At 58.7% G+C, this 115343-nt stretch carries 91 protein-coding genes, 3 rRNA genes, 2 pseudogenes and 2 riboswitches (2 of these 98 cut by a window edge); of the genes and pseudogenes, 36 read left to right on the forward strand and 60 right to left on the reverse strand.

Translation table 11 applies throughout. The annotated features are described in order from the left end of the window. Positions 1-554 carry the 3' portion of an aldo/keto reductase gene (locus BBBR_RS06825; protein ID WP_003830406.1) on the forward strand. It extends 274 nt beyond the left edge of the window, so the window shows 554 of its 828 coding nt (coding positions 275-828); the start codon falls outside the window, past its left edge; the stop codon is at positions 552-554. Positions 555-692: 138 nt separating this feature from the next. On the opposite strand, the gene BBBR_RS06830 is transcribed toward BBBR_RS06825, so the two are convergent. The 12 genes and pseudogenes from BBBR_RS06830 to dnaE form a co-directional block, all read right to left on the reverse strand. Beyond that, positions 693-3044: a glycosyl hydrolase family 95 catalytic domain-containing protein gene (locus tag BBBR_RS06830; RefSeq protein ID WP_003830405.1), complete on the reverse strand. Its 2352-nt coding sequence runs from the start codon at positions 3042-3044 to the stop codon at positions 693-695. Positions 3045-3070: 26 nt separating this feature from the next. Continuing rightward, on the reverse strand, positions 3071-3964 hold the full coding sequence (locus BBBR_RS06835) for a dihydrodipicolinate synthase family protein (protein ID WP_003830403.1): 894 nt from the start codon (positions 3962-3964) through the stop codon (positions 3071-3073). Beyond that, the gene (locus BBBR_RS06840; protein WP_003830401.1) at positions 3961-4782 is read right to left on the reverse strand and encodes an amidohydrolase family protein; all 822 of its coding nucleotides are present in this window, start codon (positions 4780-4782) and stop codon (positions 3961-3963) included. The genes BBBR_RS06835 and BBBR_RS06840 overlap by 4 nt, the downstream gene beginning before the upstream one ends. Positions 4783-4792: 10 nt before the next feature. Beyond that, positions 4793-5584 carry an L-fucose dehydrogenase gene (locus BBBR_RS06845; RefSeq protein WP_003830400.1) on the reverse strand — a complete coding sequence of 264 codons (792 nt, stop codon included), beginning with the start codon at positions 5582-5584 and terminating at the stop codon, positions 4793-4795. 15 nt (positions 5585-5599) lie between these two features. Further along, positions 5600-6475, reverse strand: a pseudogene (locus BBBR_RS06850) (enolase C-terminal domain-like protein); the annotation flags it as partial. Positions 6476-6726: 251 nt separating this feature from the next. Beyond that, a 5S ribosomal RNA gene (gene rrf / locus BBBR_RS06855) occupies positions 6727-6843 on the reverse strand. 162 nt (positions 6844-7005) lie between these two features. Next, a 23S ribosomal RNA gene (locus tag BBBR_RS06860) occupies positions 7006-10070 on the reverse strand. 443 nt (positions 10071-10513) lie between these two features. Beyond that, positions 10514-12044: ribosomal RNA gene (locus tag BBBR_RS06865) — 16S ribosomal RNA — on the reverse strand. Together the 16S, 23S and 5S rRNA genes form the textbook arrangement of a ribosomal RNA operon. Positions 12045-12590: 546 nt before the next feature. Next, entirely contained in the window at positions 12591-14468 is a 1878-nt protein-coding gene (locus BBBR_RS06870; RefSeq protein WP_003830383.1) for an oleate hydratase, read from the reverse strand. A 177-nt stretch (positions 14469-14645) separates the two neighbouring features. Beyond that, the gene (locus tag BBBR_RS06875) at positions 14646-15527 is read right to left on the reverse strand and encodes an aldo/keto reductase (RefSeq protein WP_003830381.1); all 882 of its coding nucleotides are present in this window, start codon (positions 15525-15527) and stop codon (positions 14646-14648) included. 90 nt (positions 15528-15617) lie between these two features. Beyond that, the gene (locus tag BBBR_RS06880) at positions 15618-16004 is read right to left on the reverse strand and encodes a DUF4186 domain-containing protein (RefSeq protein WP_003830380.1); all 387 of its coding nucleotides are present in this window, start codon (positions 16002-16004) and stop codon (positions 15618-15620) included. A gap of 11 nt (positions 16005-16015) precedes the next feature. Continuing rightward, positions 16016-19573, reverse strand: coding sequence for a DNA polymerase III subunit alpha (gene dnaE / locus BBBR_RS06885; protein ID WP_003830378.1), 3558 nt, complete (start codon positions 19571-19573; stop codon positions 16016-16018). Positions 19574-19867: 294 nt separating this feature from the next. Here dnaE and BBBR_RS06890 point away from each other — a divergent pair, with 294 nt between their 5' ends. Next, positions 19868-20917: a helix-turn-helix transcriptional regulator gene (locus tag BBBR_RS06890; protein ID WP_003830376.1), complete on the forward strand. Its 1050-nt coding sequence runs from the start codon at positions 19868-19870 to the stop codon at positions 20915-20917. 10 nt (positions 20918-20927) lie between these two features. Here BBBR_RS06890 and BBBR_RS06895 read toward each other — a convergent pair whose 3' ends face one another. The 8 genes from BBBR_RS06895 to BBBR_RS06930 all read right to left on the reverse strand — a co-directional run bounded on the left by BBBR_RS06895 (position 20928) and on the right by BBBR_RS06930 (position 28976). Beyond that, complete coding sequence (locus BBBR_RS06895) at positions 20928-21872, reverse strand: RluA family pseudouridine synthase (RefSeq protein ID WP_003830374.1); 945 nt, start codon at positions 21870-21872, stop codon at positions 20928-20930. Then, positions 21872-22426 (reverse strand): signal peptidase II, encoded by a 555-nt coding sequence (lspA, locus tag BBBR_RS06900; RefSeq protein ID WP_003830371.1) that lies wholly within the window; start codon positions 22424-22426, stop codon positions 21872-21874. Before lspA ends, BBBR_RS06895 begins: the two co-directional genes overlap by 1 nt. Before the next feature lie 16 nt (positions 22427-22442). Then, a complete protein-coding gene (locus BBBR_RS06905) occupies positions 22443-23759 on the reverse strand; it encodes a DivIVA domain-containing protein (protein WP_003830369.1) in 1317 nt (438 codons plus the stop codon). Between the two features lie 140 nt (positions 23760-23899). Then, positions 23900-24202 (reverse strand): YggT family protein, encoded by a 303-nt coding sequence (locus tag BBBR_RS06910; protein WP_003830366.1) that lies wholly within the window; start codon positions 24200-24202, stop codon positions 23900-23902. 111 nt (positions 24203-24313) lie between these two features. Beyond that, the gene (locus BBBR_RS06915) at positions 24314-24790 is read right to left on the reverse strand and encodes a cell division protein SepF (RefSeq protein ID WP_003830364.1); all 477 of its coding nucleotides are present in this window, start codon (positions 24788-24790) and stop codon (positions 24314-24316) included. A gap of 12 nt (positions 24791-24802) precedes the next feature. Beyond that, positions 24803-26005, reverse strand: coding sequence for a cell division protein FtsZ (ftsZ, locus tag BBBR_RS06920; protein ID WP_003830362.1), 1203 nt, complete (start codon positions 26003-26005; stop codon positions 24803-24805). Between the two features lie 120 nt (positions 26006-26125). Beyond that, positions 26126-27361, reverse strand: coding sequence for a tRNA dihydrouridine synthase DusB (gene dusB / locus BBBR_RS06925; RefSeq protein ID WP_025299936.1), 1236 nt, complete (start codon positions 27359-27361; stop codon positions 26126-26128). Positions 27362-27503: 142 nt separating this feature from the next. Then, entirely contained in the window at positions 27504-28976 is a 1473-nt protein-coding gene (locus BBBR_RS06930) for a glycine--tRNA ligase (protein WP_003830357.1), read from the reverse strand. A gap of 251 nt (positions 28977-29227) precedes the next feature. Next, positions 29228-29336: riboswitch (TPP riboswitch) on the forward strand. Here BBBR_RS06930 and BBBR_RS06935 point away from each other — a divergent pair. Together BBBR_RS06935 and thiC are read left to right on the forward strand one after the other, a co-directional pair. Then, positions 29326-30270, forward strand: a complete 945-nt coding sequence (locus BBBR_RS06935) for a hydroxyethylthiazole kinase (RefSeq protein ID WP_032738319.1) — start codon at positions 29326-29328, stop codon at positions 30268-30270. (Overlaps the previous riboswitch by 11 nt.) Positions 30271-30451: 181 nt before the next feature. Then, on the forward strand, positions 30452-33205 hold the full coding sequence (thiC, locus tag BBBR_RS06940) for a phosphomethylpyrimidine synthase ThiC (RefSeq protein ID WP_003830353.1): 2754 nt from the start codon (positions 30452-30454) through the stop codon (positions 33203-33205). A gap of 37 nt (positions 33206-33242) precedes the next feature. On the opposite strand, the gene BBBR_RS06945 is transcribed toward thiC, so the two are convergent. After that, positions 33243-34448: an ATP-binding protein gene (locus BBBR_RS06945; protein ID WP_003830351.1), complete on the reverse strand. Its 1206-nt coding sequence runs from the start codon at positions 34446-34448 to the stop codon at positions 33243-33245. Positions 34449-34574: 126 nt separating this feature from the next. Here BBBR_RS06945 and thiD point away from each other — a divergent pair, with 126 nt between their 5' ends. From thiD to BBBR_RS06960, 3 genes are all read left to right on the forward strand, one after another. Beyond that, positions 34575-35384, forward strand: coding sequence for a bifunctional hydroxymethylpyrimidine kinase/phosphomethylpyrimidine kinase (thiD, locus tag BBBR_RS06950; protein WP_014483565.1), 810 nt, complete (start codon positions 34575-34577; stop codon positions 35382-35384). Between the two features lie 63 nt (positions 35385-35447). Then, positions 35448-35825, forward strand: a complete 378-nt coding sequence (locus BBBR_RS06955; RefSeq protein WP_003830347.1) for a thiamine-binding protein — start codon at positions 35448-35450, stop codon at positions 35823-35825. 524 nt (positions 35826-36349) lie between these two features. Continuing rightward, a complete protein-coding gene (locus BBBR_RS06960) occupies positions 36350-37729 on the forward strand; it encodes an MFS transporter (RefSeq protein ID WP_003830345.1) in 1380 nt (459 codons plus the stop codon). 9 nt (positions 37730-37738) lie between these two features. Here the strand turns inward: BBBR_RS06960 and serK are convergent, their stop codons facing one another. Further along, on the reverse strand, positions 37739-39151 hold the full coding sequence (serK, locus tag BBBR_RS06965) for a serpin regulatory histidine kinase SerK (protein ID WP_032738318.1): 1413 nt from the start codon (positions 39149-39151) through the stop codon (positions 37739-37741). A 53-nt stretch (positions 39152-39204) separates the two neighbouring features. Continuing rightward, positions 39205-39897 carry a response regulator transcription factor gene (locus BBBR_RS06970; protein ID WP_003830343.1) on the reverse strand — a complete coding sequence of 231 codons (693 nt, stop codon included), beginning with the start codon at positions 39895-39897 and terminating at the stop codon, positions 39205-39207. 146 nt (positions 39898-40043) lie between these two features. Here BBBR_RS06970 and BBBR_RS06975 point away from each other — a divergent pair, with 146 nt between their 5' ends. The 5 genes from BBBR_RS06975 (at position 40044) to BBBR_RS06995 (ending at position 46876) form a co-directional block, all read left to right on the forward strand. Further along, positions 40044-41060, forward strand: a complete 1017-nt coding sequence (locus BBBR_RS06975; RefSeq protein WP_003830342.1) for a hypothetical protein — start codon at positions 40044-40046, stop codon at positions 41058-41060. A 38-nt stretch (positions 41061-41098) separates the two neighbouring features. Next, positions 41099-42532, forward strand: a complete 1434-nt coding sequence (gene serU, locus BBBR_RS06980; RefSeq protein WP_003830341.1) for a serpin-like protein SerU — start codon at positions 41099-41101, stop codon at positions 42530-42532. A 43-nt stretch (positions 42533-42575) separates the two neighbouring features. After that, positions 42576-43616, forward strand: a complete 1041-nt coding sequence (locus BBBR_RS06985) for a LacI family DNA-binding transcriptional regulator (protein WP_047928274.1) — start codon at positions 42576-42578, stop codon at positions 43614-43616. A 213-nt stretch (positions 43617-43829) separates the two neighbouring features. Beyond that, positions 43830-45155: an MFS transporter gene (locus BBBR_RS06990; protein WP_012577172.1), complete on the forward strand. Its 1326-nt coding sequence runs from the start codon at positions 43830-43832 to the stop codon at positions 45153-45155. A 164-nt stretch (positions 45156-45319) separates the two neighbouring features. Next, positions 45320-46876: a glycoside hydrolase family 32 protein gene (locus BBBR_RS06995; protein ID WP_014483560.1), complete on the forward strand. Its 1557-nt coding sequence runs from the start codon at positions 45320-45322 to the stop codon at positions 46874-46876. Positions 46877-47019: 143 nt separating this feature from the next. Here BBBR_RS06995 and ppgK read toward each other — a convergent pair whose 3' ends face one another. Then, positions 47020-47787 (reverse strand): polyphosphate--glucose phosphotransferase, encoded by a 768-nt coding sequence (gene ppgK / locus BBBR_RS07000; RefSeq protein WP_014483559.1) that lies wholly within the window; start codon positions 47785-47787, stop codon positions 47020-47022. A gap of 228 nt (positions 47788-48015) precedes the next feature. Here ppgK and BBBR_RS07005 point away from each other — a divergent pair, with 228 nt between their 5' ends. After that, on the forward strand, positions 48016-48798 hold the full coding sequence (locus tag BBBR_RS07005) for a nitroreductase family protein (protein ID WP_014483558.1): 783 nt from the start codon (positions 48016-48018) through the stop codon (positions 48796-48798). A gap of 138 nt (positions 48799-48936) precedes the next feature. On the opposite strand, the gene BBBR_RS07010 is transcribed toward BBBR_RS07005, so the two are convergent. Next, entirely contained in the window at positions 48937-49950 is a 1014-nt protein-coding gene (locus tag BBBR_RS07010; RefSeq protein WP_015439012.1) for a glycosyltransferase family 2 protein, read from the reverse strand. A gap of 132 nt (positions 49951-50082) precedes the next feature. Beyond that, a riboswitch (FMN riboswitch) is annotated at positions 50083-50235 on the forward strand. A gap of 5 nt (positions 50236-50240) precedes the next feature. Between BBBR_RS07010 and BBBR_RS07015 the strand changes: the two genes are divergently transcribed. The 3 genes from BBBR_RS07015 to BBBR_RS07025 all read left to right on the forward strand — a co-directional run bounded on the left by BBBR_RS07015 (position 50241) and on the right by BBBR_RS07025 (position 53629). Continuing rightward, the gene (locus BBBR_RS07015; RefSeq protein WP_015439013.1) at positions 50241-50897 is read left to right on the forward strand and encodes an ECF transporter S component; all 657 of its coding nucleotides are present in this window, start codon (positions 50241-50243) and stop codon (positions 50895-50897) included. Positions 50898-50907: 10 nt separating this feature from the next. Further along, positions 50908-53259 carry an energy-coupling factor transporter ATPase gene (locus BBBR_RS07020; RefSeq protein ID WP_003830333.1) on the forward strand — a complete coding sequence of 784 codons (2352 nt, stop codon included), beginning with the start codon at positions 50908-50910 and terminating at the stop codon, positions 53257-53259. Between the two features lie 64 nt (positions 53260-53323). Then, positions 53324-53629: a YhbY family RNA-binding protein gene (locus BBBR_RS07025; protein ID WP_003830332.1), complete on the forward strand. Its 306-nt coding sequence runs from the start codon at positions 53324-53326 to the stop codon at positions 53627-53629. Positions 53630-53714: 85 nt separating this feature from the next. Here BBBR_RS07025 and BBBR_RS07030 read toward each other — a convergent pair whose 3' ends face one another. After that, a complete protein-coding gene (locus BBBR_RS07030; protein ID WP_003830331.1) occupies positions 53715-54080 on the reverse strand; it encodes a phage holin family protein in 366 nt (121 codons plus the stop codon). A gap of 414 nt (positions 54081-54494) precedes the next feature. Here BBBR_RS07030 and BBBR_RS07035 point away from each other — a divergent pair, with 414 nt between their 5' ends. Further along, entirely contained in the window at positions 54495-54878 is a 384-nt protein-coding gene (locus BBBR_RS07035) for a hypothetical protein (RefSeq protein WP_003830330.1), read from the forward strand. Between the two features lie 76 nt (positions 54879-54954). Here BBBR_RS07035 and BBBR_RS07040 read toward each other — a convergent pair whose 3' ends face one another. Further along, complete coding sequence (locus tag BBBR_RS07040) at positions 54955-55941, reverse strand: D-2-hydroxyacid dehydrogenase (RefSeq protein ID WP_003830329.1); 987 nt, start codon at positions 55939-55941, stop codon at positions 54955-54957. Positions 55942-56192: 251 nt separating this feature from the next. On the opposite strand from BBBR_RS07040, the gene BBBR_RS07045 reads away from it, so the two are divergent. Beyond that, positions 56193-57653: an MFS transporter gene (locus tag BBBR_RS07045; RefSeq protein WP_003830327.1), complete on the forward strand. Its 1461-nt coding sequence runs from the start codon at positions 56193-56195 to the stop codon at positions 57651-57653. Between the two features lie 3 nt (positions 57654-57656). Here the strand turns inward: BBBR_RS07045 and BBBR_RS07050 are convergent, their stop codons facing one another. The 6 genes from BBBR_RS07050 to BBBR_RS07075 form a co-directional block, all read right to left on the reverse strand. Further along, on the reverse strand, positions 57657-58079 hold the full coding sequence (locus tag BBBR_RS07050) for a response regulator (RefSeq protein ID WP_003830326.1): 423 nt from the start codon (positions 58077-58079) through the stop codon (positions 57657-57659). A 4-nt stretch (positions 58080-58083) separates the two neighbouring features. Continuing rightward, positions 58084-58236 carry a response regulator gene (locus BBBR_RS10945; protein ID WP_003830325.1) on the reverse strand — a complete coding sequence of 51 codons (153 nt, stop codon included), beginning with the start codon at positions 58234-58236 and terminating at the stop codon, positions 58084-58086. Positions 58237-58295: 59 nt separating this feature from the next. Continuing rightward, positions 58296-59675, reverse strand: a complete 1380-nt coding sequence (locus tag BBBR_RS07060; protein WP_003830324.1) for a replication-associated recombination protein A — start codon at positions 59673-59675, stop codon at positions 58296-58298. Between the two features lie 102 nt (positions 59676-59777). Beyond that, the gene (locus tag BBBR_RS07065; RefSeq protein WP_016462438.1) at positions 59778-62348 is read right to left on the reverse strand and encodes a DEAD/DEAH box helicase; all 2571 of its coding nucleotides are present in this window, start codon (positions 62346-62348) and stop codon (positions 59778-59780) included. A gap of 87 nt (positions 62349-62435) precedes the next feature. Beyond that, positions 62436-63509: a polyphosphate kinase 2 family protein gene (locus tag BBBR_RS07070; protein WP_003830322.1), complete on the reverse strand. Its 1074-nt coding sequence runs from the start codon at positions 63507-63509 to the stop codon at positions 62436-62438. Positions 63510-63568: 59 nt separating this feature from the next. Then, positions 63569-65050, reverse strand: a complete 1482-nt coding sequence (locus BBBR_RS07075) for an aminotransferase-like domain-containing protein (protein WP_003830321.1) — start codon at positions 65048-65050, stop codon at positions 63569-63571. A gap of 280 nt (positions 65051-65330) precedes the next feature. Between BBBR_RS07075 and BBBR_RS07080 the strand changes: the two genes are divergently transcribed. Continuing rightward, the gene (locus BBBR_RS07080; RefSeq protein ID WP_015439022.1) at positions 65331-65990 is read left to right on the forward strand and encodes a LysE/ArgO family amino acid transporter; all 660 of its coding nucleotides are present in this window, start codon (positions 65331-65333) and stop codon (positions 65988-65990) included. Here the strand turns inward: BBBR_RS07080 and BBBR_RS07085 are convergent. The 8 genes from BBBR_RS07085 to hisS all read right to left on the reverse strand — a co-directional run bounded on the left by BBBR_RS07085 (position 65974) and on the right by hisS (position 75132). After that, positions 65974-67518, reverse strand: a complete 1545-nt coding sequence (locus BBBR_RS07085; RefSeq protein WP_003830319.1) for an acid phosphatase — start codon at positions 67516-67518, stop codon at positions 65974-65976. The genes BBBR_RS07080 and BBBR_RS07085 overlap by 17 nt on opposite strands. Before the next feature lie 95 nt (positions 67519-67613). Then, positions 67614-68714 carry an amino acid ABC transporter permease gene (locus BBBR_RS07090; protein ID WP_003830318.1) on the reverse strand — a complete coding sequence of 367 codons (1101 nt, stop codon included), beginning with the start codon at positions 68712-68714 and terminating at the stop codon, positions 67614-67616. A gap of 5 nt (positions 68715-68719) precedes the next feature. Beyond that, complete coding sequence (locus BBBR_RS07095) at positions 68720-69397, reverse strand: amino acid ABC transporter permease (RefSeq protein WP_003830317.1); 678 nt, start codon at positions 69395-69397, stop codon at positions 68720-68722. Further along, on the reverse strand, positions 69397-70236 hold the full coding sequence (locus BBBR_RS07100; protein ID WP_003830316.1) for a glutamate ABC transporter substrate-binding protein: 840 nt from the start codon (positions 70234-70236) through the stop codon (positions 69397-69399). The genes BBBR_RS07095 and BBBR_RS07100 overlap by 1 nt, the downstream gene beginning before the upstream one ends. 18 nt (positions 70237-70254) lie before the next feature. After that, on the reverse strand, positions 70255-71097 hold the full coding sequence (locus BBBR_RS07105) for an amino acid ABC transporter ATP-binding protein (RefSeq protein WP_014483547.1): 843 nt from the start codon (positions 71095-71097) through the stop codon (positions 70255-70257). 52 nt (positions 71098-71149) lie between these two features. Then, positions 71150-71701, reverse strand: a complete 552-nt coding sequence (locus tag BBBR_RS07110; RefSeq protein WP_003830314.1) for a YbaK/EbsC family protein — start codon at positions 71699-71701, stop codon at positions 71150-71152. Positions 71702-71905: 204 nt separating this feature from the next. Beyond that, positions 71906-73705: an aspartate--tRNA ligase gene (gene aspS, locus BBBR_RS07115; protein ID WP_003830312.1), complete on the reverse strand. Its 1800-nt coding sequence runs from the start codon at positions 73703-73705 to the stop codon at positions 71906-71908. Between the two features lie 35 nt (positions 73706-73740). Next, positions 73741-75132 carry a histidine--tRNA ligase gene (gene hisS / locus BBBR_RS07120; RefSeq protein ID WP_025263105.1) on the reverse strand — a complete coding sequence of 464 codons (1392 nt, stop codon included), beginning with the start codon at positions 75130-75132 and terminating at the stop codon, positions 73741-73743. 99 nt (positions 75133-75231) lie between these two features. On the opposite strand from hisS, the gene BBBR_RS07125 reads away from it, so the two are divergent. Continuing rightward, positions 75232-76677, forward strand: coding sequence for a DUF349 domain-containing protein (locus BBBR_RS07125; protein ID WP_015439026.1), 1446 nt, complete (start codon positions 75232-75234; stop codon positions 76675-76677). Positions 76678-76835: 158 nt separating this feature from the next. Here BBBR_RS07125 and BBBR_RS07130 read toward each other — a convergent pair whose 3' ends face one another. The 3 genes from BBBR_RS07130 to BBBR_RS07140 all read right to left on the reverse strand — a co-directional run bounded on the left by BBBR_RS07130 (position 76836) and on the right by BBBR_RS07140 (position 80951). Continuing rightward, positions 76836-78599 carry a bifunctional metallophosphatase/5'-nucleotidase gene (locus BBBR_RS07130; RefSeq protein WP_003830309.1) on the reverse strand — a complete coding sequence of 588 codons (1764 nt, stop codon included), beginning with the start codon at positions 78597-78599 and terminating at the stop codon, positions 76836-76838. Between the two features lie 109 nt (positions 78600-78708). Next, entirely contained in the window at positions 78709-79467 is a 759-nt protein-coding gene (locus BBBR_RS07135) for a creatininase (RefSeq protein ID WP_032738316.1), read from the reverse strand. Between the two features lie 107 nt (positions 79468-79574). Beyond that, the gene (locus BBBR_RS07140; RefSeq protein WP_047928283.1) at positions 79575-80951 is read right to left on the reverse strand and encodes an MFS transporter; all 1377 of its coding nucleotides are present in this window, start codon (positions 80949-80951) and stop codon (positions 79575-79577) included. Positions 80952-80985: 34 nt separating this feature from the next. Here BBBR_RS07140 and BBBR_RS07145 point away from each other — a divergent pair, with 34 nt between their 5' ends. Further along, entirely contained in the window at positions 80986-81165 is a 180-nt protein-coding gene (locus tag BBBR_RS07145) for a hypothetical protein (RefSeq protein ID WP_025263108.1), read from the forward strand. On the opposite strand, the gene BBBR_RS07150 is transcribed toward BBBR_RS07145, so the two are convergent. After that, positions 81139-82641 (reverse strand): PucR family transcriptional regulator, encoded by a 1503-nt coding sequence (locus BBBR_RS07150; RefSeq protein WP_003830305.1) that lies wholly within the window; start codon positions 82639-82641, stop codon positions 81139-81141. The genes BBBR_RS07145 and BBBR_RS07150 overlap by 27 nt on opposite strands. 142 nt (positions 82642-82783) lie before the next feature. Between BBBR_RS07150 and BBBR_RS07155 the strand changes: the two genes are divergently transcribed. Then, positions 82784-84106: an amidohydrolase family protein gene (locus tag BBBR_RS07155; RefSeq protein ID WP_003830304.1), complete on the forward strand. Its 1323-nt coding sequence runs from the start codon at positions 82784-82786 to the stop codon at positions 84104-84106. 156 nt (positions 84107-84262) lie between these two features. Here BBBR_RS07155 and BBBR_RS07160 read toward each other — a convergent pair whose 3' ends face one another. After that, positions 84263-86872: an ATP-dependent Clp protease ATP-binding subunit gene (locus BBBR_RS07160; RefSeq protein ID WP_003830303.1), complete on the reverse strand. Its 2610-nt coding sequence runs from the start codon at positions 86870-86872 to the stop codon at positions 84263-84265. A gap of 152 nt (positions 86873-87024) precedes the next feature. Here BBBR_RS07160 and BBBR_RS07165 point away from each other — a divergent pair. Further along, a pseudogene (locus BBBR_RS07165) lies at positions 87025-87988 on the forward strand (universal stress protein). A gap of 151 nt (positions 87989-88139) precedes the next feature. Here the strand turns inward: BBBR_RS07165 and BBBR_RS07170 are convergent. From BBBR_RS07170 to BBBR_RS07190, 5 genes are all read right to left on the reverse strand, one after another. Beyond that, positions 88140-89189 (reverse strand): DUF3027 domain-containing protein, encoded by a 1050-nt coding sequence (locus BBBR_RS07170; protein ID WP_003830299.1) that lies wholly within the window; start codon positions 89187-89189, stop codon positions 88140-88142. 8 nt (positions 89190-89197) lie between these two features. Further along, positions 89198-89587: a cold-shock protein gene (locus BBBR_RS07175; RefSeq protein WP_003830298.1), complete on the reverse strand. Its 390-nt coding sequence runs from the start codon at positions 89585-89587 to the stop codon at positions 89198-89200. A gap of 93 nt (positions 89588-89680) precedes the next feature. Then, the gene (locus BBBR_RS07180; RefSeq protein ID WP_003830297.1) at positions 89681-91639 is read right to left on the reverse strand and encodes a sensor histidine kinase; all 1959 of its coding nucleotides are present in this window, start codon (positions 91637-91639) and stop codon (positions 89681-89683) included. Positions 91640-91682: 43 nt separating this feature from the next. After that, positions 91683-92414, reverse strand: a complete 732-nt coding sequence (locus tag BBBR_RS07185) for a response regulator transcription factor (protein WP_003830296.1) — start codon at positions 92412-92414, stop codon at positions 91683-91685. Beyond that, positions 92407-93102 carry a TPM domain-containing protein gene (locus tag BBBR_RS07190; protein WP_003830295.1) on the reverse strand — a complete coding sequence of 232 codons (696 nt, stop codon included), beginning with the start codon at positions 93100-93102 and terminating at the stop codon, positions 92407-92409. Before BBBR_RS07190 ends, BBBR_RS07185 begins: the two co-directional genes overlap by 8 nt. A 217-nt stretch (positions 93103-93319) precedes the next feature. Between BBBR_RS07190 and BBBR_RS07195 the strand changes: the two genes are divergently transcribed. After that, positions 93320-93610 carry a WXG100 family type VII secretion target gene (locus BBBR_RS07195; protein ID WP_003830294.1) on the forward strand — a complete coding sequence of 97 codons (291 nt, stop codon included), beginning with the start codon at positions 93320-93322 and terminating at the stop codon, positions 93608-93610. Positions 93611-93794: 184 nt separating this feature from the next. Here the strand turns inward: BBBR_RS07195 and groL are convergent, their stop codons facing one another. The 3 genes from groL to BBBR_RS07210 form a co-directional block, all read right to left on the reverse strand. After that, positions 93795-95420, reverse strand: a complete 1626-nt coding sequence (gene groL, locus BBBR_RS07200) for a chaperonin GroEL (protein WP_003830293.1) — start codon at positions 95418-95420, stop codon at positions 93795-93797. Between the two features lie 238 nt (positions 95421-95658). Next, on the reverse strand, positions 95659-95898 hold the full coding sequence (locus BBBR_RS07205) for a cold-shock protein (RefSeq protein WP_003830292.1): 240 nt from the start codon (positions 95896-95898) through the stop codon (positions 95659-95661). Between the two features lie 223 nt (positions 95899-96121). Continuing rightward, complete coding sequence (locus tag BBBR_RS07210; protein ID WP_032738315.1) at positions 96122-96778, reverse strand: LytR C-terminal domain-containing protein; 657 nt, start codon at positions 96776-96778, stop codon at positions 96122-96124. Positions 96779-96894: 116 nt separating this feature from the next. Between BBBR_RS07210 and BBBR_RS07215 the strand changes: the two genes are divergently transcribed. The 9 genes from BBBR_RS07215 (at position 96895) to BBBR_RS07255 (ending at position 104852) form a co-directional block, all read left to right on the forward strand. After that, complete coding sequence (locus BBBR_RS07215) at positions 96895-97584, forward strand: uracil-DNA glycosylase (protein WP_003830290.1); 690 nt, start codon at positions 96895-96897, stop codon at positions 97582-97584. 38 nt (positions 97585-97622) lie between these two features. Beyond that, positions 97623-98702, forward strand: a complete 1080-nt coding sequence (locus BBBR_RS07220; RefSeq protein WP_003830289.1) for an AAA family ATPase — start codon at positions 97623-97625, stop codon at positions 98700-98702. After that, positions 98699-99643: a DUF58 domain-containing protein gene (locus tag BBBR_RS07225; protein ID WP_003830288.1), complete on the forward strand. Its 945-nt coding sequence runs from the start codon at positions 98699-98701 to the stop codon at positions 99641-99643. The genes BBBR_RS07220 and BBBR_RS07225 overlap by 4 nt, the downstream gene beginning before the upstream one ends. Beyond that, positions 99640-100182 carry a hypothetical protein gene (locus tag BBBR_RS07230; RefSeq protein WP_003830287.1) on the forward strand — a complete coding sequence of 181 codons (543 nt, stop codon included), beginning with the start codon at positions 99640-99642 and terminating at the stop codon, positions 100180-100182. The genes BBBR_RS07225 and BBBR_RS07230 overlap by 4 nt, the downstream gene beginning before the upstream one ends. Continuing rightward, positions 100179-101237, forward strand: a complete 1059-nt coding sequence (locus BBBR_RS07235; protein ID WP_003830286.1) for a vWA domain-containing protein — start codon at positions 100179-100181, stop codon at positions 101235-101237. Before BBBR_RS07230 ends, BBBR_RS07235 begins: the two co-directional genes overlap by 4 nt. After that, positions 101234-102271: a vWA domain-containing protein gene (locus BBBR_RS07240; protein ID WP_015439040.1), complete on the forward strand. Its 1038-nt coding sequence runs from the start codon at positions 101234-101236 to the stop codon at positions 102269-102271. Before BBBR_RS07235 ends, BBBR_RS07240 begins: the two co-directional genes overlap by 4 nt. Next, positions 102268-102840, forward strand: a complete 573-nt coding sequence (locus BBBR_RS07245) for a DUF6466 family protein (protein WP_003830284.1) — start codon at positions 102268-102270, stop codon at positions 102838-102840. Before BBBR_RS07240 ends, BBBR_RS07245 begins: the two co-directional genes overlap by 4 nt. Positions 102841-102966: 126 nt before the next feature. Continuing rightward, the gene (locus BBBR_RS10950) at positions 102967-103275 is read left to right on the forward strand and encodes a hypothetical protein (protein WP_003830283.1); all 309 of its coding nucleotides are present in this window, start codon (positions 102967-102969) and stop codon (positions 103273-103275) included. Next, the gene (locus tag BBBR_RS07255) at positions 103272-104852 is read left to right on the forward strand and encodes an alpha/beta fold hydrolase (protein WP_003830282.1); all 1581 of its coding nucleotides are present in this window, start codon (positions 103272-103274) and stop codon (positions 104850-104852) included. Before BBBR_RS10950 ends, BBBR_RS07255 begins: the two co-directional genes overlap by 4 nt. Before the next feature lie 26 nt (positions 104853-104878). Here the strand turns inward: BBBR_RS07255 and BBBR_RS07260 are convergent, their stop codons facing one another. Beyond that, complete coding sequence (locus tag BBBR_RS07260; RefSeq protein ID WP_003830281.1) at positions 104879-105523, reverse strand: ECF transporter S component; 645 nt, start codon at positions 105521-105523, stop codon at positions 104879-104881. Between the two features lie 133 nt (positions 105524-105656). Here BBBR_RS07260 and purB point away from each other — a divergent pair, with 133 nt between their 5' ends. The 3 genes from purB (at position 105657) to BBBR_RS07275 (ending at position 110149) form a co-directional block, all read left to right on the forward strand. Further along, positions 105657-107093 carry an adenylosuccinate lyase gene (gene purB, locus BBBR_RS07265; RefSeq protein ID WP_003830280.1) on the forward strand — a complete coding sequence of 479 codons (1437 nt, stop codon included), beginning with the start codon at positions 105657-105659 and terminating at the stop codon, positions 107091-107093. A 72-nt stretch (positions 107094-107165) separates the two neighbouring features. Beyond that, positions 107166-109730 (forward strand): lysylphosphatidylglycerol synthase transmembrane domain-containing protein, encoded by a 2565-nt coding sequence (locus BBBR_RS07270; protein WP_003830279.1) that lies wholly within the window; start codon positions 107166-107168, stop codon positions 109728-109730. 137 nt (positions 109731-109867) lie between these two features. After that, a complete protein-coding gene (locus BBBR_RS07275; RefSeq protein WP_003830278.1) occupies positions 109868-110149 on the forward strand; it encodes an HU family DNA-binding protein in 282 nt (93 codons plus the stop codon). Positions 110150-110255: 106 nt separating this feature from the next. Here BBBR_RS07275 and pafA read toward each other — a convergent pair whose 3' ends face one another. The 5 genes from pafA to alsE all read right to left on the reverse strand — a co-directional run. Beyond that, entirely contained in the window at positions 110256-111743 is a 1488-nt protein-coding gene (pafA, locus tag BBBR_RS07280; protein WP_003830277.1) for a Pup--protein ligase, read from the reverse strand. Continuing rightward, a complete protein-coding gene (locus BBBR_RS07285) occupies positions 111743-111940 on the reverse strand; it encodes a ubiquitin-like protein Pup (RefSeq protein ID WP_003830276.1) in 198 nt (65 codons plus the stop codon). The genes pafA and BBBR_RS07285 overlap by 1 nt, the downstream gene beginning before the upstream one ends. 109 nt (positions 111941-112049) lie before the next feature. Then, the gene (locus BBBR_RS07290; RefSeq protein ID WP_014483529.1) at positions 112050-112946 is read right to left on the reverse strand and encodes an inositol monophosphatase family protein; all 897 of its coding nucleotides are present in this window, start codon (positions 112944-112946) and stop codon (positions 112050-112052) included. An 11-nt stretch (positions 112947-112957) separates the two neighbouring features. Then, a complete protein-coding gene (gene dop, locus BBBR_RS07295; RefSeq protein WP_032738314.1) occupies positions 112958-114622 on the reverse strand; it encodes a depupylase/deamidase Dop in 1665 nt (554 codons plus the stop codon). 111 nt (positions 114623-114733) lie between these two features. After that, a protein-coding gene (alsE, locus tag BBBR_RS07300; protein ID WP_014483527.1) for a D-allulose 6-phosphate 3-epimerase crosses the window boundary here: on the reverse strand, positions 114734-115343 show its 3' portion. The gene runs 107 nt beyond the window's last position; only the last 610 of its 717 coding nucleotides appear in the window; its start codon lies beyond the right edge, outside the window — the gene reads right to left on this strand; its stop codon occupies positions 114734-114736.

A 115343-nucleotide genomic window follows, 5' to 3' on the forward strand; every position in this document is an offset into this window, starting at 1 on the left:
TTCAGGAAAGCCTGGATCGCCTTGGGCTAGATTATGTGGACTTGTATCTGATTCATTGGCCGGCCGATGGATGGCAACAAGCGTGGGACGACCTGCAGGAGATTTATGCCTCCGGCCGAGCGAAAGCCATCGGTGTCAGCAACTTCCAGAAGCACCATATCGATGAGTTGCTTGCCAACAGCGACGTGCTACCCGCCGTAGATCAGATTGAGTCCTCCCCGCAGTTCACCAATCATGAGTTGATTGGACAGCTACGTTCCAAGGGCATTGTCGCTGAGGCATGGAGCCCGCTCGGTGGCACCGGAGGCAATCTGCTGGGCAGCCCGGTTCTTGCTGAAATAGGCGCCAAGTATGGCAAGTCCGCAGCTCAGGTGGTGATTCGTTGGCACATCCAACGCGGCGTCGTCGTATTGCCGAAGTCCACTCATGCCGAACGCATCAAGCAGAACTTCGATGTTTTCGATTTCAACCTGACGTCTGAGGATATGACAGCCATTACCGCACTCAACACCGGCAAACGCAACGGTGCGGATCCGGATAATTTCGATTTCTGATCCATACGCTGCACAATACGCAAAAAGGGGATTCCCCATGACGAGGAATCCCCTTTTCCATCAAAAAAGATTGCGGACCGTCCTCCCCTATTAGGAAAGACGGTCCGCAACATTTCGTAACGGATATAACGCAATACGTTAACGCCGGATGGATCCCTTGAATGGCTTATCCGGAGATAGCGCGACACGTCCCATATCAGTCCCCAGAACGTTCAGCGCAATCTCCGTGGGCTTCGAACAGCGCAACGTATATTCCACTGTCTGATCCGTCCATGTCGCATCCACTTGGATTCCGCCTCTTGCGCGGAGCGCATGGAAGGTTCCCTCATGCCAATCCTCCGGCAGGGCCGGAAGAATGCGAATCCAGCCATCGTGGCTTTGGACAAGCATCTCCGACAAAGCCGCCGGGAATCCAAGGTTCCCGTCAATCTGGAACGGCGGGTGGGCGCATAATCCGCTGCCGTACACGCCTCCGCCCAGCAGATTGGTTTCAGCGTTCGCATCCACCGGCCGCAGGAACATGCCTATGATTCGTTTGGCATGCTCCGCATCACGCAGACGCGCCCACATGATCATGCGCCATACGATGCTCCAACCGGAACCATCGTCGCCGCGCACTTCGAGGGATTTCCTAGCGGCTTCCTCCAGGTGCGGAGTCTGAGACGTGATGCCTGCACCAGGATGCAGTTCGTAAAGGTGGGACAGATGGCGGTGCTGTGGATCGGATTCGATGAATTCGTCGTTCCATTCGAGGATTCTTCCATCAGCTCCCAATCGCGTTTCAGCCAGTTGGGAACGGACGGATTCCGCTTCATGGACCAGATCTCTGTCCTCTTCGTCAAGGTCTTCCAAATCGTGGGAAGCCTGAATTAAATCATCAAGCAGATTACGCACGATGGCCGTGGCATTCTCACTGCTTTGTGCAACGGATACCGGTTCTCCGTTCACCAAGAAACAGTTCTCCGGTGATGTTGCAGGGGACGGGGCCAGTCCATGCTTTGTCTCCGATAGGAAATCCATGCAGAATCGCGCGTTGTCCCGCATGATCGGCCAGATGCGGGCCAGGTACGATGCATCCTGGTTGAACAAATATTCATCGAACAGGTTCCGGCACATCCATGCCTGACCGAACGGCCAGAACGACCACATCGGCTCGCCGTTCGCAGGAAGGGCCCTGCGCCAGAGATCGACATTATGGAAGACCGCCGATCCTCGGCAGCCAAGAATCCTGTCAGCGGCGTCGTGCCCCGGCACTAGCAGCTCCTCATTCATGGAGACGAGCGGCTCGATGAGTTCTTGGAGGGCGCATGGGCCTGTCATCCAATAGTTCATCTCGACGTTGATGTTCGTTGTGTAGGCGCTGTACCAGTTCGGGAAATCCTTATGGTTCCAAATCCCCTGCAGATTCGCTGGCTGGGTGTGCGGTCTGGACGAGGAAATAAGCAGATACCGGCCGAAATCGAACATTGCCTCCGCCAGCATCTCCAGACGATGCGGCTCTTTTTTCTCATCCGAGCGAAGGATCGCCGAGAACGGTAGTTCCGTATCGTCATCATGAGCTGAACCGAGATGGATGGCCACCCTGTCGAAATATCTGCGGTAGTCCGCGATGCGGCGGTCGAGCATGGTCCGCAAGTCGGTCGACCACTCGTCGATGGTTTTCTCCAGATGGTCGGCGATAACCGTCATGCTTCGTTCCGGCTGCTGGTCGCTTCCCCTGAATCCGCTCATACTGCGGAAGCGGAGCGATAATCCGGTGATGTTCGAACATTGCAGACTGTTGTCACCCACATTGACGTCACCACCTGTGACGGTAAGGGAGAACGCACCGGCGTACGCCATTCCAGTTCCGTCCTGCTCATCTTCCCAAGGATTTTCAGAAGGATGAGGGAGGAGCCCGATGTTGAGTCCAGGCATCCGGCCCATGACGACGAGTGTGGCCCGATGACCATCGGATACTGTTTCCATCGAGGCGCGTGATTGCTTGAGGAAAGTGCCGGAGACACTGATGTTCACATCAATCGGCGCATCCGATGACATCCTGTAGACCAACAGATCATCGGGCTCGCTGCACCATGCGTCGACATGAACGTTGGCATCACCCATCCGGAACGTTTCGCCGGCGAGCGCCCTTGCAAGATCCAGCTGGCGTTTCATGCTCTCACGGCCGTCTGCAGAGGTCGAGTACTGAATACGGGCCGTTCCGAATGGCTCGTAAATCTGCTCGTCTTTTTCCTGCAGTGTGGCATCCTTGATGATTCGCGTGGCGGCGTTGTAGTCGTCCTGCAACGACGCCTGGCGTGCCTTGGCCACAATCTCCGGCGTCACCGGCGAGGTTTCCGCGTGTGGATATCCTGACCAAAGGGTGTCGTCGTTGAGATACAGCACGTCGGTTTCCGGTTCGGAGCACAGGACCGCTCCCATGCGTCCATTGCCGAGAGGAATGCTTTCTTCCCAGCACGAAGAGATTCCATCGAATGTGAGTTTCATGCGTAAAGTCTCCTTGGCAGATTTGCTTATTTGAGAATGCTCTGGATATTGCGGTACTGTTCGTCGGTCAGCTGCACGGCGGGTTCATGGATGGACGTGTCGATTGGCAGTCCCTTCGCCTTGACCGCGCCCTTGATGGCGCTGATGAACAGGTCGGCAGTGTCGTACAGGCGCATCAGATAGGAAATGCGTTCAGCCGATTTGATGGCCGTGGCGTAATCACCGGACTGCCATGCATGATGCAGGCTGACGAAAGTCTCCGGCTCTACATTGGTCAATCCGCACAGCACGCCATTGCCGCCGCTGATTCGGTTGACGGTGTAGTACTCGTCGAATCCGGACAGCACGCTGAACGATGGATTCACCTTACGAACGGCAGCAATGACCTTCCTGGTGTGGCTGATGGTGTCGACGGTGTCTTTGATGCCGACGATGTTCTGGTTCTCCGCTGCGAGATCCGCCACCAGCTCGGGTGTGAGGTCGTTGCCCGTCCTGGCTGGGAAGTTGTAAAGAATGACCGGCAGCGTCGTCGCCTTGGCCACCGCAGAGAAGTAGCGCTTCGCGCAATCCGGGGATGGTCCGAAATAGTACGGGGATACTGCAACCAATGCATCGGCTCCGGCTGCTTCGCTTTCCGCCGCCAATGTTCTCACATTGTCTAGGTTGGTGTCTCCCACTCCGACGAGCACCTTCATGCGTCCGGCGACTTTCGAAACTGCGAAACGCACCGCTTCCGCCTTCGTCTTGACGTCGATGGCGTAGAATTCTCCGATGCTGCCGAACAGCAGCACACCGTCGATGCCCGCGTCGATGAGATGATCAAGGTGCTTGCCCCAATTGTCGTAGTCAATGGTCCCATCCGCGTTCGTGATGGTGATGGAGGGGCAGAACACGCCTTCGAATTGGACGTTGCAAGTCATGATATTTTCCTTTCGACGATATGGTAGGCGTTCCGCGCGTTATTGAAGAAGAAGTCGTCGTCTCCCGCGAAACGGTTGAGCAGGATTGACAGATGACTGTCGAAATCGGCGTATAGACCAACGACAGGCCAATTCGACGCGTACAGCAACCGCTTGTTCGAGAACGCGGCTTGTGCGAGATCGAGCAGGGCTGAGACGAATCGTAGGTCATCGGTTGGATACCCCGATACCTTGACGTACACGTTTGGCAGCTCTCCGAGCCTATGCAGGGCATCGGACGAGGATTCAAGGTTTTGGAGATCGAATATGTTGCCCATATGGTCAACGATGACGGTCGCTTCGGGCACCTGCTCGCAAACCTGAGCAAGATCGCCAAGCTCATCCACCCGTACGCATGCGTCGAATGGCATGTTCTTATCGGCCATAAGCCGTAAACCGCGGATGAAGTTATCTTGCAGGCACCGTCCCCGCGGCGACGCCGGCGTATGCAATGGCTCACGAACGCCATGCGCGTACAGCGGCATGCGCATGGCCGGTCCGACGGTGGACCGCATAGATGTTGCCAACAGCAGAGGATCATGGTTTTCGGACAGCAGCCGGTCTTCCAATGACGTATCGTCCGTGTCGACTTCCACATACACACCGCCGATGAAATTGACCGCAGCGTCTGGGTGGTGCTCATTGTATGAGGCATAGGCGCGTTTGAGGCAGTCCATGTCGTAACGGCGGGTGATGGACCCATCCGTACCGTCGAGCCATGAAAGCGGTTGGACGGATGGGTCCCAGATATGGAAATGCGAGTCGATGATCCTCTGCATGTCGCGCGTCCTAGTCGAGTGCCCTGTCGAGGTGGACGTATCCGCCGTCGGGGAAGACCCATTGTCCGGTGGTGTGCGAAGACCTGTCAGACAGAAGGAAAGCCACGGTGTCCGCGATTTCCGAAGTCTCGGTCATGCGGTGGCCGAGAGGAATCCTGTCGGTGATCTTCGCCAACTGCTCGCGCTGCGCCTGTTCGTCGCCGAACGTCTTGATCCATTGCGCGTACAGCGGTGTCCGCGCTTCGGCCACGACGACGGCATTGACCCGGACCTCGTCCGGGGCGAGGGCGGCGGCCCACTCGCGGGTCAAACCCAGAATCGCGCCTTTCGCCGCAGCGTAGGCGCTGGTCTTGCCCTGACCGGTCAATGCGGTCTTGGAACCGATATTGACCACCGAGCCCTTGCTGGCCTTGAGCGCTGGCCCGCGCTGATGAACCAGCTCGTAATAGTGGGTCAGATTGCCGTGAAGAGACTCCTCGAACTGACGCCATGACGTGGTCTCGAGCGCGAGATTGTCGTTTCTTCCGGCGTTGTTGACCACACCATCGATATGGCCGTATTTCTTCATGACCGATTCAACGATGGGGGCGATCTCGTCGGTGTTGTTCAGGTCGATCAGATAGGTGTCATACGAATCGGTGACCTGTTCGATATCCTGTCGGAATTCGTCGTCGGCACCATCCGAACGATTCAGCACCACCGGAATGGCGCCTTCTTCGGCCAGTCGCAGCGTTATGCCCTTGCCGATGCCTTTGAAGCCTCCGGTGACAATAATCACCTTGTTCTTAAGATGCAGGTCCATCTCAGGTCCTTCCGACTAGTCCTTGTGCAGGTACTTCATGCATTCGTCGAGCTTCATCTCCGTGCCGTTGCCCGGAGCGAGCGGCGCAACGTATCGTCCGTTCTTGATGACGGTCGGATGTACGAAGTACTCATGCTGGTTGTCCACGTATTCGACGACGCGATCCTCCATCTCGCCAGAGACGGACACATAATCGAACATCGCAAGCTGGCTGATGGCTTCGCACAGGCCGACACCACCCGCGTGAGGGCAGACCTTGACGCCGAACTTCTTGGCGAGCAGGTATTCGAGGACGATTTCCTGGGGGCCGGCGACTCGTGTCGCGTCAATCTGCATGACCTTGAAGCTGCCAGCCTGCAGGTACTGCTTGTACATGACTCGGTTCTGCATCTGTTCGCCGGTGGCCACCGGAATCGGATCGATGGCCTTCTGGATTGCGGCATGGCCAAGAACATCATCCGGGCAGGTCGGTTCCTCAACCCACGCGAGATCGTAGTCATTGAATTTGCCGATCCATTCAATGGCCTGCGGCACATCCCAGACCTGGTTGGCGTCTACGGCAATGGCGATGTCCGGACCGACCGCTTCACGGGCAAGCTTGAGCCTGCGCAGGTCGTCTTCGAGGTTTTGACCGACCTTAAGCTTGATCTGCTTAAAGCCCATGACCTCGGTCTCTTGCTTGGCCAAGCGAACCATCTTCTCGTCGGAATAGCCGAGCCATCCGGCGGCGGTTGAATATCCCGGGTAGCCGACTTCCTTGAGGTGGGCGATGCGTTCCGCCTTGCCTTCCTGGGCGGCACGCAGAATCTCGAGGGCTTCCTGCGGAGTGAGGGCATCAGTCAGGTAGCGGAAGTCGAGAGTCGCAACGAGCTCTTCGGGCTCCATCTCGGAAAAGAACTCGCCATCGCAGGTGGCGCAGTAGGCCACACCGCGACCAGAGTATTCGGACTCCCCTTCAAACCCTAGTTTGCGTGGGTTGGCACCGGTAGCGATGAAAATTTCGTTATACTTCCTGCTATTCCCCTCATGTGATTGCGGAGCAAGACAGGTTTTAGATTTGCGATTATGCGGCAAAGGATTGCAGATATGAGAAGACCCCGGGAGCCGTCAGGCTCGACCGGGGTCCTCATATTTTAAATTGGGTGCGGCGGCGTGCTACTCTCCCACACCCTGTCGGGTGCAGTACCATCGCCGTGCCAGGCCTTAGCTTCCGGGTTCGGAATGGGACCGGGCGTCTCACCTGGGCCATGGCCGCCGCAAATCTTCTCTTGTACGGTCAGACTCTGGGGTCTGCCGGCGTGTGGCGGCCTGGGAACCGGATGGTGGACGCGATGCGTTGGTTCGTCTTGTGTTCATCCCGTGCTCATTGTCGTGCGGGATGGTTCGCAGCAGGATGCTTGCGTTCCAACCGGGGTTGGATTGTTGTGTTGCCTTTCGTCCGTTAGTACCGGTCGGCTCCACCCCTCGCGGGGCTTCCACGTCCGGCCTATCAACCACGTGTTCTGCATGGGGACTTCAAGGACCCGTAGTCCTATGGAATGCTTATCTTGGAGCAGGCTTCCCGCTTAGATGCTTTCAGCGGTTATCCCTTCCGAACGTAGCCAACCGGCCGTGCCACTGGCGTGACAACCGGCATACCAGAGGTTCGTCCACCCAGGTCCTCTCGTACTATGGGCAGGCCTCCTCAACATTCCGACGAGCGCAGAGGATAGAGACCAAACTGTCTCACGACGTTCTGAACCCAGCTCGCGTGCCGCTTTAATCGGCGAACAGCCGAACCCTTGGGACCTGCTCCAGCCCCAGGATGCGACGAGCCGACATCGAGGTGCCAAACCATCCCGTCGATATGGACTCTTGGGAATGATCAGCCTGTTATCCCCGGGGTACCTTTTATCCGTTGAGCGATGCCGCGTCCGTACACCGGCACCGGATCACTAGTTCCGACTTTCGTCCCTGCTCGACCCGTCAGTCTCGCAGTCAAGCTCCCTTGTGCACTTACACTCGCCACCCGATTGCCAACCGGGCTGAGGGAACCTTTGAGCGCCTCCGTTACTCTTTGGGAGGCAACCGCCCCAGTTAAACTACCCGCCAGGCACTGTCCCTGACCAGGATGACTGGTCGAGGTTAGACATCCAATGCGAACAGAGCGGTATTTCACCTTGCGGCTCCACCGCGGCTGGCGCCGTGGCTTCGAAGCCTTCCGCCTATGCTACACAATCCACACCGAATGCCAATACCAAGGTATAGTAAAGGTCCCGGGGTCTTTTCGTCCTTCTGCGCTTAACGAGCATCTTTACTCGTACTGCAATTTCGCCGAGCTCCTGGTCGAGACAGTGGGGAAGTCGTTACGCCATTCGTGCAGGTCGGAACTTACCCGACAAGGAATTTCGCTACCTTAGGATGGTTATAGTTACCACCGCCGTTTACCGGGGCTTGAATTCACCGCTTCGGCCGAGGCCTGACGGATCCTCTTAACCTTCCGGCACCGGGCAGGCGTCAGAGCGTATACAGCGGCTTGCGCCTTCGCACGCTCCTGTGTTTTTGGTAAACAGTCGCTACCCCCTGGTCTGTGCCACCCCCAAAAGCTCCGCGGGCAAGCCGCTTCACCATCGGGGGTCTCCCTTAAACCGAAGGAACGGGAGTGATTTGCCGAGTTCCTTGACCAGGATTCGCTCGATCGCTTTGGTATTCTCTACCTGACCACCAGTGTCGGTTTGGGGTACGGGCGGCATGCCGCCTCACGCCGAAGCTTTTCTCGGCAGCCGGGATCACCGGATATCGCGCCCTGCGGCGCCCATCATCGCACCTCGCCCACGCGCCCCACGGATTTGCCTGTGGGACGGGCTGCGTGCTTGACCACGGAAGACCACCTCCGCGGCCGGCTACCCTTCTGCGTCACTCCCGCGCTGACCTACTACCGTTACGGTCCCAACAGGCCAGGGCATCCGGCTCCCGAAGGAGACGTAAGCCCGGACCCGGAAGTTAGTACTCGCGGATTCGGTTTTGCCGGTTGCATGCCGGTACGGGAATATCGACCCGTTCGTCCATTCGACTACGCCTGTCGGCCTCGCCTTAGGACCCGACTCACCCAGGGACGATGAACGTGGCCCTGGAACCCTTGGTCGTCCAGCGGACGGGATCTTCACCCGTCTTTCGCTACTCATGTCTGCATTCTCACTCCCATGCGGTCCACGGCGGGCTTGCGCCGCCGCTTCGCCCCGCATGGGACGCTCTCCTACCCAGTAGCAAAGCTACTGCCGCGTCTTCGGTGGTGTGCTTGAGCCCCGCTACATTGTCGGCGCGGAACCACTAGACCAGTGAGCTGTTACGCACTCTTTCAAGGGTGGCTGCTTCTGAGCCAACCTCCTGGCTGTCTATGCGACTCCACATCCTTTCCCACTTAGCACACGCTTGGGGACCTTAGACGACGATCTGGGCTGTTTCCCTTTCGACGACGGAGCTTATCCCCCGCCGACTCACTGCCGGGATACGCATCACGGGTATTCGGAGTTTGGTTGCTGTTGGTACCCGATATGGGCCCGCAAGCATCCAGTCGCTCTACCCCCCGGATGTAATCGATCCGACGCTGCACCTAAATGCATTTCGGAGAGAACCAGCTATCACGGAATTTGATTGGCCTTTCACCCCTAGCCCCAAGTCATCCCCCCGGTTTTCAACCCAGGTGGGTTCGGTCCTCCACACGGTCTTACCCGCGCTTCAACCTGCTCAGGGCTAGATCATCCCGCTTCGGGTCCAGGACACGCGACTCAAACGCCTTTTAAGACTCGCCTTCGCTACGCATACCCCACACGGGTTATGCTCGCCACATGCCACTGACTCGCAGACTCATTTTTCGATAGGCACGCCGTCACCCCACAAGAGGGCCCCGACGGTTCGTAGGCGCATGGTTTCAGAGACTGTTTCACTCCCCTCCCGGGGTACTTTTCACCTTTCCCTCACGGTACTCGTTCGCTATCGGTCAGACAGGAATATTTAGGCTTATCCCACGGTCGGGACAGATTCGCACGGGATTCCACGGGGCCCGTGCTACTTGGGAGACGCGATCGCCAGACCATGCGCGTTCGGGTACGGGGCCCTCACCCTCTGCGGCCCGGTATTCAACCCGGTTCCCCTGGCACATGGTTTTATGCAACTGACGGCCGGCCCGTCGGAGCCGGCAAACGCGATCCCTCTACACCCCGCGCGCAACCCCCGACGGGTATCACACGCGCAAGGTTTGGCCTGATCCGCTTTCGCTCGCCACTACTCACGGAATATCCTTTCCTGCAGGTACTGAGATGTTTCACTTCCCTGCGTACCCCCCGCACACGGCGGTACCGGCCCATGACGGCCGGTGGGTTCCCCCATTCGGAAATCCTCGGATCAAAGCCCTGTTGGCGGCTCCCCGAGGCATATCGCAGCCTCAAACGTCCTTCATCGGTCCTGTCTGCCAAGGCATCCACCATACGCCCTTGCAGGCAACACGCACCACACGGTGCGCATGGCCGCAAGGATCCTTCCTAGCAAATTCCCAGACGACAAATCATCACACTAAAATGATCACAAAACGATCGAAACAAACACTAAAAATAGAGTTCGATTCGAAATCAACAGCAAGAACGAGGAATCAAAGGAAACCCCGTCTTGCTCGCGTCCACTATCCAGTTCTCAAGCCACCACGCACCACCACGCCGTCCGGACGGGACCAGCCCGCCATCAGGCACGATGGGCATCGAATCGCGCCAGGCCAAAGCCTGGGGTGGCGATCCGGGAGCCCAAAAGCGCATCCACACCACTCCCGCGGAACATCCCACGACGGACGCACCGAAAGCCCATGATCTCTTCCACACCAGCAGCCCCAAACCGCCGCGACTGCCGCGACGCCGGGGCTCGCACCGCCGGACGAACATCCGGCCGTATTCTCCGTAGAAAGGAGGTGATCCAGCCGCACCTTCCGGTACGGCTACCTTGTTACGACTTAGTCCCAATCACGAGCCTCACCTTAGACGGCTCCCTCCCGCAAGGGGTTAGGCCACCGGCTTCGGGTGCTGCCCACTTTCATGACTTGACGGGCGGTGTGTACAAGGCCCGGGAACGCATTCACCGCGACGTTGCTGATTCGCGATTACTAGCGACTCCGCCTTCACGCAGTCGAGTTGCAGACTGCGATCCGAACTGAGACCGGTTTTCAGGGATCCGCTCCAGCTCGCACTGTCGCATCCCGTTGTACCGGCCATTGTAGCATGCGTGAAGCCCTGGACGTAAGGGGCATGATGATCTGACGTCATCCCCACCTTCCTCCGAGTTAACCCCGGCGGTCCCCCGTGAGTTCCCGGCACAATCCGCTGGCAACACGGGGCGAGGGTTGCGCTCGTTGCGGGACTTAACCCAACATCTCACGACACGAGCTGACGACGACCATGCACCACCTGTGAACCCGCCCCGAAGGGAAACCCCATCTCTGGGATCGTCGGGAACATGTCAAGCCCAGGTAAGGTTCTTCGCGTTGCATCGAATTAATCCGCATGCTCCGCCGCTTGTGCGGGCCCCCGTCAATTTCTTTGAGTTTTAGCCTTGCGGCCGTACTCCCCAGGCGGGATGCTTAACGCGTTAGCTCCGACACGGAACCCGTGGAACGGGCCCCACATCCAGCATCCACCGTTTACGGCGTGGACTACCAGGGTATCTAATCCTGTTCGCTCCCCACGCTTTCGCTCCTCAGCGTCAGTAACGGCCCAGAGACCTGCCTTCGCCATTGGTGTTCTTCCCGATATCTACACATTCCACCGTTACACCGGGAATTCCAGTCTCCCCTACCGCACTCAAGCCCGCCCGTACCCGGCGCGGATCCACCGTTAAGCGATGGACTTTCACACCGGACGCGACGAACCGCCTACGAGCCCTTTACGCCCAATAATTCCGGATAACGCTTGCACCCTACGTATTACCGCGGCTGCTGGCACGTAGTTAGCCGGTGCTTATTCGAAAGGTACACTCAACACAAAGTGCCTTGCTCCCTAACAAAAGAGGTTTACAACCCGAAGGCCTCCATCCCTCACGCGGCGTCGCTGCATCAGGCTTGCGCCCATTGTGCAATATTCCCCACTGCTGCCTCCCGTAGGAGTCTGGGCCGTATCTCAGTCCCAATGTGGCCGGTCGCCCTCTCAGGCCGGCTACCCGTCGAAGCCATGGTGGGCCGTTACCCCGCCATCAAGCTGATAGGACGCGACCCCATCCCATGCCGCAAAGGCTTTCCCAACACACCATGCGGTGTGATGGAGCATCCGGCATTACCACCCGTTTCCAGGAGCTATTCCGGTGCATGGGGCAGGTCGGTCACGCATTACTCACCCGTTCGCCACTCTCACCACCAGGCAAAGCCCGATGGATCCCGTTCGACTTGCATGTGTTAAGCACGCCGCCAGCGTTCATCCTGAGCCAGAATCGAACCCTCCACAAAAAACCTTCATGAAAAGCATCCGAATAGATGACTCACAAAACAAAAATCGACGAGCACGTCCTTAAGGAAGGACGCCCTCAAAAAACCTCACCCCTCATCAAACCCTCCCGGGTACCCAACCACCACACAAGCGGCCAGGCGAGGAATGAACTGGCAATCATTGACTATAAAGAAGTAGTACAAACACGCTCTTGAGTTCTCAAACCACCACCACACCAGCACACGAAATCCCGCATCTTCTCTAGGAAGGGAACCCCGTTGCGCTGAGCGGCAACAGGTGAATAACTTACACGAGCACATGGATTCATGCAAATCGGGCATAACAAAACACGCCGCAATCGTTGCAACGACGGCGTTCTATCGGCGTGTCGAAAATGGCTTACATCACACCTTTACCATCACAATACGCCAGCTTTTCTCTGCATAATGGAGCGAAATCAAAAGTTCATCGGCGTGTCGCAATAGTTCATTCCATGTTCAATTCTCCACAGCCCGATTATGCGAACGGCTCCCTCCCGCACAGGGCGGAACGGGAGCCGAATCAATTCAGATCACATGGTATTCGCGTAGCAGGGTAGCAATATCCGTGCCATCGAGCTTCTTAAGCACCTTCTTGACCACGGCCTTTTCAATGAAGTTGAGCTTCATATCCGTCACCGGTGCGCCGTCACGCAGTTTGACGGTGGCGTTGAGCAGGTTGCGCACGTCATAGACGCTGCCCCACACCTCGGGCACGCCACGATCCACCCCGAGCAGCGTATAGACGGCTTCCATACCGGTACGCATCGAATATTCGGTGGTGAAAATCGTATCGCGTGGGGTTTCGGCGAACTGGCCGAGGAATGCGAAGTTCACGGCGCCATCGGGCACCACGTCCGGGCGGTCGCCGGCCGCGCGAGGCATGAAGAATGCAGTGATGTATGGCATCATCACCGGCACGGTATTGGCATGATGTTTGGCAAGCGGCTCGATCTTGTCGGTCGGTACGCCCATGTGGTAGAGCCACTCCTCACAGATTTCCTCGCCGGTGCATTCGGTCATCGGCTTCTTCACATAGTTGCCCGGCTTGTCCGGGAACAGGCCATAGACCCATACGCACAGCTGATCCTTGGGCTGATCGCGGAACTGCTGTTGACGATTGAGCGTCCAGCTCATCAGCCAGTTAGAATCCTGCACAGTGACGATGCCGCCGGTGACGACCTTGCCGGAGAACGGATCGCGCTTGCATATCTTCTGAATATACGGAGGAATCTCATCGTCCAAAGTGGTAACAGTGGCGCTCATCCACTTGGTGGCGTTCGGGTCGGAACAGAACTTTTCCGGATGACCGAAGCTCGGATCCTGTTCGGCGATACGCCTCCACATATCCCAGCCGCCGCCTGGCTTCAGATCCGGATTCCATGCGGCGGGCGAATTCTGCGAACCCATAGTGGAGTTCTCCACGCAGCCGCCGTTGGTGATGAACACCAGATCGTTTTCCGTCAGATCGATAGAGGACTTCTCCCCTTCCTGGCTGACATCGATGCGTACGGCGAGCTTCTTGGTGGGGGTGCTGGCTGGATTGCGCTTGAAGAAACCGGAAGTGGCCTGGATTTTCTGGATGGTGTCTTGTCCGATGCCAGTATGCTCGCGCTTGGGGCCGTCTCCCCCACCGATGGCGAATTCGACGTTCTCGACCTTGGTGTTGTATCGGAATTCCACGCCATGAGATTCCAGATATTTGACCATGGGCAAAATCATCGACTCGTACTGGTTGTAGCGGGTGAATCGCAGTGCGGAGAAGTCCGGCAAGCCGCCGATGTGATGAATGTAGCGCTTGATGTACAGCTTCATTTCCAACGCCGAATGCCAATTCTCAAAAGCGAACATGGTACGCCAGTACAGCCAGAAGTTGGAGTTCAGCACCTCGTCATCGAAGAAATCGGTGATCGGCTTGTCATACAGGTCCTCGTCCGGAGTGAAGAACAGCTTCATGATTTCCATGGAAGCCTTGTCAGACAATCCGAATTTGCCCTTGAGTCCGGCATCCTTGCCGAGATCTTTGGTGGCGCGGCATAGCGAGTAATTCGGATCTTCCTTGTTGAGCCAATAGTATTCGTCGAGCACGCTGACTCCCTCGGTCTCGATGGAGGGAATCGAACGGAAGAGATCCCACATGACCTCGAAATGATTGTCCATTTCGCGGCCGCCGCGCATCACATAACCGAGACCAGGAATATCGAGACCATCGCAGGCTCCTCCCGGTACGGGATCCTTTTCGAGAATATGAATATGATCGCCTGGCATCTGGCCGTCACGCACCAGGTAACAGGCCGAAGACAAGGCCGCCAGACCGGTGCCGATGATATATGCATGCTTGCTGTCTACGCCGGCTGGCTTCTTCGGACGGGCAAACGCCTCATAGTTGCCGCTGCTGTAGTACATGTTCCGCCTCCTTGGGGATGAATTGACAATCCATCAACTCTTCTGTACAGATATCTTGTCGCGTTATTGCCGGACACGCCATAGGCAGTGTCCGGCGTTCTGCTGCATTTGTTTGTGGATTACATTAACGGGCTTTGCCATTGACGTTCGCCCTGCGCATTCGGCTTATGTGACGAATCAGATATTGCCGCGCGAGTGCTGGTTGGCCCAGGACTGAGACTGCACGAAGGTGGCGGGGTCGGCACTCACATTGCCCTTCGGATCGTGCAGGGCATCGATGGCAGCAAGTTCCGTGGCAGTCAGGTCGAAACTGGCACTGGCCAGATTGGACTTCATACGTTCGACGTGCTTGGACTTCGGGATGATGATGCGACCTTCTTGCGTATGCCAACGCAATACCACCTGTGCGGGCGTGACGTTGTGGGCCTCGGCCGCAGAGACAACCGGCTCGGATTCGATGTCCTTGCCGTGGCCGAGCGGGCTATACGCTTCAACGGCGATGCCATGTGCCTTGCAGAAGGCGAGATTATCCGGCTGACTGAAACGCGGGTGCACTTCGATTTGGTTCACCGTTGGGGTTTCGCCGGAATCATCGATAACAGCCTGAAGATGCTCGGGAAGGAAGTTACTGACGCCAGCCACGCGGATAGCACCTTCCTCTTGCAGTTTGAGTAGCGCCTTCCATGTCTCCTTGTAGAGATCGACTGCGGGGAATGGCCAATGAATCAGGTACATGTCGACTACATCCACGCCCAGCTTGCGACGGGATTCCTCGAACGCGATGCGTGCCGGATCATAGCCTTGATCGCAGTTGCGCAATTTGGTGGTCACCCATACTTTGTTGGCCATGCCAGTAGCGCGTAATGCATCGCCGACTTGTTCCTCGTTGTAGTAAGCGGCTGCAGTATCGATGTGACGGTAACCGATTTCCAACGCTTCTTCGACGGCCCGCTGCGTATCTTCGGGCGGAATCTGGAATGTGCCGAATCCGATTTGTGGAATAACAGTGTGAGCCTTGTTCTGCAAGGTGATTCCCGGCGATTGCAATACCTGAGTCATATATTCCTCCTCAGAGCGGTTCCTATGCCGACCTCATTGTAGGCATCCGCAACCGTTTGGAAAGGAAATGATCTGCACTATTGCGCCGAATTATCGTGCTGGATGATTGATGAGATCGCGTTCAATCCATGCCATGACGAGATCTGCCAAACGGTTCACTTCCGCTTCCGTCAGTTCACGCCCTTTGGGTATGTGATGCCATTTTTCGATGCATCCCCGGCAGCATGTGGCGGTGGCATGCTGGGAGGTGAATACTGGATGACCACGCCACGGTGTTTGTTTGCCATCATTTTTCGGCTCGGCCGCACCTACCCGCTCACGCAGCATTTCATGCGCATGCCGATCGATGGTCGCTTTACCTTTGACCCGAGCGTAGGCACGGTCTTTGTCGGTCAGCACGAATTTGGCACGAAATGCCGAATGCTGCAAACGCGTCAGCGTTTCAGCAATCCACTGTTGTTCATCATCGGCCGTCATGCCTCTTAAGCTTAGGCAGCGGGGAGACAGCTGGGACCGAAGAGAATCTTGATCTCAGCAAACAGTGAAGTATCTCGTTTGACGCGGAACCGATCGCCGAATGTCAGTACCTGCGCATTGCCTTTCTCGTCCATCACCGCCAAGTGCACCTCGCAATAGCCGGGATGGTTGGTGAGCACTTGCCCGAGTTGCATCATATGTTGACGATCCAAAGCCGCGTGCGGCAATGTGATGGTCAGCGGGCGCTCGTCCTCGGATTCCAGAGTGGGCACCTGCAGCTCGGTGGCACGCATGGAAACGGTCTCATCGCGCAGTTCCACCTGGCCTCGTATCTGCACGATGGCATCCACGGCCAGCTCGGCGGCGGCGGCCTCGTAGACCTTACCGAAGAACATGCATTGGATAGAACTTTCCATGTCTTCAATGGTCACAATGGCCCATGGGTTGCCCTTCTTGGACACACGGCGATCCACGCCGGTGATTAGACCGGCCAAGGTGACCTGCTGCCCCTCACCCATGGTCTTGGCTCGATCGATCAGATGTGCAATGGACATTTCACGCAGGGAGGCCAGTATCGACTGCATACCGGAAAGCGGGTGGTCGGAAACGTAGAGACCCAGCATTTCTCGTTCAAAGTTGAGCTTGGTTTTCTTGTCCCATTCCTCGATATCCGGCACGGTGACAGAGGCGTCGCCCATGGCTTCCGCTCCCCCATCGTCCGCATCGGAGAACAGGTCGAACTGACCTTCGGCCTGCTTACGCTTGAGACTGACCACTGAATCAATGGCGGCCTCGTGGACAGTGAACAATGCGCGGCGGTTCGGGTCAATCGAATCGAAGGCACCGGCCTTGATCAGCGATTCGACCAGTCGCCGGTTGAGCGCGGTCAGAGGCACACGCCGAATGAAGTCCATGAAGTTCACGAACTTGCCGCGCGGTCCTTCGCGCTCGGCAATGATGTCGGCCACTGCCTTATCGCCCACGTTACGGATGGCACCAAGGCCAAATCGGACGACGTCTCCTACTGCGGAGTACGCGTAAACCGATTCATTGACATCCGGGGACAGCACCTGGATACCCATGCGGCGCGCTTCGCCCAGATACAGTGCGGTCTTGTCTTTGTTGGTGGCGGCACCCTGCAACAGGGCGGCCATGAACTCGACCGGATAGTGGGTTTTCAGATAAGCGGTCCAATAGGAAATCAGACCATATGCGGCGGAGTGCGCTTTATTGAAAGCGTAACCGGAGAACGGCACAAGAATATCCCACACGGCATTCGCCGCTTCCTCGGAGTATCCGTGCTCCTTCATGCCTGCAAAGAATGGCACCTTTTCCTTGGCCAACACTTCGGGCTTCTTCTTACCCATGGCTCGACGCAGCACGTCTGCCTTGCCCAGCGAATAGCCTGCCAGGATTCGTGCGGCGGACTGCACCTGCTCCTGATAGATGATCAGACCATAGGTCTCATCGAGCACCTGCTTGAGTGGCTCCTCGAGTTCGGGGTGAATAGGCGTAATCTTCTGCAGACCGTTCTTACGCTTGGCGTAGTTGGTGTGCGAATCCATACTCATTGGGCCCGGTCGGTACAGGGCGATAAGTGCGGAAATATCGTTGAAATTATCAGGCTTCAGCGTTTTCAGCAGCGAACGCATACCGTCGGAATCAAGCTGGAACACACCCAAGGTGTCGCCTCGGGCCATCAGCTTGTAGGTTTCCGCATCATCAAGCGGAATCTTGGTGTAGTCGATAGCGGGCTTGCCGTTGGCTTCGATATTCTTCAGGGTGTCGTGGATTACCGTCAAGTTGGACAGGCCAAGGAAGTCCATCTTGACCAGACCCAACGTTTCGCAGGTGTGGTATTCGAAGGTGGTGGTGATGGTGCCATCGGTACGTTCCAGCAATGGCGAGGTATCGGTGATGGGTGCGCTACCCATGATGGTGGCGCACGCATGCACACCGGTCTGACGAATCAGGCCTTCGATACCTTTGGCCTCCTCAGTAATGCGCTTGGCATCGGGGTCGGAATCGTACATCTCGCGGAATTCCCTGGCCTCGGCATATCGTTTGGCCGAAGGGTCGAAAATATCATGCAGGCTGATGTCCTTGCCGCCGGTGGCCGCCGGGGGCAAGGCCTTAGTGACTTTTTCTCCAACCGAGAATTCATAACCCATGATGCGGGCGGAGTCCTTCAGCGCCTGCTTGGTTTTGATGGTGCCGTAGATCACGCATTGGGCAACCTTGTCGGTGCCGTATTTTTCACCGCAGTATTCGATGACTCGGGCACGGCCTTCAGGATCGAAGTCGACATCGATATCCGGCAGGCTCACACGCTCCGGGTTCAGGAACCTCTCGAAAATCAGGCCGTGCTTCAACGGGTCGAGCTCGGTGATGCCCATGGAATAGGCGACCATGGCGCCTGCAGCCGAACCACGGCCCGGCCCCACCATGATGCCGTGGTCCTTGGCCCATTGGATGTAATCGGCCACGACGAGGAAGTAACCGCAGAACTGCATTTGGCAGATCACACCGCACTCATAATCGGCCTGCTTGAGCACGTTCAGCGGTGGATTGCCGTCATAACGCTTTTCGAGTCCCTCTTCGACCTTCTTCAGGAACAGCGAGGTCTCGTCCCAGCCTTCCGGACAGGGGAACTGCGGCATGAAAGCGCCGTCCTCGTGATCATCGAACATGACGTTGCAACGTTCGGCAATGAGCAACGTATTGTCGCAAGCGTCGGGATGATCCTTGAACAGCTCGCGCATCTCCTCGGCGGTTTTGATGTAATAGCCGGTGCCGTCGAACTTGAATCGATCCGGATCATCCAGTCGGGAGCCGGAGTTGATGCACAGCATGGCATCCTGTGCGCCGGCATCTTCGGCATGCACATAATGGGAATCGTTGGTGGCCAGCAGCGGGGCGTCCAGCTTCTTGGCAATGGTCAGCAGGTCGTCGGTGACCTGGTTCTCGATTGTCAGACCGTGATCCATGAGTTCGATAAAGAAATTGTCCTTACCGAAGATGTCCTGGAATTCACCAGCGGCACGCAATGCCTCGTCGAACTGTCCCAGGCGCAGACGAGTCTGGATGATGCCCGAAGGGCATCCGGAGGACGCGATCACACCTTTGGAGTAGGTGGACAGCACTTCTTTATCCATACGCGGGTAGCGCATAACGCGGCCTTCAAGATTGGCCACGGACGAGGCTTTGATGAGGTTGACCAGACCTTCGTCGTTTTCCGCCCACATGGTCAGGTGGGTGATGAGACCACCACCGGAAACGTCATCACGACGCTGAGCTTCGGTGCCCCAGTGCACACGGGACTTGTCCTGACGCGCGGTTTCCGGGGTCACGTAAGCTTCGATGCCGATGATGGGCTTGACGCCGTTGGCCACACAGTTGGTGTACATCTCATAGGCACCGTGCATGTTGCCATGATCGGTAATGCCGACTGCCGGCATCTCAAGTTCGGCGGCTCGCTTGGCCAGATCCGGGATCTTCGACGCACCATCAAGCAATGAATAGTGCGTGTGGTTGTGCAGTTGCACGAAGTTCTTCCCGTAATCAGCCATGCGTTCCACCTTACCGTGTGGTCTTGTCGGCGGTAGATATGTACCGGCGAGCGTCATAGTTGGCCGGTTTTAGATACGACCGCTCCGCAGCCCCCTACCTTGGCATTCGGGCGAATAATCAGTCGTACAAACAACATCGTGATGCCTCCCGTCGCGCATTCCGATACTTCCATCGTCAAGACCCGTCCTTGGCAATATTGAAAGCGACTACGCACAGTTTCCCATTGAGATACAATTACCGGTAGCTATCTACCGTTTTTTATAACGCGTCCGATTGGCCAAGGAGGGACTATTATGAGCTCATCGCCACTAACCGCAGCACCTTCCACCGCGCAGATCGTCATCGAAATCCTCGAGCTGCTGGATTCCCGCACGGACAGCGAGCATGGGCTGACCGCCATCGAAATCAGCAAAAGCATCGGCGTTTCGGAGAAGACCGTGCGCGGACATCTCAAGGCATTGCATGACATGCAGCCGTTCGGACGACGGGTGGAGCATCTGGAGCGGCGCGACCTTGCCAAGGCGGAAAGCGTTGACCCCAAGCCCGGATGGTATATCGAGCCCGTATTTGACACGGCCCAGATGCGGCTGCTTGCCGATGGCGCGGCGCTCTCGCATTCGGATGGCGAATACTTGCAGGATCTTATCGCGAAAATCTACACATTCGCGGGCAGGTCAGGCCAATTGCGCGGACTCAACCAGCTGGCGACGCCGAAGAACTACAACACCGAGTTCCTCAACAACATCGAGCTGCTCAATGATGCCATCGAACACGAGCGCGCAATTCGGTTCCACTACTGCACGTACGACATCAATGGCAATCTGGTCCCCCGCCTTGACAGTTCCAGCTCCCCCAAGGAATACCGAGTCGACCCCTATCATCTGATGTATAAGAACAGCAAGTACTACCTCATTTGCCACATGCATCAGCACGACAGCCTGTCCTATCTGCACGTGGAGCGGTTCCGCGGCTTGACGATGAGCAGTACCGATCATTCGCTCAAACGCACGCTTGACAGCTTTAGCCCGGTTCCGGGAACACCATTCAACGTCACACAACATATGAACGAACGCCCTTACCCGATGAATGGGAAAGCCGTACCGATTCACATGCGCATTAAGGGCACGCTCGAACCGTTATATGACTGGTTCGACCAGGCTACCGTCACTCAAATCAGCGACGCCGAATACGACGTGCACATTGTGGCCAACGAACGAGCCACATTATGGTGGGCATTGCAATACGCCGATTCGCATTTCATTGAGATTCTCGAACCACAGTCTTTACGCACCATGTTGCATGATACCGGCCAATCCCTGACGCAGATGTACCAAGAACCATGAGGACTATTCGCTAATCCACCAACGATTCAACCGGCTCGGTATGACGAGCGCGCATGACATCAAGAGCAGCAGCTAAGTCAGCAGGGTAATGAGACTCGACCGTAGTCCAGACGCGCGTGCGGGGATGGCGGAATTCAAGCTTCATAGCGTGCAACCATTGGCGGTCAAGACCCAGAGCCTCGGACAGCACCGGATTGGCACCATACATGGGGTCTCCGCATAACGGGTGACCAATGGAAGAGAAATGCACACGAATCTGATGGGTACGACCGGTCTCCAGATTCACGGATACCAATGTGGCCTCGTGGTCGAACCGCTCCAGTACATCCCAATGAGTGATGGCCGGCTTTCCTGCTGGAGTGATGCAGAATCGAAAATCAGAGACTTTTGCTCGCCCAATCGGAGCCTCGATGGTGGCTTTGTCCTCTTTCAACCCACCCTGCACCAGGGCATGATAGGTTTTCTTCACTTCATGCTCCGCGAATTGCCGACGCATTTCCGTGTACGCCAACTCGGATTTGCATACCAGCATAAGGCCGGAAGTCCCCACGTCAAGCCGCGAGACTATGCCCTCACGTCCTGCAGCACCATAGGAAGTAATGCGCACTCCGCGGTCGCGCAACGATCCGAGAACCGTAGGCCCGGACCATCCGACTGAAGCATGGGCCGCTACTCCCACCGGCTTATCAACTACGACGACATCATCGTCCTCATAGACCACGGCCATATCGTTCGCGATGGGTTCCGGTTCGACATGATTCTCAACCAAATCGAATTCGACGGTCTCCCCTGCCATTAAGGAACTGGAGCGTGCGACCTCGCGTCCAAGAACGCGAGCCTGACCGGAGTCGATCAGATCGGCGGCCTTGGAACGCGATATGCCGAGCATCTTCGCGACTGCCACATCGAAACGCTTGCCAATCAGTGCATCAGGGGCGGGGACCATTCGGCTCATTATTCGGCATCTGCCTCCGAATCGGAAGACGAATCAGCGATGTGCGCGGACTTCTCATCCAGCTCTTTCTGCGAGAACGGCTCACCGATGAGAATCAGCACGACTAGGACCACAGCGGCAACAACAAGATAGACATCCGCCACATTGCCAACTGACCAGCCGTAATTCAAAAAATCCACGACCTTGCCGTTGAGGAAGCTGTCGGCGTACATTACACGATCAATCAGGTTGCCCAAGGCCCCGGCAAAGGCAAAGGACAGTGCCACGGTCCACTTCGTGGAAATCGTGCGTATGCCCAATACCACGAGTGCCACGCAAGCCACAATGGCCAGCAGACTGATTACCCAGGTGGCACCGGATCCCATTCCCAATGAGGCACCAGGATTGCGAACCAGAGTCAGGGAAAGCAGTCCGGGAATAACTCGGATGGACTGTCCGTCAGACAGCGCGGCCATGGCCCACGCCTTGGTGAGCTGATCAGCAATCAACGCAACCGCGGATACACATGCAAAGACGGCCACGCGGGTGCGCAGCCGTCCCTGTTGGTTCATCATATGAACTTACCTACGCTCAGTTGGCCTGAGGCTCAGACTGGGTCTGGCTCTCGTAGTTGTTCGATTCGGAAACCTGAGCGGCAAGCTGGCCGAGGAACTCGGTAAGGCGTGCACGGTATTCGGCCTCGAACTGCTTGAGGCTCTGGATGTTGCCCTCGACCACCTTGGACTGAGCCTGCAGGTTGTCGCGCACCTGCTGTGCGTAGGTGTCAGCGGCAGAACGAGTGTTCTTGTCGTACTCGGCAGCACGGTTCTGAACTTCGGACTCATACTGATCGGCATCAGCGTGCTGGGTCTTGGAGTAGTTATCCGCGTCCTGACGAGTCTTGGCTGAATAGGAGTCGGCATCCTGATGCGTGTTCTGCGCGTAGGTGTCGGCATCAGCACGGGTCTTGTCGGAGTATGCATCCGCCTCGGAGCGCGTACGGTCAGAATAGGCATCTGCTTCGGAGCGCGTACGGTCAGAGTAGCTGTTGGCCTTGTTCACCAGTTCGTTGTACTTGTTCTGGCTGGCCTCGGTGATTTCCTGCGCCTTGGTCTTGCCCTTCTCCACGTACTGATCGTGCAGCTGCATGGCCAGGGTGAGCATTGCGGTGGCACGTTCGGGCTCGGTGCCCGGCATGGAAGCTGCGCCTGCAATCTTCTGCAGAGAACCAGTTTCGGTGCTCGGCTCGACCTTGGAGACCTGGGAACGAAGCTGGTTTTCGCGCTGCTTGGCTTCCTCGAGCTGACGAGTGAGGTCGGCGATCTGAGCGGCCTGCTGCTCAACGGCAGCACCCTGCTGCTGGGCCTCAGCAAGCTTGCGGGACAGCTCCTCGTTGGACGCACGGAACTGATCGCGCTCCTGCTGGATGGCGGCAATCTGCTGGCCAACAGCCTTCTGGTTGCCGGTAGCCTGAGCGGCCTGAGCGGTCAGCTGGTCGATCTGAGCATTGAGCTGATCGACCTGACCCTTGAGCTGATCATTCTGCGCAGACAGAGCACGGTTGGACTCCTCCGCCTCGCTCAGTTTGGCAGCAGCCAGTTCGGCGGCCTGAGCGTCGGACTCGGCACCGGGCTGCGCCTGTGCTGCAGCGTTCTTCAGATCGGCGTTTTCGGCCTGCAGCTTCTGCACCTGACCGGACAGCTCGGAAATCTTAGCATTCAGATTGCTGACATCAGGACCCAGAGACTGAGTGGCCTGACCGCCGGCGACTGCCTGACGCCCCAGAGCCTCAACCGTTTCGGTGACCTGATCGAGGAAGTCATCGACCTCGTCAACATCGTAGCCTTCCTTGAAACGAACGGTCTGGAAGGTGTGCTCCCTAATATCTTTCGGCGTCAACAGAGCCATAAATCTTGCACCTCGCTTTGGGGCATTGCCCGCGCTTACGTTGCTATCAAATCAAAATGCTATCACGACCTCATCGTTTACAGTCATTTTGCGCAGATTTTACGGCATGTATGTCGCCGCAAGAATATTGCTCAAAGGCGCTAAAAGATGATGAGCACAACGCTTTCGAGCGCCACCAGCGCAAAATACAACACTATGAAACTAATATCCAGACTAATGGCGCCCAACGGCAGGGGACGAATATAGCGACGCAGCCATCTCAACGGCGGCTCGGTGACGGAATACACGATATTGATGAGCTGAGCCACCACACCTCGCGGATACCAGTTACGAGCAAGGATGGAGACCCAGTCGAGAATCATGCGCACGAACAGAACAGTGATATATGCGTTGATCAGCCATGCAAGGACACGGCCGATCATGGCGAATACAAAGGACAACATGGTGTCACCCTAACAAGCATGTATGAGAATTTGCCGACAGCGCAAATAATAACGACCGGTCTCTCTCGAGTACCGGTCGTCGCCCTGGCTGCTTGCCAATATGAAGTGCTGCTAGTTAGCGAATAGATCGTGCGCGGAAGCCGTAGTGGTCGGCTCTTCGACCTTGATGTTCACCTGAGCCGGGCTCAGCAGGAACACGCGCGGGGTTACACGTTCGAGCGAGCCTCGCACGCCAAATACCACACCTGCGGAAAAGTCGACGATACGGTAGGCCACGGCTTCGGGAACTCCAGTGAGGTTAAGGACGACTGGCACACCATCACGCAACGCACGACCCACCAGCTGCGCATCCTCATAAGACTTGGGATGAATGGTGGTGATGCGATTGACGCGACCACCCTGGAAAGGAGAAGTCTTGGCAGATGGACTGGCCGTCGACTGCGCGATCGGAGTCACCGTGTGGTCAGAATCGAAACTCGGCTTGGCCGCAGGCTGCTGCTCATCCTCCTCATCGAAGTACTCGTCATCATCATCGACGACATCACTCATGCCCAGATAGGACATCGCATTCTTCATGAACCCAGCCATGGATCAGTCCTTTCAGCGCAGGAAGTCGGGGATATCGAGGTCACCGGCCGGATCATTGACGGCGATGGCCGGATGTTCGGAAGTCGAGTCATCGAACGGCAGCGAAGTCGAATCGCCGGAAACGGGCGCATACGACGGAACCGTGGCAGCCGCTTCACCAGCCGGATTGTCGTCAGGATGAGCTGCCGCCGGAGCGACGGGCTCGTCGGCAGGAACGACCGGGGACACAGTCTGACGATCAGACGCCTCCTGTGCGGAAACAGGATCGAAGCCAGCGGCGATAACCGTGACACGTACTTCGTCGCCATAGGCGTCATCCAAAGCGAGACCCCAGATAATCTGTGCCTCCGGATGAATGGCCTTACGCACCAGCTCGGTAGCTGCAGAGGCCTCCTGCAGCTTCAGATCAGTCGGGCCGGCGATGTTGATCAATGCACCATGTGCACCCTCGATGCTCTCTTCGAGCAGTGGGGAGCTGATGGCGATCTCGGCGGCCTGAGTGGCGCGATCCTCGCCCCGCGCGGAACCGATACCGAACAGCGCGGTGCCGGCACCACGGAGGATGGAGTTCACGTCGGAGAAATCCACGTGAATGTAGGAATTCATCGAGATGAGGTCGGTAATGCCCTGCACACCGGCAAGCAGCGCGGTATCGGCGGTTTTGAACGCCTCGATGATACCGATGGAGCGATCGGAGAGCTCAAGCAGGCGATCGTTCGGAATAACAATCAGCGCGTCAACTTCCTTACGCAGATTGTCGATGCCGTAGTCGGCAGAAGCGGCACGCTGGGGACCTTCAAAGCCGAACGGACGAGTCACCACGGCAATGGTCAGAGCACCCTGCTGATGTGCCGCACGAGCAACGATCGGGCTGGCACCAGTACCGGTACCGCCGCCTTCGCCGCAGGTGACGAACACCATGTCGGCGCCCTTCAGGGATTCCTCGATATCCGACTGGTGATCCTGAGCGGCCTTGGCACCGCGCTCCGGGTCGGCTCCGGCGCCGAGTCCACGGCTGGACTTGTCGGATAGTGAGATTTTCACGTCGGCATCAGAACGCATAAGATCCTTCGCGTCGGTGTTTACCGCCACAAATTCAACGTTCTGCAGTCCTTCGGCGATCATACGGTTAACGGCGTTGCCGCCGGCTCCACCTACGCCGACGACCTTGATATTGGTCTTGTCGTTGAACTCAGTCTGGGCGATCTCGCTCACGTTTGACTCCTGTCACTTCACGGTTACACCTAAGAGTAGCGCAAATAGGATACTGGTGGAGGGAAATTCACGCGAGGAAAAGTGCGTGTTGTGCATTTCTTGTTTGAAATTGTCAACCAATCAGTAGCTGGCATCCATCGGATCATCGCCAAAAAGCGCTTCGCGCTCCTCATGGGTGGTGGTTCGTGATTCCAACCAGCCGTAAGGCAAATGAACCTTTTTGGCGAAGCGTACACGGCCACGCGGCTTGTCGACCACACGTGGAGGGTATTCGATGATGGGATCAAGCTTGCCGATCTCTCGATCCACGTCGGCAAGATTCTCACACTCCATGAATGCCTTACGAGTACTGCCGCCGACCGGGAAACCTTTGAGATACCAGGCAATATGCTTGCGCAGGTCATGAACAGCCATCATTTCATCACCTTCATAGAACTGGGTCAATAGTTCGGCATGATGATGGATTACCCGACAAACCTCGCCGAGGTTCGGATTAAGACGTTCAGGATTGTCTTCAAAAGCGTTCTTGATATTGGCGAACAGCCACGGACGGCCCTGGCAGCCGCGTCCGATGGCTACGCCATCGCAGCCGGTCTCACGCACCATTTCAAGCGCGTCTTCGGCTCCCCAAATATCGCCATTGCCGAACACCGGAATATCAAGGTGTTCCTTGAGCTCTCCGATGCGGGACCAATCGGAGTGGCCGCCGTAATATTCGGCGGTGGTGCGGGCGTGTAGGGTCACCGCTTTGCAGCCTTCCTCCTGAGCGATATGTCCAGCTTCAAGGAAGGTCTCATGGTCGTGATCAATGCCGACTCGGATCTTTGCGGTTACGGGGATGCCGGCCGGCTCGCACACGGCAACCACACGCTGAATGAGTTCAGTAAAGATGTCAGTTTTCCAGGGCAAGGCCGAACCACCACCGCGGCGAGTGACTTTGGGCACCGGGCAGCCGAAGTTCAAATCCACATGGTCGGCCATGTTTTCATCGACCACGATTTTCGCGGCCTGTTCGGTGATGGAGGGATTCACACCGTAGAGCTGCAGCGAACGAATCTTCTCGCTACTGGCAAAATGGCACAGGCGCAGAGCCTTGGGGTTGCGCGCCACGAGGGCGCGTGCGGTAATCATTTCGGCCACGTAGAGACCGTCGGGACCATATTCCTCACAGATCACGCGGAATGGCCAGTTGGTCACACCCGCCATCGGCGACAGCACCACCGGAGTCGGCACGGTGATGTTGCCGAGCTGAACCGGGGCAATGTGTACCTGCGTTTCCGGGCGTGATGGAGCGTCCGTGCGCGGATCGAGGTTGTTGGTCTCGTGAGTAGCGGTGATGGTGGTTTCCATATCCATGCTCTTGCTCCCGCTGGCGGGAGCTGTCGAACCGTAGGTGAGACCGAGGGTGGTCTTCCTTGTGCAGAAAAGACCACCCTCAGTCCGGCTGTCGCCGGCCAGCTCCCGCCAGCGGGAGCCAGTCACCTTGATATATCAGGCTTTAGTACAGGCCGCCGGCTTCCTGAACGCCGGACTCAGGCCAGGCTTCGCCACCCATCTCCACGGGCTTCAGCGGCACGCGGGTGCGCTTCTCGCCGATGCGGGCGGCCACATAGTCGGCCACCTTGTCGAGAGCGACGCGATCCTGGGCCATGGTGTCACGCTCACGGATGGTCACGGCGTGGTCCTCGAGAGTATCGAAGTCCACGGTAATGCACAGCGGGGTGCCGATCTCGTCCTGACGGCGGTAGCGGCGGCCGATGGCGCCGGACTCGTCGTAGTCGATCATCCACTCGTTGAAGCGCAGGTCATCGGCCAGGTTCTGGGCCACGGTCCGCAGTTCGGGCTTCTTGCTCAGTGGCAGCACGGCGGCCTTGACCGGGGCCAGACGCGGGTCGAGGCGCAGCACGGTGCGCTTGTCGACGCCACCCTTGGTGTTCGGAGCCTCGTCCACGTCATAGGCGTCCACGAGGAAGCACATCAGGGAGCGGGTCAGGCCAGCTGCCGGCTCGATGACGTACGGGATATACTTCTCGCCGGTGGCCTGGTTGAAGTAGCACAGATCCTCGCCGGAGCGCTTGGAGTGCGCGGTCAGGTCGTAATCAGTACGGTTGGCAATGCCTTCGAGCTCGCCCCAGTCGGAGCCCTGGAAACCGAACTTGTATTCGATGTCCACGGTGCGCTTGGAGTAGTGGGAGAGCTTCTCCTTCGGATGCTCGTAGTGGCGCAGGTTCTCCGGCTTGACGCCGAGGTCGATGTACCAGCGGGTGCGGGCGTCAATCCAGTACTGGTGCCATTCCTCGTCGGTGCCGGGCTCGACGAAGAACTCCATCTCCATCTGCTCGAACTCGCGGGTGCGGAAGATGAAGTTGCCCGGAGTGATCTCGTTACGGAAGGACTTACCCATGTTGGCGATGCCGAACGGCGGCTTGGAACGGGAGGAGGTCATCACGTTCTTGAAGTCCACGAAGATGCCCTGCGCGGTCTCGGGGCGCAGGTAGTGCAGGCTGTTCTCGTCCTCGACCGGGCCGAGGTGGGTGCGCAGCATCATGTTGAAGTCACGCGGCTCGGTCCACTGGCCACGGGTGCCGCAGTTCGGGCAGACGATGTCCTTCATGCCGTTCTCCGGCATCGTGTCGCCGTGCTTCTCGGCGTAGGACTCCTCGAGCTTGTCGGCGCGGTTGCGCTTGTGGCAGTTGAGGCATTCGACAAGCGGATCGTTGAACACGCTCACGTGGCCGGAGGCCACCCACACTTCGGGAGGCAGGATGATGGAAGTGTCGACACCGACGACATCAGGACGGGTGACGACCATGGAGCGCCACCATTCGCGCTTGATATTGTCTTTGAGAGCGACGCCGAGAGGGCCGTAATCCCATGCGGAACGGGTGCCGCCGTAGATTTCGCCGGCGGGGAATACAAAGCCGCGACGTTTCGCGAGGGATACAACTTCATCGAGTTTGGACTGAGCCACAATGCACCTTCTGGTTTGAACGGTTTGGGGTCTAATAACAACCGCTTCAGAATAGCCGTATATGGTGACAGGTAGAAAGGCACTGTCGTTTTGCAAATTGCTTTCACTGAAAGCGCGTCAGTGAGAGCAATTTGCAAAAGCCTATGGAAACAATCGCTCTACTACCACGGATAATTCAGACGCGCCAGACCTGACGACACGTATCGAACAAATTCGTCAAGATAATGTCCATGTTGGCGCATAGCGTCGGCAACGTAATGCAGGGGAACTCGCATGTGGTTCGCGAGTTGAGAAAGGCCTAAGCCTGACCCTTAGAACCTGTTGGTTAAGACCATCGTAGGGAGCAGTAATGAGCAGTAGTGCATCATCGTTTACCGGTTCGTCCAGCGACTGTACCACCGGAACACCGGTTTCATCCGATTCACCGATTCGCGAGAACATCGCAGCCGCCGTGCACCGCGTACGCGAGACGACGCCGCTGGCCCAGTCGTTCACCAATTTCGTGACCATCAATCTGGTGGCCAACGCGCAGCTGGCAGCCGGCGGCACTGCGGCCATGAGCTTCCTGCCGGACGACGTGATCGAAACCGCGAAAATCGCGGGCGCCAACTACATCAATGTGGGCACGCTGCTGCCGTTCTATAAGGACGCGCTGCCTGAAATCGCGCAGCGACTCAATTATTTGGACAAGCCGTGGGTGCTCGACCCGGTGGCTGCAGGCATCGGGCGCACCCGCACCTCTATTCTTCAGGCCTTCAAGGCCGCTCCCCCTACTGTGATTCGTGCAAACGCTTCCGAAGTGATCGCGCTGGCGAATATGTGGGGGCTCAACACCGAATCCGCGGGGGACGCTTCCGAACACCGCCCCGCCGGAGTGGAATCCGTCGATGACGTGGATTCCGCAACCGGTGCGGCGGTGGCACTTGCCCGGTATCTGACCGAGCAGCACGCCAAGCATTCGTCTCACGATGCTTCCATCCCCTGTGCAGTGGCCGTGTCCGGCATCGCCGACCTGGTGACCGACGGCGAAACCGTGTACCGGCTGTCGGGCGGCAGCTCGATGATGACCAAAATCACCGGTGCAGGCTGCTCGCTGGGCGGCGTGGTCGCCACGTATCTGGCGGTGTCCGATCCGTTGACCGCTGCGTTGTCCGCGTCGCTGCTGTACAACCGCGCGGGCGAGGTGGCCGATACGACTTCGCATGGGCCGGGCTCGTTCCAGGTCGCGTTCCTTGACGCGCTGTGGAATGTGACCGCCGAGCAAGTGGCGGAATCTGAGATTTTGGTGCAGTAGTGTACTGCCCCCGCTGGCGGGGACTGCCGGCAAAGCCGGCTGGGGGCGGTTCCTGGAGTTACCATCCTCCGCCGCTTCGTGGCACCTCCCGCCAGCAGGAGGAAAACACTCGATACCACATCAACCCCAATTCACCTTTCCAATAAGACTTCCACAAGAAACAACAAAGGTAGGAATAATAATGAGTAATGAATACCCATACGCCTCCATGCGAGACAGCTTCGACCTGTCCGCGTACTTCGTGGTGGGGCCGGAGGACTGCAAAGGCCGTCCGCTGACCGACGTGGTGGATCAGGCTCTGCACGGCGGCGCAACCTTCATCCAACTGCGCGCCAAGGAGGCCGATGCCTCTGAGCTGACCGACATGGCCCGCGACATCGCGCAGATCATCGAGGACAATGAGAAGTCCGATTCCGTGGCCTTTGTGATCGACGACCGTGCCGACGTGGTGTGGCAGGCCCGCCGCAAGGGCATCAAGGTGGACGGCGTGCACATCGGCCAGACCGACATGGAGCCGCGCGAAGCCCGCGCCCTGCTCGGCGACGAGGCCATCGTGGGTCTGTCGGCTGAGACCGAAAGCCTCGTTCAGCTCATCAACGAGCTGCCCGACGGCTGCATTGACTACATTGGTGCCGGTCCTCTGCACGTCTCCACCACCAAGCCCGAGGCTTCCGTGGGCGGCAACGACGGCTCCGGCAAGACGCTGGACGCCGCCCAGATCAACACCATCTGCGTCGCCAGCGAGTTCCCGGTGGTCGTGGGCGGCGGCGTGACCGCAGCCGATATGGCCATGCTCGCCGGCACCAAGGCCGCTGGCTGGTTCGCGGTCTCCGCCATCGCGGGTGCCGAGAACCCGGAAGAGGCCGCGCGCACCATGGTCGAAGGCTGGAAGGCCGTCCGCGGCGACAAGAAGCACGGCTACGCGCCGCGCGTCGTAGCCCACACCCCCGCTGCTGATACTCAGGCTGCTCAGGAAGGGGCCGCAAAGCCTGGCTCCGAGGCCACTGAGAAGAAGTTCACCAACGCCAAGGACGCCAAGGATGCCCAGAAGCTCGCCAAGCAGCAGCGCGTGGACATCGCCGCCCGTGGTTCCAAGCAGCGCGACAAGGCGCACATCCGCAAGACCAAGTCCGTACCGTTCACCTATCAGTATGGTTCCTACGACCTGGAAGTGCCGTACACCGAAATCAAGCTGAGCGACACGCCCGGCGTGGGCCCGAACCCGCCGTTCCACGACTACAACACCGAAGGCCCCAAGTGCGACCCGAAGGAAGGTTTGAAGCCCCTGCGTCTCGACTGGATCCGCGACCGCGGCGACATCGAAGACTACGAGGGCCGCCGCCGCAACCTTGAGGATGATGGTAAGCGCGCCATCAAGCGCGGCCGCGCCACCAAGGAATGGCGTGGACGCAAGCATGAGCCGATGCGCGCCAAGGACCACCCGATCACCCAGATGTGGTACGCCCGCCACGGCATCATCACCCCGGAGATGCAGTACGTGGCCACCCGCGAGAACTGCGATGTGGAGCTCGTGCGCTCCGAGCTGGCCGCCGGCCGCGCGGTGATGCCCTGCAACATCAACCACCCCGAGGCCGAGCCGATGATTATCGGATCCGCCTTCCTGACCAAGCTCAACGCCAACATGGGCAACTCGGCCGTCACCTCCTCCATCGACGAGGAAGTGGAGAAGCTGACGTGGGCCACCAAGTGGGGCGCCGATACCGTGATGGACCTGTCCACCGGTAACGACATCCACACCACCCGTGAGTGGATTCTGCGCAACTCCCCCGTGCCGATCGGCACCGTGCCGATGTACCAGGCCCTCGAAAAGGTCGAGGATGATGCCTCCAAGCTGAGCTGGGAGCTGTTCCGCGACACCGTGATCGAACAGTGCGAGCAGGGTGTGGATTACATGACCATCCACGCCGGTGTGCTGCTGCGTTACGTGCCGCTGACCGCCAACCGCGTGACCGGCATCGTCTCCCGCGGTGGCTCCATCATGGCCGACTGGTGCCTGCGCCACCACCAGGAGAGCTTCCTGTACACGCACTTCGACGAGCTGTGCGACATCTTCGCCAAGTACGACGTGGCGTTCTCTCTGGGCGATGGCCTGCGCCCCGGCTCCCTGGCCGACGCGAACGACGCCGCGCAGCTTTCCGAGCTCATGACTCTGGGCGAGCTGACCGAGCGCGCCTGGGCCAAGGACGTGCAGGTGATGATCGAGGGCCCGGGCCACGTGCCGTTCGACACCGTGCGTATGAACATCGAGCTGGAGAAGGCCGTGTGCAAGGGCGCCCCGTTCTACACCCTCGGACCGCTGACCACCGATACCGCTCCGGGTTACGACCACATCACCTCCGCCATCGGCGCCACCGAGATCGGTCGTTACGGCACCGCTATGCTGTGCTACGTGACCCCGAAGGAACACCTCGGCCTGCCGAACAAGGATGATGTGAAGCAGGGCGTGATCGCCTACAAGATCGCCTGCCACGCCGCAGACATCGCCAAGCACCACCCGCACGCGATGGATCGTGACAATGCGATTTCCAAGGCTCGCTTCGAGTTCCGTTGGCTCGACCAGTTCAATCTGTCCTACGATCCGGACACCGCCATCGCCTTCCACGATGACACCCTGCCCGCCGAGCCGGCCAAGATGGCGCACTTCTGCTCGATGTGCGGCCCGAAGTTCTGCTCGATGGCCATCTCCCAGAACATCCGCAAGGCATTCGGTGGCGAGGCCGCTCAGCAGCAAATCGTGAAGGAGGCTGCTGCTGGCGTCGACTCCGAGGCACTGGCTAAGGCCAAGGCCAATGTCGATAATGACGTGGTGTCTGCCAACGTGCTCAGCCCCGAAGAAATCCTCGCCGGCATGGATGCGATGAGCGAAAAGTACACCGCCCAAGGCGGCAAGCTCTACTCCACCGCCCAGGAGTAATTTTTCTCTGGCTCCCCTCAGAGAGGGGAGCCAGCAATTATTTATGATGCCTGAGCTCGGGACGACGCTCGACTCGCTCGAAGGCGGTGACGAGGTCGGCAGCACGGATCGCGCCGCGGCGGTCCTTGGCGGCCACCAGAGCGGCCTCGGTCCAGATGGCGCACACTTCGGCGCCACTCCAGCCTTCAGTACGCCGCGCGATGTCTTCCAATGGCAGTTCGCCCTCGATGGACAGCGAGTGGGCCTGCACCTGCAGAATGCCCAAACGGTCGCGCTCGGACGGCATCGGGAAGGGAATCTGCCAATCGAAACGCCCCGGACGCAGCAGAGCGGGATCCACATCCTCAATACGGTTCGTCGCGGCGACCACCACCACATTGCCCTTGGACTCGAAACCATCCATCAACGTCAGCAACTGTGCCACCAGACGCTTGCCGACACCATTAGTGTCGTTCTCACGCGAGGACGCGATCGAATCAATCTCATCAAAGAAGATGATGGCGCGCTTGTCCGCCTGCGCGGCGGCGAAAATCATGCGCAGCGTTTCCTCACTATCGCCCACATACTTGCTCACGATGGTCGGGCCGGACACCAGATAGAACTGCGCGTCCGCCACATTGGCGATGATGCGGGCCAGATGCGTTTTGCCGGTGCCCGGAGCACCGGTGAAGATCACGCCCTTGATCGGCTTGGCACCGATCGCACGCATCTGCGCACTGTTGCCCAGCTGCGTTTCGATAAGCTCCTTGGCGCGCGTGATCACCTGCTCATAACCGCCGAACGAATCGAAGGTAAGCGACGGATCGCTGCCCGGCGTGATGCGGTACTGCTTGATGTCGTCATCGTGATCGGATTCGCCTGGACGGATGGCCGTGGGCCACAGCACTCGTTCAATGCCGAACAGGTCGGTGAACTGCACGGTGTTGCCGGGCATGATCGAATTCGGGTAATCGCCTTCAAGCAGTTCGAGGCCGTCGGAAGTCTCCAGGACCACGCCTTCGTTGAGCGCACGGCGCACGATGCCCACACGGGGCTTCAACGGCCACACATCATGCGGCACTTTACGATAGAAATCCGTGCCGACGAGCAACACGTCGCCCACATCGAACACCTCCTGACGCGGAAATGTGAGCTGTGTGGTGTGCCCATTAGGCATTACGCCAAAATATGCGGTGCGTTCATCGTCAAAACCGGTGATGCGTACCAAGACGCCGTCACGGCGCAGTACATCGTTATCAGCCATGTCCCCTCCCGAACATTTCATGAATCAATCGCAATCAGCAAACCCTCCCATCTCACCACAGGAGCGGCAAAACATCAAGGAAAACCGCTCCGAAAAACATCATGGGCCCCACTTAGAATGAACACTATGGCACAGATTGCAACATCTACACTTCCCGCTGTTCTCGCGATCTCCGGCTCCGACTCGTCCGGCGGTGCCGGCATGCAGGCCGATCTGAAGACCATGCTGGCTTGCGGCGTGTTCGGCATGAGCGCCATCACCGCGCTCACCGCACAGAACACCACCGGCGTGCGTTCCATTCAGGACACCAAACCGGACATTCTCGCCGACCAGATCAACATGGTGTTTGAGGATATTCCGCCGGTCGCGGTGAAAATCGGCATGGTGTCTGCCACTGACATCATCGACGTCATTGCTGAACGACTCACCTTCCATCACGCCACGAACATCGTGCTCGACCCGGTTATGGTGGCCACTTCCGGTGCCAAGCTCATCAGTGACGATGCCATTGCGGCCTTGACCGGCAAGCTGTTCCCGATGGCTACGGTCGTGACTCCGAACATTCCCGAGGCCGAAGTACTGACCGATACGCTGATTCGCGATCAGGAGGATATGGAGGCCGCCGCCCACCGCATCGTGGAGCGTTACGGCTGTGCCGCGCTGGTCAAGGGTGGTCATGGCACCGAGGATGCCAACGATGTGCTTGCCGAGACGGATGGAACCGTGACCTGGTTTGATGGCGCGCGTATCAATAATCTGAACACGCACGGCACCGGATGCACGCTGAGCTCCGCCATCGCCTCGTATCTGGCGCTTGGCGACACGCTGCCCAAAGCCATCAAGCATGCGAAGAAGTATCTGACCGGTGCGCTGAAGACCCAGCTGAATCTCGGCCACGGCTCCGGCCCGATGGATCATTTCTGGAAGTATCGCTGACATAAGTGTGGTTGTTAAGCTCCCCTTGCCAGGGGAGCTTAACACTACTGAAAAAGGAGAATCATGGTTCTTGACCGTAATGCCGTTACTCAGGAAGTGCCGATCGACCCGGAAACCGGCAAACCGTACCTCAACACCGTGGCAGCCATCCAGGTGTCGGCCAATGGCGTGGGCTCCGAGGTTTCACCATACGTGGCTCAGGCCGTCGAAGTGATTCGCGAATCCGCCCTGCCGCAGGAAACCAACGCCCTGTTCACCAACGTGGAAGGCAATCTGGACGACGTGCTCAAGGTGGCCGGTGAGGCCGCCAAGAAGCTCGCCGAGCAGGGCTACCGCACTTCTCTGGTGCTGCACATGGATATCCGTCCCGGCTTCACCGGCCAGCTGACCGAAAAGCCCAAGCTGGTGGATGAGATCCTCGCCGACAAGCAGGCGAAATAGCAAAGCATCGCTTCCACCAGCAAGGGCATGCTTTGTTATTACACGTTTCATGGGGCGGTAACTCACCCATAGGGCGGTAAATATCTCATGGGGCGGTAAAACCCTCATGGGGCGGTAGGCGAAAACGGCTCTATTCTGCGGAAAGGCAAAATCCGCTAACCGCCCCATGGGCCAAATACCGCCCCATGAGTGTTTTACCGCCCCATGGGAATCACGGTTCTGCCTTCTTTCAACGGGGTAAGAGCGTAAGTGGGGCATATATAGGAGCGTTACAAACTCTGTTATCGTTCACAATGTGACCGCAACGCGGCGTGCCACAAGATCGAACCTATAGTTAAGCCCCATGTAGTGAGCTATCTCACAACGATTGGCTCGCTACGTGGAATTCAAGACTTGGACTGCAAACGTCGTTCATCCCACACAATGGGAGGGCGAACGGAACACGCAGTCCAATCAAGAGTTCGCTCGCCGCAACATCATTGAGCAGTTGCACGCGGGCAGGTTTGCAAGAAGAGGGCTCAAATATGACTGCTGCTGAACAGCAGATTTCCGGCAATCCCGCGGCTATGGAAAGCGCACAAGCACGTACCACCGTGACGGATCAAGCCAAGGTTCAGGATATTATCTCGCGCGTGGATCGCGCACATGAAACCCCGATGTTCCATCGCATCGTGGCGCTGGTCGCCGCTGGCATGCTGATGGACAGCATCGACGTATATATTGGCAGTGCCGTTGCCTCCAGCGCGTTGGCCACACACTGGTCCACCGTTGCGCAAAATTCCACCTTTATGTCCGCAGGCTTCCTGGGTCTGCTGGTCGGTTCGCTGCTGGCCGGCTTCGTCGGTGACCTGAAGGGCCGCCGCGTGGCTTACCAAATCAACCTGCTGCTGTTTGGCGGCTTCACCTTCCTCGGCGCATTCGCCCCGAACATGGCCGTGCTGTCCCTGTGCCGTCTGGGTGCCGGCCTGGGCCTCGGCGCTGAAATCGTCACCGGCTTCGCCATGGTCAACGAGTTCGCACCGATGAACCGCCGTGGCCACTGGTGCGCGATTGTCTCGCTCGTGGCCAACTGCGGTGTGCCGATCGCTATGCTGCTGTGTGCATGGATCATCCCCCGCTGGTCCTGGCGTCCGCTGTTCGTGGCCATCGGTCTGGGGGCCGCCATCATCTGGTGGCTGCGCCGCGACATCCCCGAATCCCCGCGTTGGCTCGCCGTGCACGGCCGTTACGATGAGGCCGACGCCATCGTCAAGCAGCTTGAGGCCAACGGCTCCGAACTGATCGACGCAGCCGCCAAGGCCGACACCAGCGACACCCGCAACGCCGGCGGCCGTTCGCTCGGCATCTGCCTGCTTGTAGCTGTGGTTGCTGTGGCCGCCACGAACGTGTGCTCCTACGCCTTCACTTCTTGGGTTCCGACGATTCTGGTCAAGCGTGGTATTAACCTGTCCAGCTCGCTGCTCACCTCCACGGCGATGATGCTCGGTGCCCCGGTCGGCTGCCTGATTGGCTCTCTGCTTATCGACCGCATCGGCCGCAAGCGCACGATTGTGCCGGCCTTCCTGTTCACTGGCGTGTTCGGTTTAATGTATGCCTTCCAGACCTCTACCGTGAGCGCAATTATCGTTGGCTTCCTGCTCATGATGTGCCTGTACGTGCTTATGGCTTCCGTGGTGGCTGTGTACGCTCCGGAACTGTTCGCCACCAAGGTTCGCTTCCGTTGCGTCGGCTTCGCGAACGCCGTGGCCAAGCTGCTCAATGTATTGATGCCTATGGTGGTGGGTTGGATGCTTACCTCGCTTGGTGCTACGTCCATCTTTGTGGCCATCAGCGCAATTGCTATTGCATCGATGCTGATTGTCGGCTTCTTTGGCGCGGAGACTGCGCAGAAGTCGGTTGGGTGATCGGTTTCCTCACAGTGGAATAACTGCTGATAATGTCCATTCGGCGTCTTGCGTGGTGATATGCAGGGCGCCGTTTTGTTGTTCTAGTAATTGTCGGTAACGGTTGAGACCGGTACCGGTGGATAGGTCCGCACTGCCATCCGCATCCGAATCCGATGACGTGCGGGCCGTGTCGATGCAGGCGATGCGGACGGTGTCCAGTCCGATGCCAATCGTCATTACATAGCCCGCTTCCGGGTCGGCATGTTTGGCGATGTTGCCGTACAGTTCCTCCAGCAGCCCGGCGATCAGGCCACTCCGACCGGCTGCGCCATGAGCACCGGAAATAATCGTCTGACCTTCAAAGCCAAGCTCTGATAATCGGCGGTCACCATTGCTCGCAACATCACGAATTTGCTCGGCTAGCGGGCAATCAGCGTCTGTGATGCCACATGCAATGCCAGAAACGGCATCAACGGTCGAATCATGCGGAGTCACTGCACTGTGCGCCGCTTCTCCCCTGCCTTCAATAACATCAATGACCTGATGCGTGCGATCCAATGCGCCCATAGCCACGCTACGCAGTTCGCGTAATTCTTCTTCAGAAGGGGTCTTGCCATCGGCAATATCCTTGTCGAATCGCAAAATCAGGTATGCCAAATCATTGGATACGTAATCGTGAATGTCCTGAGCTGTGCGTTCCTGCTGACGGCGGTGAGCCAACTCCGCTCGAGCCAAGCTGCGTTCATGATTCCATCGCGCCGCCATGCCACCAAGCATGAAGCCAATAAACAACACGGCCACTGGCATCACACCATAGAGGGCAATCGCACCAAGAATCACTTGCCCAGTGCGATGCTCGGCAGAAGAACCGCTCGATTCATAGGCGCTTCCGGTGAAGTCGCTTCCCGACTGCCCTGCGCTGTCAGACCCACTGGATGAAGAGCCACCATCAGCAGCGCCACCATCAGCAACACTACCGTCTAGGGCACTACTACTCGCCGCGCCATCCGCAGAACCGCTCATCGTGTCTGAGCCGCCATCAAGCCAAGGAATGGCCACGCCACCACGCGACAACATCCACACCACAACGGCAATGCCGGCAACCGCCAGCGCCAATCGCTTATCGGCGTATCCGGCAATACCCACCGCCAATAACACGGCGAGCATTGCACCCGACGGCATCCAGATCGGACTCATGCACAACACTATCCAAGCCACCGCTACCGCCACGCATCCGGTGACCGGACGAAACGCCATCCGCCCCACAATGGCAACGAATATGAACTCCTCAAGACAGTCCGCCGCCGAGACACTGTCAGCAGCCAAGCCCGCCATGGTTTCCATCGTGCATATCAAGGCAACAACCAGTATGGCAATCAACAGCCATGCATTGCGAACACCGCTATCCAGCTCGGCCAATCGGTGTCGTAACGCTTTCATAGCAGTTCCTTTCCTACCATCCATGCCGTTGCACATACCGCCCATGCCAACTCTTAAATCTCATGCCGTTTCACGCAGATTGATATGGCATGAGCGCGACTGCGAGCGCCGAGTTTGGCGAGTGCGCGGCGTTCAAAAGTCGCCACAGTGGCCACGCTGATGCCCAATCGCTCGGCGATTTCCTTGGTGGTCGACCCATCCGCATACATACGCAGGGTGTCGCGTTCTTTGCCGGAAAGCGCGCCACGGTGCGCGTATGACGTATCTTCGAGCACCGCGTAGGCGGTTGCGGCATCCATGAAGGACAGCGAATTACCGCTCCCCTCATCTCCCAGTACCAGCTCATTGGTCGACAATCCTTGGGCTGCATTGCGAATAGCGAGCGCAATGCCGTTCAAATCGGTTTTACCAACTAAGGCCTGCGCCCCGCAGCGAGCCGCCTCGTCGTGAAATGACGCGAGCGCGTATGAGGTGACACCCACCAGCCCAACCTCGGGTGTTTTGGTACGAATCGCACGACAGACTTCGGTACCGGGCACGTCGCCCATAGACATATCCGTAACCAGCACGTCAGGCCGCTTGGTGGGGCTCAGGCATCGGCTGATGGCCACGGCACCCAAATCGCAGGTCCATATCACGGCAAAATCGCTGGACATGCGCTCGATTAGCGCGCCGAACACTTTCAGCGCATACGGGTCATTGTCCACAATGCCGATGCGTATGTTGCGGTTGCGCGCTTCTCCCATTACATTCACCCCTTCAGTGTGCCCGACGCCGAACTGCTCCGTCCTGACATGTCATGGTCACTATGACAACTATCATTCCACATTTCCTGCGCGATTTACGATGGAATCATCATCAATCCTTGACAAGGCGGTAAAGGAGGACGGCAATGAACCGTGCACAAGCACTCAGCAAGCTCAACAGGAGCGATATGCGCAATGCCGCCGCCGAGCGCGGGACGCAACGAATATTCGCGTGGAACCGCGCGCATTGGATTGGCATGGTTGTACTGATAGCGGTGTTGTTGCTGCTGCAGTGGAGCTCATCAATGTATCTCATGCCCGACGAGGTCCTTGACAGGGCTGCCAAAAACCTGTTCGTATGGTTCCCCGGTATGGTTCTGCACTGGCCATTGGTGTTGGGAATCACCAACCTGATACTCGGTTCGATACGATCCGGCAGTCTGTCTTTCCCATTGGCGAGCGCAATCATCGGACCGCTGGCATTCGGCTGTACCAATCTTCGCTTACGGCCGGGGTTCCCATACCGTTCCTGGGCTCAGTGGTGGAAGCTAATGCACGCTGAAAGCGGCCATCAGCTATTGGTTCATTCGTTGATCGGCTCGGCCATGCTGTTGATCTGTTATACGGCCGTTGCGTTCATCTGCTATGCAATCGGACGCTACGGTCTGCGCGAATTGTTTGTGGATCCGAATCCGCAGACGGCGAGCGGACGACTGCTCACATGGATTCGTCAGGATGCGATTCGCTTCGGCTGCTGGCTGGCGACGGCAATCATGTACGGCTTGCTATTGGCGCTGACCTTACGGGGCGGCATGGCTGCGATGGCCGCCGCGTTGCTAATCAATTTTGTGATTCCGCCCGCCTTGCTGGTCATCAACGGCATCTACGCGCTACGCCCGGCCTCACTGACGTATCCGTGGAAAAGCCTGCTGTTCCCGTTGGCGTGCACACTGGTACCTGCGCCGATGCTCATGGCGCTCATCACGGTGTATGAAGACACGTGCCCGATAGGAAGTACCTGCACGCTGATCGGCGACCGATACCTCTCCTGGGGCTCGATGGATCAGGTCTTGCATTTCGTCATCGTGTTCGCCGTGGCGAGCTTCCTCGGATTCGGCGTGGTGTGGGCCGTGCGGTGGATTGTGGCTCGTCGCACAAAATAAGAGAGACCAAAATATACTGGAATCAGGGGCTTCGTGCAATGATGCACGAGCCGATCCAAGCAAAGGGGCTGACCATGAGCGAGAAACTGATGGAACAGTACCGGTTGCGCAAACAACGCAAACGCCGTAACGCTTGTATCGCCGCCATCGTGACAGTAGTGCTTGTCCTTGCCGTCGCCGGCGGCGTATGGTGGACGGCCGGCGATGGCAGCGTACTGGTTCGCAATATGTTCAAGCCGAAGGCCACGCCTGCCACGCAGCCGGTAGTCGACAGCACCGCAGCCTTCGCCTACCGCACCGCACCGGAATTCCTGGCGATGGAAACCGGCGACCGAGACACCGGCAATGTGAACTACTCCCCTGCTTCGATGTGGATGGCGTTGGCCATCGCCGCGCAGGGCGCCAATGGCACGACCCGCTCGCAACTGAATGAGCTGCTGGGCTCCGGTTCGCTGGCCGACAGCGACTACCAATCGCTGCTGAGTTCGATCAACGGGCAATATTCGGGGGCGAAATCCGAGATGAGCGCCGCGAACTCGCTGTGGATCGATAACGACTACTCCCCTGCCAGCGATTACCAATCCACCGTCAAGAAAATGTTCGAGGCCGAAGTCACCACGCTACCGTTCGACGATCAGGCCGCCGCCAAGATGTCCGATTGGATTGCCAAACATACGAATGGTTCGCTCAAGCCGAAGATCACGCTGCGTGACCGTGAAGTCCTGTCCATCATCAACACCGTCTATGCGGATGGCCGCTGGAAGGATCCGTTCGAAGAGCAGTCCACCGGCGACGGCACCTTCCACGGCGAAGCCGGAGATGCTCAGGTGCCGATGATGCACCGGACCTTCAGCCAAATGACTTACAGCCATGATGAGTACAACACTTGGCAGCGGGTGGAGATTCCGTTCGACAACGGCGGCAATCTGGCCATCGTGCTGCCGGCCGAAGGGCATTTCGACGAGCTGGCCGGCGATGCTCAGAAACTCGGATGGGCGTTCGGCACGTGTTCGTCGGCATCCCCTGGCGAGGACGCAATGGGTTGCGCCGCGGACAGTCTGCCCGGATGGGGCGTCTCCGTCAACTCGGCCACGGTGAACGTCATGCTACCGCGATTCACCATCGACAGCATGTTCGACTCGGAAGCCACCATCAAGGCATTCGAAAAACTGGGGGTGACCGATGCGTTCAGTGCAGGCGACGCCGACTTCACCAAGATGGTCGACACCGATTCGCACGGCGAGAATCTGTATATCGGTTCGATTCTGCAAGGCACGCGCATCGAGGTGAACGAGGCCGGCGCCAAGGCCATGTCCTTCACCAAAGCCGGCGCAGACTTCACTAGCGCGCCGGTGGACAACATCGAGTTCACGGTGGATCGCCCATTCCTGTATTCGTACGTCACCCCGGACGGCATACCATTATTCATCGGTGCGGTGCGCAACCTCGGCGGAGTCGGTGGAGAACACTGATACTTTCCCGACAGTCCGTCAATTAGGGTGTATCGTTTGACGCATGGCTACGATGAAGGAAATCGCGAACAAGGCGGGGGTTTCCGTCTCTACGGTGTCGCTGGTGCTCAACGGACGCGACGAGGGGCGCGTAAAGTCCGAAATTGCGGACAATGTGCGCGCCATCGCCACCAAGCTCGGCTACCGGTCGAATCCGCTGGCCAGTTCGCTGCGTACAGGCAAGACGCACATCCTCGGTTTCATCAGTGAGGAGGTGGCCACCACCCCGTACGCCGGCGGTATGATTCTGGGCGCGCAGACCGCCGCAAGCCAGTTCGGCTATATGCTCATCACCGTGAGCACCGACGGTGAGAACAGCGAGAGCGAGGAAATCGCCGCACTCAAGCGATACGGCACCGACGGTTTCCTGTACGCCAAGATGTCGAACCGCATCACCCATGCGCCTTCTTCGCTGGCCAAGACGCCACTGGTGTTGGTGGATGCCACCGACTCGCTTGGCAAAATCCCGAGCGTGGAACCGGACGAGTTCCAAATCGGCTACGACGCCACCACCAGATTGGTTAAGGCCGGATGCGCACGTATCGCCTATGTGGGTTGCTCGGAACCGATGATTGCGCAGGATGGTCGTTTGGAAGGCTATCAGGCGGCGCTCAGGGACGCCTGCCTCGACTATGACGATCGTCTGGTCGTCAATGTGCTCAATAACGGGCCGGCACTGACCGCAGTCAACGATTTGTTCGACGCCGAGCATCCGGACGGATTCTTCTGCTTCAACGATGCCCGCGCCTGGTATGTGTACGAATGCGCCGCACGCCGAGGACTCACGGTCGGCAAGGACATCTCCGTGATCGGCGTGGACAACCATCGCGTGTTCGCCGAAACGCTGGAACCGATGCTCACCACTGTGGAACTGCCGCATTTCGAGATGGGCTACTGGGCCGTGGCCAAGCTGGTGTCAATTATCGAAGGACGCTCGATGGACGACGTCTCACGGCCAGCGACCACCGCTCCCCTGCCGCCGATCGACGCGCCGATTCCGGCGAAGATCCACTGCACGCTGATCGAAAAGGCCTCGGTGAAGTAACCGAGGCCCACGCGATTTCTCAAGGCCTCCGTTCAGCACGGAGGCCTTTTTGCGTCTCGAACGGGTACGACACGCCGATGACGTCAATCGATTGACGTAAATCGATTGACGTCGCATAGTAATTACTACACAACAACTTCTACAAAGGCACAGCCGCCCGAGCAGAAGCGTCACATAACCAATAACCAACCAAGTAGTAATCAAAGGATGATTATGGCAAGTGCAACCAAATCTGCATGGAAGAATCCTTCCTATCTGCAGAGCTCCTTCGGCATCTTCATGTTCTTCTGCTCCTGGGGCATCTGGTGGTCCTTCTTCTCCCGCTGGCTCACCGACCCGACCCACGGTCTGGGCATGACCTCCGCAGAGCAGGGCCAGATCTACTCCATTAACTCCTTGGCAACCCTGGTCATCATGTTCGCCTATGGTGCCATCCAAGATCAGCTGGGCATCAAGCGCAAGCTCGTGATCTTCGTCTCCGCCATCGCAGCGCTCGTCGGCCCGTTCGTACAGTTCGTGTATGCCCCGATGCTGACTGCCGGCGGCACCACCCGTTTCATCGGCGTGCTCATCGGCTCCATCGTGCTCTCCTCAGGCTTCATGGCCGGCTGTTCCCTGTTCGAAGCGCTCACCGAACGCTACTCCCGTAAGTTCGGCTTCGAATACGGCCAGTCCCGCGCTTGGGGCTCCTTCGGCTACGCCATCGTGGCACTGTGCGCAGGTTTCCTGTTCAATATCAACCCGCTGCTGAACTTCTGGGTCGGCTCCATCTGCGGCCTTGGCATGCTGTGCGTCTACGCTTTCTGGGTTCCGGCCAAGCAAAAGGAAGAGCTCAAGAAAGAAGCCGATCCGAACGCGGCTCCAACCAACCCATCCTTCAAAGAGATGATCTCCGTTCTGAAGATGCCGACTCTGTGGGTGCTCATCGTCTTCATGCTGTTCACCAACACCTTCTACACCGTGTTCGACCAGCAGATGTTCCCTAACTACTACGCTTCCCTCTTCCCGACCACCGAAATCGGCAACGCCACCTACGGCACCCTGAACTCCTTCCAGGTGTTCCTCGAGTCCGCCATGATGGGCGTCGTTCCGATTATCATGAAGAAGATCGGCGTTCGTAACTCCCTGCTGCTCGGCGCAACCGTGATGTTCCTGCGTATCGGTCTGTGCGGCGTGTTCCACGATCCGGTCAGTGTCTCCATCGTCAAACTGTTCCACTCCATCGAGGTTCCGCTGTTCTGCCTACCGGCATTCCGCTACTTCACCCTGCACTTCGACACCAAACTGTCGGCAACCCTGTACATGGTGGGCTTCCAGATCGCTTCCCAAATCGGCCAGGTGATCTTCTCCACCCCGATGGGCGCCCTGCATGACGCCATGGGCGACCGTCCGACCTTCTTCACCATCTCCGGCATCGTGCTGGCCGCCCTAATCTACGGCTTCTTCGTGATCAAGAAGGACGACCAGGAAGTCGGCGGTGATCCGTTCTACACCGATAAGCAGCTCAAGGCCCAAGCCGCAGCTAAAGCAAACGCCTGAGCGCAACCGCCAAAATCGGCAAAAACACAACTAAATCGTGCTGCCCGAAGCGTTTCCCCTTTTTCCGTTTCGGGCAGCATTCTTAAAACTTTTATCTAAAAACTCAATAAGCAACAATTCAACAATCGCAAGATTCAACAATCATGAAGAAAGGCTATTCAACGATGACTGGCTTCACTCCGGATGCACCCGTCCTCCACGAAATCAAGAACCACAGCGAAGCTCTGGCACAGGCGGAAGCAGGCGTTGCAGCTATGGCCGCCGAACGCAACAACCGCTGGTACCCGAAGTTCCACATCGCATCCAACGGCGGTTGGATCAACGATCCGAACGGCCTGTGCTTCTATAAGGGCCGCTGGCACGTGTTCTACCAGCTGCACCCGTACGGCACCCAGTGGGGTCCGATGCACTGGGGACACGTCTCCTCCACCGACATGCTCAATTGGAAACGTGAGCCAATCATGTTCGCCCCGACCCTTGAAGAGGAGAAGGACGGCGTATTCTCCGGTTCCGCAGTAATCGGCGACGACGGCGAACTCAAGTTCTACTACACCGGCCACCGTTGGGCCAACGGCCAAGACAACACCGGCGGCGACTGGCAGGTGCAGATGCTCGCCGAGCCGGACAACGACGAGCTGACCAGCGCCACCAAGCGCGGCATGATCATCGACTGCCCGACCGACAAGGTCGACCATCACTACCGCGACCCGAAGGTCTGGAAGACCGGCGACACCTGGTACATGACCTTCGGTGTCTCCTCTGCGGACAAGCGCGGCCAGATGTGGCTGTTCTCCTCCAAGGACATGGTCCGCTGGGAATACGAGCGCGTGCTCTTCCAGCACCCGGATCCGGATGTGTTCATGCTCGAATGCCCCGACTTCTTCCCCATCAAAGACAAGGACGGCAACGAGAAGTGGGTCATTGGCTTCTCCGCCATGGGGTCCAAGCCCAGCGGCTTCATGAACCGCAACGTCAACAACGCCGGCTACATGATCGGCACGTGGGAGCCGGGCGGCGAATTCAAGCCGGAAACCGAGTTCCGCCTGTGGGATTGCGGCCACAACTACTACGCCCCGCAGTCCTTCAATGTGGACGGCCGTCAGATCGTCTATGGCTGGATGAGCCCGTTCGTGCAGCCGATTCCCATGGAGGATGACGGCTGGTGTGGCCAGCTCACCCTGCCGCGCGAGATCACCCTTGGCGATGACGGCGACGTGGTCACCGCGCCGGTCGCCGAAATGGAAGGCCTGCGCGAGGATACCCTCGACCATGGTTCGATCACACTCGATATGGATGGCGAGCAGGTCATCGCCGATGACGCCAAGGCCGTGGAAATCGAAATGACCATCGACTTGGCTGCCTCCACTGCCGAGCGTGCGGGCCTGAAGATTCATGCCACTGAGGACGGTGCCTACACCTACGTGGCTTATGACGACCAGATCGGCCGCGTGGTGGTGGATCGTCAGGCCATGGCCAACGGCGATCGCGGCTACCGCGCCGCCCCACTGACCGACACCGAACTGGCCTCCGGCAAGCTGGACCTGCGCGTGTTCGTGGATCGCGGCTCCGTGGAGGTCTACGTCAACGGCGGCCATCAGGTCCTAAGCTCCTACTCCTATGCCTCCGAAGGCCCACGCGCCATCAAGCTCGTGGCCGAGTTCGGCAACCTCAAGGTGGAGTCCCTGAAGCTGCACCACATGAAGTCCATCGGACTGGAGTAGACCGTAAAGACAACGCCATAAGCAGGCGAGCAATCTCAGGAGTCGGCCACGCTCCTCCCAAAAGCAGACCGAACCCCAAGCATTGAGCCCCGACCACCAGACGGTGATCGGGGCTCAATGCTTACCAGGCGCAGTAGCTGTGATTACTGCTGCTTGGTGCTGGCATAATATGCAGCGCCGACGATGCCGGCCTGATTACGCAGCGTGGCGGGCACGATCGGAGTCTTGATGTCCACATAGGGAAGGAACTTGTCGCTTTGGCGGCTCACGCCGCCGCCCACAGTGAATAGGTCAGGGTTGAAGTACTTCTCCATGAGGCCGTAATACTTGGTCAGTCGCTTGGCCCACTTCTTGTAGCCCAACTCCTCGTTCTCACGCACGGCCGACGATGCATACTTCTCGGCGTCAAGGTGCTTGGGGCTCAGCATGATGTGGCCAAGCTCTGTGTTCGGGATGAGCGCGCCATTGTAGATCAACGCGGTACCGATGCCGGTTCCCAACGTAGTGGCAATCACCAGACCGTCCTGCCCCTTGGCGGCACCGAACTGGACCTCGGCAAGGCCAGCGGCATCGGCATCGTTCACCACGACAACCGGACGGCCGCAAGCTTCGGAGAACGCCTCGGTAACATCCACGCCGATCCAGGACTGATCAAGGTTGGCCATGAAGTCAAGCTTCTGGCCAGGCTTGATTGGAGCAGGAAAAGCGATGCCCACAGGTGCGGACTCAGGCACTTCGAAATGGTCGAGCTGCTGCTTGACTATCTTGGCCACCGCCTGCGGAGTGGAAACCTCCGGAGTGAGAATCTTCAGACGGGGTTCGGCGAAATCGCCCTTGGCCAGATCGACGGGTGCGGCCTTGATGCCGGAGCCACCGATATCGACACCGAAAGCCTGCGCAGTTTCAATCATCGTTGATGTCCTTCCCTTCAGTATTGCTTTCGTTAGGATTGCGCCCAGTCTAACGCGAATATCTTTCAAACACGAAACCGACATTCCACCTATTGTGCAAACGTGTGCATTTTTGTTGCGGCACTACGTATCCAGGACTTCGACCCCTTCGCTCCTTAAAAAAATACGGCACAAGGGAACACCGCGCACAGCCATCATTTCCACGTGTCGCGCGCGATAATGGAATACATGACAGAACATACCCAACTTATTGATGCGGTCAACATTCGCACCGCCGTGCGTACCTATGATGACGAACCGATCGATGACGACACGGCCCGTCAGCTCGAGATGGCACTGCAGCCAATCAACCTGCTCGGCGATCTCAACATTCAGCTGGTGCGCAACCAGCCAAAGGTATTCGAGGCCAACGCCTCAGGCCATCTGACCAATGCGGCGAATTATCTGGCCATCGTTGGCCCCAAGAACGATGAGGAAGCCAGGGAACGCGCCGGCTTCTACGCCGAACGCCTGGTGCTTACCGCCACGCTGCGAGGTCTCGGCACACTGTGGGTCGCCGGCTCATGGGACAAGGACGAGGCCGCCAAGCACTGCCGTGTGGCATCCGGTCAGGAGCTCTATCTCGGTGTGGTCATCGGCCATCCCAAGAACCATCTGGAGTATCGGGCGAAATCCTATGAAGATCTCTGCGAGGCCCAGCGCACGCACCGGCCGACCAAATCGTATGAGCAGTTCACCGCCACGATGGGCGATGAAGAACGTGACTCAGCACCAGCGTGGTTCAAGGCCGGCGTCGAGGCTGCGATGAAGGCGCCGAGCGCCATGAACCGTCAGCCGATTATGTTTTCGTACAATCCAGCCGACGACACTGCCGCCGCGCATATCGACACCACAGCCGGTGACGAGCATCATGCGATGAACGACATGGGCATTGCCAAACTGCATTTCCAAATCGGCGCCGGCCAGGGCCAATGGGCATGGGGCGACGGAGGCCTATTCATCCATAAGTGACCGTTATAGTGGCTCCCAGCTTTGAGGGGAGCCACCACTGAAAGCAACTGAGGGGAGTCTCAGAGGTACATCTCCGACAGACTCCCCTCAGTCTCGCTACGCGAGCCAGTTCCCCTCATAGAGGGAGCCAAGTAAGGACTACTTCAGCGGCGGCATGGGCTTCCAATCAGGATCGTGCATCAACTTGCGCGAGTCCCACCAACCTTTGACGATCTGCACCAAGCCGGTCTTGACATGCTCCCGATCCACCATCACCAGACGAATGACTTCCTTGATGGCGGTGAGCACAGTACCCAGAGCAAAAAGCATCGGACGGAAATCGCCATACACCATGAAATACCGGGCCATATAGCCACGGTTGCGCATGATGTGGTAGCGGTTCATATCCGACGTGGAGTTGAGCTGGCGCATGCCGGCTATATCCCAGTTTCCAATCTCACGCGTGCGTCGCAACACCACATCCGGCACCACAATCGGGTTGGTGACCTTGCTGGCACGATAGCCGTAAATCGTGTCATCCCAGTAGATGAAGAATCGCGGATCCGGCAGGCCGATTTCGCTCACCACGCGGCGACTGAACAGACCGCCTTCAAAGCACAGGGTGTTCATTACACGGTATTTGGCAGGGCCGAACGCGGCAGGGGCAATCGGATTCGGAATGCCCAGCGGCACAATGAAGTCATACTGCCAGTAGAACGGGCCGCCATCGTAATCGAAACGGGAGCCCTGAATCACCTCATGCTTATCAGTCCACTTGGCAAGCTTGGCGATGGCATCGGGCAGCACGGCCACATCATCGTCCATCACCCAGAACCATGCGGCACCCAGCTCATATGCCTTGGCCACGCCAGCGGAGAAACCGCCAGCACCGCCGAGATTCTCGGACTGCGGCGCATAGACCACACGCTCCTCATTGCCTGATTGATCGGCCACGGTAGTGCCCCACTGACCGGTCACCTTGCCGGCAAAACCAGCAACCATATCCGCGGTTTGCTTGGACTGCTCATTGTCCACAATGACAATGCGCCACGGCGCCTGCTCCAGTGCCAGAATTGAATCGAACAGCACTTCAAGCAGTTGCTGACGCTTGTATGTGGTGACGATCAATGCCAGTTTGTCGATAGTGGTATTGGGATTCTTCACTTCAGCCATGGTATCCATTGTTGCACTTGACCAGCACAAACCCTCTGAACGTCTGCTGAATCTCAGCTGATTGCTGTTGATTTCCTTGCCGAAAGTGAAACGCAGCTTGCACACGTCCGGCGTATGGCGTATGAATAAGCCTGTCAGTTTCAGGGAAGGTGTAATTCCTTACTGGCGGTGATCTGCACTCCGGGTTTCATAACGGAGATGTCAGGAAGCCCGCGACCCGCGTAAGCGGCTGATCCGGTGAGATTCCGGAGCCAACGGTTATAGTCCGGATGGAAGAAACGAGGGCTCTGATGAGCATATCTTCGCGTATCCGCATGCAAGCAATCCGTTCCGTGGCGCCGCAGGCTGAAGGTGCAGGCTCCGGCTCAACCAGCACGTCTTCCAGCACCAAACTCGGCTCACACGCCACCGGCGTGGCCGATTCGGGACGCTGGTCCACACGCCGCATTGCCATGTATGCATTGTTCGTAGCGCTGGCGATGGTGACCAGCTTCATCGAATTCCCGATCACGCCGGTCACATGGCTCAAGTACGACCCGTCCGGCATCGTATGCCTGATTGCCGGATTCGCTTATGGACCGGCAGCCGCCGCGATTGTGTCCGTGCTGGGCTTCGTGCCTCATATGTTCGCCAACCCGTGGGGTTCGCTGATGGCAGTGCTGGTGGCACTGTTCCTGTCGGTTCCTGCCGCGTTCATCTACCGCAAGATTCGCACGCGCAAGGGTGCCGCCATCGGCATTCTGGTGGGTGCGGTTCTGGCTATCGTGGTGGCGCTGGTGGGCAACCTCATCGTCACGCCGATCTACGCGCACATGACCTATCAGGCAGTGGCCGCGATGATTCTGCCGATCCTGCTGCCGTTCAATCTGGCCAAGATGGCAATTCACGCCGTAATCACGTTCCTGATCTACAAGCCGGTCTCCAACCTGCTTTCCAAGCAGCAGTGAGCAACCAGCCATGGCCGAATCCACCCATAACCCCGCCTATGGCCACGCTGCCGAGCTGAAGAATATCCGTTTCAGCTACGACCGTGGCAACTCCTGGGCTTTGGATGGCGTGTCATTGACCGTTCGGGCCGGCGAGCGCATTTGTCTGGTCGGCCCGAACGGATCCGGCAAATCTACTTTTGCCCGGCTGATTGCCGGGCTGGCCGCGCCCGACGGCGGCGACATCACGTTGTTGGGGCATCGCACCTACGCCGATGCCCTGCCGAATGCCGACGAATATCGTGCGGCCCGGCGTGGCATCGGCGTGGTGTTCCAGAATCCGGAGGATCAGCTGGTCACTACCGTGCTGGAAGATGATGTGGCGTTTGGACCGGAAAATCTGGGCATTGAACGCAGCCACATCGGAGAGCGCATCGATGATTCTCTAAAATCGGTTGGATTGGTGTCCTTCCGCCAGTCCGATCCAACTCGTATGAGTGGAGGCCAACAGCAACGCGCCGCCATTGCCGGCATGCTGGCCATGAGTCCGGCCATGCTGGTGCTGGATGAGCCGACCGCCATGTTGGACGAGTCGGCGCGCGCCGAAGTGATACGTATTCTCGATGATCTGCAGGCGCAAGGCACCACCATCGTGCATGTCACACATCATCAGGATGAGACTGTGCACGCTGACCGCATTGTGCATATGGAATCCGGGCAGATCGTTGGTATCGAAGCGGTCAGCGCTCGGCCGCAAACCATTGCCAACCATCCTTCACCCGACAAGCCCCACCAGCCGGGGCGGGATGTGGCATTCCCCTTACTCTCGGATGCTTCAAACGACGACGCCACAGACCCCATCATCCGGGTTTCGCATGTGACATATCGATATCCCTCGGCCAAGCATGCGACCATCAACGACCTGTCGTTCACTATCGCGCGCGGCCAGACCGTAGCATTGATGGGCGCGAACGGCTCGGGCAAATCTACTTTGATTCGACTGCTCTGCGCTTTGGCCACACCGAGATCCGGCAGTATCGACATAGCCAACGTGCCTGTGGCAACATCCACAGGCACCGGTACACGTTCCAAATCCGCAACGCGGCAGCAGCTTGTGCAGCTTCGCCGTCATGTGGGTTATGTGATGCAGCATCCCGAACATCAGCTTTTTGCGGATACCGTGGCTGAAGATGTGGCCTATGGCCCGCGCAATCAGGGACTGGCAGAAACCGCAGTCGCCGACCGTGTTCACGAAGCACTGGAACTGCTGCACATCGGGCACCTTGCCGACCGCTCCCCTTTCGACTTATCAGGTGGACAGCAGCGTCTTGCGGCCATTGCTGGCGTTATTGCCTGCAATCCTGATGTGCTCATTATGGATGAGCCGACCGCCAGTCTGGATACGCAGGCCAAAGAGCGCATCCATGAACTGCTGCGCACCTTGAAGCAGCAAGGCGTAACCGTGTTGCTCATTACCCACGACCGAGCGGAGGCCGAGGCCCTTGCTGACCGCGTGGTGCGTATGCCGAATGCGGCGGAGCAACCGGATTCTCCGGCAAGCGATGCCCTGACTAACTCCAATACAGAAGCCTCGGCATCCAACACGACCTCCGCCTCTGCCGGTGCCGCTTTCTCGGTGATTCACCGACTTGATCCGCGCGTGAAAATGGTGGGATTCCTGGCCGCCATGTTCACCATGTTCGCTGTGAATACGCCAGTGCAACTTGTCTTGGGTCTCATGGTGACACTTGCCGTAATCGCAGCTGCCCGACTGAACCCATTATGGGTGCTCAAATCCATTCATCCGCTGCTGATGTTGATGCTGCTTATGGGCATCGTCAACCTGTTTGTGGTGCGCACCGGCACCCCAGTGGTGGCGTTTGGCCCATTAAGCATCACCGATCAGGGCGTGACCATCGCCGTGCTGTATACCTGTCGTTTCATGCTGGTCATCATTTTGGGCACGGTGTTTTTGACCACGACCACACCCACCGCCATGACCGATGCATTCGCCGCACTGATCAAACCACTGAACAGGCTTGGCGTCCACGCTCAGGAGATTGCGTTGGTGATGAGCTTGGCCCTGCGATTCATTCCAACATTGACCGACGAGACCCGAGCCATTATCGATGCCCAATCCGCCCGTGGAGGCTCCATCGAAACCGGTTCTCTGGGACAACGAATCAAAGCCATGAGCGCGATCATCGTACCCACCTTTGCCGGAACATTACGTCATGCGGATAACCTCAGTCTGGCTTTGGATGCCCGCTGCTATGAGGAGGGCATTCATCGTACGCATTGGCGCGCATTGTCCATTGCTGGCCGCGATATCGTATTCGCCGCGCTCGTCATCGCATACATTGCCTCCATTATCCTGCTCTGACGATTCAGACAGCACCGGTTGCTATGCTTCTTGAGGTATACAGCATATGTAAGGAACTATTCTCATGGCATTGACCAAGAAACAAATCAAGCAGCTACGCGCAATGGCGAATTCGCTGAAGCCCCTGTTCTATGTGGGCAAGAACGATCTGACCGAATCGGCCGTCAAGCAGGCCGATGAAACCATCGAGAAGCATGAGCTCATTAAGTGCGCCGTACAGGATGGCTCAGGGCTCACAGCCAAGGAGGCCGCCGCGGAACTTGCCGAACAATTGGGCGCCGAAGTGGTACAGTCCATCGGCAACCGCTTCGTGCTCTTCCGCCGCTCCCACCGCGATGATGTGGAGCATATCAAGCTCGTACGCGAGTGAGGTTTCGCACCACTTATCAATAGGGGCTCTGCTATGGCGTTACCACAGCAGAGCCCCTATTTTTGCTCTTGTGCAGGGACGCGCATTACTGATCGATGATGGCGCCAACGATGCTGGAGACGATGGTCAAGACCAGAGAGCCGAGCACGGACCACCGGAAGCCGTGTACAAAGACACCGACACCGAAGAGGCTGACGGCCAGCCAACTGGCTAGGCGCATAAACAGCCAGTTGATAATCAAGGTGACCAATCCAAGCGAGAGAATCGCGAATGGCAACGACACCAAATGCACAATCGGCTTGATGGAAGCATTGATTAACGCCATGAATAAGGCGAATGCGGCGATGCCGAGAATCGGAGGCTCCCCTACCGGGGTCATGCCGGGAATCACCGCAACCATAACGGCAGCGGCAATGGTCATAATCAGCCAACTGGTCAAGAAACTTCTCATGGACCTATCGTAACGTTACTCAACCGGCATGCATAGGCGCATCCAGCACAAAGGACAGAACCAGCACAACACGCTGATGCTACGCGGCTCACGGCACATTCGGCTGCTTGATATGTAGAATTTCCCCTAAAAAAATAAACATTTACTATGTTCGATTTTTCATAAAGTTAACATCGAAACTCACAGAATCACATACCCCCCCCCAATTGCGTTACCAATTCATGAACAACTTACAAAATGGCTCATTTGAGCCTTTTTCAGTGCTAGCGTTAAGAACCAGCACAGCACATTGTACGGGACTCTTCTCATAAGAGAAAGGTTATATGATGTTCGTTTTATGCACAGAACAAATATCATACTTATGAAAGGAAACACGTATGTCGGAAGAAAAAAGTCATCATCGTCAACCCGGATATGTTCGACAAGGATGCAGAATCAAAGACGGACGAAGCCAATACAGTGACCAAAAGCTTTGGAATCAGCGATGATACGCTGGCCGAGGTAGAGGACTTCAAGGCACAGCTCACCAAGCACAACGCCTGGGATCGGCCGTTCATGGGATACGTGAACGAAGACGGATACGGCTATGCTTATGTGCCGGACGCCGCCGTGGCATATGACCCGTACTGGGATTCCCATAAGGCCTTCCTCGAACTGCCGGAAGACGTACAGGCTGCTTTCGCCATCCGCCTGCTGTTCGCCCACCGTCCGGTCGACCGTTACGGTGCCAGCATGTTCCTGCACTATCAGCGTGGGTTCAACGTCAAGTTTGAAGGCGTCGGCGCGAACAACTACTGATCGAATCCTTATCCGCTGAAGCACAAAGGCGCATGACAACGAGGCCATGCGCCTTATTTATCTCCCGAACCAGACGTCAGCGACTTACGAGATTGAGCAATTCCTGCTGCTTGGCATAACGAGAAACATTGTGCAGGGCAATACGAATAATCTGCTCGGAGGTTTCTTCCAAGTGATTGCCTCCAGCCACGTGCGGCGTAATCAGACAGCGAGGCTCACCCCACAACGGGTGCTCGGCGGGCAATGGCTCAGGTTCGGTAACGTCCAATCCAGCACCATGAATACGTCCCTCACGCAGCGCCACGGCCAACGCGTCAGCATCAATGGCATCACCTCTTCCGGCGTTAATAACTACGGCGGTGGACTTCAGCTTGCCCAGGCGGGCGGCGTCCAACAGGTGGTGGGTCTGCGGAGAGCGCGGCACCGCCATAACCACCACATCCGCCAATGGCAGCAAAGCATCCAAGCGCTCGAATCCATACATTTTCTCGATGCCTTCCGCACGTACTTCCGGATGCCGTCGCACGCCAAACGTATGCATGCCTACGGACTGCGCCAGTCGACCGAAGTGAGAGCCGATGTCTCCAGTGCCGATGACCAGTGCGATGCCACCCTCAGGGCTCAGCGCGGAACCCTCGTCCTGCCAGCGGTGCTCTCGCTGGTTGAAACCATACCGGCCGAAATTCTTCATCACGGCCCACATCATGGCGAACATGTGCTCAGCGACACTACGACCATAGGCACCGGTGGCGTTGGTGATCATGACTCCATGCGGCAACACGCCTGGACGCACATAAGCATCCACACCGGCGCTGAACGTCTGCAGCCATTCCAGACGCTTGTATTGTCCGGCATCGCCGGCAGGGAAATTGCCGATAACAGCAGTGGCCTCGGCACGCAATTCCTCGGGAACGCTGGCTGACCACACCATGTCCCCACGGCGGGATTCGTCACCAACAAATTTCTGCGGCACATCGCGCGCCGCCTTGGCGAACGCCTGGCGTTCGGACTCGTTCAGTGGCAAGCAATTGACAATCAGCTTATGCGCATTCTCGATCCCCATGGTTCACCAACCTAGGCGGCAGTACGGATAATGAGAAGTTGCCGGCATGGTTATGACATCATCGGCCAGCGGGTCAGCACCTCATAACCGTGCAATATGAGTCCGCCCCGAGACGTACACTGCCTTCTGGTTTTGATCCAGAGCGTGCGGCCGTGGCACTTCGATTGCTGGCCCATCAGCACGCACAGGTACCTGCGCCGGTTGGTAAACCTTATATTCCACTTTTTGCAACCGAATGTTGAGGAGTACGCATGCCTGAGCAGCATAGTGATAATGAGAAGATTCCGGTCCGTCTGATCGGCGCGATTGTGGCCGTCGGTTCACTTGCCTTCATCGGCATTCTGACCGAAACGGTAATGACCGTGCTCTTCCCCGCCTTGATGCGCGAGTTCCATGTGGACACAGCCACCGTCCAATGGATTACCACGATTTACCTCTTGTCCGTGGCTGCCACGATGCCAATCAGCTCGTTCCTGAAACGACGTTTCACGTTGAAAACCATTTTCCTCGCCGCGGTGATTCTGGCAATCATCGGTTCACTGATCATGATTTTCGCCCAAGCCTTCCCGCTGCTGATAGTGGCACGTATCATTCAGGGCATCGGATCGGGTGTCGCCACCCCGTTGATGATCAACATTATTCTTGAGCAGTCTCCCCGAACGAAAATCGGCCGTCTTATGGGTGTTGGCTCGTTGGTCATCACAGTGGCCCCGGCCATCGGCCCGACCGTCGGCGGCGCAGTGACCACCGTGCTGCCATGGCGTGCGATTTTCGTCATCGCAATTCCGCTGGTACTTCTCGCGGCCGTTATCGGGCTCAAATGCATCGAGCAAAAGACGCCGACCGAAGCGGCATATCTTGATCCGGTCCAGTTGGGCTCCATTATTCTCGCCTTGGTCGGTCTGGTACTGGCGCTGAATCAAGGCGGCGTGGCCGTCAGCGCGGCTGTGGCCGGAGGTTCCGTCGCACATTCTGGTGCAATCGCCATTATCAGCCTGATCGTTGGCGTTGGCATGTTGATTGTGTTCGCCCTGACTTCCAAGCGGGCGTTCTCTCCTCTGCTGCGTCTGGGTATTTTAAAAGATCCGGCCGTCCTGCTTCATGCCTGCGCCTATTTGCTGCTGCCGCTCGTCGCCATCGGCTACGGCTATGTCATTACCAACGTCTCGCAGCTTTCGCTGGGCGCCACAGCGTTTGTGGCCGGCTCTCTCGTGCTGCCCGGTGCACTGATTGGCGCGGTCTGCGCCCCGCTCGGCGGCTGGTTCTATGACAAGTTCGGCGCGGTCAAACCGATTCTGATTCCGATTGGCATTGCCATTGTGGGCCCTGTGCTGATGCTGATTTTCTCAATGCGGCTTACGCCTGTGCTGCTGGCTGGATTCTATTTCATTTTCGGCTTGTTCTATGCCGTGGGTAACGCGAACGTTATGACCAGCGGCTTGTCTGAAGTCTCCCCCGAATTCAAGCCGGACGGCAATGCCATTTTCAATACGTGCCTTCAGTTTGGCGGCGCCGCCGGCACCGCATTGTTCTCCACGATTCTTTCCGTGGCCCAGGCCGGCGCAGGAGAAGAAGGCACCGCTGAGTTTGCTCACGCCACAGCCGTCGGCGGCGCTTGGACATTTGCTGCAATGACCATCATCTGTCTGATTGGCTGGGGCTGCTTGGCAGCCGCGTTCCATATTCGCACGGCTCGTAAACGTGTACAGTAATCTTTATGATGCCTTTATGTCTGAAATGACTATGGAATCGTGCGGGCTTCCGATGGATTGCAGGGATGACGCCAGATCATTGACCAGCTGTTGAACCTGCACCGTTGACGAGACATCCGCCGCATCCAGACTGGTCTGGGTCTGCTGCACCATATTCGAATAGTCGTTCCGGGACTGCTGCGTAATCTGATTGAGCAGCGAGGCGCACACCGACGTGATGGATACGCCGGAGAACACAATGGCCACCGCCAAAGTCAGTATTACGGCCAGCGCCACGGTACGGGCCTGCAGCGAGCGTCGGACCTCGGCGCGACCATGCCGCAGCAGGCGACGTAAGCTGAACCGAGAATAGAGGTTCAGACGCGGCACATTGGAGGTCTGCCGGATACGGCGTGCCACTTCTGTGCCGTCCAGACCAGGCAGCATAACATCAAGCAATATCAAGTCCGGCTTGACCGTGGGGAACATCTACCGCACGCAGTCCGTCCATGCAGGTAACGGTATGGAATCCTTTGTTTTCCAATACCAAGCTCAGCATCTCGCCAATGGCCTGACCGTCGTCCACAATGAAGATGGTCGCCATGGGTGTTTGCCTTCCCTTTCCCCGCTGTTATCGTTTCGTTATACGCTACTCCCCCGTATTCACTTCTGGTCGGGGGCTTCACCATGCAGTATCGGACGGATTCTGTCCAGACGCTGACTTACCTCATGCTCGTATCCGCGATCATTGGGATGATAATACTCGGTGCCACGCAATTCCTCGGGCAAGTATTCCTGCGGGGCCACGGCGCCAGGCCAGTCATGGGCGTACTTATACCCCTCGTGGTTGCCCCATTCCTTCATGAGTTTGGTGGGAGCATTTCTCAGGTACAGCGGCACCGCGCCAATTCTGCCGGCGTCCACATCGGCAAGCGCCTGATTAATGGCATTGTAGCCGGCATTGGACTTGGGAGCCGTGGCCACGGCGAGCGCGGCTTCGGCCAGAATGATGCGGGCCTCGGGCATACCGACCAAAGCCACGGCCTGTGCGGCCGCCACAGTGACCTGCAGTATCTGAGGTGCGGCCAGGCCGACCTCTTCGCTGGCGGCAATCATAATGCGCCGGGCGATGAAACGGGGGTCTTCACCGGCCTTGAGCATACGGGCCAGGTAATGAATCGTGGCATCCGGGTCAGAGCCACGCATCGATTTGATGAACGCGGAGATCACATCATAGTGATCGTCGCCATCCTTGTCATAGCGCACGGTGGCGGTGTCCATTACCGTGGACACGATGTCCGGGGTAATGATAGGCCGGCGGGCGCCCTTCTTACGAGCCTCATCACCGGTGACCGCACCGGCCGCCGCTTCCAGAATCGTCAGGGACTTCCGCGCGTCGCCGCCGGCCATGCGCACGATGTCCGCCACGGCTTCGTCAGTGGCCTTGACTTCGCCCTTGAGTCCGCGTTCATCGGCTAGGGCCCGTTGCACCAGTTCGGTGAGCTGGTTAGGTTCCAAGGACTCGAGTTTGACTACTACCGAGCGTGAGAGCAGCGGCTTGATGACGGAAAAGCTCGGGTTTTCGGTGGTGGCGCCGATGAAGGTGACATCGCGGTTCTCGACGGCGGGCAGCAGGGCGTCCTGCTGCGACTTGGAGAAGCGGTGCACCTCGTCGATGAACAACACGGTTTCCTGGCCACGCGACACCAGCCGTTCGTGAGCGCGCGTGAGCACATCACGCACGTCTTTGACACCGGAGGTCACGGCGGACAGTTCTTCAAACACACGACCGGATTGTCCGGCAACGATGGTGGCGAGCGTGGTCTTGCCCACGCCGGGAGGCCCGAATAGAATCACGGAGCTTGGTGCGGTGAGGCTGCCTTTGCTGGCCGGATTGGCAAGACGATGCAAGGGCGATCCCTGCCCAAGCACTTGGGTTTGGCCAATGACCTCGTCCAGCGTGCGTGGACGCATGCGCACCGCCAACGGCCGGGTCATCGACTCCGGAGCATCGGCCGCCCCAAACAAATCGTTCTCGCTCATAGTGTTCTATACTACCCCATTATTCGAACAGACGTTCGAACTTTCTCTTGGCTCTCCTCAGTCAGCTTCGCTGACAGCTCCTCTCAGGGAAGGGAGCCAAGGTCATGAGTTGCTCACCCGGTAATCGTGGAAGACTACCTCACCGGTGTCTTGGGTGGCGTCGAGATCCACGATGCCTTCGATGGTCCAGTCGTGATCACCGTCGGAATCATCGATAATCTGACGCACCTTCCACGTGTGTTCGTCGTTCTCATGCTTGCTGTCCAGCATGAAGAGTTCGGGCGAGCGCGCTTCGGCACCGATGCCCACATACTCGTGTTCGTCGTAGTAGTCGTCGAGCACGTCCTCCCATTCGTGCACGCCGTAGCCCCAATCCTTGTCGAGCGCGCCCAGCTTGTCCGGCTGATCGAGATCCATAAGCTGCACACGGCGGAACAAGGCATTGCGCACCAGCACGGTAAGACCACGACGGTCCTCGACCACCGCGCTTTTTGCGCCGGGCGCGGCCAGGGATGCCGCAGCCTCGGATTGGTCAGCCGAGTCGCCGGCATTCTCCCATTCGTCCACCAACGAGGAATCGATGGAGCGTACGAGCACGCGCAGCCACGAAATAATGTCTTCGAGCTGTTCATCGCGCTTTTCGGGCGGCACGGTGCGCGCCAATGTGCGGTAAGCGTCCGACAAGTACCGCAACAGCGTGCCCTCGGAACGGGCGATGTTGTAGCGGGCGATGTATCCGGTGAAGTCGGAGGCGGTTTCCACCATGTCGCGCACCACGGATTTTGGCGACAGCCAGTAGTCGTTCGCCCACGGCACATCATGGCGATACTGATCGAATGCGGCCTCGAGCATGTCTTCCAGCGGCTTGGGATAGGTGATCTCCTGCAGCTTGTCCATGCGCTCGTCGTAGTCGAGTCCGTCGGCCTTCATGTCGGCCATGGCCTTGTCTCTCGCCTGACGCTCCTGCGCACGCAACACCTGCTTGGGGTCTTCCAGCGTGGCCTCGGCCATCGAGATGACATCCAGCGCGTAGGTGTCCGATTCCGGATCGAGCAACTCCAATGCGGCCAACAGGAACGGGCTCAGGGGCTGGTCGAGCGCGAAGTCATCCGGCATATCGAGGGTCATGTAATAGTCTTTGCCACCATCCGCACGATCTTCGGTCTCAATGACCTCGGTATCGAACAAAGTGCGGAAGATTTCATCGGCCCGCTGGTGCAGATGTTCTTTCTGATCCGGGGTCTGCGCTGAATCATCGATAAGATCGTCGATACGAGCACGCGCATCGCCGCCTTGCGCCACTTCATTGAGCACCATAGAATGCGTGATCTTCAGATGCGGGACCAAGGTTTCCGGAGCGGCGTCGATGAGCTTGTTGAACGTGCCTTCGTTCCAGGTCACGAAGCCTTCGGGGGCTTTCTTGCGCTTGACCTTCTTGAGCTTCTTCGGGTCGCCTCCGGCCTTGGCTATGGCCTTCTGGTTCTCGATCTCATATTCGGGAGCCTCGGCTACCACCAGTCCTTCGGTGTCGAAGCCCATACGGCCGGCGCGTCCGGCGATCTGGTGGAATTCGCGGGCGCGCAGGCGGCGCATCTTGGTGCCATCGAACTTGGTCAACGCGGTCAGCACCACGGAGTGAATCGGCACATTAATGCCGACGCCCAGCGTATCGGTGCCGCAAATCACCGGCAACAGACCTTGCTGGGCGAGCTGTTCGACCAGACGACGGTATCGCGGCAGCATGCCGGCATGATGGATACCGACGCCGGTGCGCAGCAGACGTTGCAGAATCTTGCCAAAAGCCGTGGTGAATTTGACGCCTTTGATGGCTTCGGCGATGGCCTGACGCTGTTCCTTGCTGGACACGCCGGTGGAGGCAAGCGCCTGCGCGGTTTCCAGCGCGGCGTCCTGAGAGAAGTGCACCACATATATCGGTGTCTCGCCGTTGCGGAAGGCGAGTTCCACGGTTCTTTCCAGCGGGTCGAGCGTGTACTCATAGCTCAACGGCACCGGGCGTGGCGCATCGGCGATGACATCCACATCAGGTGTGTCGTTAAGATCGGAGAGCTTGTCGGCGATGGCATCCACGTTGCCAAGCGTGGCACTCATCAGCAGGAACTGGGTTTGCGGCAAGGTCAGCAGTGGCACCTGCCATGCCCAGCCACGCTCCGGGTCGCCGTAGTAGTGGAATTCGTCCATGGCCACGAGGCCCACGTCGGCATGCGTGCCCTCACGCAAAGCCTGGTTGGCGAGAATCTCGGCGGTGCAGCAGATGATCGGCGCGTCGGCGTTGATATGGCTGTCGCCGGTGATCATGCCGACATTGTCGCGGCCGAATACCTCTACCAGGTCGAAGAACTTCTCGGAGACCAACGCTTTGATGGGCGCGGTGTAGTAGGAACGGCGACCGGTGCATAGGGCGGCGAAATGCATGCCCAGCGCCACCAGTGATTTGCCGGAACCGGTAGGGGTATTCAAAATGACATGGTCGCCGGCCAGGAGATCCATAATGGCCTCTTCCTGATGCGGCCACGGCTCGATGCCTTTGACCTCTTCCACCCAGCCGAAGAACCGTTCGTAGATATCATCGGCCGTAAGATTCCGCTCGCGCTCGTCGCCGTCCCATTCGGGAGCCAAACGCCCCAGGGAACCATATTCCTTCTCGTCAGTCATAATGTCCCAGTCTACCCAGCGGCCTGTTCCAGTGGCGCGAACCACCCTCCGCCGCTTCGCAGCACCTCCCGCCAGCGGGAGGAACACTCACGCCAGTCTGCGACGGACCTCGTCGGGGTCGACTTCCGGTTCGAGCGGCGGCCAAGTCATATTCATATTCTTCAACGTGGTGCGCAACAGCTCGGAAACCACGGCGCGTGAATACCACCGGTTGTCAGCCGGCACCAGATACCACGGTGCGGCGGCAGTGCTGGTCTTTTCAAAAACCTCCTGCCAGGCGTCCATGTAGTCGTCCCATCGATCGCGGGCTTCAAGGTCGGAGATATCGAACTTCCAATATTTGGTGGGGTCATCAAGACGGCCGAGAAAATGCTTTTTCTGCTCATCCTGGCTGACCACGAGAAAGATCTTGAGAATCGCACATCCGCTGGCGGCCAGCTCACGCTCGAATTCGTTAATCTGGTCATATCGGGCACGCCATATGTCTTCCGGATAGGTGCCGTAGACGTGCGGCATGACCACATCCTCGTAATGGGAACGGTCAAAAACGGCAATCCAGCCCCGCTTGGGCAGTTCGCGCTTCACACGCCAGAGAAAATCATGGTCAAGCTCCTCGGCGCTCGGCTTGCCAAAGCCGTGATAATGGATGCCCATAGGATCGCCCTGGCTGAATACATGGCGCACGATGCCGCCTTTGCCGGAAGCATCCATGCCTTGCAACACGATCAGCAATCTTCGCGGGGAGCCTTTAACACCGTTGGCATACATGAGCCGCTGATATCGGGCGATTTCGGAGGAGCTGATGGATATAAACCGTTCCGCATCCTCTTTGCCGCCATCAAACCCCGGCGTGGAGTCGCCTTCGACATCAGTGACCTGCGTCCCCGGGTGGAACATCAGTCGTTGCGCTGGCGGCAGAGACCATACGGCACTCAGCAGTTCGCTGGATTTCGCCGCGCGGGCCAGCCGTTCGGACACGGTGGTGCTGGATTCAATGCTTTCTATGCGGTCTTCGGCGAGATTCAGCGTCCAGTCGATGCGTTTATCGCCCTTCCCCCTGCTGGGCTTATCCTTACCGTTTTTGTCTTTGTCGGATTTGACGACACCACCCAACTTGCCGTTTTTACCCACCTTATTTGTCTTTCCGTCTTCCTTGGCCATGTCACCGATTGTACGCTTCGCCGGATTCGCGCGTCCCGGACTTCACCGACGGCTTGGCCTCATAGGACTTCGCGAACCACTTGCGCAAGCACATCCACCGATGCCTCGAATTCCTCGGGCGTGGTGTAGGCATAGCTCAGGCGAAGGGAGTTGTCACCTTCGAAATCGTAGATGTCGCCGGGATTAAGCAGCACGCCGCGCTTCAAGGCTGCTTGGAACAGGCGACTGGTGCGCACCGGCTGTTCGAAGGTCAGCCACACATAGAATCCGCCATCCGGCCGGCTCCAGTGGGCCCGGCCCAAGAAATGACGCTCCAGGGATTCCATCGCCGCATCCCTGCGACGGTGTAGCTCCCGTTTGAGGTCAACCAGATACCGGTCATACAGACCGCTGGTCAAGAATCGGGCGAAAGCCCACTGGCTGAGCAGACTAGCGCCGTAGTCCATCTGCATTTTCACATCAGCGAGTCGTTGGACGATTGGCTCATTGGCAATAATCCAACCGATGCGCAGTCCAGGAGCCAACGATTTCGAAGCGCTGCCCAAGGTGATGACCATACCGGTCTCATCCATGGTCTTCAACGGCTTCGGCATCTCGTCGCCGAAATACAGGTCCTGATAGGCGTTGTCTTCGATAATCGGCAATCGATTCGCCACGCAGCAGTCGATGAGGTCATGCCGGTGCTGATTGGTCATCGTCACGCCGGTGGGGTTGTGATTGGTGGGAATGGTGTAGAGCACGGCATCCGCGCCCTTGCCCGATACAGCACGGTATTCTCCCAATGCATGTTCAAGAGCGTCGGCGCGAAGCCCCTGGTCGTCCATCGTCACGCCGGACAAGCGCATTCCGGCCGATTGGAACACCTGCAATGACTTGATGTAGCTCGGAGCTTCGGCGAACACCGTGCTTCCTGCAGACAGCAGACTCACGGAAATCAGCTGCAGAGCCTGCAACGCGCCGGAGGTGATCAGCACCTGGGCCGGCGTGCAGTTCACCCCCGAGCGGCACATATGCGCGGCGATCGCCTCACGCAGCACGGTCATGCCCGCAGGAGGCGGATAGCCCAGCGAATCTATCTCCTGCGCGGCTTCCGTCAGCACCTGTTTCCACATATCGCGCGGGAACAGTCGCGGATCCAGCTCGCCGGTGCCCAGTCGTGCGATATTCGGCGCGAACTCCATGCGGTTGATGGTCTGTATCGTGGCGTTGTTCGCTTCAAAGAACCCGGAGGAGACGTAGTCGGCCCAGTCCGGGGCACCCGGCAACATCAACGACCACGTATTGCTGACGATGCGCGTACCAGCGCCATGCAGGCCTTCCACAATACCGTAATCGGTCAGTTCAGTTATAGCGGCGATAACCGTGGACCGATTGACGCCAAATCCTTCTGCCATGGCTCGCTGCGAGGGCAATCGGGCACCGATCGGCCATACGCCACTGGAAACCTGATGACACATGTAGTCCACGATTTGCTCGGTGACCGGCACATTCGACGTGCGATCCGGCTTCCAGTCGATAACCAACGGCGCTATTCGTGCCATACCTCTCCTCTTCCTATGCTGCGAGCGCAGACCCGCAATCCGCACAACTAGGATTACGCCAACGTCTCATGCCCATATCCACATGTTTGGTTGAGTGACAATGCTGCCATTTGGCTGGTTGTCAACCGCAATCCACTCCTTAGAATAATCCACGGAAACATGAAGATGCACGGTTTTATTGAATTATTACGCGCATCGCGCTCAGTCGCACAATATGTTTGGCTGGGTCAGACATGACCAGCCAAACACAATTGGCTGGTATTTAAGGGAGCAGAGATTCATGGGGTTCTACTTGCAGGGACTGACGATGGGACTGGCATACGTGGCGCCAATCGGCATGCAGAATCTGTTTGTCATCAACTCGGCACTGACCAAGACAAGACGCAAGGCCGTGTTCACAGCAATCATCGTCACCATATTCGACGTGGCACTGTCCCTGTCATGCTTCTTTGGCGTGGGCGCACTCATGCAGCGGTATGAGTGGCTGCAGCTGGCCGTGTTGGCTGTGGGAGGTGCGGTGGTAATCCGCATTGGATTGGGGTTGATCTTTCCGGGATTGTTCCGCCATGGCAACGACTCGACATCCCACAGCACCGCATCGACCACTGACGCTGAGATCACGGACAAGCGAGCCGACGGATTGGCGAAAACCGTCACTACTGCATGCGTAGTCACATGGTTCAACCCTCAGGCAATCATTGACGGCACGTTGATGCTGGGCGCATTCAGCGCCACATTGAGCGCTTCGCAGGCATCTCCATTCATTATTGGAGTAGAAAGCGCATCCGCATTGTGGTTCTTGGGACTCACTTTGGTAATTTCGGCGTTCAGCCAGCGGTTCAGCCCAAAGATCATCAACACGCTCAACAAGGTGTGCGGCAGCATCATCGTACTCTACGGCATCAAACTGCTCGTCGAATTCATCATGGCCGTACTGTAGACGATTCAGCGCGCTTCTTTTCGCTGCGTTTTCCCATTACGGCCTTGGTCGCGCCGGCACCAAGTATCGTGACCAGCACGCCGGCGCCCACCATCAACGCCGGTCGTTGGGCGGCATGCAAGACGGCAAGGTCGGGGCCAGCTGAGACGGAGCTGTTCTCACCGGCTGCGTTATCCGACGCAGGGTGTTTGCCGATGTTGGCATATTGGGCATTAATCACGCTCGGACCGGTGAGCGTCACATGATCGGCGGTTTCGACTTTGGACACATCGCCGTTCTTGTCTAATGTGACGCGGGCGCATAGGGCCTTGGCCCAGTTGATGCGCTGCCAGCCATCGCTGGATTGCCACAATGGGTAGCCGGAGTCCAAGGCAGTGGCTTTGAGAATCGCATTGCGCTGATCAGCGTGCAGTTCGGGATAGGCCAGTCGCAGCACGTCCGCGGCACCGCGTGGGGCCATGAAATCAACACCGGATTGGGAGGTATTCTGCGGAAATGTGTAGGTAAGGCGCGCGGTGTACACGCGTACGGCAGAGGCCTGATCTTTGACCGGTTCGCTGGCTACGGAATCAAGAAAACCGTTCGTGTAACCGCCCGCGCCATTGGCTTTGACATTGGCGATACAAGCGGCGAGTGTGCTTCCGTGTTCGTCCGCCTGGCATCGCTCGGTCAGGTAGCCGCGCAACTGACGGGCTGCGGGCACGATGGACGAGCTGAATTCATTGTGCCAGTACTGCCCGTTTTGTGCGGAGGCGCCGATGCGACCGCCCATGATGTCGAGCGGATAATGCACACCCAGAACAATGCGGTTATTGCCGGCCTCCGAAGTGCGGGCCATGATTTGCGGAGCCAGTTCGGGAATCATGCCGGCCAATGCGATACCCCACGAATAGGCGCCAGTAGTATGCCCGGACGGATAGGAGCTGTTCTTTTGCAGGTTCGAGTAGCCGGGCACGTGCTCAAGCCATGAGGGCGACTGTTTGATATTCAGTGTGGCGGAAAGCCCGGCAAGATCATTGGTGCCGCCAAAGCTGCTTTCTGCACGGTTCAGATACGGTCTGGGATGCATGGCAGCGCGTTTGGAAGCATAGGTGGATGCCGCATTGAAGGAGAACACATCGGCCACAGCGTTGAGTTTGCCCTGCTTGAGGCCTTCGCTCATATATGCGCCGAGCACTGGCCCAAGCGCATCCGGCATGGTCTCCTCGGCTTGCAGATCGGAATCGACAAGGGCTCGTTTGCGCTGAGCGTTGAGACCCTTGTTATCGAGGTCTTCTGCGGCTTTGTGGTTGATCGCCACGGCGAGATTCTGGTCAAGCTCCATCGTTTTGGCGTCGAGTACCTTGCCACCATGCGCGGCATCGGTAGGCGCCTGCCAATAATCCTTCTCATAGTCGGAGAGCAATGCCACCCAGTCGGGGTTGGGCAGCTGGTCGGCTTGTGCGGCGGGAACCGGCATGGCCACCAGTATGAGCGGCATCAGCAGCACAATAACGACAACGGAGGATAGGCGCCGGAACATCTTCATATGTTCCAACCTATCCTCCGTTGAGGCTACGTAGCCGAGTCTCAGCCAAACACTTAGTAAATTCTTCGTGCCGGCTTAGCGGTGGCTGAGTTGTGTCAGCCTTCTGGTTTGTCTTCAGACTTCAGAAATGCCGGAAACTCGCCGGTGTTTGGATCGGTTTGCGATTCGGGATGGGCGACGTCATATCCCTGTTCGTACCGGGTGCGACGCCAATTGCGGATCGAGGCATTGGTGCCGCGATGATGCACGTGATACTTGCGCGGTGCACCGCCGAACGGCAGCTCCTCAACTTCCTTGGCCACTGCAATCTGGTTGACATTGGACGGGTCACCCGCGGCAATCGGAGCCAACGGTTCAGGTTCGGTGGGCGCGGCCGTACGCTGCTGCATACGTGAAGGCAACCACTCGGCCAGGCGAGAGAGCAGCCAGCAGGCGACGAAGTAAATCACCGCGGCCATCACCAGCGTTTGCAGGATGTTGAAGTACATCGAGCCGAGTCGGCGGGATTCCTGCAGCAGATCGGTGTACATGATGATCGACCCCAGTGCGGTGTCCTTCAGCACCACGACCAGCTGGGTGACGGCGGCCGGCAGCATGGCGTAGACGGCCTGCGGCACCTCGATCTGAATCAGCGACTGCGTTTCGGTCAGTCCCAAGGCGAGCGAGGCCTCGCGCTGACCGCCCGGCAGGTTGCCAACGCCGGAACGCACTAGCTCGGCGACCACCGAACCGTTGTACAGCACCAGGGCCAGCACCACAGCCCAATAGGACGGGCTGGGCAGGCCCGCGAAGGCGAACCATCGCCAGAAGAAAATCATGAGCAGCAGCACGGGGACTGCACGGCAGAACTCGACGATCACGGCGGAGATGCCACGCACCAACGGGTTCGGCAGCAATCGGCCCACGCCGAATACCAGACCGAACACCACAGCTCCCACCACGGCGAGAACGGTGGCCTTGATGGTCATCCATAGGCCCGGCAAGTAGAAGTCAGTCCATGCTTCACGTTCGACGGCGGGCTTCCACAGTTCCCAGCTCAGCTGGTTCTCGCCGTCAGGCGGATTGTGCAGACGCATAAGCACCAACACCAGCACGGCCACGAATATGAGGGCCGCAATCCAGTTGACGATACGAATAGTGCGGCGGCCCTTGGGACCGGGCGCATCGAAGAGTACGGAATTCGAGGTATCAGCCATATCCGTCACCTCCTTACGGCGAGCTTGTTGGACAGATACGTGGTGAGCATGCCGATGGGGATGATCAGAATCACGTAACCGAGTGCGAAGATCAGGAAGATCTGGACGATCACGTCAGGGCGAAATTCAATCATCTCGCTCATCAGCGAAGACGTCTCGGTGGCCACGGATGCGGCGGCTGCCACGGTGGAGTTCTTGAGCAGTGCGATCAGCGTGTTGCCGAGCGGCGCCACAGAACCGCGGAAGGCCTGCGGCAGAATGATCTCAGTGGCGGACTGCATGAAGCCCAGACCCAGCGCGCGGGCGGCCTCGGCCTGGCCTAGCGGCACGGTATTAATACCGGAGCGCAGCGATTCGCATACGAATGCGGCCGTGTACAGGCTCAGGCCCGTGACTGCCAGCCAGAAGAAGTTCGTGGCGAAGGTGTCGGAGAAGCTGAGCTTCAGCTGCGCGTAGGCACCGAGCACCATGAATACCATGATGATGGTCAGCGGCAGGTTTTTGAACAGTTCCACGTAGGCACCGGCCACGGTTCTCAGGGATGAGATCGGCGAGATGCGCATGACGACAAGGATCACGCCGAGAATCATGGAGAACAGCGCGGACCACAGGGTCAGTTCGATGTTGACCAGGAAGGCGCCAAGTACGTCATACTGGCTGAAGAGTTCCAGGAATCCGTTCATCAGTTCTTCTCCCCCTCGTCTGGAGTGGGCGGGTTGTAGCGCACGTCGGGCGTGTAGTTGGTGCCCTTGGTGTTGTCGCTGATGGCGTTCTCCCACGAGCCGTCTTGGATCATGTCCACGATGGCGTTGTTGATCTTGGTGGCCAGCTGGGTGTTGCCCTTTTTGATGCCCACGCCGTAGTATTCCTGCGTGAATGGCTTGCCGACCACCTTGAGCTTGCCGCGCGAGGCGGAGGCCAGGCCGGCCAGAATGATGTCATCGGTGGTCACGGCGTCCACGATGCCGGAGAACAGTGCGGTGGCGCATTCGGCGTAACCGGGCTGCTCCATAAGCTGGACTTCGGAGGCGAACTTTTCCTTGACGGTGGCGGCGGAAGTCGAACCGGTCACGGAACAGAGCCTTTTGCCATTAAGGTCTTCGGGGCCGTTAATCGAATTATCATCCTTGCGCACCAGCAGATCCTGGCCGGCCACAAAGTATGGACCGGCAAAGGAGACGGCCTTCTTGCGTTCGTCGGTAATCGAGTAGGTGGCGAGAATCATATCCACGTCGCCGTTCTGGATCATGGCCTCACGTTGCTTGGAGGGAGCTTCCTTCCAGATGATTTCATCCTCGGAGTAGCCGAGTTTTTTGGCTATGTACTTGGCCACGTCCACGTCGAAGCCCACGTAGGTGCCGGACTTCTTGAAGCCCAAGCCGGGCTGATCGAATTTGATGCCGATACGAATTTTGCCGGGCTCATCCTGTCCGCAGGCGGCCAGCGACATCGTGCAGGCCACAGCGGCGAGCGCGGCGACCACGCGGCAAGCCCTCCGTTTGAATGTATTGGTGAATGTCATATCGCAAACCCCCGTGTCTCAGTGGGTGAGGATCTTCGAAAGGAAGTCCTTGGCGCGTTCGGTCTGCGGATGCTCGAAGAACTCGTCAGGCGTGTTCTCTTCGAGAATCTGACCATCGGCCATGAATACGATGCGGTCGGCGGCCTTGCGCGCAAAGCCCATCTCGTGGGTCACGCAAATCATCGTCATGCCTTCGTGGGCGAGCTCGACCATCACGTCAAGCACTTCGTTGACCATTTCCGGGTCAAGGGCGGAGGTGGGCTCATCGAAGAGCATGACCTTAGGCCGCATGGCGAGCGCGCGGGCGATAGCCACGCGCTGCTGCTGACCACCGGAAAGCTGGGACGGCATCTTATTGGCCTGTGAATCGACACCCACGCGGGCAAGCAAATCCATGGCCAGCTGCTCGGCTTCCTTCTTGTCCATGTGACGCACCTTGATGGGCGCGAGCGTCACATTCTCAAGAATGGTCTTGTTGGCGAACAGGTTGAAGGACTGGAACACCATGCCGACTTCGGCGCGGAGATTCGCGAGCTCCTTGCCTTCCTGCGGCAGAGGCTTGCCGTCGATGCGAACATCGCCGGAATCAATGGTTTCAAGCCTGTTGATGGTGCGGCACATCGTGGATTTGCCGGAGCCTGACGGGCCGACGACCACCAGCACCTCACCCTTGGTGACGGTCATGTTGATGTCCTTCAGGACGTGTAAATCGCCGAAATGCTTCTCGACGTGGGTCAGCTCGACCAGAGGGCGGTTCGGATCCTCATTACCGGGCACCAGAGGAGCCAGAGGAGCTTCGCCTTGGGATTCTTCTCGCGTCGTGCGCGAACGTACTGCTGTTTCGTTGTTCGTTTCAGACATGAAGAGGAGAATAGCATACAAGGGTTTCCAATGTATACACAATAATGGATGCTCAACCGCGAGGTCTACCCAATGCGGAGACGAACTGGACGCCGGGGATATCGGCGAAAATGGAGCCATCGACCACCAGTTTGGACGGACGAACGCCAGAGCCCAAATACAGTTTCGGAATCGACAGAATGTGCTGGTCCACCAGCAACGGCCAGTCGCTGGGCAAACCTATCGGCGACATGCCGCCGGATTCCATGCCGGTGGCCTCCACGGCAGCGTCGATCGGCGCGAAACTGACTTTGGAGACCTCCAGCGTGTGCTTGACCACGCCGTTCAGATCGGCGAGGGTATCGGCCGTGACGAATGCGGCGGCGAAGTCCGGCGGCGCCTTGCGGTTTTTATGCGTGTACACGACCACCACATTGCCAGTGATCTCGAACGGAATGCCGTATTTCGGGCACCACAGGTCGGTGTCCGATTCCTCGTCCGCGTTGATGGTCACGCCCAGAATCTTGCTTTCCGGCACGCCTGCCGCCACCAGCCCATTGAGCTTGTCGAACACCGGCTTGGCCAGCAGATCCCCATCATGCCAATCCAAAATCTCCAACGTCATATATGCCTCCCCTTTTTTTCGGACATAGTGACCCTCAGAATAACGAAAGCGCCAGCGGCACATGCCACTGGCGCTATTCGTATTACCTATGAAGCGCTATCAGTCTGCGAAAATGAATCTACGCGTGCGAAAAACCGCCGTCCGAAGCCGAAGGCGCACTGAGATGCGTCGAGTGCTGAGGAAAGGCGGTATACGCTCCGTAGATTAGTTTTCGTCCGCGTCCGGGTCGTAGTCGACGCCGGTCTCGGCGCGCTGCTCGTCGGAGATCGGGGCCGGAGCACCGGTCAGCGGGTCGCGGCCGCCGCCGGCCTTCGGGAAGGCGATGACGTCGCGGATGGAGTCGGCACCGGCCAGGATGGACACGGTACGATCCCAGCCGAGGGCCAGACCCGCGTGAGGCGGAGCGCCATACTTGAAAGCCTCAAGCAGGAAACCGAACTTCTCATCGGCCTCTTCCTTGGTAATGCCGAGAACGTCAAGCACACGAGCCTGGATGTCGTCGCGGTGGATACGCACGGAACCGCCGCCCATCTCCTCACCGTTACAGACGATGTCGTAGGAATCGGACATGGCGTGCTCGGGATCCTTGTCGAACTTGTCGATCCAATCCTTGCTCGGCATGGTGAACGGGTGGTGCATGGAGGTCCACTTGGAGTGGCCGACAGCCACATCGTCGTCGTCCGGATCATCGGTGGGCTTGAACAGCGGGAAGTCCACAACCCAAGTGAAGGCGAACTTCTTCGGATCAAGCAGGCCCTCACGGGAGGCGAGTTCCACACGCACGGCACCGAGCAGCAGCTGGGAGGATTCGCGGGAACCGGCGGCGAAGAACACGGCATCGCCTTCCTCGGCACCGACAGCCTCGCGCAGACCGTTGCGCTCTTCATCGGACAGGTTCTTGGCGACGGGGCCCTTCAGCTCGCCGTTCTCGCCAAAGACCACGTAAGCAAGGCCCTTGGCACCGCGCTGACGGGCCCAATCCTGCCATGCGTCGAACTGACGACGCGGCGTGGCGGCACCGCCCTTGAACACCACGGCACCCACATACGGGGCCTGGAACACGCGGAACGGCGTGTTCTTGAAGTAGTCGGTCAGCTCCACCAGCGGGTTGCCAAAGCGCAGATCCGGCTTGTCGGAGCCGTACTTGTCCATCGCATCCTTCCAGGTGATGCGCGGCAGCGGCAGCTGGACCTCATAGCCGGCGGACTTCCAGATGGCGGCGATGACCTTCTCGGTCATGGCCATCACGTCTTCCTGGTCCACGTAGGCCATCTCCATATCGAGCTGGGTGAACTCGGGCTGACGGTCGGCGCGGAAGTCCTCATCACGGTAGCAGCGGGCGAGCTGGTAGTAGCGCTCAACGCCGGAGACCATGAGCAGCTGCTTCAACAGCTGCGGGGACTGCGGCAGGGCGTACCAGGAGCCAGGCACCAGACGGGCCGGTACCACGAAGTCGCGGGCGCCTTCCGGGGTGGACTTGATGAAGGTCGGGGTCTCGACCTCGGTGAAGTCCATGTCCTCAAGCGCATGGCGAGCGGCCTTGGCCATGTCGGAGCGCAGCTTCAGGTTGTGCTGCATGGACGGGCGACGCAGGTCGAGGTAACGGTACTTCAGGCGCACGTCCTCGCCGGGCAGCTTGTTCTCGGACTCGTTCTCGAGCGCGGTGGACACCTGGAACGGCAGGGCATCGGCCTTGGCGAGCACCTCGATGGATTCGGCCACGACCTCGATCTTGCCGGTGGCCAGATGGGTGTTCTCGTTGCCGTCCGGGCGCAGACGCACGTCGCCGGTGACCTGAATCACGAACTCGCTGCGCAGCGGGCGGGCCATGTCCTCGTCGTAGATGACGACCTGCACCAGACCGGTGGCGTCACGAAGGTCGATGAAGGCCACACCACCGTGATCACGACGACGGTCGACCCAACCGGCGAGGGTGACCTTCTGGCCGACCAGGGCCTCGGTCACTTCAGTGGCATGATGTGTTCTGTAAGCCGTCTGGCTCATTGTCTTAGTTCTCCTCGAATTTTCGCGCGAATACGTCAGATTTCGACGGTTTGCTGGGCAACCACAGTATCCGGTTCCCACGACGTGCAATCGGCGGCAACCTGCTCGCCGGTGACGATGTTCTTGACCTCGTCACCGGTCGATTCCTCACCCTCGGCGGCACTGGCCGGGAACCACACGTACGGGATGCCGAGCTTGTCCGCATACTTGATCTGCTTGCCGAGCTTGGCGGCGGTGGGTGCCACATCGGTGGCGATGCCACGGGCACGCAGCTGGGCGGCGATGCGATTGGCGGTCGGACGGTCCTCTTCGTTCCACACGGCGACCAGCACAGCGGCAGGGCTCACACGGTTGGCGTGCGCGCCGGCGGTGTGCAGCATGTAGCTGACCAGTCGGCTCAGGCCGATGGACAGGCCCACGCCCGGATACTTGCGGTTGCCCTGGGAGGCGAGGTTGTCGTAGCGGCCACCGGAGCAGATGGAACCAAGCGAGGCGGCGCCGTCGAGGAAGGTCTCGTAGACGGAGCCGGTGTAATAGTCGAGTCCACGGGCGATCTTCAGGTCCGCGATCACGGAGCCGGGGCGGATGGCGGCGGCCTCGTCGACGATCATGGCCAGGGTATCGAGTCCCTGACGGGCCAGCTCATAGGCCTCGGAATCCTCGGCGATGCCGTGCGCCTCGCACAGCGCGTCGAACTTGGCAGCCAGCTCGGCACCATCGGAGGCGGTAAGCTCGGCCAGTTCGAGGCAGGCGCGCGCCTGGGCCTCGGTCGCACCGCAGGTTTCGGAAAGCAGTCGGGCCACCTCGTCGGCGCCGATCTTGTCGAGCTTGTCGATCTCGCGCAGCACACCTTCGATGTCCGTCAGACCGAGTCCACGGTAGAAGCCTTCGGACAGCTTGCGGTTGTTGGCATGCACGGTGGCCTTGGGCAGGCCGTATGCGCGCAGCTCTTCCAAGGCGGAAACCATGACCAGCGGCAGCTCCACCTCATAGTGGTCAGGCAGGTCGCCCGCACCGATCACGTCGATGTCGGCCTGCACGAACTCGCGGAAGCGGCCCTCCTGCGGACGCTCACCGCGCCAGACCTTCTGAATCTGCCAACGCTTGAACGGGAAGGTCAGCGCACCCGAGTGCTCGACCACATACCGGCTCAGCGGCACGGTCAGATCGAAATGCAGACCCAGACGGTCCTCAATCGGAGTGTCGGATTCGTGACCGACCTCCTGCAGACGGGAAAGCAGGTAGATCTCCTTGCTGGTCTCGCCTTTTTTCAGCAAAGAAGCGCCGGTTTCCACCGCTCTCGTCTCAATGCCGATGAAGCCGTTGAGCTCAAAAACCTTACGAAGCGTGTCGATGACACGCTGCTCCACTACACGTTCGGAGGGGAGCCACTCCGGGAATCCTGATATTGATGCACCTTTAGCCACGAAATCAATATAATAGGTGAGGGTTGCGTCAAAGCATGCCGAATTATCGGTATGCGAGGCGTTCCCACTCACTCACTCTATGCTTGTAAGGAGCTGGCCATGGCCGACGAGACTGTCACCGAAACCGAAAACACCGCTGCGACCGAAGAGCAGGCAACGACACCCGCACCCGAGGCCAGCCCGGCCACACCGACTCCTGCTTCAATGCCGAAGCCGCATGCGCCCTCCCCCGCCGCTTTCGCTAAGAAGGCCCCCGCGGCCAAGGCCCACGTTGCGGCCCCGGCCGCGCACGCCGCATACTCCGACGCCGATGTCAAGGCCGCTGAAGCCTTCGGCCGCGTGGACGACAACGGCACCGTCTTCGTCAAGGAGGGCGACACCGAACGCGAGGTTGGCCAGTTCCCGGACGCCTCCAAGGAAGAGGCCCTGGCGCTGTACGCCCGTCGTTTCCTGGATCTCAAGGCCAAGCTTGATCTGCTGTCCAGCCGCCTGACCTCTCCCAATGTCAAAGCCCGTGAGATCGACGAGTCCCTGAAACTGCTGGGCGAGGAAACCTCCGAGCCCGCAGTCGTGGGCGATGTCGCCGCGCTCAAGAAACAGTTCGAGACGCTGAAGACCGCCGGCGAGGCCAAGAAGACCGAACTGTCCGAGGCCCGCAAGGCCGCCGTGGCCAAGGCCGTCGAGGAACGCACCGCCATCGTGGAGAAGGCCGAAGCACTGGCCGCCTCCCTGGGCGACAACACCAACTGGCGTTCCACCGCGGACAAGTTCCGCAACCTGTTCGATGAATGGCAGAATCACCAGCGCACCACCATCCGCATCGACAAGCCCGAGGCCGAGGCACTGTGGAAGCGCTTCTCCGCCGCTCGCACCACGTTCAACCAGTCCCGCCGCAAGTGGGCGCAGGCTCGCGACAACGAGCGTTCCCAGGCCAAGGAAGCCAAGGAAGCCATCATCGCCGAGGCCAACGAGCTGAAGGATTCCACCGCCTGGGGCGAGACCTCCCGCAAGTTCAACGAGCTGATGGACCGTTGGAAGAAGGCCGGTCGCGCCGGCCGCAACGAGGACGACGCCCTGTGGGCCAAGTTCCGCGAGGCCGCCGACACTTTCTTCAACGCCCGTCAGGCCGACCGCGATCAGATCAACTCCTCCGAGAAGGAGAATCTGGCCGCCAAGGAGGCGCTGCTGGTCAAGGCCGAGGCTTTAGTGCCGGTCAAGACCGACGCGGAAGCCAAGAAAGCCCGTCAGGAGCTCGCCAAGATTCAGGAAGAGTGGGATCAGATCGGCTACGTGCCGCGTGACGCCATGCGTCGCATCGAGGGTCGCCTCGACGCCGTGGACAAGCAAATCAAGGCCATCGAGGATGCCGCCTGGAAGCAGACCGACCCGGAGGCCGATGCCCGTAAGTCCAGCTTCGAAGAGCAGCTTCATGCTCAGCTCGCCGAGCTTGACGAGAAGATCGCCGCTGAGTCCGACCCGAAGAAGAAGGCCAAGCTCGAGGCCGAGAAGGCCACCAAGGAGCAGTGGCTGAACGCCATCAAGTAAGCCTTCCGCTTATGCCCTCGCTGGCGGGGGCTGTCCAACATAGTCGGACTGGGAGTGGTTCCATACAACGGCCACCCCCAGTCGGCAAACCGACAGCCCCGCCAGCGGAGGCAAATTTGTAGCTGCCGGCCCCGCCAACGAGCGGGGCTCATTCATATCTACGCCCGTGTGCCGGTTTCAGGCACGGCAGCAGATAGCTTCGGGTGCGCAGCCAGATATTCGTGCAGCGGCTGGTTATAGGACATTTCCAGTTCGCCATAGTTGCTGCCTGCACGGAATGCCGAATAGTTGTCGCCGCCCTGCAGCAGGTAGGAGTTGGAGGCGATGATCACCAGATCGTCGTCAGCGATCGGCCTGCCGTCGATGGTGAGGTCCACGATGCCGACGGTGGCCTTAACCCCTGTATGCTGGTTGCCGTTTCCGTCGGAATCCCCGAGTGTGCATGTGGCGCCACCATCTCCGCACTGGACGTACCGGTATCGCACATTCGAGGAGATGCCGAGCCATCGGTGTTCCAATTCACCGTCATCGTTGCGATGAAACTGCTGGGCGAGCACCGCCTTGAGTCCGAGTCCGGTGAGGGTTTCGTGCGCGGCGTGGAACTGGAGGGCCATCAGACTGTCGACCTCACGAATCGTGACCTTGCCGTCCTCGTCCATATCCAGCTGTTTGGTTCTCAGGCTGCCATCGTTTGAGAACCCGACCACGGGCAATCGGGTGCCGGCATACACATTCCGCATGATCGACTCCCGGTTGGCGTCCGCCACAAGCATGCCCACCGATCCTTCATGTCCGACGGACGTGCGCTTGTCGAAATTCGTTCCCGGCGCCAGAGTGCCGATCACCGCGTTCCCCGCCCTGGCCGCGTAGTTGGCCTTCGTGTCGAGCTGCCGCGAGCGCGCTACGCTGCCGTTCGACACCACGCCGGCGGACATCCAGGCGGCCTGACGCGGATGGGCGTCCAGCCCCTCCACGTTGAGCACGCCCGGAACCGCAGTGGCCTCGGTGCCGTTGCCGAGGTTCACATCGGCCACCTGGACCTTGGCATGACGACCATGGCCGGTGATGATCAGATCCTGCACGGCCATGTTCTGGCCGAAGCTACCGGCCTCATAGATCGGTGCCCCTCCGTCGGTGACGCCTTGTTTTACGGCGTGGGTGTGGCCGGTGTAGGCGAGGTCCACATCACGTCCGAGACCGGTTGCCGCCGAGGCGTCGGCGTGCAACAATGCGACCACCGCATCGACTTTGCCCGAACGCTTCAGTTCACCGGCCACGCGGTTGAGCGCGTCGACGGCACGTTCGCTCAGATCGGCGTCTTCGGTGATCTGCGGCGTGGCCACCGAGCCAAGCGCGTCCGTGAGCGCGCCCACGAAACCGATGCGCTTGCCATTCACCGTGCGAATCGTATAGTCCTTGACATGGCTCAGTTTGCCGGTAGCTGATTTATTGGCCGAGGACACGTTGGCGCAGAGCCAGTCGATGCCGTTGGCCGGAGCGGCCACACGATTGTTGAAGTCGGCCACGCTGCGATCGAATTCATGGTTGCCCACGGCAGAAACCGTCAGCCCCCACACCTTGGCCATGTCAAGGGTGGGTTTGTCTTGCCTCACGGCCGACTCATAGGGCGATCCGCCCACCAGATCGCCGGTGGAGACGGGAACCATATTGTCGGGGTTGTGACTGTCCGCCAAGGTGAAGGCGGCTGCGACATCGGCCCCATGTTCGATATGACCATGGAAATCGGTGATGTCGGCGATGGTCACCGTGCGTGTGCCGGTGGCCGGATCCTCGCCGGAAAAAGGAACGGCTCCTGCGGCACCCGCGATATTGGGTGCCACAAGAGCCGTAAGAACGACGCATAATGCTGTGCCAATGGCGACTCCAGGCCGCCCGCCGGCCCTGCGTCGGCGCTTCTTCATATCTCTGTTCACGCCATTCACGCTAGGGCTGCTGATTGAACAACCAGGCGAAAACAAGCAACCCGTGGGTGAATTCTTAGCGGCGCCTTGGTTCAGCAGAAGCGGAAAGCTATTCGCCGAATTCTTCGGCGCAGATGTCTGCTACCGCATCTACGCAGGCATCGGCGATGAGCTTTCCTCTCGCGGCACTGGAACCAGCCGGATTGGCGAGTCCACCGTGGGCGGGAACATCGCCTTGACGCACCGGGTAGCGCACGTATGACTTCGCACTGGCTCCGGCTTCCTCGACCATGCGATCCATGTGCACCATTTCAGGCGCATAATGGAGCATCAGCGAGGTTTCGGTTACTGCGGCGTGTTCCAGTGCCCAGCCGGGGAACACCAATCCGTCGAATACCTTGTCGATCACCGACTGAGGAACCGGATCCCACCAATTGGTTTCTACGATGGTGGCCACTCCCCCGGTCTCGCGAGTGACCAAATCGATGGCCTCGACGATGAACGCCTCGTTTTCAAAGTGTGCGTTCATGACGACGATTTTGGTGAAACCATCCGCAATCAGCTCGCTCAGCACATCATGCATCTGGTTGATGACGGTCACGCCGTTCATGTCGATGGTTCCGGGGAACAGCGGACCGCCGCCGGACAGCGGCTTGGACTTGTAACCGTAGCTCAAGGCGGGCAGTACCGTGCCGTCGATGCGCTCGGCCAGATCCTCGGCCACGCACGTGGCGAGCACTGCGTCGGTACCGATAGGCAGATGCTGGCCATGCTGCTCAGTGGATCCAATCGGCACGATAACAGGACGGGCTTTCGCCTCCTTGAATTCCGGCCAAGTCATGTGATCCATACGACGGTTGCTACCCATTGCAGTACTCCTTTGGGTTGGTGTGATATTGAACAGTGTGCACGCCGGCTCCCCTCTTTCAGGGAATCTGGCCGCATGGCGAGCCAAGGGGAGCCGGTGGACACGGATCAAATGTGGTTCAGATCCTTGTTCGTGTTTTCGTGGGAGAGAATCATTGCCACCAAGGCGATGGCGGCAACACCCACCATGTACCAGGCCGAAGCGATGGACGAACCGGTCAGTGCAATCAGGCCAGTGGCAATGAACGAAGCGGTGCCGCCGAAGATGGCATTGGCCAGATTGAAGCTGAAGGCGAATCCGGTGAAGCGCACGGAGGTGGGGAACGTTTCGGTCAGGTAGCTGGACAGGGTACCGTCGTTGGCGGTAAGGGTGGCGCACATTGCCAGCTCGACGATCAGCACGGGCCAGAACTGGGAGGTGTTGAGAATGAGGAAGGCGGGAACGGTAAGCGCGATGAATGCCACGCAGGCACCGATAAGCACCTTCTTACGGCCGAACTTGTCGGAAATATGGCCCATGCCGAACACCATGAAGACGTAAGCGACCAGGCAGATGGTGGTGATGGTGCCGGACTGGGTGGCTTCCATGCCGACGGTGTCGGACAGGTAAGTCGGCAGGTAGGTCAGCACGGTGTAGAAGCCGACCGCGTTGAGCACACAGGCTCCGAAGCTGATGACCAGCGCCTTGAGGTGGTTGCGGAACAGCTCGACGAGCGGCGCGAACATGCCGTTCTTGGCCGTGCCCTGGGCATCGGCGATGGCGGCAGCACCCTTGGATTCGAGCGCGTCGTTCATCGACTGGTATACGGGAGAATCGGCAAGCTTGGTACGGATGTACAGCACGATCAGGCCGAGAGGTCCGGCAAGCAGGAACGGCACGCGCCATCCCCAACCGACCATTGCGCTGGAGTTCATGTTGGCGGTCATCAAGGTGGCCAGCGTGGAGCCGGCGAGCAGGCCGATGGCGGTGGAGGCCGGAATCAGCGAGCAGTAGATGCCGCGCTTTGAGGTAGGAGCATATTCGCCGAGGAACGTGGCGGCACCGGCGTACTCACCGGAGGCGGAGAAGCCTTGCACCATGCGTAGCAAGAGAAGCAGAATCGGCGCACCGACGCCAATCACCGAATAGGACGGCAGGCATCCGATCAGGAAGCTCGCTCCGGACATGAACATGATGGAGTGGGCCAGCGCGGCTTTACGACCTTTCTTATCGCCGTAGCTGCCCCAGAAAAGCGCACCGATCGGGCGCAAGATGAAGGACAGCGCGAATACGCCAAACGTCTGCAGCATGGCGACGGTGTGGTTGTCGGTCGGGAAGAATACCAGCGCGATGGTGATGGCGAAGTAGGAGTAGGAGGCGTAGTCAAACCATTCGATGAAGTTACCGAGGAAGGAGGAGACTGCGACCTTCCTGACCATGTCCTGTTCTTCGGTTTGCGGAGTGGAATTCATCAGTCGTGCAGAAGTGATTGTTGCGGAACTCATGATGACACCGTCCTTTCAAGGATGTGCTGTTCGTGTGACTGAATCGGATGTATGGGAATCCGTTTCGCAGCAGGTCGACCAGCGCCGCGATAGCTTTGACTATGCCCTTACGTATTTGCTGGAACGTGAATCGATGATTAACCCGTTCGATGGGAAAATGGACAGGTTGACAAGCGACGCCGCCGCATTATTCGCTGTGCCGTTCCTGCCATGATTTCGCGAGTTTGGCGGCAAACAACAGCATTGACCAGTTCTTCTTGTCGTTGTAATCAACACCGACCATCTGTGTCACTTTGTCCAGTCGGTTGTACAGGGTCTGCCTTCTGATGCCCAGTTGTTCGCACGCACCGGTTTTGCTGTCGAGATTGTCGAAGCAGGCGCACAAGGTGTCCAGCAGCATTGGCGAGGAGGCCACTTCAAAGCCGATGGTCTGCACGATAAGCATGCGCATCGCTGTATCCATATCCGCGGAGGCGACGAATCGGTCCACGAGCACGGACATCGTACTCACGACCTGCCCATATGCCGGCTCTCTGGCTGCGATGCTGCGCAACACCGCAAACTCATCAATCAGAGTCACCGTGTCCAAGGCCACTCGGCCATGCACTGCATAAATGCCGTCGCCTTCCAGCAATGCAAGCGCATCCATGCATCGGTGTCCGAAATCGGCGGCGCCACCGGTGGAATCGGCGGCGGAGCACCACCCCATCATCAGATCGCCTTCCAACATACAGGCGACGTCGCTTCCGGATTGCGCCTCGAACCGTTCGATCATGGCGGAGACGTGGTCAACGCCCTCCACCACCGATCTGAATCGTAAAGCGAATGGCATATAGATGCACGACCCGGCAAAACCCAATGCTTCCAGCATCGCATGGGCTTCCTGGGCTTCATAGGTATTGACGTGCACACCATCAGCCGGCCCCATGCTCAGGTGCCTCATCATGCCCATGCGTGCGCCGCCGTCAATATATAAGGCGGCGACCGGTGCAACGATCTTGGCAACGGCCTGCCGCATGGATTCGTCAAAGGTCATGGTTCGTTGGGTGATTTCCAGCGCGCCTACCGGTCGAGAGCGCCCCTCGAGGGCGATGACCATGCTGGGCTCGTTTCCGGTGTTGAACGCACGGCCAGCCCGCGCGGCCAGCAGACCGTCGCCGTCGAAGATGGCCACGCTTTCGCCGAACAACGCCGCAACGGTTTCCGCCACTGCTTCGATACTGCCGGTGTGGGACAGTCCCTCACGTAACGAAGTGGACATTGTGTCCACCTCTAATTGCAAGTGCATCTGCTCGTGCACGATAGCCGTATTGACACTCTGACAGATGTTGACAAAAGGTACGCGAGATTTCAGACCAATCAACGTCAACCCATGCAGCCTGGCCGCAGACACCAGTTCGTCCGGCATCCGCACCACACCCTCCACCAGTTCGACCACCAGAGCGGCGACACCAGCCTGTGCCAGGCTTGCTACATATTGCCCTAGCGTGCCGTACCAATCGGCGGCGAGCAGAGCGTTGCCCTCGATAATCAGCATCTCACCGCCCGAAAGGAAGCTGGAGACATCCTCTCGCTCGTTGGTAAACACCCATCGCACTGGCGTATCGAGGTCTTTGCCTTCGACCTCCACCACAGGATCGGCTCGTTTGAACTGCGTGTTATGAAGCACACTGCGAATCGATACAGTCATACAATCTGTCCATTCCCCCGCGGAACACCGGTCGTTCCGGTTAACCTCACCGCAAAGCGTGCTGTTGACAATAACCTCAGTTGGTTACGCGGGCAGTCGGTTCACGTAACCGTTCGGCAACACACCAGTTGAAGGAGCGACGATGACTACCACACTGTTCACCAACGCACATATCGCCACCGGAGAACCCGGCAGCACGGCTGCAAGCACCCTGCCATTGCAGGACATTCTCGTCACGGATGGTGTGTTCACCGCATTCGGCCCCGGACTCGCGCAACAATATGAGGCTCAGGGTGGTAATCTGGCGGCCATTGAGGTGGTCGATCTGGGCGGCAAACTTGTCTGCCCACCGTTCTGCGATACGCATCTGCATCTTGACTATGTGTTCACCGCACGCAAGCCCGGCGCGGTCAACGAGAGCGGCACCCTGTTCGAAGGCATCCAACGTTGGAGCGAGACCAAATCCGATTTGACGGTTGACGAAATCAAGCAGCGTGCGAAAATCGGCATCAAGAAGGAAATGCTGCACGGCGTGCAGTTCATTCGTTCTCACGCCGATGTGACCGACCCGAAGCTGACTTCGTTGAAGGCGCTGCTGGAGCTTAAGGAAGAGCTGAAGGACACGGTCACCATCCAGATCGTCAGTTTCCCGCAGGAAGGCATGTACTCCTATGAGGGACCACACGGAGAATCGGGCGCTGATCTCGTGGAGGAAGGCCTCAAGATGGGCGCCGACTGCGTGGGCGGTATTCCCCACTTCGAACAGTGCCGCGAATTCGGCGAACATTCCATGCATACCGTGGTTGATCTGGCTTCGAAGTACGACAAGCTCATTGACGTGCATTGCGATGAGACAGACGATCCGAACTCCCGCTACGTGGAACTGCTGTCAGCACTGGCCTATAAGGCGGGCATCGGTTCGAAGGTCACCGCCAGCCACACCTGTTCGCTGGGCTCGGCGGACAACGCCTACTTCTTCCATCTGACCAAACTGCTGAAGGCGGCGCATATTAACTTTGCTTGCGCACCCACCGAGAATCTGTATTTGCAAGGGCGTCAGGACACGTTCCCCAAGCGTCGTGGCATTACACGTGTCAAAGAGCTCACCGAAGCCGGCATTAACGTGTCATTGGGTCAGGATTCAATGCAGGATCCGTGGTACCCGCTGGGCAACGGCAATATGATGCTCATTCTCGACTATGTGCTGCACCTGGCACAGATGATGAGCTTCGAGGAAATCGATGATGCGCTGAAGTTCCTGACAATCAATGGCGCCACCACATTGGGAATGCGGGATAAGTACGGTCTGGAGACGGGCAAACCGGCGAACTTCATCGTGCTGGATGCCGATAACGTGTTCGACGCCGTGTATGAGCGCTGCTCGGTATTGCGTTCGGTGCGCGCCGGCCGCACGCTGTTCACCCGCGAGGAGACCGTCGATACCGGACTCGATCTGTTGCGCTAGTCCGACGCATAAACAGAACTCCCCTTGACAGAGGAGCTGTCGCCAGAGGCGACTGAGGGGCAGACCACCGCTGCACATCATGTGTGCGCAGGGTCTACCCCTCAGTCAGCTTCGCTGACAGCTCCCCTGTCAAGGGGGAGCTATTTCCCAGACGGGTTACTCCTGTGGAGTGTCGTTGGAGTCGGAGGCTTCGGTCTGTTCAGCGGCCGGAGCGGCTTCTGCCGGTGCCTCACCGTCAGAGCCAGCACCGTCAACACCGTCTTCGGACGGCTTATCGGCGACGGCCGGCTCCTCGAACTGTTCACCCTTGAAGGTGAATTCGCCGAGAATGCCTTCGCCTTCCGCGTCCACGATCACGCGCTGGCCGTCTTCGAGGTCGCCCATCAGGATCTTCTCGGAGATGGCGTCCTCGATGTCGCGCTGAATCACACGGCGCAGCGGACGAGCGCCGAGCAGCGGGTCAAAGCCCTTCTGCGCGAGCAGATCCTTGGCGGCGTCGGTAAGTTCGAGCGACATGTGGCGGTCGAACAGACGATCGTTGAGCTGCTTGACATCGAGATCGACGATCTGACGCACCTCCGGCTCAGTCAGCTGCTTGAAAACGATGATGTCGTCCAAACGGTTGAGGAACTCGGGACGGAACTGCTGCTTCAGCTCCGAACTCACCTGATCCTTCATGCGCTGATAGCTCGACTCGGTGTTCGCGCCGAGGTTGAAGCCGGTGTTGGCGGCTTTGGCAATGTCGCGGGTGCCCAAGTTGGTGGTCAGGATGATGATGGTGTTCTTGAAGTCCACTTTGCGGCCCTGACCGTCGGTCAGATGGCCGTCATCCAGCACCTGCAGCAGCGTGTTGAAGATATCCGGATGCGCCTTCTCGATCTCGTCGAACAGCACCACGGAGAACGGCTTGCGGCGCACCTTCTCGGTGAGCTCGCCGCCCTCCTCATAACCGACGTATCCCGGAGGCGCACCAAAGAGACGCGATGCCGCATACTTCTCGGAGAACTCGGACATATCGACGCGAATCAGCGCATCCTCATCGTCGAACAGGAACTCGGCCAGCGTCTTGGCCAGCTCGGTCTTGCCCACGCCGGTGGGGCCGGCAAAGATGAACGAACCGGACGGGCGCTTCGGGTCCTTCAGGCCCACGCGGGTACGGCGGATGGAGCGGGACAGGGCGGACACCGCCTCATCCTGGCCGATAATGCGCTTGTGCAGCTCGGCTTCCATGTTGAGCAGCTTCTTGGACTCAGCCTGGGTCAGCTTGAACACCGGAATACCGGTGGTGGCGCTGATGACCTCGGCGATCACGTCCTCATCCACGACCATCTTGACGTCGGACTCGCCTTCGCGCCAGGAATCTTCCTTCGCCTTGCGCTCGGCTTCCAACTTCTCTTGGTTGTCGCGCAGTTCGGCGGCCTTCTCGAAGTCCTGGCCCTTGATGGCCTCGTCCTTGTCGGCGGCGATCTTGGCGATCTTGTCGTCAAGCTCCTTGAGCTCGGGCGGTGCGGTCAGACGCTTGATGCGCAGGCGGGCACCGGCCTCGTCGATCAAATCGATGGCCTTATCCGGCAGGTTGCGATCCTGAATATAGCGGCTGGAAAGCTCTGCGGCAGACTGCAACGCACCATCGGTGATGGTCACGTGATGGTGGTTCTCGTAGCGAGAACGCAGGCCCTTCAAGATTTCAATGGTCTCGGCGATGGTCGGCTCATGCACCTGGATGGGCTGGAATCGGCGTTCCAGCGCCGCGTCCTTCTCGATGTACTTGCGGTACTCGTCGGTGGTGGTGGCGCCGATGGTCTGCAGCTCGCCACGGGCCAGCATCGGCTTCAACATATCGGAGGCACCCAGTGCGCCGTCGGCAGAGCCAGCCCCCACGATGGTGTGGATCTCGTCGATGAACAGCACGATGTCGCCGCGGGTCTTGATTTCCTTCAGGACCTTCTTCAGACGCTCCTCGAAATCACCACGGTAACGGGAACCGGCCACCATGGAACCAAGATCCAGCGAGTAGACCTGCTTGCCTTTCAAGGTCTCCGGCACATCGCCGGCCTGAATCTTCTGGGCCAGTCCTTCGACCACAGCGGTCTTGCCCACACCTGGCTCGCCGATCAGCACCGGGTTGTTCTTGGTGCGGCGGGAGAGCACGACCATAACGCGCTCGATCTCATTAGTACGGCCGATGACCGGATCCAACTTGCCTTCGGCGGCTTCGGCGGTCAGGTTGCGGCCGAACTGGTCGAGAATGGCGGAACCGGACTTGTTCTGCTTGTCCGCCACGCCACCGGCGTTGGCCAAATCGCCCTTGCCGTCAGTGGAGGTGCCGGAGTTGCCGCGAATCATATCGATGGTTGCGCTGCGCAGCTCGCCCAAATCAACGTCCATCTTAATGAGCACCTGAGTGCCCACGCCTTCGCCCTCGCGAATCAAGCCGAGCAGAATATGCTCAGTGCCGATGTAGCTGTGGCCCAACTGCAAAGCCTCACGCAACGAGAACTCCAGCACCTGCTTGGCATGCGGGGTAAAGGGGATGTGCCCGTTCGGGGCCGCGTTGCCCTTGCCGATCATCTCTTCGACCTGCTTGCGGGTGGCGTCCAACTCCACGCCCTTCGAGGCGAGTGCCTTGGCGGCCACGCCCTCACCCTCTCGGATCAGGCCGAGCAGCAGGTGTTCGGTGCCGATGTAGTTGTGCTGGAGAGTCCTCGCCTCTTCCTGCGCCAACACGATCACGCGCCGTGCACGGTCGGTAAACCGTTCGAACATGCTTGTCCTTCCTCAATTGACATTCCGTTTTACTCTACCGATTCACAGTGACGTTTATTCGCTGGATTCCATGAATTGCGCCGTGAGAGGAGAAGAAAAACGATATGCTGGTGCATAGATTCATCCTGTGATCGATGGAAGGGAGGCTCACCATGAGCGAAACAACAACCAAGGCCGACATCGTTGTTGGCGTGGATGGTTCCGACGAGTCCTTTGCCGCATTGAAATGGGCGCTGAAGGAGGCCTCACTGACCGGACAGCATGTCAATGCCGTGTTCGGCTGGACCCATTCGTGGGATATGGGTTCCGAACCGGACAGCGATGAAGCCTGGGCCAAGGTTCGTCACGACATCGCCAACGAGCTGAAGTCGTGGGTGGAGAAGGCCGCAGCCGGCATTGATTTTGATCCCGCGAATCTGAAGCTCACCTCGGTCAAGGCCACCGGCACCACCGCTTTGCTGCAGATCGGCAAGGATTCCCAGCAGATTGTGGTCGGACGCCGATCCTTAGGCCGTGTGGCACGCTGGTTCATGGGATCGCTGTCCGCATCGCTGGCGGAAACGGCCGAGGTCCCGGTCACGGTGGTGCGCGTCTCCGACAGTGAGGACGAAACGGTGACCGATGCCATCGCCAACGCGCTGACGCCGGACGACCAGACCGTGCATTTCGCCCAGCCCAAACCGGCTATCGAAGAGCACAGCCGCCCAGTGGTGGTGGGCGTGGATGGATCACAAGCTTCACGCCGTGCTTTCGAGTTTGCCCTCGATGACGCACAGCTGCATGGCGCGCCTCTGAATGTGATGTTCTGCTGGCAGTTGCGCGATCTGGGCGTTATCCCGGGCTATGAAAATGCCGTGGCACCGGTTGAAGCCGGGCAGCAGCGCGCCAGCAATACTTGCCAAGATGATGTCCGAGGTTGACATTCCTGAAGGAATCAAAGTCAGCACGAACGCTTTCCACATTCCTGCATCCAAGGGTCTGATTGCGGCTTCTCGGTATGCCCGTCATCTGGTAGTGGGTTCACGTGGCCTCTCCGGTCTCGATGCTCATTTCCTAGGTTCGGTGTCTCGCCAGATTGTGAACTTTGCCGAGTGCAACGTCACCGTCGTGCACTAATCGACCAACCAGCGGTTATCCAAAAAATCATCTCGAGAATTCTTTGCACTGACAGTTGCTCAATGCAAAGAATTCTCGTACAAAAGGCTTATTTCGAGAATTCCTTGCACTGGCAAAGCAGGTAAGACCTCCACAGTTGATTGCAGTCGACTTACTTCTCGTCATCCTCTTCCGAATCGGACTTAGTCTGACGGAGTTTTTCGATCAAATCCACCACGGCTTCAAGTCCGGAAGTCACCTCTTCAGCGGTGTCCGCGGTCTCCGGTTCGTCGTCAACATCATCCTCGTCCTCACCATCATCAACGGTGTTTTCAAGGATGTCCTCTTCGGTGGCTTCGTCCGTGTCGGGGGCGGGGCTTTCGGTGGAGATCAGTTGCTCGTCATCCGCCTCAGGCTTGTCGCTTTCATCCGCCTCATCATCAAGTTCTGCAGGCTCCTGCTTGCGAGGCCGGTGGGCCACCACATCGATGTGCAGGTCATCAAAAGCGGGATTGGCCTGCACCCACAGACGGCTTGGCTCCGGAGGTTCAATCTCGGAATGCTCGCCGCAGCCATGGTCCAGTGAGACCACACGGCCATCATCCGGGCTCCACTTGTTCGCGCATACGCCGAACAAACGGTCGAGCTCGCCCTTAAGCGGCACGAAGAAGCCACAGGTGGAACACAGATTGCCTTCGGCCGTCTTGGTGCTCAGCGCCTTTGGCCCACGAGGACCTTCGTACCAGCGCTTGGCAGCCTGTGCGCGGCCCAATGAGCTCAATACATGGCGACGGGTGAGACGAAACACCTCCACTGCGTCATTAACATCCTGCAGGGATGATTCCTGGACCTCGCCATCTTCGATACGCTCGTCATCCGGATTGGTGCCGATGGAATCGGTGGGAGACAGGTCGGTGGGCTCAAGACGGTCTTTCCACGGAATCCACTTGGGCGGCATCAGCGCGTCTTCGGTCGGAATCAGGGAGGACTCGTTCACCGTCCACGAATCCAATTCCTCATCGTGATACAGCGTTACCGACCACTGCCATCCCTCGTATCCGCGAATGTTCGCGACGAAACGAAAATCGGTGACATGATCTTCAAGCTCATTGGCGACGACAAAGTCACCCACCTGATCAGGCTCGTCGGCCACTTCAAGCAGCACGGCCCGTGCAATGGCATGAGGATCCGGTGTCACGGCGGTTTCGATGGTGTCAGTCATGGGTCACATCAGTCCTGCACGTCGAATTGATCCGCCACGGCACGCAGCAGCGTGGCCAGCTTCTTGCTTTCGGCGGCGGAAGGGTAGCGATGGCGACGCAACGTGTTGCCGGCAGCGTCGAGCATCTTGATGAGGTCCTCGCAGATGGCGGCCATATCATCCGCCTTAGGACGAGTGGCCTTGACCAAGCTGGGGCTGGAGGCGATCAGCTTCACATCCATGGCCTGCGGGCCACGCCGACCGTCCACCACGGAATACTCCACCTTGGCCCCTTTGCGCAGCGTATTGACGCCAGTAGGCAGGGCCTGAGCCGGCAGGAACACGTCCTTGCCTTCCTCACTGGTGATGAAGCCATATCCTTTGGCTGCGTCAAACCAACGAACTCGACCGGTGGGCATTGCGAACCTTCCTTCAATCCTCAACAGTAATAATGAACTGAAGGAATAGTGTACCTCACAGGTCTTGACCACACATCATGAGGCTGAGTCGTCTCACGATTTACGCTCACCGCCGAACCACGAGGACTTCTGCTTGGCTTCCTTGGTTTTGCCTGCGGTCTGTGCGGATTGGGCGGCGGGCATCTGCTCGATGGGCAGCACCACGGTGAAGGTCAGGCCTCCCCCATCGGTGGCCGTGGCACAGATAAAGCCATGATGGGCCTTGACCACAGACTGCGCGATGGCCATGCCCAGACCGGTGCCTCCCTTTTCACGGGCACGCGATGGGTCAGCCGTATAGAATCGTTCGAATATCTTTGGTCGGGATTCGTCCGGCACGCCAGGTCCATGATCCACAAATCGGAGCACGGCATACCGGTACCCAGTGCTCATCGATGCGCCTACTTCGGCGGCCTCTACGAAGCGGCGCATTGACGTGTCGGTAGCCGGTAAACCGGAAAGCTGCTTCGGGTCAATAGCCGCCGGCATCACGCCAAGAGCAATCTCCGCGGATGAATCAATCGGCGTGTATCGGTGAATATTGCCCACGATATTGGTCACCACCTGACGCAAACGCGAGGCATCGCCAGGCAGGGTGATGGTCGGCCAGTCACCCTCAGTAAGGCTCAACGACGCCGGATGGTTCAGGTCACGGGCGGGCTCAAGCCCAATCAGCATACGGCCGATGGCACGGTCCGGATCGAGGGCGTGCAAATCATCAACGGCATCGGTAACTAGCGAGGAGAGTTTCACCGTGCCGGTCACATCGATGCCACGGCCCTCATCAAGCCGGGCCAGAGACAGCAAATCTTCGACAAGCACGGTCATACGCTGACTGGAACGTTCGATGTGTTCGATGGATTCATCGGCACGATCCAACGCCCCAGGCATATCGCGTTGCATCTTATACAGTTCCGCATAACCATGGATGGCGGCAAGCGGCGTGCGCAGCTCGTGACTGGCGTCGGAGACGAACCGCTTCATCTTGTCGGTGGTCTCTTCCTGCTCGTGGAAGCTGAGCTCTATTCGAGTCAGCATCGTGTTCAACGAAGCGGCCAGAGAGCCGACTTCCGTGTTCTCGGGAGCGGAAGGAATACGCTGGCTCAAATCACCGGCGGCAATCTTCGCGGCGGTTTTTTCCATGCGCTTCAGCGGGGTCATCGTGTGCTGGATGATCAATGTGGCCAGAGAACCACCAAGCAGCACCACGGCAATGCCGACCACGACGCAGTAACGGGAAAGCGTGCTGACGATGTCGATCTGATCGGACAAGGACAGGCCGATATACACCACGGCCCTCTCCTTGCCGTTTTCCGTGAACGTCATCGGCAGAATGCGCCACGGCGAACGCGCGGTACTCACCGCAGCATGATTGGCATTGGAGGAAGGATTGGACAGAATCGTGGTGACGGAATTCGAGGAGTTCGGAGCGCTCTTGGAACCCGAATTGCCGGCATCGTTGCCCGCGTCGTCTTGCGTGTTCGGATCGGTCTGCGGCTTGGTCGTATTGTTGGAATCCGAAGAATTGTTCTGTACCTGGACAACCTGCTTGACCACAGCCTGCGTGGTGAATGGCTGACCGAACGTGATGTCTGAGGTATCGCCGTCGGTGGGCAGCACCGGCACGGAGACGATGCCGTCCTGCAGCTGAGGCATCAGCGGCGTGACCACCAGCGGGTTACCCTCATTATCCAACGTGCCGTCGGTGTATTGAATCTGCAGAAAGTACGAGTTTGGCCCGGCATTGTCGTTTTTGGCAAGCGTCACGATATTCTCGAACACCATCTGGCTCTGCGATTTGAGCTGGTTGTCGGTTTTGCTCAACATATAGTTGCTCACCAACGCGCGGATGGAGAAGGAAATCACTGACACCCCGATCAGCAGCACGGCAATGGTGCAGGCCACAAGCTTGCTGCTCAGGGAGATACGGTCAAAATGGCCGAAGAACATGTTCTTCTTGCGATTGTGATGTTCTTTCATGCGTGCGACCGCCTCCGGGGCGGACGCAGGCATATTGGGCCGTGGCGACTTATCGGGCTCACTCATGATGGCTGGATTAGTTCTTCGGTTCGCGAATCATATAACCGATGCCGCGTTTGGTCTCGATCAGCGGCGTCACCTTGCGCTTGCCGCCTTCGCCATCGTCGACCTCGATGCCATCGACCTTCTTGCGCAGATACGAGATATACGATTCGACGATTGCGGCGTCACCGCCCCAGTCGTACTGCCAGACATGGTCTAGGATCTGCGCCTTGGACAGCACGCGGCCTTCATTGTCCATCAGGTAGCGCAGCAACTTGTATTCCGTGGGGCTTAAATCGATGGGCTGCCCGGCTCGCGATACATCATGCGAGTCCTCGTTAATCTCCAAGTCGGCCACACGAATAATCGGATCATCCTCAACCTGTTCGCGGGTGCGACGCAGAATCGCGCGGATACGGGCCACAACCTCCTCGAGGCTGAATGGCTTGGTCACGTAGTCGTCGCCGCCAACGGTAAGGCCCATGATCTTGTCCTGCGTGTCATCGCGTGCGGTCAGAAACAGTACGGGTGCGTCGATGCCCTCCTGACGGATGCGACGGGTTACGGTGAAGCCGTCAATGTCAGGCAGCATTACATCCAGCACGATGAGGTCGGGCTGTACCTTTTCGATGACTTCGATGGCTTCAGAACCGGAGGCCGCGGTGTTCACCTCGAATCCGGCAAAATGCAGCGAGGCGACGAGCAGTTCGCGGATGGAAGGTTCGTCATCAACAACAACAATCGATGCTTCAATAGGCTTACTCACGTACTCCAGATTGGTCTACTTCACTGGACGTTTCCTGAATGTCCTCTTGGAGTTCGTCCGCAGATTCCTGCCCGTCTTCGGAAGCCTGCTCGATTTCGGCTTCGGAATCCTTCTTGACTTCACGGCGACGGCGAACTATCACCATCACCACAACGAGAACGACCAAGGCGGCCAAAGCCACGCCCATGGCGATCACGCCAATCGTCACCGTGGAGGATGAGGTGGATGTCTTCTTGGATTTGGCGATCTGACCCATCATCGCCGTGGCTGCCCCGGACCAATTCGGTGTGCTTTCCATCAGCTGCTGCTGCGCGGCTTCGGATAGCGCATCGACGGTTTTCTGTTGCTTGAGCCATTCGTCGGAATTGGAGGATACCGCCACCACGAGATTGCCATCGTTGGCGGCGACGGCGAGCAACACGGTGTTTGCCTTCGGCTTAGTGGACTCCAGCACCGTGCTCGCCCATTTCTGCGGTGTCTGCTCACTGTTAAAGCTGGACAGATACAGCAGGTGCACATGCACGCCGGTTTCCTTCTCCGTCTTGGCTATGGCATCCGAGACCTCGGTGGCATGTGAGCCGAGCAGATTCTCCGTATCGGTGATGTTGTCGGTTATGGTCACGCTGCTGTTCGCGTCGGTACCCGTGCTGCTGGAATCATCCGCATACGCGTCCGCAGTTATCCACATCGATCCCAATACAGTCGCAACAACCACGGCAATGGCGCAAACAAGCCGTTGGAAGGCCTTTGCGCTTCCGGAAAAACGGCCCCGTACCGAAGCTGGAACCACAATGGTCGTTTTTCCATCTGTCCAATGCAAATCTGTCATATTCTCCACCTTAGCGACCGGTATTGGCAATAACGGTCGTCATATCAGCACTCATTGTTTTAGGAAAGGAGCAACAATGCCCCAATATCAAGTGGATTCAGAACAAATCCAAGCCTCTTCGGCCGCGGTGAACAGCTCGATTGCACAAATCAGGCAAGCCGTGGGTGGTATGTATACCAATCTCAACGCCCTGCAGAACGTATGGCGAGGTTCGGCGGCCACCCAATTCACCACCGTGGCGGCTCAATGGCGAGCGGCACAGCAACAAATGGAGGCTTCCTTGGAGTCCATTCAACGTGCGCTGGCCCAAGCCTCCAACGTCTATGCAGACGCGGAGACGCAGGCATCCCGTTTGTTTGCAGGCTAAGCGTCATCATAGGCCCGCGAAGCGGGTGGGGATGATCCTCTACGCATGCTTCGTGTAACCACCCCCAGTCAGCTGCGCTGACAGCCCCCGCCATCGGGGGCTAGTGCGCACAAGATAGCAAGAAGGGGAACTCCTTGTAGGAGTTCCCCTTCTCTTTGCCAGCTAGCAACTAGTCGCGTGCGAATCAGTAGCCCATGTCGGCACCGGCGGCCGGGGCAGCGGCCTTCGGCTCCGGCTTGTTGGCGACGACGGCCTCGGTGGTCAGGAACAGACCAGCAATGGAGGCGGCGTTCTGCAGAGCGGAACGGGTCACCTTGACCGGGTCAGTCACACCGGCGGCCAGCAGGTCCTCGTAGGTGTCGGTGGCGGCGTTGAAGCCTTCGCCATCGGGCAGAGAACGAACCTTGTTGATCACCACGTCGCCGGACACGCCAGCGTTCTCGGCAATCTGCTTGATCGGGGCTTCGATGGCGCGGAACACGATGGCGGCACCGGTAGCCTCTTCGCCGGTCAGGGAGGTGACGGCCTCAGCCTTCTCGGCCTTGGCAGCAGCCTGAACGAGGGCCACGCCACCGCCGGGCAGCAGGCCTTCCTCAATGGCGGCCTTGGCGTTACGCACGGCATCTTCGATGCGGTGCTTGCGCTCCTTGGCCTCGACCTCGGTGGCAGCGCCGACCTTGATGACAGCCACGCCGCCGGCCAGCTTGGCCAGACGCTCCTGCAGCTTCTCACGGTCGTAATCGGAGTCGGTGTTCTCAATCTCGGCGCGGATCTGAGCCACGCGAGCGTCGATGTCTTCCTTGGAGCCAGCGCCCTGAACAATGGTGGTCTCGTCCTTGGAGACGATGACCTTCTTGGCGTGGCCGAGCACGGAGGTGTCGACGGATTCGAGCTTCAGGCCCAGCTCATCGGAGACGACCTGAGCACCGGTCAGGATGGCCATATCCTGCAGCATGGCCTTGCGGCGGTCACCGAAGCCCGGAGCCTTGACAGCGCAGGACTTGAAGGTACCACGAATGTTGTTCAGAATCAGGGTCGGCAGAGCCTCGCCGTCAACATCCTCAGCGATGATCAGCAGCGGCTTGCCGGTCTTCATGACCAGCTCGGCCACGTGCACGATGTCCTGCTGGGAGGAGACCTTGCCGGAGGTCAACAGAATGTACGGATCCTCGAGCACGGCGGTCTGGTCGTCAGCGTTGGTGACGAAGTACGGGGCAATGTAGCCCTTGTCGAAACGCATGCCCTCGGTGAAGTCGAGGTCCAGACCGAAGCGGTTGTTATCTTCAACGGTCACAACGCCATCCTGGCCGACCTTGTCCAGAGCCTCAGCGATCTTCTCGCCGACCTCGGGGTCAGCAGCGGAGATGGTGGCGGTAGCAGCAATCTGGTCCTTGGTCTCAACGTCCTTGGCGGCAACGACGAGCTCCTTGACGATGACCTCGGTGGCCTTCTCAATGCCGCGACGCAGCGCGATCGGGTTGGAACCGGCGACCACGTTCTTCAGACCCTCGTGAACCAGGGACTGGGCGAGCACGGTTGCGGTGGTGGTACCGTCGCCGGCGACGTCGTCGGTCTTCTTGGCGACTTCCTTGACCAGCTCGGCGCCGATGCGCTCGTACGGATCCTCAAGGTCGATTTCCTTGGCAATGGACACGCCATCGTTGGTGATGGTCGGAGCGCCGTAGGTCTTGTCGAGCACGACATTGCGGCCCTTCGGACCCAGGGTGACCTTGACGGTGTTGGCGAGCTTGTCGAGGCCCTCCAGCATGCCCTGACGGGCTTCCTCATCATAAGAAATGATCTTTGCCATGGTTGTGTTGTTCCTCCAAATGGCTAGGTATACCAGTTATCACTCGCAAGCGCCGATCCGTGGCAACCAGCCGTCAGCTGCCGGTTATCACTCTCGATCTCCGAGTGCTAACTGAGACATTAGCACTCGCCCTTGCCGAGTGCCAACATGACTATCGGCGATTGCGCTTTGGGCATGAAAAAGCCCCGACCATTACAACGGTCAGGGCCTTGAAGTACGCGTTTCCTTGCGCGCTTGCTCATTCAGAGCGGGCTTCACCGGAGGACAGCTTGACGACTTCCTTCGCCTGCGTGCCCTTGCCGGACGGGGCGGGCGTATACTCCACGCGATCACCCTCGTACAGCATCTTGAATTTATTGGTGCTGCCGTCGTCCTTGATTTCCGCGTAGTGCACGAAAACATCCTCGCCGCCGTCGTCCGGCTGGATGAACCCGAACCCCTTCTTGGCAAGGAAGAACTTCACGGTGCCTTGTGCCATATCTGATCTTTCCTTCGTTCCCTTAGGCGTCGCGACACAAACCTATAGGGAACGTAGAAAGAACCGCATCGCGCTCCCCCTACCTCGCGACTAGTGCACGATTGTACCGTGACGAGGGAACAATACAAACCGAAACAGTAACTATTTGCTCAAGTTTCTCCTATGAAAGTGGCCACCATCACATTACTGATGGTGGCCACGGAGAAAAAGGTACTGTGAATGCCTAGTTCAGCAGCACGACGGTGATGGGAGCGGCAAGCCCCTGAACCTGTTCAACGGCACTGATGCCAAGTGTCGAAGCCACATCTTCGGCGGTGGCCTTGTCCGCTTCATTCTGGTACCACACCACGGTGGAGGTCGGCACCGATCCGGTCGGATTCGCGGCTTCCACGCTGGTATAACCAGCGGTCTGCAACACATCGGCCTTCTGGCCCGCGTATCCGCTGATACCGGTGGCATTAATCACCCGCACTTGGGTGGCCTTGTTCACAGTTGCTGCGGCCTGATCCTGCTGGGCGCTCTGATCGGCATTATCGGTAGCGGCGGAATCGGATTGAGCATTCGAGGAATCAGTATTCTCGGACTTGGTATCAGAAGAGTCGGTGGAATCGGACTTGGCGTCGGACGAGTCCTTCTTTTCTGTACCGGAAGTCTGAGCGGTCTGCGAGGAAGTATTCAAATTCAGGATGTTCTTGTACTCTCCGGTAACCCAGGCCCATGCACCGAAACCGCACAGCGCCGCTACGAGAATCACGATGACGAACGGTGCGATACGCGAAATAACCGAACGGGAACCGCGGTGGACGCCCACCGGCCCCTTGGGGGGATTATCGAAGACGTCCTGCTCGTACGATTCGTAGGTCACCTTGTCGCGCGCCATAAAGCCGCCCTCCTTTATACACAAACTACCCACGAGTGTAACCGCCACACGGGAAATGAGCCACCTCGCCACAACCCCATGCACCGTATATGCACGTTTGACTACAGTAATGAACCATGATCAAACCATTGAGAGAACTGGTAGAGCCCGGATGGGCAAACGCACTGGCCGATGTCGAGCCGACCATCCACCGCATGGGCGATTTTCTCCGGGAGGAGAACGCCGCAGGCAGACCCTGGCTGCCGGCCAGCCACAATATTCTCAGGGCCTTTACCATTCCGTTTGATTCGATCAAGGTACTGATCGTGGGCCAAGACCCCTACCCCACTCCCGGGCATCCGGTGGGACTGAGCTTCTGCGTGGCACAGGAGGTACGACCACTGCCGAAGAGCCTGATTAATATCTATAAGGAACTGGTCGACGATCTAGGCGTGCCGATGCCCCCGAACGGAGACCTGACAGCATGGACCGAGCGCGGGGTCATGTTGCTGAACAGGTGCTTGACCGTGGGAGTCGGACGCCCCAACTCCCATCAGGGCAAAGGCTGGGAAGAAGTCACCGAAGCCGCTATCCGAGCATTAAACGCACGCGTGGACGGCAACGGCAAACCGAAGCCCTTGGTGGCTATTCTATGGGGACGCAACGCGCAGAGTCTGGAACCGCTGCTCACCAACGCCTTTATTATTAAGTCACCTCATCCGAGCCCGCTTTCCGCATCCCGAGGTTTCTTCGGCTCCAAACCTTTCTCTCGAGCTAATCAGGCCCTTATCAACATGGGTGCCGAGCCCGTGGATTGGAGTCTGTAATCCCTCCGCCGTCAGCGTGAGCCGTTAGAGTGGTGGGCATGACTTTGTTCCCTACGCAACCGAACATGCCTCCGAAGCCGGCCGCCGCGCGTCCAGCAGCCGTTCCCACGCCCAGTGCGGCGGCGCCGCTCGGCGCCGATGATGCCAAGCGCGCACGCGCCTTGGCAGACAGCATCCGCGCACGCTTTGCCCAAACGCTGGTCGGACAAGACAATCTTCGTGAGTCGTTGATCGTGACGCTGGTGGCGGGCGGCCATATTCTTATCGAATCCGTGCCCGGCCTGGCTAAGACCACCGCGGCACAGACGCTTGCCACATGCGTATCCGGCTCGTTCAAGCGCGTACAGTGCACGCCGGATCTTATGCCTTCCGATCTGGTGGGCACTCAGGTATTCGATTTTGCCTCGCAGAAATTCACCACACAGATCGGCCCCATTCACGCCAATTTTGTGCTGTTGGACGAAATCAACCGCTCCAACGCCAAGACCCAATCCGCCATGCTTGAGGCGATGGCGGAAGGCACGACCACTATTGGCGGCCAGCGCATAGCCCTGCCCAAGCCGTTCATGGTCATCGCCACCGAGAACCCCATCGAGGAAGAAGGCACGTTCAACCTGCCCGAAGCCCAGATGGACCGCTTTATGATGAAGGCCGTCATGACCTATCCCACTGCGGATCAGGAAGCGCGCATGCTGGCCATGCTCACCCGCCGCGGTTCCGACATGATCGGACCGGGCAGCATCACCGGCGAGCGCATCACCGTTGCCGACGTGGACTTCCTGCGTACGGCCGCACGCCGCGTGCATGTCTCCGACGCCATCATGCGTTATGCAGTCGATATCGCCGCCACCTCACGAGGGGCCGGTTCCAGGCCGATCAAGGGATTGTCGTCCCTGGTTCGTCTGGGTGCCTCCCCGCGTGCCACCATCGCTTTGATTCGCATCGGTCAGGCCAAGGCATTGTTGTCTGGCCGTGACTACGTGGTGCCGGAAGACATCAAGGCCTTTGCCCACGAAGTGCTGCGCCACCGTATCATGCTCACCTTCGAGGCATTGGCTGATGGTGTGGTCAGCGATCAGATCGTAGACAAGATCGTCGAAACGGTTCCCGTTCCGTGAGTTCCGCTTCCGTCCGTAAGAAGATAGAGGCCCTTGGCACCCAGATGAGTCTGCCTACCGTAAGGAAGGCATTGGGTGTGTTGGAGGGCGAACACGCATCCGGCCGCCGTGGCGGCGGTGGTGACGTGATGGATATGCGCGCCTATGAGCCGGGCGACGAGTCTCGTCTGATCGACTGGAAGACCAGTGCTCGTCAGGGTCGCCCTATGGTGGTGCAGCGCGAACGTCTGTCTACCTCCCGTGTCTGGCTGCTCATGGATGTAGGCCGTGAGATGACCGGCATATGCCCTTCCGGAGAACAGGCATACGAGGTGGCCGCCAATGCGTTGCGCATGTTCGCCGCACTGTCGATGCGACGCGCCGATGACATCTCTCTGGTGTTCGGCGACGAGTCAAGCATCACGCGCATTCCATTCAATGGCGGATTCGCGCAGTTTGAACGCACGTTGGATACCGCATTGCGCCGCAACTGGAACCATGGGCGCAATATCGATGCATTGCTGGAATATGCACGCCGCATCAAAGACCACGAAGCCCTCATCGTGTTGGCCACCGACGAGCATGCGATGGCCGAACGACACATCATACAATTCCGTCGCATTGCCCGAACGCATCCGGTGGTGCTAATCGATGTGGCCACCTTAAACCCGTTTTTGCCGGTATCTCACGGTCATCGTGCTCCTCTGGATGGCACGACCGGCCGCCGTGTGCCGGCATTCCTGCGGTCCCGGAAAAGCGCCAATGAGGTTTCCACTCATCGTGAATACATGGCCGCAGCGTTGGAGCAGGAACTGACCCGTGCTGGCTCTCACATGATTCGTGCCACTTCCAGCGAGGCCATGTTCGATCGCTTTGTCACATTGGTCTCCCGCGCACTGGCAAGAACCACGCGCAACCAGCTTGGTTCCGCCCCCGACCTGATGTTGGCAGGTAACCGATGAGCAATACCGTTATTCTCGCCGTTGACCCCAGCGATCTGCAGACGGTTGACGCTTTGACTTTGGCGGGACCATTAACCGCCCTCGTGGCGGTGTGCCTGGTATTGGCCGTGGTATTGGTGATTACGGTCATAGTGATGTCCCGCCCAAGGCGAAACTCCGCAAAAGCCACGCAGCCAAGGGGCGCACATAATGAGGCGGGACCAAAGGCCACATGGCATGCCCGCATCAACGACGTACTGAGCCGTTATGAATCCGGAACGCTCAATCGTGAAGACGCGTTTGTGGAGCTGGCTCTTATCGCCCGTGATTTCGCAGGTGCTTCCAGCGGCAAACGACTGGAGGCCAGCACACTCGCCGATTTGATGCACCTGCCGCGCACACCGGCGAATCGTCAAGGTCTGGATACGTTGCGCCACACCATCGAAGCCCTGTACCCACCTGAATTTGCCGATCCTTCGTTGAACACGCTGGCCAAGAGCGTTACCGTGAAGGAAGCTGCCGGCTGGGTCTCGAATCTGGTGGAAAGGTGGCGATCATGATGTTGTCATGGCAATGGCCTTGGGCCGCTCTTGCCGGCGTTCTGATCGCCGCAGCGATCATCCTGTTGTTCGTCGCATTCTCCCGTCGAGTCAAGCCCGCGGACGAGGCAGTATTTTCGCTGGACGATGATCTCAACACCGAGCATGCGTCACGTCTGTTCCGCCAATGGCGGGCATTGGGACGACTGGCAGTCGTTCTCTTGGTGATCGCGCTGGTGCTGGCCATCGCGTTGGTGGCACGCCCCTCCCAAGTCGATTCCAGCGATGAACGCGCCTCCAGCCGCGACATCGTGCTGTGCCTGGATGTCTCCGGTTCCACACTGCCCTACGACCGCGAAGTCATCGACACCTATCTGGAATTGGTGAAGCATTTTGAGGGTGAGCGCATCGGCATGAGCATCTTCAATTCCACGTCACGTACGGTGTTCCCCCTTACTGACGACTACGAACTGGTCACCGAGCAGCTGACCGCAGCCAGCAAGGCGCTCAAGGGCGTGCAGACACAGGACGACATCGACAAGATGTCAGACGCCCAATATCAGAAAATCGCGGACTGGCTGGAAGGCACGCAGAACCGTAAGGACGCCACCTCGCTTATCGGCGATGGCGTGGTCTCCTGCGCGGCCATGTTGCCCGGCTTCGCCTATGGTGCCGCCAATGAAACGAACGCCAAGCGCCAACGCGCGGCTTCCATCGTGCTGGCCACCGACAATATCGTCTCCGGGCAGGAAACGTATTCCCTCACCGAGGCACTGGACCTGACCGAGCAGACCATGATTACCGTCGATGGCCTGTACTCCGGCCCGAAAACCAGCGAGTCCGATCAGACCACCGCCGACATGAAATCCGCTATCGAAGCTCATGGCGGTGTATTCCTCACCCAATCGGATGGCGCGTCCGTCAATGAATTGGTACGTGATATTCAGTCGCGCAGAGACACCGAGTCCGACAACCAGTCGAAGGCATCCATGACGGACGCCCCCGGACTGTGGGTGCTGGCGCTGGCCGTGATTCTTATTATCTGGATTGCATGCACCTGGAGGCTGAGACGATGAACGGATTCACCTTCTCCCCCGCCTTGGGATGGCCTGTTGGCGGCGCTTTGGCAGCCATCGCATTGGTACTGGCCGTGGTCGAAATCGTGCTTTTCGTTCGCCGCCGTCGCAAAGCCTCCAGCGACGAGACCATTGGCGCCACCATTCGCCGCACATTGATGCTCGTGATTGCGGCAATAATGCTGCTGACCCCCAGCGTGGTGACACCGACCACATCCCGAGCCATCAATGCCACTGATGTGATTGTGGCCGTCGATACCACCGGCTCGATGGCGGTGGAAGATGCCACATACGGCTCCACCGAAGCCATTACGCGTATCGACGCCGCGCGAAAGGCTGTGCACGACATCACGTCAGCCTATCCGAACGCCAGTTTCGCTGCCCTGCGATTCGGTGCCTCGGGCACCTTGGACGTACCGCTTACGCCAGATACTCCGGCCATCAACAATTGGGCGGACACTCTGGCTGTCGAGGCCACCTCCGTCTCCGCCGGATCCAGCCTTGATGCGCCTATCGACCAGTTGCTGCTCACCGCCAAATCAATCCGTGAAGCCCACCCGGACGATGCAATCGTGCTGTATCTCATCACTGATGGAGAGCAGACCTCCAACGTCACCCGCCGCACCTTCTCCTCGCTGCGCCAATATCTCAATGACGGATTCACCGTCGGCGTGGGCTCGACGGAAGGCGGGAAGATTCCGGTCATCGCTGATGGCGTGAGCGCCGCCGACGCGAATGCCGCCGACCAGTGGGTCACCGATCCGGATACCGGTGAAGCCGGCATCTCCAAAATGGACGCGCAGAACCTCAAGGACATCGCCGACGAAATCAGCGGCACCTACGTGCCCGTGAATGCTTCATCGGCCTTGGCTGATCAGGTGTCCGCCAAGGCCTCAAAGCAATGGCGAACCACTGTCACCACCAAAAAACGCACTCGCACCACTGCAGTGGTCTGGCCGCTGGCAATCGCACTGGCAGTGCTGTTGGCGTGGGAATTCGGCGCGTGGATCGCCACATCAAGGAGACTGCTATGAGCACAGGCAAGACTTCTCGAAACGCCCAGCCCCCCTTTGGCGCGCGCATCGCATTGGCCATCGCCGCTGCGGTGCTGGTACTGATTGCCGGTGTGGCCGGGGCTAACCTGTCTGCCACCGTTACGTTCAACCGGGCCACCGCATCGCTGAAGGCCAATATCAAGGCCGCTCAGGACGAGTCCACCGACATGGATACGCTCAACGCCCAACAACAGCAGACCGATGCCCAATTCGCCGAGGCCAACAGCATGCGCGCGGTGCTGCTGCCGCAGATCAAAGATGCCATCGATGCCAATGCCGCAGCCTCCGCACAGCTGACGAAGATCACCTTGCAACAGGTCGAGGCACAGCGCAACGGTACGGATGCCCAGAACAGCACCGATGCACAAAGCTCAAGCACATCGAACGGCAACGCCACCAAGAGCGGGAATCTGACCGATGAGCAGAAAAAGCAGGTGGAGGAGCTGATGAAGGCCAACCAGCAGTCCACCGACACGCAGGCGAATACCGATACTTCCAATCAGAAAGCGGAACAGAACGCGGGCAGCGGCGCTTCCAAACCGTGGTAATGGGTGATGGGTGCGCCATCCATATCATTCATGGTGATTGTGGATAACTGACTGCTTTCGGCAAGCTGGAACCACATAAGTCGTTTCGGCTGGACATGGGCGTCTCCAATCCTTTTAGCTGGGTATATGAACATACCCGGTATCAATCCAACACCAGCAGGTGTCGCCGGCAATTCGGCGGCACCGTTCAATTACGGAGTCTGCCCCTGCCATGCGGCAGTGCAACGCAGCCGTGACCTCGTTGCGACGCAACGAGCCTCCACCATCGCAACGATAGATCGCACTGCGGCCGCTATCGTCTGCTCGAAAGACATCGCGTGGGCCGGACCGGCGTCTGAGGAATTCCGCTCCCGCCTGGACGAATTTCGGTCCAAAGCCGCACTGTTGGCTGACGACATGGAGGCTACCCACCGATTGGTTTGGGGGTCGGCATGACGAACGGAAACCATTACTGGCAGGTGGAAGCCAGCATTTACGGTGGAGCCGGCTACGCGCCAGCCACACGCAAGGAATATGCGGCTATCGCCAAATCACTGGAGAGCGAAGCCGCCGCACTCGAAGCGTGTGCTGCTTCGTGGGATGCGGGAGCCTTGCAATTACAGGCACACCGTTCCAGCGCGCCGATGTGCCCCGCACTATCACCGGGGAACCCTTCGATAGCCTACGCTCACACCTCGCTGCCATATGCGTCTGTGGGAGCACGGTGCACTGAACATGCGGCGATGTGCCGGCAGTTCAGTCAAGATCTTGCCAGCACCGCACAGCTGCTGATTCGCGCGCATTCGCTGTATTCCGATGCCGAGCTGGTTGCTAGACGGGTGTTCAGCGAAACGTTGCAGGCCGCCACCCAGCGGTACCCTCAATACGCGTTGCTCGGCTTGGGAGCCGTAGCCGCCGGTGGTTTTCTGGCCGGATGGGCCATTGATGGCAAACCGAACCCTGTGTGGATGTCTACGGCCACCTATCCGTTCCAGGAGGGAGTATTAAGCGGTTTTGGTGCGATGCTCGGCTTCGTGAGGCCGGGACAGGGCATATTAAGCACCAATGAGGTCAATAAAGGCGCCGGCACCATCGCAGTATTCTCAGGGCCGCTCAAAGATCTCTTCCAAGGGAACCAGCTCACTGTGCAGGAGGTGCACACCGACGCCGAAGTCGTTCAGGCAAGCAGCTCGGTGGCCGAATCAATGGAGAACCTGAGGCGACTGGCGGAGGAGCGGCTCGGAAAAATATCGCTCGACAGCGGTTTGGAATACGGCACCATCGCGATTCAACGATACAAACGCTCCGATGGGACGAATGCCTGGCTCGTTACGATTCCCGGAACCGACGGGCAAGACGATTCCCCGTTTGGTTGGGAACAGAACATAGAGCTGATGAGCGCATATGCCTTACGCCGCAGGAAGGCGGACAGCGCGCGGATGGTCGCCGAAGCAATGCGGCAGGCCGGCATCAAATCGGATGAACCGGTGGCCCTTATCGGTCATTCGCAAGGAGGAATCGCCGCGGCGGCCATCGCCTCGGATTGGGCGGATCAGTACAACATCCAACATGTGGTGACCGCAGGCTCGCCGATAGCGAACCATCCGATTCCGGAACGAACTTGGGTAACCAGCGTGGAAATCGATGACGAACTGGTAGCCGCGTTGGATGGTGCCGCCAATCCGGCCAAGGCCCATTGGCTGACGGTGAGCGGTCATGTCACGCCTGCACCGGCTCCTACGCCAAGCACTGTTGATGCAGATGGCTTCTGCACACCGGGAAGCGTATCCATCGCAGGCCATACCCCATATGATGCGGCACAGGTTTCCGGCGAGCCCACCGGTGGCCGTGAGATCAGCCACTGGCTCAAGTACCATCAGGCCGCTTACCGGAATGCCTCCGACCTTGGCTCCCCCGCCGTGCAACGCCACGAAGCGCACTTCCAGCACGTTATCGACGGGGAGCTCAAGGAGACCCGCTATTACCAAGGTCGCATGTCTCGGGCACAGGCATCAGGCCATGGAGAACGGTAAGCCCTCCATGCGGAGTAATCCCCCAGTCAGGCGCGACGCTCGATGAGCGCGCGGCCGGAGGCGAGACGGTCGAGCACGCCGGTTTTGGCGATGGCGAGCATCAGATACCAGGCCATCACGCCGCTGATCAGCACGCCGCCGGTGATTTCCGAAATCATGTGCACGATGCCGCGCGGGCTCACGAACGACACACCCACATAGCGGAACAGCATGAGATAAATGCCGTATTCCAAGGCGACCAACGCACCGGACGCAATGGAAATCGGCAGATTGAACATGCGGTAACGCGTCGCGGCAAATGGAAGCTCGGCAAACACGCCCTGCAGCAACGCCGAAATGATGACGAAGCCCAAATCGAACTGGCTGCCGATCACCGTCTCGACCAGTGTGCCGATAAGGTTCACGTACAATGCCGCACCGGGCTTACGCAGAATCAGCACAGCCAGGGTGCCGGAGAAGTACCAGACGGCGTGCACGATGCTGGCAAAGCCGGGAAGAATCGCACCGAACACCGAGGAGATCGGCATGTAGGCAAAGTTGAAGCCCCAGAAGATTACGCCGCAGGCCGCGCCCAGCGTAGCGCCGACCGCAATGTCCAACGGCTGCCATTTCAGCGACGATACGGCGACTGGACGTTTGGGAAGAGTATGGATATTGACGGTTTCGGGCATGGTAATCTCCTTGCCTTAAGGGCCGCACACAGTAATCGGATCGGGGGGCGTTCCTTGACCTGCGCGGCTCGGGCGGGAACGCCACACCACAGTATAGCCGCTCGGTTCACGGCTGGAAGTACCCTTGGAGGTTATGAAGCTTACCGATATTTCCCCCGCAATCGCATTGACCCCGCTTGACGGCCGCTACCACAAGGCCACCGCTCCGCTCGTTGAATACATGAGCGAACCCGCCCTCAACCGTGAACGTATGCGTGTCGAAGTCGAATGGATGATTCTTCTGGCCAACGGCTTCGAGGGCAACGGCAACCAGCCGATCGTTGACGGCGTCAAACCGTTCACCGAAGCCGAGCAGACCTTCCTGCGTGCCATTCCCGAGGATTTCGGCGCTGAGGGCATCAAGCAGCACGCCGCTCACGAGGCCATCACCCACCACGATGTGAAGGCTGTGGAGTACTACATCGACGACCAGATCGACAAGGCTCCGACCGAGCTGACCAACATCAACGATGAGCTGAAGACCCTCGTGCACTTCGCCTGCACGTCCGAAGACATCAACAACCTCGCCATCGCCCGTTGCGTCAAGAACGCCATGGAGAACGTGTGGACCCCTGAGTTCGAGCGCATCATCGATCACCTTGCCAGCAAGGCCGAAGAGTTCAAGGACATGCCACTGCTCTCCCTCACCCACGGCCAACCGGCAACGCCGACTACGCTCGGCAAGGAGCTCGCCGTCTACGTCTACCGTCTGAACCGCCAGCTCAAGCACCTCGAAAATCAGGAATACCTGGGCAAGATCAATGGTGCGACCGGCACGTTCGGTGCCCATCTGGCCGCCTGCCCGGATGTCGACTGGGTCGCCGTCTCCCGCGAGTTCGTCACCAACCGCATGGGACTGACCTGGAACCCTCTGACCACGCAGATCGAAAGCCACGACTGGCAGGCCGAGCTCTACTCCACCGTCTCCCACGCCAACCGCATCATGCACAACCTGTGCGTGGACGTGTGGATGTACATCTCCCGTGGCGTGTTCGCCCAGGTGCCGGTCAAGGGCGCCACCGGCTCCTCCACCATGCCGCACAAGGTCAACCCGATTCGTTTCGAGAACGCCGAAGCCAACTTCGAGATCTCCTGCTCGCTGCTCGACACCCTCTCAGCCACGCTGGTGGAATCCCGTTGGCAGCGCGATCTGACCGATTCGACCACCCAGCGCAACATCGGTTCCGCACTCGGCTACTCGCTGCTTGCCCTGACCAACCTTATGGGCGGCCTCGAATCCATCCACCCGAACACCCACGTCATCGAGCGTGAGCTTGACGGCAACTGGGAAGTGCTTGGCGAGCCGATTCAGACCGCTATGCGCGCTTGCGAGCTCAGGGGTCTGCCGGGCATGGACAAGCCGTACGAGAAAGTCAAGGAGCTCATGCGCGGTCACACCATCAACAAGGAGCAGGTCGAACAGTTCATCGACCAGCAGTCCTTCGACCCGGAAACCGCCGCTCGTTTGAAGGCTCTGACCCCCGCCACCTACACCGGCGTGGCCAGCCAGCTTGTCGCCTTCGATCGCTGAGCCCGGCTCACCCCGCACACTCCAACACCATCGAACTGAACCGAACAAGGACAGGCGTCAGGTAGCTATTTCATGACCACTGAACAGGATCAGTCCACTACGGAAGATCGCCCGAGCGAGGCATCTTCCTTCACCTCCGACCGGCCGATTGCCTCTGGCGACGGCCGGTCGGCCGATTATCCCGTCGAACAGTCGGACTCTTCCATGAATAGCTCCGGCAAAGGCTCTGGACCCTATATCGACGACATCGCCCCACGCCGCACCCGCGATTTTGGCGATCTGACCCGCGCCGGGCTGTCGTTGCTCATGGCAGCGGTGGTCATGGTGTTTGCCGTATACCTTGGCGGCATGACCCGCGGCGTCGAATCCGACGCCCATACCGCAGCCACAGCCATTAATTGGTTGGCTGATTTTCCCTCAACCGTACTTACCCAGCTAGCCACCATCGTCATCGTGGTAATCGTGCTGGCGCAATTGCTGATAGCCCGGGAATGGCTGCAGGCCGCGGTCTCTGCCTTGGCTATGTTTGCCGGCTATGGTGTGGCGGCCGCCATATCCATACTGATTAGTGGATTGCATGATTACACGCTGGCACTGGCTTTGGTCTCTGCCGCCACTTCCTTCGGGTCGGCTCTGCTGCCCAGCATCTATGGTGGCATGGCGGCTTTCCTGACTGCGGCAGGCCCTCGTCGAACCCGCTCCACGGTCAAGTGGGGATGGAATATTCTGTACGCCACCGCCGCAGTGATGGTCGTCCTCTCCTGGCACTCCGTAACCGGCATGCTGGTTTCCATGGCAGCCGGCCGTGCGATGGGCATGCTTATCCGTTTTCTTATCGGCACGCAAAACAAAGGCGTGTGGGGCGATGAGCTTGTTGCCACATTGCACAGCATCGGTCTGGATACGGCATCGCTGATTCGCCATCAGGAGTTGGACGACGGCAAGGGCAAATCCTTGGCCGCCACATTGGACGACGATCTGACCGAGGGATCGCGCATTTATGATCTCGAGACCACGGATAATCGCCGTTTCATCGTCTCCGTCATAGACGCGCAGACGCATACCGCCGGCTATCTCAAACAGCTGTGGGACTGGGCCCGATTCACCAGCGTGTCCATTCGCCGAGACCGTTCCGTGCGAGACGCCGTCCAGCATCATTTCGCCATGCTGCTGGGATTACACAGCATCAATCTACCGGCTCCGATCGTATATGGCATCGCCGATACCGATGAGTCCGCCATTCTGGTGCTGGATGCGCATACCATCGAAATGCCCGCCAATCTCAATACCCTGACCAAGGCCGATGCCGTGGCGTATATGCGCTACTTGTCCGTGGCGAATCGCAGAGGTTACACGCACCGCCGCATCACCCCCGATACGCTTGCCCGACTCGAGGACGGCACCGCAGTAATTGCCGGTTGGCTCAACGGCGACAACGCCTCCGCCTCGGCCAACACCGCACTGGATAAGGTGCAGCTGCTCACACTGTTCGCTGCGCTGATCGGCGTGGAGCCGACGATTGAAGCGGCCCGGGAGACTTGGGGCGACGCCACGCTGACCTCCCTCGTGCCATTCATCCAAAAAGTCGCGGTGCCCTCCCCCACACGCGCACTGGACACTTGGGATAAGCAGCTGCTCACAGCATTGAGAAGCCGTATCAACGCCATGGCCGATGAAGACGTTGTGGAATCCACCGAACCGGCGACGCTTGCCCGATTCTCCTGGCGCTCGATGCTGACCATGCTGCTGGTCATCGTTGCCGTAGTGGTGGTGTTCACACAGCTCAATCCCGAAGAAATTATCACTGCGCTGTCCAACGCCAGCCCGTTGATGGCGGTGGTCACGCTGCTCTTCGGTGTTTGCGGATGGATTGGATCGTCGATTTCGCTGGGGTCCTTGATAGATCGTGATAAGCGCGATAATACGGGCGTGTTCATGAGTCAGGTGGCGGGTGGATTCGCCACTGTCTCAATGCCTGCAGGCGTGGGGCCCTCGTTCGTCAATCTGCAATTCCTGCGCAAATCGGGATATCGGAACACCCAGGCCACTGCGATTATGAGTGCGGTGCTGGTGGTGTATTACGCCGTCTACTTCTCCATGCTGGTGCTGATTGGCCTGTTCACCGGGCGCAGCACGTTCTCCGGTTCGATTCCGACCAATACCCTGGTCATTGTGCTGGGAGCAGTGGTCGTGGTGATTTCCGTGGCGATGATGATTCCTCCGCTACGACATCTGGTGACACGCCGTCTGGTACCTCTGGCCAAGACCTATATCAACCAGTTGCTGGACGTACTTTCCCAGCCTCGTCAACTGACCATCAGCTGCCTGGGCGCATTGTTCCAAAACGTGACAACCGGCTTGGCATTCTGGTCGGCGTTGCAGGCTTTTGGCCATACTTCCAACCCCATAGAGACGACTTTCGTGTTCATGCTGGCATACGCACTCGGTTCCGCCGTTCCCACCCCCGGCGGCCTGGGCGGTGTGGAAGCCGCATTGACATTCGCATTCGTGGCGGTCGGCGTGCCACAGGGCGTGGCATTGTCTGCCACACTGCTGCATCGTGTGGTGTTCTACTGGCTGAGAATCCCCCTCGGAGCAGCTGCCATGAAGTGGCTGGACAAGCACAATCTCGTCTGATTTTTGCCCTTGCCCTCCCCTCGAAAAAAACACATAAATCCTATATAAAATGCGGGTTTTCGCAGTCACATGCGCTATTATCATTGATTGAACGGGCAAAGCAACAAATGCCGCCCCCTGACCAAGAAGGATGCTTTATGGCATACAACAAGTCTGATCTCGTTTCCAAGATCGCCCAGAAGTCCAACCTGACCAAGGCTCAGGCCGAAGCTGCCGTCAACGCTTTCCAGGACGTGTTCGTCGAGGCAATGAAGTCCGGCGAAGGCCTGAAGCTCACCGGTCTCTTCTCCGCTGAGCGCGTCAAGCGCGCTGCTCGCACCGGCCGCAACCCGCGCACCGGTGAGACCATCAACATTCCGGCTTCCTACGGCGTTCGCATCTCCGCCGGCTCCCTGCTGAAGAAGGCCGTCACCGAGTGACCTGCCGCTAGCAGCGAGAGTCTCGTAGAGTGACAACGAGATAGCAAGAACCCCGACCATTGTGGTCGGGGTTCTTTGTGTATTGCGACGCAGATTAGGGGGCTATTTAAACCTGCACAGGCTCATCAGAACCATTCGGAAGCACTCCCATCAACTGTGTGAATTCTTCGGTCGGCTCGGATTCGAATGGGTCGAGAAGCACGGCTTCGCGGCGTTCGGGAGCCGCCACGGTTAAGTGGGTCCAGTCTGCGGAGAACTGGGCTCCGGCGGCAAGCGCTGCCCTGACGAATTGACCACGCAGGGCTGCACGAGTGTCGGTAGGCGGATTGTGCACGGCGATTGCCACGTCATTGCTCGTCAAGAGTTCGCGCAGCTGGTTGCGAGAGGTCAGTGAACCATACAGGCGGCCATTGGCGATGTCGTGGTAATCGAGCTCAAGCTGTTCCAACTGGGCGAAGGTGACATCCGGTCGACGGTTCCTGAGTGCGTCGAATAGACGCTTCTTGGCAGCCCAGTCCACACGGTCGGCGAGCGCATCGTATTCACCGTGGTCCAGTGCGTCCAGAGCACGGTGCCACTCCCCCATGACGGTCTTGATTCCCGTCACCGGCAGCGAGCCGACCAAGGCATCATCATGATTCGTGATAAAGGCTTCGACCGCTGCATAATACCGGCGCTGCAAATCCAATGCAGTCACGGATTCGCCCGATTCAAGCGCCAGCTCGGCATGTGAGTTGTCCGGGAACCGGCTGACGGCACGGTTGGCAGCCGCAGGGTCAGCAAAGGCATAGTCCTCGAATCCAGAAGGAACTTCATTGCGGAAGGCATCTTCAATCACGCACAGCACGAGGTGCGTCACGGCAAGCTTCATCCATGTGGCCCATTGCGAACGGTTCGAGTCGCCGATGATCACATGCAGCCGACGGAAGGAGTCGGGGTCGGCGTGCGGTTCGTCGCGCGTGTTGACCATCGGACGGGAACGCGTGGTGGCCGAGGAGACGGCTTCGTCCAGGAAGTCCGCACGTTGGGTGATTTGGAAGCCGTCCGGAGTCATGCGGCCGGCGCCGGTGAACAGTTGACGGGTGATGAGGAACGGCAGCAGCTGGTGCTCGATGGTCTCCAACGGCACAAAACGGCGGACCAGATAGTTCTCGTGGCAACCGAAAGCGTGACCGGCGGAGTCGACGTTGTTCTTGAACACGTGAATCATGGCGCGCTCGCCGTGAGTCTCACGCAGTTTGCGCTGCGCCTTCAAAGCCAGATTGCGCATGACCTGTTCGCCGGCGAGATCCTGAGCCAGAGCCTCGCGCGGATCTCGTGCCTCGGCGGTGGCGTATTCGGGGTGGGATCCGACATCCAGATACAGGCGTGAGCCATTATCCAGATAGGTGTTGGTGGAACGTGAGCGGGACACGACCGGCTGGAACATGATCATGGCCACCTGGCCGGCGTCCACCGGCTTGCTGGCACCGGTCACGGACACTCCGTATTCGGTTTCCACGCCGAAAATACGGCAGAACCCGTCCATCTCAGCGGATGGCACGGGTTCCGAAGCATGCAGGGAGCGGGTGCCGCTGTCACGCAGCTGAGGCATCACTCGCCACCTTTTTGCACGAAGCTGTTGACGTATTCCTCGGCATTGGTTTCCAAAGTGGATTCGATGTCGTTGAGAATGTCGTCGAGTACGTCGGACTGGTCCTCAGCTTGGATGTCTGGCTGCACGGAAGCGAGCGTCTCATCTTCCTGAGCCGCCGACTGCTGGGCTTGCGACTGTTCAAATTGTTGTGGCATGTTGCCTTCTTTTGTGAATTGATTCGATTTGAGGGCTCCCCTCAGTCTCGCTTCGCGAGCCAGCTCCCCTCAGAGAGGGGAGCCAAGGATCCCAAGACAGATCAAGTATTTATCGCTGGTTGATGGAATCGGGCCAGGGGTATCGCTGCAGGTATTGCCGCAGTTCGCGAATGATCAGGCCGTTGGAGGCCACTACGTCATTGTCGTGACGCCAGTGGATGCGTTCGCCGTCCCATCGGCTCAGCGTACCCTGGGCCTCCCACACCACCACGGTTCCTGCGGCGATGGCCGCGATGTCCCACACGTGCAGCATGGGTTCAAAGTAGGCATCATACGTACCGTCCGCAACCTTGCACAAGTCAAGCGAGGCGGGACCGACACGCTTGATATCGGCCGGCTGTCCCGCAAGAGCGGATGCGACATCAAGGGCACGCTGAGATTCGCTGGGGATGAAGGACATGCCATAGCTCAGCACGGAACCGTCCAGCGAGGAGGTCATCGAGGGAACGACTTTGTCGCGCTTTTCACCGACAGCAGTCTTATGAATACGCACGGCTCCCGCTCCCCTGGCGGCCAAATAGGTCAAGCCCAAGGCCGGCGCATGCACCACACCGATAATGGGCTTGGGCTCATTATCCGGTCCGAACTCAAAGAGAGCCGCTGTCAGGGTCCATTCGCTCATGCGGCGCACATAGTTGATGACACCGTCGATTTTGCCGATGTACCAATAGCGCTGACCAGGGCGGCTTTCAGCGGGGCGTGTGGTCCAGAACCCGTCGAAATGGGCGATGTCGGCAAGTCTGGAACTCATGAAACGCAGAATCTTGCTGTCGGTCTCCAGCCTATAGCGAGGGCCGTGTTCGCCATCGTCCGTACTGGGCAGGGCGAGATTGCGTGGGTTGAGCTGATCGTGAAGGGCGTGCTGGCCGGCTTCCTCAAGCAATCCGGCGACCTTGAGCGCCAGGTTGCGCAGGTCCTGTGGGGTCTCTTCGCGTGTTTCTTCCATAGTCATCAAGTTTACCGTTCGCCATTGATGGCCAATGCCTTCAACAGATCGATGGCGTGTTCGGCTGCGTTGAGCTTTGCTTCGCAACGTGCTTTGCCATAGGCGAGCGGATCGGAGATGTCCAAGGAGAACAAGTGATAATCGGGCGCGGCCATATGCCCCGCATTGCCGTAGAACTCGGTCGCCTCTCCGGCATCGACCGCGTTAGGGTCTCGTGCGGTCAGGCGAGACCAACTGACGGCTGCCACTTCGGCACCAAAGCGCTCCACCAATTTGGCCCTCAGCCATGCGCGGGTATTTTCAGGAGGCTCTGTGGTGGCACGTGCGAGGTCGGCTGCGGCGTTTACCCGCTCGGTACGCGGTTCAAGCTTGGCAAACACGCTATCCCGAGAATCGAGGGCGGCCCACTTCAAATCGATGACCTTCAGACGAGAATCGTCCCAACCGTTGGCGGCATCGGGGGTTGCCGCTCCGGTGATCTTTCGGCGCAACTTTTCCAACAGTTGCCATTTGAGCAGCCATTCAACACGACTGGCCTCGCCGGTCATGGTAAGACGCTGATCGGCGTCGGCATGACGGATGGCGACGCAATCGGCAAGCGCCTGCCCCCACATCGCCATGACGGAAGTGGTGGACTTGTCCGGCCATGCGGGTTCCCCAGAGGTGTCCGTGCCGTCAATCAGCGCAGCGACCTGGTAAACGGCTTGCCTCAGCTTGAGCTGAATCAGCCAGGCGGTGGTCTCACCGCCATTGGCCAGCGGCAGTGCAGCGTCTAACGTGAGGTCATGTGAGACGATGTGCATGGCTTCCACCGGATCGGCCAGCTCAAGTTCGTCAAGAAAAGCGTTGAGATCAAAGCCGGCCTCATCAGCATGCTCGAGCAGCCACAGCAGCATGCTCGTAGTGCCAAGCTTCAACACTTGCGGCACATCCATGCGGTTGGCATCGCCAACGATGACATGCAGGCGGCGATACTCGTCGGTGGCGTGCGATTCGTCGCGCGTGTTGATAATCGGCCGTTCAAAAGTGGTCTGCAATCCGACCTTGGCGTGGATATAGTCGGCACGCTGGCTCAGTTGATAACCGGGCATCTCACTGCGCTCGCCGATTCCCACGCGACCGGAACCGGCGTATATCTGGCGTGTGACGAAGTGCAGAGTCATCAGGCGAGTGACCTGATCGAAGGGAACCGCACGGGCCATCATATAGTTCTCGTGCGTGCCCCAGCAGGAGCCTTTGCCGTCCACGTTGTTGCGATGTAGTTCGATAGGCGTGCCGGTCTGACTGCTGGCCCGCTCGGTGGCGGCTTGCATGATGAGATCGCCAGCATAATCGTAGAGGACGGCCTCGAATGGGTCAGTCGTTTCCGGTGCGGAATATTCGGGGTGCGCATGGTCGACGTAGACACGGCCGCCGTTGGGGGCGATCACGTTGGTGATATTCAGTTGCGGTGCATCGGTGAGCATGTCAGGGCGTGCCGCAGCGCGTTCAAGGCGGGTGCCACGCGCATCGTTGACCGGATCTTCCTGCCGGTAATCCCATCGGATGTTCTTGCTATGGCTGTCTGCCGCACCGTTGACCACATCGAAAGACAGTTGCACCGGGTTATAACGACCGGCTCCGCTCAGCGACACCGCATATTCGGTTTCGGTGCCCATCACACGCTTCACACTCATGGATTCCATAATAGACGTGGCTCCCGGCCTTGCCTGAGCAAAGACGGGAGCCACGAGGTTAGGAATGGGTCATATACGACTGATTATGCGCGTGCCTTTTCGCACGCTGCGTCACTTGGCGGTGGTGTACAGTCCGTTGTCGAACTGGAAGCCGGTGCATTCCTCGTATTCGGAGACCATCTGGTTCCAAGAGGATTCGATGTTGTCGGTCAGGCCGAACAGACCGGAGCGGCCGATGACGTAAACATCCGGGTTCGCATCGGAAATCATCTTCCAGTGCGCCTTGTTGGTGGAGCCGTCCATCTCAATCTCGTAGTTGTAGCCCTTCTCCTCGCGCAGAGCACGCAGTTCGACGATCTTGTCAAGCGTCGACTCGAGGAAGCGCTGGCCAGCGAAACCGGGGTCGATGGTCATGATCGTGATCTTGTCGAGCAGATCGATGTACGGCTTGATGACATCGATTGAGGTCTCCGGGTTGAGCACAGCGCCAGCCTTAAGACCGGCAGCGTGGATCTTGTCGATCATAGAGAAAGCCACACCGTTGGCCACCTCGGAGGGGAAGCAGATGTAGTCGCACTTGACCTCGATGAGACGATCGACCCAGAAGGGGGCGTCCATCACCATCATGTGGGCGCTCATCGGCACATCGGAGATCTTGCGTACCTGTTCCACGAACCAGGGAGAGAGGGTGATGTTCGGCACGAAGTGACCGTCCATCACA

Origin of the sequence: Bifidobacterium breve DSM 20213 = JCM 1192 (genome assembly GCF_001025175.1) — a bacterium.
GTDB classification, from domain to species: Bacteria; Actinomycetota; Actinomycetes; order Actinomycetales; family Bifidobacteriaceae; genus Bifidobacterium; species Bifidobacterium breve.

What these genes read in the sequence shown, in the direction of transcription:
- BBBR_RS06830 (WP_003830405.1), bottom strand. Translation starts at nt 3,044, where the DNA reads ATGAAACTCACATTCGATGGAATCTCTTCGTGCTGGGAAGAAAGCATT.
- BBBR_RS06835 (WP_003830403.1), bottom strand. Translation starts at nt 3,964, where the DNA reads ATGACTTGCAACGTCCAATTCGAAGGCGTGTTCTGCCCCTCCATCACC.
- BBBR_RS06840 (WP_003830401.1), bottom strand. Translation starts at nt 4,782, where the DNA reads ATGCAGAGGATCATCGACTCGCATTTCCATATCTGGGACCCATCCGTC.
- BBBR_RS06845 (WP_003830400.1), bottom strand. Translation starts at nt 5,584, where the DNA reads ATGGACCTGCATCTTAAGAACAAGGTGATTATTGTCACCGGAGGCTTC.
- BBBR_RS06870 (WP_003830383.1), bottom strand. Translation starts at nt 14,468, where the DNA reads ATGTACTACAGCAGCGGCAACTATGAGGCGTTTGCCCGTCCGAAGAAG.
- BBBR_RS06875 (WP_003830381.1), bottom strand. Translation starts at nt 15,527, where the DNA reads ATGACTCAGGTATTGCAATCGCCGGGAATCACCTTGCAGAACAAGGCT.
- BBBR_RS06880 (WP_003830380.1), bottom strand. Translation starts at nt 16,004, where the DNA reads ATGACGGCCGATGATGAACAACAGTGGATTGCTGAAACGCTGACGCGT.
- dnaE (WP_003830378.1), bottom strand. Translation starts at nt 19,573, where the DNA reads ATGGCTGATTACGGGAAGAACTTCGTGCAACTGCACAACCACACGCAC.
- BBBR_RS06890 (WP_003830376.1), top strand. Translation starts at nt 19,868, where the DNA reads ATGAGCTCATCGCCACTAACCGCAGCACCTTCCACCGCGCAGATCGTC.
- BBBR_RS06895 (WP_003830374.1), bottom strand. Translation starts at nt 21,872, where the DNA reads ATGAGCCGAATGGTCCCCGCCCCTGATGCACTGATTGGCAAGCGTTTC.
- lspA (WP_003830371.1), bottom strand. Translation starts at nt 22,426, where the DNA reads ATGATGAACCAACAGGGACGGCTGCGCACCCGCGTGGCCGTCTTTGCA.
- BBBR_RS06905 (WP_003830369.1), bottom strand. Translation starts at nt 23,759, where the DNA reads ATGGCTCTGTTGACGCCGAAAGATATTAGGGAGCACACCTTCCAGACC.
- BBBR_RS06910 (WP_003830366.1), bottom strand. Translation starts at nt 24,202, where the DNA reads ATGTTGTCCTTTGTATTCGCCATGATCGGCCGTGTCCTTGCATGGCTG.
- BBBR_RS06915 (WP_003830364.1), bottom strand. Translation starts at nt 24,790, where the DNA reads ATGGCTGGGTTCATGAAGAATGCGATGTCCTATCTGGGCATGAGTGAT.
- dusB (WP_025299936.1), bottom strand. Translation starts at nt 27,361, where the DNA reads ATGGATATGGAAACCACCATCACCGCTACTCACGAGACCAACAACCTC.
- BBBR_RS06935 (WP_032738319.1), top strand. Translation starts at nt 29,326, where the DNA reads ATGAGCAGTAGTGCATCATCGTTTACCGGTTCGTCCAGCGACTGTACC.
- thiC (WP_003830353.1), top strand. Translation starts at nt 30,452, where the DNA reads ATGAGTAATGAATACCCATACGCCTCCATGCGAGACAGCTTCGACCTG.
- BBBR_RS06945 (WP_003830351.1), bottom strand. Translation starts at nt 34,448, where the DNA reads ATGGCTGATAACGATGTACTGCGCCGTGACGGCGTCTTGGTACGCATC.
- thiD (WP_014483565.1), top strand. Translation starts at nt 34,575, where the DNA reads ATGGCACAGATTGCAACATCTACACTTCCCGCTGTTCTCGCGATCTCC.
- BBBR_RS06955 (WP_003830347.1), top strand. Translation starts at nt 35,448, where the DNA reads ATGGTTCTTGACCGTAATGCCGTTACTCAGGAAGTGCCGATCGACCCG.
- BBBR_RS06960 (WP_003830345.1), top strand. Translation starts at nt 36,350, where the DNA reads ATGACTGCTGCTGAACAGCAGATTTCCGGCAATCCCGCGGCTATGGAA.
- serK (WP_032738318.1), bottom strand. Translation starts at nt 39,151, where the DNA reads ATGAAAGCGTTACGACACCGATTGGCCGAGCTGGATAGCGGTGTTCGC.
- BBBR_RS06970 (WP_003830343.1), bottom strand. Translation starts at nt 39,897, where the DNA reads ATGGGAGAAGCGCGCAACCGCAACATACGCATCGGCATTGTGGACAAT.
- BBBR_RS06975 (WP_003830342.1), top strand. Translation starts at nt 40,044, where the DNA reads ATGAACCGTGCACAAGCACTCAGCAAGCTCAACAGGAGCGATATGCGC.
- serU (WP_003830341.1), top strand. Translation starts at nt 41,099, where the DNA reads ATGATGCACGAGCCGATCCAAGCAAAGGGGCTGACCATGAGCGAGAAA.
- BBBR_RS06985 (WP_047928274.1), top strand. Translation starts at nt 42,576, where the DNA reads ATGGCTACGATGAAGGAAATCGCGAACAAGGCGGGGGTTTCCGTCTCT.
- BBBR_RS06990 (WP_012577172.1), top strand. Translation starts at nt 43,830, where the DNA reads ATGGCAAGTGCAACCAAATCTGCATGGAAGAATCCTTCCTATCTGCAG.
- BBBR_RS06995 (WP_014483560.1), top strand. Translation starts at nt 45,320, where the DNA reads ATGACTGGCTTCACTCCGGATGCACCCGTCCTCCACGAAATCAAGAAC.
- ppgK (WP_014483559.1), bottom strand. Translation starts at nt 47,787, where the DNA reads ATGATTGAAACTGCGCAGGCTTTCGGTGTCGATATCGGTGGCTCCGGC.
- BBBR_RS07005 (WP_014483558.1), top strand. Translation starts at nt 48,016, where the DNA reads ATGACAGAACATACCCAACTTATTGATGCGGTCAACATTCGCACCGCC.
- BBBR_RS07010 (WP_015439012.1), bottom strand. Translation starts at nt 49,950, where the DNA reads ATGGCTGAAGTGAAGAATCCCAATACCACTATCGACAAACTGGCATTG.
- BBBR_RS07015 (WP_015439013.1), top strand. Translation starts at nt 50,241, where the DNA reads ATGAGCATATCTTCGCGTATCCGCATGCAAGCAATCCGTTCCGTGGCG.
- BBBR_RS07020 (WP_003830333.1), top strand. Translation starts at nt 50,908, where the DNA reads ATGGCCGAATCCACCCATAACCCCGCCTATGGCCACGCTGCCGAGCTG.
- BBBR_RS07025 (WP_003830332.1), top strand. Translation starts at nt 53,324, where the DNA reads ATGGCATTGACCAAGAAACAAATCAAGCAGCTACGCGCAATGGCGAAT.
- BBBR_RS07030 (WP_003830331.1), bottom strand. Translation starts at nt 54,080, where the DNA reads ATGAGAAGTTTCTTGACCAGTTGGCTGATTATGACCATTGCCGCTGCC.
- BBBR_RS07035 (WP_003830330.1), top strand. Translation starts at nt 54,495, where the DNA reads ATGTTCGACAAGGATGCAGAATCAAAGACGGACGAAGCCAATACAGTG.
- BBBR_RS07040 (WP_003830329.1), bottom strand. Translation starts at nt 55,941, where the DNA reads ATGGGGATCGAGAATGCGCATAAGCTGATTGTCAATTGCTTGCCACTG.
- BBBR_RS07045 (WP_003830327.1), top strand. Translation starts at nt 56,193, where the DNA reads ATGCCTGAGCAGCATAGTGATAATGAGAAGATTCCGGTCCGTCTGATC.
- BBBR_RS07050 (WP_003830326.1), bottom strand. Translation starts at nt 58,079, where the DNA reads ATGCTGCCTGGTCTGGACGGCACAGAAGTGGCACGCCGTATCCGGCAG.
- BBBR_RS10945 (WP_003830325.1), bottom strand. Translation starts at nt 58,236, where the DNA reads ATGGCGACCATCTTCATTGTGGACGACGGTCAGGCCATTGGCGAGATG.
- BBBR_RS07060 (WP_003830324.1), bottom strand. Translation starts at nt 59,675, where the DNA reads ATGAGCGAGAACGATTTGTTTGGGGCGGCCGATGCTCCGGAGTCGATG.
- BBBR_RS07065 (WP_016462438.1), bottom strand. Translation starts at nt 62,348, where the DNA reads ATGACTGACGAGAAGGAATATGGTTCCCTGGGGCGTTTGGCTCCCGAA.
- BBBR_RS07070 (WP_003830322.1), bottom strand. Translation starts at nt 63,509, where the DNA reads ATGGCCAAGGAAGACGGAAAGACAAATAAGGTGGGTAAAAACGGCAAG.
- BBBR_RS07075 (WP_003830321.1), bottom strand. Translation starts at nt 65,050, where the DNA reads ATGGCACGAATAGCGCCGTTGGTTATCGACTGGAAGCCGGATCGCACG.
- BBBR_RS07080 (WP_015439022.1), top strand. Translation starts at nt 65,331, where the DNA reads ATGGGGTTCTACTTGCAGGGACTGACGATGGGACTGGCATACGTGGCG.
- BBBR_RS07085 (WP_003830319.1), bottom strand. Translation starts at nt 67,518, where the DNA reads ATGAAGATGTTCCGGCGCCTATCCTCCGTTGTCGTTATTGTGCTGCTG.
- BBBR_RS07090 (WP_003830318.1), bottom strand. Translation starts at nt 68,714, where the DNA reads ATGGCTGATACCTCGAATTCCGTACTCTTCGATGCGCCCGGTCCCAAG.
- BBBR_RS07095 (WP_003830317.1), bottom strand. Translation starts at nt 69,397, where the DNA reads ATGAACGGATTCCTGGAACTCTTCAGCCAGTATGACGTACTTGGCGCC.
- BBBR_RS07100 (WP_003830316.1), bottom strand. Translation starts at nt 70,236, where the DNA reads ATGACATTCACCAATACATTCAAACGGAGGGCTTGCCGCGTGGTCGCC.
- BBBR_RS07105 (WP_014483547.1), bottom strand. Translation starts at nt 71,097, where the DNA reads ATGTCTGAAACGAACAACGAAACAGCAGTACGTTCGCGCACGACGCGA.
- BBBR_RS07110 (WP_003830314.1), bottom strand. Translation starts at nt 71,701, where the DNA reads ATGACGTTGGAGATTTTGGATTGGCATGATGGGGATCTGCTGGCCAAG.
- aspS (WP_003830312.1), bottom strand. Translation starts at nt 73,705, where the DNA reads ATGAGCCAGACGGCTTACAGAACACATCATGCCACTGAAGTGACCGAG.
- BBBR_RS07125 (WP_015439026.1), top strand. Translation starts at nt 75,232, where the DNA reads ATGGCCGACGAGACTGTCACCGAAACCGAAAACACCGCTGCGACCGAA.
- BBBR_RS07130 (WP_003830309.1), bottom strand. Translation starts at nt 78,599, where the DNA reads ATGAAGAAGCGCCGACGCAGGGCCGGCGGGCGGCCTGGAGTCGCCATT.
- BBBR_RS07135 (WP_032738316.1), bottom strand. Translation starts at nt 79,467, where the DNA reads ATGGGTAGCAACCGTCGTATGGATCACATGACTTGGCCGGAATTCAAG.
- BBBR_RS07140 (WP_047928283.1), bottom strand. Translation starts at nt 80,951, where the DNA reads ATGAGTTCCGCAACAATCACTTCTGCACGACTGATGAATTCCACTCCG.
- BBBR_RS07150 (WP_003830305.1), bottom strand. Translation starts at nt 82,641, where the DNA reads ATGACTGTATCGATTCGCAGTGTGCTTCATAACACGCAGTTCAAACGA.
- BBBR_RS07155 (WP_003830304.1), top strand. Translation starts at nt 82,784, where the DNA reads ATGACTACCACACTGTTCACCAACGCACATATCGCCACCGGAGAACCC.
- BBBR_RS07160 (WP_003830303.1), bottom strand. Translation starts at nt 86,872, where the DNA reads ATGTTCGAACGGTTTACCGACCGTGCACGGCGCGTGATCGTGTTGGCG.
- BBBR_RS07170 (WP_003830299.1), bottom strand. Translation starts at nt 89,189, where the DNA reads ATGACTGACACCATCGAAACCGCCGTGACACCGGATCCTCATGCCATT.
- BBBR_RS07175 (WP_003830298.1), bottom strand. Translation starts at nt 89,587, where the DNA reads ATGCCCACCGGTCGAGTTCGTTGGTTTGACGCAGCCAAAGGATATGGC.
- BBBR_RS07180 (WP_003830297.1), bottom strand. Translation starts at nt 91,639, where the DNA reads ATGCCTGCGTCCGCCCCGGAGGCGGTCGCACGCATGAAAGAACATCAC.
- BBBR_RS07190 (WP_003830295.1), bottom strand. Translation starts at nt 93,102, where the DNA reads ATGTGGATAACTGCGGACGCGTATGCGGATGATTCCAGCAGCACGGGT.
- BBBR_RS07195 (WP_003830294.1), top strand. Translation starts at nt 93,320, where the DNA reads ATGCCCCAATATCAAGTGGATTCAGAACAAATCCAAGCCTCTTCGGCC.
- groL (WP_003830293.1), bottom strand. Translation starts at nt 95,420, where the DNA reads ATGGCAAAGATCATTTCTTATGATGAGGAAGCCCGTCAGGGCATGCTG.
- BBBR_RS07205 (WP_003830292.1), bottom strand. Translation starts at nt 95,898, where the DNA reads ATGGCACAAGGCACCGTGAAGTTCTTCCTTGCCAAGAAGGGGTTCGGG.
- BBBR_RS07210 (WP_032738315.1), bottom strand. Translation starts at nt 96,778, where the DNA reads ATGGCGCGCGACAAGGTGACCTACGAATCGTACGAGCAGGACGTCTTC.
- BBBR_RS07215 (WP_003830290.1), top strand. Translation starts at nt 96,895, where the DNA reads ATGATCAAACCATTGAGAGAACTGGTAGAGCCCGGATGGGCAAACGCA.
- BBBR_RS07220 (WP_003830289.1), top strand. Translation starts at nt 97,623, where the DNA reads ATGACTTTGTTCCCTACGCAACCGAACATGCCTCCGAAGCCGGCCGCC.
- BBBR_RS07230 (WP_003830287.1), top strand. Translation starts at nt 99,640, where the DNA reads ATGAGCAATACCGTTATTCTCGCCGTTGACCCCAGCGATCTGCAGACG.
- BBBR_RS07235 (WP_003830286.1), top strand. Translation starts at nt 100,179, where the DNA reads ATGATGTTGTCATGGCAATGGCCTTGGGCCGCTCTTGCCGGCGTTCTG.
- BBBR_RS07240 (WP_015439040.1), top strand. Translation starts at nt 101,234, where the DNA reads ATGAACGGATTCACCTTCTCCCCCGCCTTGGGATGGCCTGTTGGCGGC.
- BBBR_RS07245 (WP_003830284.1), top strand. Translation starts at nt 102,268, where the DNA reads ATGAGCACAGGCAAGACTTCTCGAAACGCCCAGCCCCCCTTTGGCGCG.
- BBBR_RS10950 (WP_003830283.1), top strand. Translation starts at nt 102,967, where the DNA reads ATGAACATACCCGGTATCAATCCAACACCAGCAGGTGTCGCCGGCAAT.
- BBBR_RS07255 (WP_003830282.1), top strand. Translation starts at nt 103,272, where the DNA reads ATGACGAACGGAAACCATTACTGGCAGGTGGAAGCCAGCATTTACGGT.
- BBBR_RS07260 (WP_003830281.1), bottom strand. Translation starts at nt 105,523, where the DNA reads ATGCCCGAAACCGTCAATATCCATACTCTTCCCAAACGTCCAGTCGCC.
- purB (WP_003830280.1), top strand. Translation starts at nt 105,657, where the DNA reads ATGAAGCTTACCGATATTTCCCCCGCAATCGCATTGACCCCGCTTGAC.
- BBBR_RS07270 (WP_003830279.1), top strand. Translation starts at nt 107,166, where the DNA reads ATGACCACTGAACAGGATCAGTCCACTACGGAAGATCGCCCGAGCGAG.
- BBBR_RS07275 (WP_003830278.1), top strand. Translation starts at nt 109,868, where the DNA reads ATGGCATACAACAAGTCTGATCTCGTTTCCAAGATCGCCCAGAAGTCC.
- pafA (WP_003830277.1), bottom strand. Translation starts at nt 111,743, where the DNA reads ATGCCTCAGCTGCGTGACAGCGGCACCCGCTCCCTGCATGCTTCGGAA.
- BBBR_RS07285 (WP_003830276.1), bottom strand. Translation starts at nt 111,940, where the DNA reads ATGCCACAACAATTTGAACAGTCGCAAGCCCAGCAGTCGGCGGCTCAG.
- BBBR_RS07290 (WP_014483529.1), bottom strand. Translation starts at nt 112,946, where the DNA reads ATGGAAGAAACACGCGAAGAGACCCCACAGGACCTGCGCAACCTGGCG.
- dop (WP_032738314.1), bottom strand. Translation starts at nt 114,622, where the DNA reads ATGAGTGTGAAGCGTGTGATGGGCACCGAAACCGAATATGCGGTGTCG.